This is a genomic window from Actinacidiphila guanduensis (genome assembly GCF_900103985.1).
Taxonomy (GTDB): domain Bacteria; phylum Actinomycetota; class Actinomycetes; order Streptomycetales; family Streptomycetaceae; genus Actinacidiphila; species Actinacidiphila guanduensis.
This window is the reverse complement of sequence record NZ_FNIE01000006.1, coordinates 286,973-400,869: the sequence shown is the minus strand read 5'-3', so window position 1 is coordinate 400,869 and position 113,897 is coordinate 286,973. Positions and strand designations below refer to the sequence as shown.

The following is a 113,897-nucleotide window of genomic DNA, read 5'->3' as shown; positions in this document are numbered from 1 at the left end:
ACGCCGATCCACACCCGCGACAGCGCCAGGGCGAGCGCGAACGGGGCCGCGACCAGCCCGAGCCTGCGGTCGGCGAACAGCAGCGCCACCGCCGCGGCCACCGCGATCGCGGCGTGGTTGCTCGGGAAGGAGTAGTCGCCGAGCCCCGGGCACGCCTCGACCGTCCCGGTCACGTGCAGCGTCCGGCAGGGGCGCTGCTCGCCGACGATCGACTTCACCACGTCGTTCGCCCCGTAGGCGACCACCACCACCAGCGGCACCGCGAGCACCGCGGCCATCCGGCCCTCGTCCGCGGGCCGGGCCCGCCACCACGCGAGCAGCATCAGCACGGCGAACAGGCCGAGCCCGTAGTCGCTGAAGAAGCGGACCGTGTCGTCGAGGGGGGCCGGGGTGTGCTGCGAGGCGTGCACCACCCAGCGGTAGAGGCCCGCGTCGACGCTCGAGTCGAGGACCGCGCTCATCGCCGCTCTCCTTCCGTCGTGCCGGAGTAGCCGGGAGCGCCGGTGCCGTACTCCGCGCCGTGCTCGTCAGGGCCGTACGCGCCCCCGCCGTACCCGGGCTCCGCCGGGCCCGTGCCGGCTCTGCCCGCCGCGTGGCGCCCCTGCGTGCCGGCGGCGGCCGGGGCAAGGCGGGAGCGGCGTACCTCCAGGGCGAGCGGGACCAGCGAGACCACGACGATCAGCGCCACCACCGGCAGCAGGTAGGTGTCCACGCTCGGGATCGAGGAGCCGAGGCCGTAGCCGGCCAGCACCAGGCCGACCGTCCAGACCGCGCCGCCCGCGCACTGCCACAGGGCGAAGGTGCGCCCCGGGACGCCGAGGGCGCCGGCCAGCGGGTTGAGCACGGTGCGCACCACCGGGATGAAGCGGGCCAGGACGACGGCCTTGGCGTGGCCGTAGCGGTCCAGCAGCTCGCCGGCCCGCTCGGCGCCCTCGTGCAGCCGCCGCGACCGGCTCCTGGCCAGCAGCGCGGGGCCGCCGCGGCGCCCGAGCACGTATCCGGCCTGGGCGCCCAGCAGCGCGCCCGCCACCGCCGCGAGCAGCACTTGCCACAGCGACAGATGCAGCGAGCGGGAGCCGCCGGGGACGCAGAGCAGGCCCGCGGTGAAGAGCAGCGAGTCGCCGGGCAGGAAGAAGCCCACGAGCAGGCCGGTCTCGGCGAAGAGCACGGCGGCGATGCCGAGCGCGCCGAAGGACGACAGCAGCGAGGTCGCGTCCAGCGGATTCAGGGCCAGGTCCGGCAGCGGCAGGGGCATGGCGGTGGAGCCCTCCCATAATGGTCTGCGGGGCGCTTTCCGGCGCCCGTCCGTCTACAGTCGTGTAGACGGTCTACATCACTGTAGACGAATGAGTGGGAAGGGGCGATCGACCGATGGATGAGGCGAGCGCGGGTCGCCGCCCTGCGGGGGAGCTGGAGGCCAGCGTGCTGGCCGCGCTGTGGGCGGCCGGCGGGCGCGCCCTCACCCCGTCGGACGTGCAGCGCGAGCTGGGCACGGCCCTGGCGCGCACCACCGTCACCACGATCCTGGCCCGGCTCCACGAGAAGGGCTCCGTCAGCCGCACCCGGTCCGGTCGCGGCTACGCCTACCTGCCGGTCCAGGACTCGCCGGGGCTCGCGGCCCGCCGGATGCGGACCGAGCTGGACAAGTCGGCCGCCGACGACCGCGGCACCGTGCTGGCCCGCTTCGTCTCCGAACTCAAGCCGGAGGACGAGCAGTTGCTGCGCGACCTGCTCGGTCAGGCGGGCGAGGACGGGCTTTCGGGCGGCGCCGGCACGGCTCAGGACGGCGGCGCGTGATCTACGCCGTGTGGGTGCCGCTGCTGCTGCCGCTGCCGGCCGTCCCCGCGGCCCGGCGGCTCGCCGAGGCGCTGGCCCCGCGGGCGGCCGCCTGGCTGCTGGCGGGCACGGCCGTGGTGCTCGCGGTGTGCAGCACCGCCGCGCTCGGGCTGCTCGCCGGGGCCGGGGCGCTGCGGCTGCGGCCGGTGGCCGCGCTGGGCCACCTCGTGCTGCCGGTGGCCGCCGACGAGGTCACCGTGCCCGCCGCCTGCGGGGCCGCCGTGCTGCTCGCCGCGGTGGCCGCGGCACTGGTACGGGCGGGCCGCGCGCATGTGCTGCTCGCCGAGCGGGCCCGGCGCACCGCGGACGCGGCCGGCACCGTGGCCGGCGACCTCACCGTCCTGGACGACTCCGCGCCCGACGCCTACGCGCTGCCCGGCCGCCCGGGGCGCCCCGGGCGGATCGTGGTGACCGCGGGCATGCTGCGGGCGCTCGACCCGGCCGAGCGGGAGGCGCTGCTCGCGCACGAACGGGCCCACCTGGCCGGGCGGCACCACGTCTTCCTCGGCGCGCTCGCGCTGGCCTGCGCCTGCCACCCCGCACTGTGGCTGCTGCGGGCACCACTGTCCTACGCGCTGGAGCGGTGGGCCGACGAGAGCGCGGCTTGGGCCGTCGGCGACCGGCGGCTGGCCGCCCGGGCGATCGGCCGCGCGGCCCTCGCGGGGCGCTCCGCGGGCCGTCCGCTCGCCGCGCTCTCCGCCACGGCCGGCCCCGTACCGCGCCGGGTCGCCGCCCTCCTCCACCCCCCGGCGCCCGCGCGCCTGCCGCGCCCCCCGCGCCTCCTGGCCGCCGCACTGGCCGCGGCCCTGGCCCTGTCCGCCGCCTCGGCCCTCCACGCGGCCTACGACCTCCATGGCGCCATCGAACTCGCCCAAACGGTCCGCTGACCGCAGAACGCCCCACCGGACCCCGCACCCGGGGCTTCCGGCGGGGCGCCGGGTGCCCTCCCGCGCCCGCGTGGCCTACGGGCCCGCCCGGGTCACCCCAGGCACATCCCGTCCCGGCCGGGTGCCGTCCGGCGAGTGCCGGCCCGGCTGAGGGAACTGCCTGCTCCCCTCGGCTGGCCACTGGCCGCCTCGGCCTTGGGCGTGTAGTCGGCAGGGGCCCCGCGCTCGGCCGATACCGCTGGCGGCGGGAGCGCTGTGCCTGGCTGTCCTGCCCTCGCGGGCACCGTCCGGCTTTCGTGGCACGCCCGGCCGGGCATGGCATCCGGCGCGGGCGTTCGCCGGTACGCCGGGCGCGGACGCGGGACCTGCCCCCGCGGGTGTCCGTCGGCTCGGCCCCGCCCGGACGGCAGCGGAGAGCGCCCTCGCGCGGGCATGGCGGGGGTGGGTCAGATGCCCAGGGGGGAGAGGGCGATGGGGCGGACGCGGCCCTCGATCATCGCGCCCAGGCCGCGGACGGCGACCGTGTCGGGGTTGGGGGCGATGTGGACGGGCATGTCGGTGGCCTCGCGGAGCATCGTGTCCAGGCCGGGCATGTGCGCGCTGCCGCCGGCCAGCATGATGCCGCGGTCGGCCAGGTCGGCGACCAGGTCGGGCGCGCACTGCCGCAGCACGGAGGTCATCGCGTCCACCACCGAGGTCAGCGGCGTCCGCATCGCGTCGCGCACGTCCGCGGTCCGCAGCGTCACCGCGCGGGCCAGGCCGCTGGCGACGTCCCGCCCGTAGACCTCCGTCGTGGTGGTGGCGTGCGAGCCGGGCCCGCTGAGCACCTGGTGCAGCCGCCGTACCGACTGGCTCGGCAGCATCAGCTCGTGCCGGCTGCGCAGGTGCTCCACCACCGCCCGGTCGATCGCGTCGCCGCCCACCGGCACGCTCTCGGCGGCCACGATCGAGCCGAGCGAGAGCACCGCGACCTGCGTGGTGCCCGCCCCGCAGACCACGATCATGGTGGCCTCGGGGTGCTCCACGGGCAGGCCGCAGCCCACCGCCGCCGAGATGAGGGTGTCCACCATCTCCACCCGGCGGGCGCCGAGCCCGTACATCGTCTCCACCGCCGCCCGCCGGGCGATCGGCGCGCTGCCGTGCGGCATGCACACCGCCGCCCGCAGCACCGCTGAGCCGCGCAGCAGCGACATCCGGTTCCAGCGCCGGCCGAGCTTGTCGCCCAGGACGTTGCGCATCATCCGCTGGGCCATCTCGACGTCCACCACGGCGCCACCGGCCACCGGGCGGGCCACCCGGATGTGGTCGGGCGTGCGGCCGGCCATCGTCTCGGCCCGCTTGCCCACCGCGATCAGCGCGCCGGTGCGCACGTCCACCGCGGCCACGCTCGGCTCGTCCACGACGAGGCCGCTGCCGCGCAGGTAGACCCGGGTGCGGGCGGCGCCGATGTCCACCGCGATGGTGCAGCGGCGCAGCTGGTCCAGCGTGGGAGAGAGCACCTCGGGCATCACCGCGGGCTCCCGGGGCGCTCCGGAGGGGCGGGGGGCGTGGCGTGGCGGCTCATGGCGGCTCCCGGGGCGTCGTGGCGGCGGGCCCCGCCCGGGCCCGCGGGCAGCAGCGCGGGACCGGGCGGAAAACCCGCCCTCATGACAAGAGGATTTGACGGATCGTCGGATTCTGCGACCGAACGTGAGCCATACGGGCCGCCGCCGTCCGGGCAAACGCCCCCGGACGGAGCAGTCCCGCTCCCGCTGGGGGAACGGAACCTGCCCCGGCCGGCCCGCCGTACCGCGCCTGCGGCGCTTACCGCGCCTGCGGGGTGGGCGCCGCGTCTTCGAGGCGGAAGCCGACCTTCAGGCCGACCTGGTAGTGCTCGATCTCACCGTCCACGATGTGGCCGCGGACCTGGGTCACCTCGAACCAGTCCAGCTCCCGCAGGGTCTGCGCGGCCCGGCGGATGCCGTTGCGCACGGCGGCGTCGATGCCCTCGGTGGAGGTGCCGACGATCTCGGTGACGCGGTAGGTGTGCTCGGTCATGGCTCGTTCCTCTCCTGCGGACGGCGGGTGGTGGCGGGTTCGTACGGTCGGGAGCCCCGGTGGTAGAAGGCTCGGTGGCGGAAGGCTCAGTGGTGGAAGGCGGTGGCCACCGATTCGGGGCGGTTGAGCGGGTGCGGCTGGCGGCGCAGTTCGGGCAGCAGCCGGCTCAGGTCGTCGGTGAACAGGTCGGCGAGGTCCTGCGAGAAGCCGTTGCGGCAGACGACCCGCAGCACCGCGAGGTCCTGCCGGTTCGCCGGGTAGGTGTAGGCCGGGACCAGCCAGCCGTGCTCGCGCAGCCGCCGCGAGACGTCGAAGACGTCGAAGGACGTCACATCCGGCGTGGTGGTGACCGCGAAGACCGGCAGCTGGTCGCCCGAGGTGATCAGCCGGAAGTCCGGCAGGTCGGCGAACCGCCCGGCGAGCGTGGTGGCCACGTCCCGGCTGGTCTGCTGGACGGCGCGGTAGCCGTCGCGGCCCAGCCGCAGGAACGTGTAGTACTGCGCGACGACCTGCGCGCCCGGCCGGGAGAAGTTCAGCGCGAAGGTGGGCATGTCGCCGCCGAGGTAGTTCACCCGGAAGACCAGCTCCTCCGGCAGCGCCTCGGCGTCGCGCCACAGCGCCCAGCCGACGCCGGGGTAGACTAGGCCGTACTTGTGGCCCGAGGTGTTGATGGAGGCCACCCGCGGCAGCCGGAAGTCCCAGACCAGGTCCGGGTCGAGGAAGGGGGCGATCATGCCGCCGGAGGCCGCGTCGACGTGGACGGGGATGTGGACGCCGGTGCGCTGCTCGTAGTCGTCCAGCGCGGCGCAGATCTCGGCGACGGGCTCGTAGGAGCCGTCGAAGGTGGAGCCGAGGATCGCCACGACGCCGATGGTGTTCTCGTCGCACAGGGCGAGCGCGGCCTCGGCGTCCAGGTGCAGCCGGTCGCCGGTCATCGGGGCCAGCCGCGGTTCGACCTCCCAGAACGTGCAGAACTTCTCCCAGCACACCTGCACGTTCGCGCCCATCACCAGGTTCGGCCGGGCGGTGGCCGGATAGCCGGAGGTGCGGCGCATCCAGCGGCGCTTGAGGGCCATGCCGGCGAGCATGCACGCCTCGGAGGAGCCGGTGGTGGAGCAGCCGACCGCGGCGGCGGGGTCGGGCGCGTTCCACAGGTCGGCGAGCATGGCCACGCAGCGCCGCTCCAGCTCGGCGGTGCGCGGGTACTCGTCCTTGTCGATCATGTTCTTGTCGGTGCATTCGGCCATGAGGACGGACGCCTGGGGCTCCATCCACGTGGTGACGAAGGTCGCCAGGTTCAGCCGCGCGTTCCCGTCGAGCATCAGCTCGTCGTGGACGATCTGGTAGGCGGCCGTCGGTGCGATCGGCCCGTCCGGGAGCCGGTGCTTGGGCGGCGCCGCCTCCATCCCGCCGACCGGGTCGGCGGCCCCGTAGAACGGGTTGACGGACACCTCGCGCGAGGTGCCGGAGCCTTTGTGCAGGGGCATGCGGTTGTCCTTCCACCCGGGATTCCCACCCCGACGCTACGTTCCCCCCGCCCACCCCACCACCGTGCGCTCCCCCCGAAGGGTCCTCCCGGGGCGTGCGGCCCCGCCCCGCGCGTGAAGGGCGCGGTTCCTCCGGGGCGGGACCGCACGCGTCCGGGGAACGGGCTCAGGCCGTACGGAGCTTGGCGGTCTGCGCCGCCACCACCTCCTGGGGGATCCGCGCGCGCTGCCCCACGGCGGCCTGCACCCAGTAGACGGCGATCACCGAGCCCACCCGCACCACCTCGCACGTGTAGGGCACCCGCGCCGTCCCACTCGGGGCGTCGCCCGTGATGGCGTCCACCGAGGGGTCGTCCTCCAGGACGGTGGTCAGGTCGTACACCACGGAGTCGTCACCGATCCGCTTCGACGGCACGACGTGCGGCGCCGTGTAGTGATCGGTGTCGGTCTCCCCGGCGAAGGAGGTGCACGACGCCAGGGCGGCCCGCAGCTCGGGCAGCACCTTGAGCGCGTCATGCGGCTCGTAGGCGGTGAGCTGCACATTGGTCCCCGGGACGGAGTCGTCGTCGCTGTCCCGGTCGGCGACGACCTCCGTCAGGGCGTGCACCTGGTAGTTGCTCATGCCGCTCGTGGTCATCCGGCTGAGCGGCTGGCACGCCGCCGGCTTCACCGCGGGGAACCGGCGGACGTCCGCCAGGGCGGGCGTGTTGCCGTCACCGTCGGCCGTGTGGCCGACGATGGTCATGAAGGTCCAGCCCGGCAGCTCCGCCCGCCCGGCCGCGGCCTTCTCCAGCTCCTGCTGGCTGAGCAGCCGGGTCGGGCCGGTGGCGGGCGCGGTGCTCGCCGCGGCGGACGTGCCGGCGGACTTGGCGGCGGCTCCTCCGCCGTGGTCGTCGCCGCCGCACCCGGCGACGGTGGCGGCAAGGACGGTCAGGCAGAGCGCGGCAGCGGTTCTCGGCGCGAAAGCGCCCATGGTTCCCCCCAGGGTTCTCGATCGGTGCGAGCCCGTCGCCGCGAGGCGCGGGCGGGGCCGTGGCGGTGGCGATCGTCGTGACGACGGCTGTGGACGGCGGCAGACGACGTGGGACGGCGTCAGGTGGCGGCGGCCCCGGTGACGGCCGGGACGGCCGTGGTGGCCGTCCCGGTGGGGGTCGCGCGGGCGGGTGGGGTCAGAGCAGGGCGGTGATCTCCTCGGCGTTGGCGCGGGTGATGCGCCAGAGCTCTTCCTGGCGGCCCAGGACGTCGGCCACCGCGGCCCGGTGGTCGGTGAGGACCGCCAGGGCCTTCTCGGTGAGGACGGCGGCCAAGTCGCGGTCGTGGACCGAGACGCCCCACTCCGGGCGGTCGATGTCGGCGAGGAAGTACGCCATCTTCGGGTGCGAGATCAGGCTGATGATCGGGGTGCCGCAGCCGAAGGGGATCATCCCGGCGTGGCCGCGCATGCCGATGACCAGCTTCGTGCGGGCGTAGGCGGCGCGGATCGTGTCGCAGTCGTGGTCGTACATCGGGATCACCGGCAGCGAGATGCCGTGCTCGCGGCGCAGGTCGAAGGCGATCCGCTCGTCGTCCAGCGCGTGGGCGGCGCAGCGCACCTCGGCGTGCCGCCCGATCGCGCGCACGGCTCGGGCGAGCTGGTCGAGGAAGTGGCCGTAGTCGTGGCCGAAACGCAGCCCCGCCCGGTCGTAGGCGGCGTTGAGCAGCACCGTGTCCTCGCGCTCCGGCGCGTCCTTCCAGCCGGCGACCAACTGCCGGGTGACGGTGGTCGGGCAGGGCTGGAAGCGCACCTTGCCGTGCAGGCCCCGCGGCAGCAGCCGCCGCACCTGCGCGATGGAGCCGTGGTTGCGCAGCCCGAAGAACGCGGACTTCTCCACCAGTTTGCGCACCGCCGTGGCGAACCGCTCCTGCCGGTACGACTGGCCGTCGAAGGCGTTGAAGCCCACCGCGTAGACCACCACGGGGACGTCGATGCGCTCCAGCACCTCATCGGTGACGTTCCACTGCCACGCGCTGTTGCCGTTCGGCGCGGTGTCGGGGATGAACAGGCCGCCGCCGCCGATCACCACCGCCCGGCGGGCGTTGACCCGCTCCAGCGCGGCCTCGTCGAAGAGCCGGTGCGCGTGGACGGAGTGCCAGCGGCGCGGCCCGATCTCCCGGTCGAAGGCGAGCCGCACCGACTCCGGCAGCAGCTTGTCGCCGGCGTTGCCCTGGCGCGGCATGTAGAAGGCGACGTGCGCGAACTGCTTGTGCGCCGGGCCCTCCTTGACCACCACGCCGCCCGCGGTGCCGGGCAGGTCCAAGGTGGCGCGTTCGACCATCTGCCGGCTGGGCCCGTGCGAGGGGTCGGCGGACAGACCGGCCCGGGCGTAGGCGGCCGCGGCCTCGTCGTCGTTGGTCACCCAGGCGATGTGGGCGAGGCGGGCGAAGGCGGTGGCCGCGCGGTTGGGCACCGCGGTGGACAGCAGCAGGTGCGCGCGGGCCTCCTCGTAGCGGGAGATGCTCATCAGCGCGTGCCCGTAGACCTCGTGCGGCCACGCCTCGTCCAGCGGGATGTCCACCGAGCGCAGCAGGTCCACGGCCTCCTGGTACTCGCCCGCGTCTATCCGGGCGGTGGCCACCCGGCGGGCGGTCTGCAGGTCGCGGGTGCGGGCGACATGCGCGGTGCCGTAGTGCACGAGCAGATCGTGGTGGGCGGCGGCGCTCAACGCCAGGAAAGCGGCGTGGAATTCGGCCTCGGACGGCTCGTCGGCAGGGTCCGTGCCTGCCGCCGCGGGGGCGAACGGGCCGCCGTCCGCGGGGCCTTGCAGCGGTACGAAGTCGCCGCCGAGTGCCGCCTCCAGTACGCCGGCGGCGCCGCGGGCCCGGTCGTGGGCGCCGCTGCGGGCCACCGCTTCGAGGCGGGCGCAGAAGCCGTCGGTCAGGTACTCGGCCTGCACCACGAGCACGCGGGCGTCCAACCGCCGCTGCCCGTCGGGGCCTTCGCCGTCCAGCGGGGCCGCGGCCAGCCCGTCGCGCAGCCGCAGCAGCGGCTCGATGCCGCCGCGGGCGGTCAGTTCCGGGTCGAGGACGACCAGGGTGCCGAACTCCCGTATCCGGAAGGCCTCCAGGAGGGCGTACGCGAACGGGTCGGCGGTCCCGCTGCCCGCCGTGTTGGAGCCGGCGGTGGCCAACGCGGCCCATCCGCCCAGCCGTTCGGTGTCGATCGCGCGCAACCGCGCCCGGGGGTGCACCGCGTGGATACGGTCGGCCGCGTCGGCGGGCAGGCTGCCGTCGTGGAGCACGACGTAGTCCTCGCACACGCCCGGGTTGGTGAGCGCGAGACTGCGCAACAGGCCGAGGAAGGCGGGCAGCCGGTCCGCCGTGACACAACTGGTGAACGCGATAAGGCGCTTGCCGGTCACGCCGCCCCGCGCGGCCGGATCGGTGGTGCCCGCGGGGCCGGCGTCGGTGCCGGTGCTGAATGAGGTGCCGGGGTTCATCGGAGGGAGATCACCGGGCCGTTGACGTGCTGGGCGCGTTCCATGACCCAGGCCCTCTCGCGGGAGTGGTCGGCGGCGGCCGGGACCGGCAGCCGCATCGCCTCGGGCAGCCGCCAGGCGCCGGAGGCGAAGAAGTCGAAGCCGATCAGGTCGAACCGCGGGCTGACGTCGAGGAAGTCGACCAGCCACATCAGGTTGAAGCCGGTGGTCGGCACCTGCGGCCACACGTCGGACTGCATCCGCCCCACCGCCCGCACCGGCCAGCGCACCGAGTCGTCCCCGACCCGCCGCTGCGCGCCCGGCACCAGCCGTCGCACCGCGTGCCGGTAGTCCGCGGACTCGCCGCAGATGATCAGCCGGGTGTCCACCGGGCGGTCCCAGTTGTGCAGGTGGCGGTGGCCGGTGGCGTGGATGTCGGTGCGCTCGCCGGTCTCGCCGGGCTCGATGCGGAAGGAGTTGAAGCGGACCACCAGGTCGTAGGAGTCGATCTCCTTGCCCAGCGAACTTCCTTCGAGCACGGGGGAGTTGGCGACCATGCACAGCGAGCGGCCGGTGATCAGGTTGCGGAACTCGCCCAGGCTCAGCCACTCCACCCCGCCGAGCGTGGGGTCGGCGAGCGGGGCCCGCCGCCGGTCCCGGCGCTGCCCGGCGTAGTGCTCGGCCACCGCGGTGAGCAGCGCGGGGCCGTACCCCTCGTCGCGCTCGGCGGCGGCCAACTGCCCGGTCAGGAACCGCTCGGCGGCCGCCTCCATGGCCTCGACCGGGTTGCCGGGGCCGGTGCCCGTACCCGCGGTGGCGGCGGGTACGCGCTCCAGCAGCCCGGCCAGCGCCTCCTCGTGGCGGAGGGCGGCCGACAGGGCGGCCACCCGCTCGGCGACGCCGAAGGAGTCCCGCTCGGTACGGGCCAGGTAGCGCTCGTAGGCGTCGACGGCGCCCGCGGTACGGCCGGTCGCCTCCAGCACCCGGCCGCGCAGCCGCCAGCCGGCCCGGGAGCCGGCGCGGTGGGTCAGCACGGTGTCGCTGATCAGGACGGCCAGGCGCAGCTCGTCGGGCCCGCAGGCGAGCGCCTTGGAACCGGCGTCCAGCAGGGCGTCCAGCAACTCGGGGGTGAGGGGGTCGTCGGCTCCGTCCGCTCCCTCGACCCCGTCGGCGCCCGCGGGCTCCGCCAGTTCCTCGGCGCCGGGCAGCGCGGCCAGGGCGTCCGCGAGGACGGCGTGGTCGCCGCCGCGGCCGGCGGCCGTCAGGGTCCCGCAGTGCTCGGCGCAGGCCCGCAGGCAGTCGGCGAGCAGGGTCGGGGCGATCGGGGTGACCGGGGCGGTCGCGGCCGCGTCCTCGGCGGTGTTCTCTGCCGGGCCGCTCTCGTCACGTACCGCGGGGGCCGCCTGCCGGCCGGTCCTGGCACGAGGCCGGAACCAGCGGCTGCGGGTGGTGGTCATGGTGCTCCAAGCGTCCGGTCGTCGACGGGGAAACTAGGCCCTCGGGGTGAAGCGGGGGTGAACTGGTCCGGACGTCTGAGCGAAACTCGTTTTTTACGGGGGCTTCTCGTCGTTGGGGTTCGCCGCCGTTGCCGGCGGCCGGGCCGGTTGGTGGCCGGGCGCGCAGTTCCTCCCCCAGAGCTTCGCCTGGGAGGTACCCCCAGCGCCCCTCGGCTACGGGGCTGCCCCATCCTCGCCGTTCCCGGCCACCAGGCCGGTCGGAGGCTTGTGGGGGTCCCCTCTCTGGGGGAGCAGTTCCTCCCCCAGAGCTTTGCCTGGGAGGTACCCCCAGCGCCCCCAAAGGGCGGCGACGGTTGCCCGGGCTACTCCAGGTGGGGTTGTTCTCTGGGGAGGGGGCAGATGCGGTGGCCGTTGCTGTCGAAGACGTAGAGGTGGGCCAGGTCGACCAGGAGGGGGACGTGGTCGCCGCGGCGGACGCGGATGTCGGGGCCCGTACGGACCACGAGGTCGCCCGTGTCGGTCTCCGGTGCCGCGGCCGGGCGGTCCATCACCGCGGACGGCGTCTGTGGGGGCTTGGGCGGCCCGCCGTGGGCGCTGTGGGCGCCGTGGGAGCCGCCCTCGCGGTCCGTTACCGTCGCCTGCAGCCGCCGGGCCGCCTTCTGCGCCAGCTTGCCGAGGCCGCCCGAGCCGGTGCCGTTGCGTCGCGGTCCCGGCTTGGCCGGCGCGGGCCGCGGCGCCTCCAGCTCGGGCACGATGGCCGGCCGCGACCCGGTGTTCAGGTGCACCAGCGACTCGTGGCCCAGGTACTCCACGTGCTCGACGATCCCGCTGATCGCCACCTCGCCCGGGTGCGCCTGGCTCGCCCGGGCGATCCGCACCGCCTCCGAGCGCAGCCCGACGATGATCGTGCGGCCCTGCTGGATGCGCAGCATCTGGTGGTCGTAGCCGAGCGGTTCCGGCAGGCCCAGCCGCTGGCGGCCGAAGTCGATCCACATCCCTCCGCTGAGTGGAGCGATCACGGTCGCCTGGAGCAGATTGATCCGCGGGGTGCCGACGAACGCGGCCACGAACACGTTCTCCGGCAGGTGGTACACGTCCCGCGGGGTGCCGATCTGCTGGAGCACCCCGCTGCGCATCACCGCCACCCGGTCGCCCAGCGACATCGCCTCGGCCTGGTCGTGGGTGACGTAGACGGTGGTGACGCCCATCCCGCGGGTGAGCCGGGCGATCTCGGCGCGCAGGTGGGCGCGGAGCTTGGCGTCCAGGTTGGACAGCGGCTCGTCCATCAGGAAGACCGAGGGGTGCCGGGAGATCGCCCGGCCCATCGCGACCCGCTGCCGCTCGCCGCCGGACAGCTGCCCGGGGTAGCGGTCCAGGATCTCCTCGATGCCGAGGATGCGGGCGGTCTCGTCCACCCGCGGGCCCGGCTCGGTGCCGGGCATCTCGAACCGCAGCGGGAAGCCGATGTTCTCCCGGCTGGTCATGCTCGGGTACAGGGCGAAGTTCTGGAAGACCATGGCCATCTTCCGGTCGCCGGGGGCGAGGTCGTTGCCGTACTCGCCGTCCAGTAACAACTCCCCGGTGGTGATGTCCTCCAGCCCGGCGATCATCCGCAGCACCGTGGACTTGCCGCAGCCGGAGGGCCCGAGCAGCACCAGGAACTCGCCGGGCGCGATCTCCAGGGAGAACCGGTCCACGGCGGGTGTGGGCTGCTTGGGGTAGTACTTCGACACTTCGTGCAACGTGATCGCGCGAGACATTTCCTTGGGCCGCCAGGTGGGTCGAACAGACGCGGTGTCGGTGCGGATACGGAAGAACGCGGGGGGAGTTGCGGCACAGTCGGGGCCTGTGGGACCTGTGTGACTTGCCGGACTTGCGAGGATGCGTGCGGGACGCTGCGCAGACGGTAGTGCACCGTGCGCAGGTTGCGGAACGCTTGTATCAACACAGGATTGATACTTTTGGCCCGTGACGTACATCGCGCTCGGACCGAGCTGGCTCGACCCGGACCACCTGATCAACACCTACGGCCTGTGGGGCGTGCTGCTCGTCGTGTTCGCCGAGTCAGGCCTGCTGATCGGCTTCTTCCTGCCCGGTGACTCGCTGCTGTTCACCACCGGCCTGCTTGTCGCGTCCGGGACCCTGCACCAGCCGCTCGCCCTGGTGGCCGCGCTCATCGCGGTGGCCGCGGTGGCCGGCGAGCAGACCGGCTACCTCTTCGGCCGCAAGGTCGGGCCCTCGCTGTTCCGGCGGCCGGACTCGCGGCTGTTCAAGATGGAGAACATCGAGAAGGCGCACGCGTTCTTCGAGCACCACGGGCCGAAGGCGATCGTGATGGCCTGCTTCGTGCCGGTGGTGCGCACGTTCACCCCGATCGTGGCCGGTGTCAGCCGGATGAACTACCGCACGTTCCTCACGTTCAACCTCATCGGAGGGAGCCTGTGGGGTGCGGGTGTGACTCTGCTGGGCTACTGGCTCGGCCAGATCGCCTTCGTCCGCGACAACATCGAGGCGATGCTCGTCCTCGTCGTGCTGGTCTCCCTGGTGCCGATCGGCATCGAGTACCTGCGCTCGCGCGGCAAGGCGGCCGCGACCCCGGCGGGGGAAGGCCCCGCCGCCACCGGCGACCTCGGCGCTGAGGCCGTCGCGGCGGCGCCCTCGCGTGGCGGCCGCCACCGCGCCCAGAAGCGCTGACGCCTTGACCGACCGGCCCGCCTCCGACGGCGCGGGGGGTTCCGGCGCTGACCGCAACGGTGCCGGGGCGCCCGGCGGGCGTGAGTGGTCCGGCGGGTCCGCCGCCAACGGTCGGGGTGCCTTCGGCGGGTCCGGCTCCGCCGGTGCTGCGGGGGCCTCCGGCGCTGCGGCGCCGGGTGGCGGGGGCGGGTCCGGCGCTGCCGGGGCCTCGGGCGGGACGGGGCAGGGGCCGGGGTATCGGAGTGGCGGTGGCGAGGTGCCCATGGCGCACGGCGGGCAGCCGGGTGCCGGGGGGTGGGGGGAAGGGGCGGTGACGCCTGCGGGAGGTTTTCCTGTCGTCGTGCCGCCCGAGGGGGCGCTGTGGCAGGACCGGATGCGGGCGCTGTTGCGGATGCCGTCCACCGAGCGGCCGGGGCCCGCCGTCGAGCGGGCCGGCGCCGTGCCCCGCGTGCTCGACCTCACCCTGCGCATCGGCGAGCTGCTGCTGGCCGGCGGCGAGGGCGCCGAGGACGTCGAGGCCGCGATGTTCGGCGTCGCCTACGCGTACGGCCTGGCCCGTATCGAGCCCACCGTCACCTTCACCCTGCTCGGCATCTCCTGCCAGCCGGCCCTCACCGACCCGCCGCTGACCATGAGCCGCACCGTGCGCCGCCGCGGCACCGACTACACCCGGCTGGCCGCCGTCTTCCACCTCGTGGACGGCATCACCGCCCACGAGGTGACGCTGGAGGAGGCGTACCGGCGGCTCGCCGGCATCCGCCGCAACCGGCACCCGTACGGCACGTGGGTGCTGACCGGGGCGTCCGGGCTGCTCGCGGGCGCGGCGAGCGTGCTGGTCGGCGGCGGGCCGGTGATCTTCGCGGCGGCCGCGGTCGCCGCGATGCTCGGCGACCGGCTGGCCTGGCTGCTCGCCGGGCGCGGGCTGCCGGAGTTCTACCAGTTCGCCGTGGCGGCGATGCCCGCGGCCGGGATGGGCGTGCTCGTCGACCGCTACGCGCACTGGATCCCGGGCGCGACGGGCGTGCAGTCCTCGGCGGTCATCACCGGCGGGCTCTTCGCGCTGCTGCCCGGACGGGCGCTGGTGGCAGCGGTGCAGGACGGACTGACCGGCTTCTACATCACCGCCTCGGCCCGCCTGCTCGAAGTGGTCTACCTGGTTGTCGGCATCGTGCTCGGCGTCACGCTCGTGCTCTACCTCGGCTTCCGGTCCGGCGGCGGGATCGACCCGGACCAGGCGCTGCGCTCCTACGACCGCCCGTGGGTGCAACTGCCCGCGGCCATGGTGCTCACCCTCGCCTTCGCGGTGCTGCTCCAGTGCGAGCGGGCGGTGCTGCTGCTCGCCACCCTCAACGGGGGCGTGGCCTGGACGGTCTTCGGGGTGCTGCACCAGTCGGCCGGCGGCAACCAGGTGGCGGCGACGGGGGCGGCCGCCGGGCTCGTCGGGCTCTTCGGCCAGCTCATGGCCCGCTACCGGTACGTCTCCGTGCTGCCGTACGTCACCGCGGCGATCGGGCCCCTTCTCCCGGGCTCCGCCACGTACTTCGGCCTGCTCGCCCTCACCCAGCACCACCCCTCGCTGGCGCTCACCCAGCTCACCAAGGCCGCGGCCCTCGCGCTGGCGCTGGCCATCGGGGTCAACCTCGGCAACGAGATCGCCCGCCTCGCCCTGCACACCCCGCCCCCCACCCCCCGCCGCGCCGCCAAACGCACCCGCGGCTTTTGAGCACGAAGGGTTTTTCACGGGGGAGCGGGGGCGCCCCCAGTCCCCCCGCGGGGGCACCGCATGGCTTGGCGGTGCCCCCGTACGCCACCGTCAGTGGGAGCCCTGCTCCTTCAGGCGGCGGTAAGAGCGCTCGATCTCCGCCTCGGCGTCGCTGCGGCCGACCCAGTCGGAACCCTCGACCGACTTGCCCGGCTCCAGGTCCTTGTAGACCTCGAAGAAGTGCTGGATCTCCAGCCGGTCGAACTCCGAGACGTGGTGGATGTCGCGCAGGTGCTCCACCCGCGGGTCGGACGCCGGCACGCACAGCACCTTGTCGTCGCCGCCGGCCTCGTCCGTCATGCGGAACATGCCGATCGCCCGGCAGGTGATGAGGCAGCCGGGGAAGGTCGGCTCGTCGAGGATGACCAGCGCGTCCAGCGGGTCGCCGTCCTCGCCGAGGGTGTTCTCGATGAACCCGTAGTCGGCCGGGTAGCTCGTGGACGTGAAGAGCCTGCGGTCCAGGCGGATGCGACCCGTCTCGTGGTCCACCTCGTACTTGTTGCGCGAACCCTTCGGGATCTCGATCGTGACGTCGAACTCCACGGACCTACTCCTCAGTCATCAGCACACGGTGTGGGTGGTTAAGTGTCTCCCACGCATTGGGGTGGTCGCGAAAGGGGCTGGTCGGCAGTGCCGCTCGGCAGGACGTGGCAGGTCGTGGCGGGCTCGGCCGCGACAGGACTGGTGGTGGCCGTGGGCCTGGTCGCCGCCGTGGGCCCCTGGTCGGGCGGTCAGCGGACGGCCGAGCGGTCGTTCGCCGCCGCCCGCGACGCCCGGGCCGCCGGGCAGCGCCCGGCCCACCACGCGGCCCCGGCCTACGGGTCGGCGCCCGCCGCGGCACCCGTCCTCGCCGCGGCCGGCGGCGGCACCGCCCCCACCGCGGCCGCGCTGGACCGCCGGCTCGACCCGCTGATGGCGGCGTACGGCATGGGCCCGGTCCGCACCGGCGCGGTCGTCGACGTGACCAGCGGCAGGGTCCTCTACGACCACAAGGACGGCACCGCCACCACCCCCGCCTCCACCACGAAGCTCGCCACCGCGACCGCCGCGCTCGGCCTGCTCGGGCCCGACGCGCGGCTGACCACCACGGTCGTGAGCACGGGCAAGGGCCGGATCGTCCTGGTCGGCGGCGGCGACCCCACGCTCGACCTCACACAACTCGCCGCCGACACCGCGGCCGCGCTGAAGTCCCGCGGCACCACCGCGGTGCACCTCGGCTACGACACCTCGCTCTACAGCGGCCCCGACCTGCACCCGATCGGCCACAACGAGAACCTCGCGCCCGTCACCGCGCTGATGGCGGACGAGGGGCGGCTCGACGGCAGCACCAGCGGGCCCGCGACCCGCGCTTGGGACCCGGCCGCCACGGCCGCCGCCGACTTCGCCGCGCTGCTGGCCAAGCACGGCATCACCGTGCAGGGGCCGCCCGTGCCCGGCAGCGGCAAGGGCGGCACACAGCTGGCGGTCCATCAGTCGGCGCCGCTGTCGGACCTGGTGGAGCAGATGCTGACGTACAGCGACAACGATCTCGCCGAGGCGCTCGCCCGTCAGGTGGCCCGCGCGTCCGGGCAGCCGGCGAGCTTCGCGGGCGGCGCCCGCGCGATCCGCACGGCGCTCACCCGCTACGGCATCCCCCTGCCCGGGGCTTCCTTCCACGACGGCAGCGGGCTCGACCACGACGACGCGCTCGCGCCGATCACCCTGGCGCGCATCCTCGCCCTGGCGGCCTCGCCCGCCCACCCCGAACTGCGGCCGATCCTCACGGGTATCCCCGTCGCCGGCTTCACGGGCACGCTCAGTACGCGCCTGAAGAACACCGCGGCGGCGGGTCTGGTCCACGCGAAAACGGGCACCCTGACGGGCACGAACACGATGGCTGGCACGGTGGTGACCCCTTCGGGCCGCATCCTCGCCTTCTCCTTCATGACCCAAGGCACCACCGACGCGGCAGCGGCCGAGGCCGCCCTGGACGGCTTGGCGGCAGCCCTGGCTTGATCGGGTGCGGCATCGCTTGTACGGGGCGGCTTCTCGCCGCGAGGGTTCCCGTACGCCGCCGGGTGCCACCCGGTGGCAGGCTGAGCGCGCAGTTCCCCGCGCCCCTTTCGGGTTCCCGTCTGCCCGACGGGGTTGTCTGCCGTCCTGGGGCCGGTGGCCTTTTCTCGCGCAGTTCCCCGCGCCCCTGGGTTGTACGGCCTCGCCGTTCGCGCGAAGGGCGAGGTTTTCAGGGGCGCGGGGAACTGCGCGCTCAGCAGGCCACCGGCCTGCGGCCGGAAACGGCGAGGGTGGGGCAGACGCGTAGCCGTTTTTGGGGCGCTGGGGGTACCTTCCAGGCGAAGCTCTGGGGGCGGAACTGCGCGACCAGCCCATGGCGGGCCGCGGCCGGGAATCCTCGGAACCCCTAACGGCGGGGAGCCGTTGCCCGGGGACGCGGGGCTGCTCGCCCAGCGGGGCACCCCCACAGCCCGAAGGGGTGCGGCTCCCGGCCGCAAGGAGAACCCCCGCGGTGGGATGCCGCACCCCCGTACTGACCAGCCGTACTGCTCAGCGGCAGCGACTAGCGGACCGTGACGGGCGAAGCCACCGGCTCCTCGGGGAGGGAACCCTCGCCGGCGGGCCGCCGAAGCGCGCTCTCCAGGGCGAAGGCGCCACCACCGGTGGCGGCGAGGAGCAGGAACGCCCAGCAGAACATCACCGCGGGTTCACCGTGGTTCTGTATCGGCAGGAGCGAGTGGCGCTGGTGGACGTCGAAGTACGCGTAGGCCATGGAGCCCGAGCAGGCGAGGGCGGCCAGGCGGGTGCCCAGGCCGACCATCACCAGCAGGCCACCGACGAGTTCGATCACGGAGGCCCACCAGCCCGGCCACGCGAAGGCCGCGGGGCCGGGGCCGCCGCCCTCGGGTCCGCCGAAGATCCCGAAGAGGGTGGCGGCACCGTGGCAGGCGAAGAGCAGGCCGACGACGATCCGGAAGAGGCCGACGACCAGGGGACGCGCGCGCTCGAGGTCGAGCGGTTTCATGACGACTCCTCGAAGGGGTCGGTCCCGTGCGGCGGGTTACGGGAGGGGGAGGTGGAGCAGGGGACGACACGAAGGTGCCGCCCCCCGGAAACCCCTCGCAACACCGCCCTTTCAGCCGCCCCACCGGTTTCCGGACAACCTCCACTCCCCATGAACACCCCCACCCCTGCCCCCGTACCAAAGGGTTTCGCCCCGGCCTCCGACCGGCCTGCGGCCGGGGACGGCGGGGTCGGGGCAGAGGGCCCCGTGGAGGCCGCCGACCTGGGGTCGGGAGCGAAAGGGGGCCCGGACGGTGAGAAGCCGCCCCCCGCAACAGCGCGCGGCAACGTACCGTAAAAGACATGACGAGCATCGGTGGAAGCGAGATGGTCGACTGGAACCTCGCCGTGGCGACCGCGCAGCGGCTCACCCGCCCCGGCCCGGAGGTGAGCCGGGACGAGGCACGCGCGATCGTCGCCGAGCTGCGTACCCATGCCCGGGACTCCGAGGCCCACGTGCGGGCGTTCACGAAGATGTACGGGGACGATGACGGGGCCGGGGACGGCGAAGGGGGCGGCGACGCGCCCCCGCACGGCACCCCCGTCCTCATCGTCGACCGCCCCGGCTGGGTGAAGGCCAATGTCGCGGGGTTCCGCGAGGTGCTCGCCCCCTTGCTGGCCAAGATGCAGGCCCGCCGCCCGGGCGGCGCGGGCGGTGTGGTGCTGGGCACCGTGGGCGGCAAGGTCACCGGCGTGGAGGTGGGGATGCTGCTGAGCTTCCTGTCCTCGCGGGTGCTGGGCCAGTACGAGACGTTCGCCCCGCCGAGCCGCGAGATGCCGGCCGGGCCGGTGCGGCCGGGGCCGGGGGAGTCGAAGGCCGGGCGCCTGCTGCTGGTGGCGCCGAACATCGTCCACGTCGAGCGCGAACTCGACGTGGACCCGCACGACTTCCGCCTCTGGGTGTGCCTGCACGAGGAGACCCACCGCACGCAGTTCTCGGCCGTGCCGTGGCTGCGGGACCACATCGAGGGCGAGATCCAGAGCTTCCTGGGCGAGACCGAGCTCGACGCGTCCACGGTGGTGGAACGCGTACGCCAGGCGGTGCAGAGCTTCGCCGGGCAGGGGGGCGGCAAGGAGAGCGAGCCGGAGGAGGAGGCCGCGGAGGACGGCGGGCGGAGCCTCATGGACCTCGTGCAGACGCCCTCCCAGCGGGAGATTTTGGGCCGGCTGACGGCGGTGATGTCCCTGCTCGAAGGGCACGCCGACTACGTCATGGACGGGGTGGGGCCGGACGTCGTCCCCAGCGTCGCCGAGATCCGGGAGAAGTTCGGGCAGCGCCGGGCGAGCGGGGCGGGCCGCCTCGACCAGGCCCTGCGGCGCCTGCTCGGCCTCGACGCCAAGCTCCGCCAGTACCGCGACGGCGAGCGCTTCGTCCGCGCGGTCGTCTCCGAAGTCGGCATGGACGGCTTCAACCGCGTCTGGACCTCCCCCAACACCCTCCCCACCAAATCCGAGATCGCCACCCCCTCCACCTGGCTCACCCGCATCCACCCCTGACCCCACGCTCACGCCGAGCGATGCGGCCCCGTCCAAGGCCGCCACTACGCGCGAGGCCAAGGCGTACCGCCCCAGGGGCGCTGGGGCTACCTCCCAGGCGAAGCTCTGGGGGAGCAAATGCGCGCCCAGCCGCCGACTGGCCTGTGGCCGGGGACGGTGGGGCGGGGGCAGACGGGTTGCCGAAAGGGGCGCGGGGAACTGCGCGCTCAGCCACCGTCCGGCCTGTGGCCGGGGACGGCGGGATCGGGGGCAGACGGGTTCCCGGAAGGGGCGCGGGGAACTGCGCGCTCAGCGACCGACTGGCCTGTGGCCGGGGACGGTGGGGCGGGGGCAGATGGGTTCCCGGAAGGGGCGCTGGGGGTACCCCCAGGCGAAGCTCTGGGGGAGGAACTGCGCGCCCAGCGACCGACCGGCCCGTGGCCGGGAACGGCGGGATCGGGGCAGATGGGCTGCCGGAAGGGGCGCGGGGAACTGCGCGCTCAGCAGGCCACCGGCCGGTGGTCCGGAGCGGACCGGGCTGCCCCCTTCGCCCGGTGGCGAAGCGCGTCACGGCTCCAATTGCGCGCGCAGTTCCTCCCCCAGAGCTCTGCCTGGGAGTTACCCCCAGCGCCCCCAGGTGATACGGAGGACCCTGAGCCCCCGCAGGCACCGCCCCGCGGGCCAGGCGGGGGAGCCCTCCGTGCCGGCCAGGCACCGTCCCCGCGGTGAGGTGGGGGAGCCCCGTGCCGGCCAGGCACCGCCCCGCGGGCCAGGCGGGGGAGCCCTCCGTGCCGGCCAGGCACCGCCCCGCGGGGGAGCCGGGGGAGCCCCCCGGCCGGCAGGCACCCCCCCACGGGGGTGGGTACCCCCGCAACCCGCGGAGCGACGTTCACCCGTCCGAGGGACCGTTGGCGTGGGCTGCCGCGTGCGATGCTCGGGATGTGCCCGGGTTTCTGTCACCATCTGAATACCCTGCGTCAATACGTGAACCCAGCGCGTGAACCGCAAAGCCGCGCGCAGCGCAACCCCGCCCCCTGGAGGGAACCGGACATGGGACCCCATCCCACGGTCGCAGCGATACGCCTGGCCGTCCGCCGCGTCCTGCACGACGTCCTCGCCGAAACCACGGCCCGAAGCACCGCCGACAGGACAGCCCGAAGCACCGCCGGAAGAACAGCCGGCGGCCCCGGGGCCGCCGACGACGACCCCCGCCCCCTCGTCCTCGCCGCCTGCAGCGGCGGCGCCGACTCCATGGCGCTCGCCGCCGCCCTCGCCTTCGAAGCGCCCCGCCTCGGCGTGCGGGCCGGCGCCGTCACCGTCGACCACGGCCTGCAGAGCGGCTCGGCCGGCCGCGCCCAGGAAGTGGCCGCGCGGCTGCGCGCGCTCGGCCTCGACCCGGTCGACACCGTCGGCGTGACCGTGGGAGCCCACTCTGCCACCGCCGCCCACGGCGTCGCGTACACCGGCGGCGCCGCCCGCCGGGTCGGCCCCGAGGCCGCCGCCCGCGACGCCCGCTACGCCGCGCTGGACGCCACCGCCGAGCGCCGCGGCGCCGCCGCCGTCCTGCTCGGCCACACCCGCGACGACCAGGCGGAGACCGTCCTCCTCGGCCTCGCCCGCGGCTCGGGCACCCGCTCGCTGTCCGGCATGGCCGCCGTCTCCGGCACCGGCGGCCGCTACCGCCGCCCGTTCCTGCTGCTGGACCGCGACACCGTGCGGCAGGGCTGCCTTGCCCAGGGCATCACCGTGTGGGAGGACCCGCACAACCACGACCCCGCCTACACCCGCTCCCGGGTGCGGCACGAGGCGCTGCCGGTGCTGGAGAAGTCCCTCGGCAAGGGCGTGGTCGAGGCCCTGGCCCGTACCGCCCAGCTCTCCCGGGACGACGCCGACGCGCTCGACCAGTGGGCCGCCGACGCCCAGGCCGACGCCGCCGGCGACGACGGCAGCCTGGAGGTGACCCGGCTGCGCACCCTCCCCGCGGCCGTCCGGCGCCGGGTGCTGCGCCGCGCCGCCGTCGCCGCCGGCTCCCCGCCCGGCTTCCTCTTCGCCCGGCACATCGAGGAGGTGGACCGCCTCGTGACCGACTGGCGCGGGCAGAAGGCGCTCAACCTGCCGGGCGGCGTCGCCGTTCTCAGGGCCAATGGCAGACTGTTCTTCTCGCCGTCGTAAAACCTGAGGATGTACCGCGCGTGAACGAGATCGACATGGGCGCCGACCTGGAGAAGGTGCTCCTCTCCAAGGCCGAGATCGACGCCAAGCTGGTGGAGCTGGCCGCGCAGATCGACCGCGACTACGCGGGCCGGGACCTGCTCATCGTCGGTGTCCTCAAGGGCGCGGTCATGGTCATGGCCGACCTGGCACGGGCGCTGTCCAGCAACGTGACGATGGACTGGATGGCGGTGTCCTCCTACGGCGCCGGCACCAAGTCCTCCGGGGTGGTCCGCATCCTCAAGGACCTGGACACCGACATCGCCGGCCGGCACGTGCTGATCGTCGAGGACATCATCGACTCCGGGCTGACCCTGTCCTGGCTGATCAGCAACCTCGGCTCGCGCGGCCCGGCCTCGCTGGAGGTCTGCACGCTGCTGCGCAAGCCCGAGGCGGCCAAGGTCCGGATCGATGTCAAATACACTGGCTTCGACATCCCCAACGAGTTCGTGGTCGGCTACGGCCTGGACTACGCCGAGAAGTACCGGAACCTGCCCTTCGTGGGCACCCTCGCGCCGCACGTGTACGGCGGCTGAGGGAACCACCGCCGGTTTCCCGCCGTTGGAGCAGGGGAAAGCGGGATTGTTAACGGTCGGCGGCAACCTCGGGGGACAATGCTGAGGTACCGTCCGAAGGTCGGGTCATACACCGGATGCACAGGTCGCACACCAGCGGCCGTGCCTCATTGCGGCAGGAGGGACGGGGCGAAACCGCCCCGCATGGATGGACGTGAAGCGCTATTTCCGTGGGCCGGTCATGTGGATCGTGCTGGCTGTCCTTGCCGTGGTCGTGTTGATGCAGGTCGTCGGTTCCGGCGGCGGGTACAAGACGGTCGACACCGGCCAGGTCCTCCACGCGATCGACACCAACCGCGCCAGTTCCGCCCAGCTGACCACCGGAGACGACAACTCCATCAAGGTCCAGCTGAAGGACGGCTTCAAGATCAAGGGCAGTGACAAGGTCCGCGCCAGCTACATCGGCGACCAGGGCGCGGCCATCGCGGCGAACCTGCAGCGGATCCAGAACGGCGACGTCAAGGGTGTCTCCCTGCCCGACGGCTACACCGTCTCGCCGTCGAAGCAGAACGCCTTCGTCGGCATCCTGCTGTCCCTGCTGCCCTTCGTACTGATCGTGGTGGTCTTCCTCTTCCTGATGAACCAGATGCAGGGCGGCGGCTCGCGCGTCATGCAGTTCGGGAAGTCCAAGGCCAAGCTGATCACCAAGGACACCCCCAAGACCACCTTCGCGGACGTCGCCGGGTGCGACGAGGCCGTGGAGGAGCTGCAGGAGATCAAGGAGTTCCTGCAGGAGCCGGCGAAGTTCCAGGCCGTCGGCGCCAAGATCCCCAAGGGCGTGCTGCTCTACGGCCGCCCCGGCACCGGCAAGACCCTGCTCGCCAGGGCCGTGGCCGGCGAGGCGGGCGTGCCGTTCTACTCGATCTCCGGTTCGGACTTCGTGGAGATGTTCGTCGGTGTCGGCGCCTCCCGGGTGCGCGACCTGTTCGAGCAGGCCAAGGCGAACGCCCCCGCGATCGTCTTCGTGGACGAGATCGACGCCGTCGGCCGGCACCGCGGCGCGGGCCTGGGCGGCGGCCACGACGAGCGCGAGCAGACCCTCAACCAGCTGCTGGTCGAGATGGACGGCTTCGACGTCAAGGGCGGTGTGATCCTCATCGCCGCCACGAACCGGCCCGACATCCTCGACCCGGCGCTGCTGCGCCCGGGCCGCTTCGACCGGCAGATCGCGGTCGACCCGCCGGACCTGCAGGGCCGGCTGGAGATCCTGACCGTGCACCAGAAGGGCAAGCCGATCGCGCCGGACGTCGACCTGATGGCCGTCGCCCGCCGCACCCCCGGCTTCACCGGTGCCGACCTGAGCAACGTGCTCAACGAGGCGGCGCTGCTCACCGCCCGCAGCGACAAGAAGGTCATCGACAACAGCGTGCTGGACGAGGCCATCGACCGTGTCGTGGCCGGCCCCCAGAAGCGCACCCGCATCATGTCGGACAAGGAGAAGAAGACCACCGCATACCACGAGGGCGGCCATGCCCTGGTCGCGGCGGCCTCGCCGAACTCCGACCCGGTGCACAAGATCACCATCCTGTCCCGCGGCCGGGCGCTCGGCTACACCATGGTGCTGCCCGACGAGGACAAGTACTCCACCTCGCGCAACGAGATGCTCGACCAGCTCGCCTACATGATGGGCGGCCGGGCGGCCGAGGAACTGGTCTTCCACGACCCGACCACCGGCGCCTCGGACGACATCGAGAAGGCCACCACCACGGCCCGCGCGATGGTCACCAAGTACGGCATGACCGAGCGGCTGGGCGCGATCAAGTTCGGCTCCGACAACTCCGAGCCGTTCCTCGGCCGTGAGATGGGCCACCAGCGCGACTACTCGGAAGAGGTCGCCGGGCTGGTGGACGAAGAGGTCAAGAAGCTGATCGAGACCGCGCACAACGAGGCATGGGAGATCCTGGTCGAGAACCGGGACGTCCTGGACAACCTCGTGCTGGCGCTGCTGGAGAAGGAGACGCTGAACAAGGAGGAGATCGCCGAGATCTTCGCCCCGGTCGTCAAGCGGCCGCCGCGTCCGGCCTGGACCGGTTCGGCCCGCCGCACCCCCTCCACCCGCCCGCCGGTGCTCTCGCCGAAGGAGCTGGCGCTGACCAACGGCGCCCAGCAGGCGATCAACGGCTCCGGCGGCCCGGTCTCCACCACCAAGCCGGTCGAGCCGGTGGACCTGCCGGAGGACCGCCCGGAGAGCTGAGGCGACCGCCCGGCCCCGCCGTCAGGGGGGGCGCCGGGCAGCCGCCGGGTGAGGAAGAACACGGAATGTGTGCCGCGGCCCCAGGGTTCTCGCCTTGGGGCCGCGGCCGCGCTCCGGACAGGAAACGAGGTGCTCCATGGTTGATCCCGTGACGCTGGACGGCGACGGCAAGCCGATCGGTGAGTTCGACGAGAAGCGCGCCGAGGCCGCGATCCGCGAGCTGCTCTACGCGGTGGGCGAGGACCCCGAGCGCGAGGGGCTGCGGGAGACCCCGGCCCGGGTCGCGCGCGCCTACCGGGAGATATTCGCCGGGCTGTGGCAGCAGCCGGAGGACGTGCTGACCACCACCTTCGACATCGGCCACGACGAGATGGTGCTGGTGAAGGACATCGAGGTGATGTCCTCCTGCGAGCACCACCTGGTGCCCTTCGTCGGTGTCGCGCACATCGGCTACATCCCGGCCACCAGCGGCAAGATCACCGGCCTGTCCAAGCTGGCCCGGCTGGTCGACGTCTACGCCCGCCGCCCGCAGGTGCAGGAGCGGCTGACCACGCAGATCGCCGACGCGCTGATGCGCATCCTGGAGCCGCGCGGGGTGATCGTCGTGGTGGAGTGCGAGCACATGTGCATGACGATGCGCGGGGTGCGCAAGCCCGGCGCCAAGACCCTCACCTCGGCCGTGCGCGGCCAGCTGCGCGACCCGGCCACCCGCTCCGAGGCGATGAGCCTGATCATCGGCCGCGGCTGAGCCGGGCCGGCAACCTGAGCCGGCGCCCCTGTCGTACGATGCCCCGCAATGTCCCGCGACGGGCCTGCGGGCCCCCGATCGGTGTAGCTTCCCTGTCGGTCCACAGTCGGTCTACAGTCGGGCCGCATCGCGCCGAAACAGGGGGAACCGGAAGCCACCGGTTGCCGTCCTAGGGGGCGCGAATCGTCGGAACCGGAGCGCGTCGCGGGGGAGAGCCCTGCCGGCTGCCGGTCAGCTCGGGGTTTGGTGTCGATGGCAGCACAGGAAGAGGGGCGGCGCCGCTGGGTGCCGCAGGCGTCCGCCGTACCGAGGATCATCGGCAGCGCCGCGGCGGTGATCGGCCTGCTCGACGTGGTCTCGGCGGTCTTCCCCGCCTTCCGCAACGGCCGAATGCACCACATGGCCGCCGTCTTCCCCGGCACCGTCAGCTCGCTGGCCGCCGCCACCTCCGTCGTCACCGGCATCCTGGTGCTGATGCTCGCCCACGGCCTCAAGCGCGGCAAGCAACGCGCCTGGTGGGCCACCGTGGTGCTGATGCCGGTGGGCGCGGCCACCCAGCTGATCTACCGGCACTCCACCTTCGGGGTCGCGGTCTCGCTGGGGCTGATGGCGCTGCTGATCGTGCACCGCGGGGAGTTCACCGCCCTGTCCGACCCGCGCACCCGCTGGCGGGCGCTGGCCAACCTGGTGGGCCTGAGCGCCTTCGCCTTCGCCCTCGGCCTGGTCATCACCAGCGCCCACCCGGCCTCCGAGCGCGGCAACCCCGGCTTCGGCGACCGCTGCCGCCACGTGCTCTACGGCCTGTTCGGCTTCGGCGGCCCGGTCCACTACACCAGCGACCGGGTGGACGACGTGGTGAGCTTCTCGCTCGGCGGCCTCGGCCTGCTCATCGTCTGCTCCACCGTCTACCTGGCGCTGCGCCCGGCCCGCCCGGTCGCCGAACTCGGCGAGGCCGACGAGGAGCGGCTGCGCTGCCTGCTGGCCCGGCACGGCGCCCGCGACTCCCTCGGCCACTTCGCGCTGCGCCGGGACAAGTCGGTGGTCTTCTCGCCCAGCGGCAAGGCCGCGATCTGCTACCGGGTGGTCTCCGGGGTGGCGCTGGCCGGCGGCGACCCGATCGGGGACGTGGAGGCCTGGCCGGGCGCCATCGAGTCCTTCATGGAGCTGGCCCGCGCCCACGCCTGGCTGCCGGCCGTGGTGGGGTGCAGCGAGACCGGCGGCCAGGTGTGGACCCGGGAGACCGGTCTGGACGCCCTGGAGCTCGGCGACGAGGCCGTGGTGGACGCCGGCGCCTTCAGCCTGGACGGGCGGGCGATGCGCAACGTGCGGCAGATGGTCAAGCGGATCGAGCGCTCCGGCTACACCTGCCGGGTGCGGCGGGTGCGCGAGCTGACCGAGGACGAGAAGGAGCAGGTGCGGCTGGCCGCCGACGCCTGGCGCGGCACCGACACCGAGCGCGGCTTCTCCATGGCGCTGGGCCGCTTCGGTGAGGCGGCCGACGGCGACTGCGTCGTGGTCACCGCCCACAAGGAGCGCGAGAGCGGCGCCGCGCACCCGGAGCTGGGCGACCTGCGGGCGGTGCTGCACTTCGTGCCCTGGGGGCCGGACGGGATGTCGCTGGAGCTGATGCGGCGCGACCGCGCGGCCGACCCGGGGCTCAACGAGCTGCTGATCGTGGCCGCGCTGCGGCAGGCGCCCGAGCTGGGCATCCAGCGGGTGTCGCTGAACTTCGCGATGTTCCGCTCGGCGCTGGCCCGCGGCGAGCGGATCGGCGCCGGGCCGGTGCTGCGCGGCTGGCGCGGGCTGCTGGTCTTCCTCTCCCGCTGGTTCCAGATCGAGTCGCTGTACAAGTTCAACGCGAAGTTCCAGCCCGAGTGGGTGCCGCGCTTCCTGGTCTTCCCCAACTCCCGCGACCTGCCCAGGATCGGCTTCGCCATCATGCAGGCCGAGGGCTTCGTCACCCTGTCGCTGCCGCTGCCGGCCGCGCTCCAGCGGTTCCTGCCGCGCCGGGCCGGCCGCCCGCCGCACCGGCACAACCCCGGCTACGCCTCGCCCAGCGGGACGGGCGCCCGCCAGAAGGCCGCCGCCTGACCCGTACGCTGGGCGCATGAGTACGTCACAGGGCCGCCCCCCGGGCCGGCCGCAGGGCAGGAGCGGACCTGCCGGGCTGCCGCGGTGGGACCGGTGCGCCGTGATGGGCGTGGTGAACGTCACCCCCGACTCCTTCTCCGACGGCGGGCAGTGGTTCGACCCGGAGCTGGCCGTCAAGCACGGCCTGGACCTGGTCGCCCAGGGCGCGGACCTCGTCGACGTCGGCGGGGAGTCCACCCGGCCCGGTGCCGCCCGGGTGGACGCGGCCGAGGAGCTGCGCCGGGTGGTGCCGGTGGTGCGCGAGCTGGCCGCCGCCGGTGTGCTGGTGAGCGTGGACACGATGCGGGCCGCCGTCGCCGAGCAGGCCGTCGCGGCCGGCGCCCGCCTGGTCAACGACGTCAGCGGGGGCCAGGCCGACCCGGCGATGGTGCCGGTGGTCGCGGCCGCCGGGGTGCCCTTCGTGGTGATGCACTGGCGCGGCCAGAGCATCGACATGAACAACCGCGCGGTCTACACCGACGTGCTCGCCGAGGTCGTCGCCGAGCTGCGCGCGAGCCTGGACCGGGCGGTGGCCGGCGGGATCGCGCCCGAGAGGATCGTCGCCGACCCGGGCCTGGGCTTCGCCAAGAACGCCGACCACGACCTGGCGCTCCTGGCCCATCTGCGGGACCTGGCCGCCCTGGGGGCCCCGCTGCTGGTGGCCGCCTCCCGCAAGCGGTTCCTGGGCCGGGTGCTGGCCGACGCGACCGGCGCGGTGCCGCCGGCCCGCGAGCGCGACGCGGCCACGGCCGCGGTGACCGCGATCGCAGCCCGCGAGGGCGCCTGGGCGGTGCGGGTGCACGAGGTGCGGGCGAGCGCGGACGCGGTCCGGGTGGCCCACGCCATCCAGCAGGCCGCGGATCAGGCCGCGGAACCGGGAACAGAAGCGGCCGCGGATCAGGCATCCGGGCAAGCCGGGAAGGCAACCGGGCAGGGGCCCGCGGGCGGGGTGTCCGCGTGACGGCCCAGACGGCGGAGTCGCGCGCGGTCGAGCGCGCCAACCAGGCCTTCTACGACGCCATCGAGACCTCCGACCTGGACGGCCTGGAGGCGGTGGTGCTCACCGGGCCGCTCGCGGAGTCGGTGACCACCGTGCACCCGGGCTGGCCGGTGCTGCGCGGCCGCCGCGAGGTCATGCGCTCCTACGCGCTGATCATGGCGAACACCGAGTACATCCAGTTCTTCCTCACCGACGTCGAGATCGCCGTGGACGGCGACACCGCGCTGGTCACCTGCACCGAGAACATCCTCACCGGCGGCCCCGCCGAGGAGGACGGCTCCGCGGGCGCCCTGGTGGGCGGCCTGGTGGTGGCCACCAACGTCTTCCGCCGCACCACCGAGGGCTGGCGGCTGTGGGCGCACCACGGCTCGCCGGTGCTCGCCGACGACTCCGACGAGGAGGACGGCGACGGCGGCGACGACGGTGACGGCGGCGGTGGTGGCGGCGGGGGCGGCGGCGGCGGGGGCGGCGCCGGGCTGCTGGACGGGGACGGACCGGCCGGTCCGCCGGCCGCGGTCGGCGACGAGACGGAGGAGTGAGCGCCATGCGCGGCGGCACCGAGAACGGCACCGGGAAGGCCGCGGAGAACGGCACCGGGAACGGCACGGCCCGCACGCTGGACCGCATCGGCCTGCGCGGACTGTCGGTCCGCGGCCGCCACGGCGTGCTCGCCCACGAGCGCGAGGGCGGCCAGGTCTTCGTGGTGGACCTCGTGCTGGGCCTGGACACCGCCCCCGCGGCCGCCGCCGACGACGTGACGCTGACCGTGCACTACGGTGTGCTGGCCGAGCAGGTCGCCGCCGTCGTCGCCGGCGAGCCGGTGGACCTGATCGAGACGCTGGCCCAGCGGATCGCCGACACGTGCCTGGGCCACGAACGGGTACAGGAGGTGGAGGTGACCGTGCACAAGCCGCAGGCACCGATCACCGTCCCGTTCGACGACGTGACCGTGACCATCACCCGGAGGCGCCCGTGAGCGCGCGCGAACCCGAGACCCCCTACGGCGCCGCCGACCCCGTGGTGCAGCCCGTGCCGGCCGCGGTGACGGCCCAGGTGGACGCCGCCGACAGCACCCTGCAGAACCCGAGGACCGCCGTGATCGCCCTCGGCGGCAACCTGGGCAACCGCCTGGAGACCCTCCAGGGGGCCGTGGACGCCCTGGAGGACACCCCAGGGGTCCGGGTGAAGGCGGTCTCCCCGGTGTACGAGACGGAACCGTGGGGCGTGCCCGCGGGCAGCCAGCCCGCCTACTTCAACGCGGTGGTGCTGGTGCGCACCACGCTGCCGCCGTCCGCGCTGCTGGAGCGGGCCCAGGCGATCGAGGAGGCGTTCTTCCGGGTGCGCACCGAGCGCTGGGGCCCGCGCACCATCGACGTGGACATCGTCAGCTACGACACGGCCGTCTCCGACGACCCCGAGCTGACCCTGCCGCACCCGCGGGCGCACGAGCGCGCCTTCGTCCTCGTACCGTGGTACGACGTCGACCCCGCGGCCGCGGTGCCCGGGCGCGGGCCGGTCGCCGAACTTCTGGCCGTCGTGGGCCGCGAGGGGGTGCGGCGGCGGGAGGACGTGGAACTCCGGCTGCCGGAGTAATCGTTGGGACCTTGGCCGGCGCAGTGCGGGCAAAGGGCGGCGAACCAGTCGGAACGTGTGGAGGCGGACACCCGGTGAGGACCCTGCGGATCAGGCAGCTGGCCGGAATCTTCGTGGTCGCGGGCGTGCTGTCGTGGGCCGCGGCGCGACTGTGGGACACCTTCGGCACCCTGCCCGGCGTGCCCGTCGCCGCCCCGATCGTGCTCGCCCTGATCGCGGTGGCGCTGTTCGCCACGGCCCTGTCCATCCGGTCCCGGCTGCGCGCCCAGCGCGAGCGGCGCCCCGGCGCCAAGGGCGTGGACCCGCTGGCGGCCGCGCGCGCGGTCGTCTTCGGCCAGGCGAGCGCGCTGGTGGCCTCGCTCGTCGTGGGCATCTACGGCGGGGACGGGGTCTACCTGGTGATGTACAAGCTGGACATGGACCCGCGCCGGCAGCAGGCGATCTACGCGGGCCTGGCGGTGCTGGCGGGCGTCGCCGTGGTGGCCGCGGCGATCTTCCTGGAGCGGGTCTGCAAGCTGCCCGAGGACGACGACCGGCCCACCGGCGCCTCCGGTTCGCACCTGCACCGCACCCGCTGACCACCCTGCTGACCGCCCCGCTGGTCACCCTGTCGGCCGCCTCGTTGCCGCCCCGCTGACCCCGGCGGACCCTCCGGTGACCGCCGGCTCGCCCCGGCACAGGTCACCCACCTGCGCGCTTGACCGGCGGCCGCCGCTCGTGGTTCAGTCCGTCCTGTGGTGAGGGTCAAGCGCTTGCATCTGCACCGGAGGGTCCACCTGGACCTCGTCCGGTACGCGAGCTGCGTGTGTACCGCCGCGCGTCGCTGCCCCGTCTGACACGTCTTCCCGACCGATCACGACGGATGGCCGCACGCGCTCCCGGTCCGACACTCACCTCGCGTCCGCCCTCCGTGCACCGGCCCGGCGGCGCACTCATCCAGGGTGGTCACCCCTTGTCTGCCGCATCCCGTACCCCGCACACCCAGAACCCGGCCTCCGCGCCCACCGCCGCCGAACTGCTCGACTTCGCCCGCTCGGTGGCCGCCGACGCCGCCCGCGTCGCCGCCCTGCCGCTGGACGCCGAAGGGCGCACCTGGCAGCGTCTCGAAGGCCCCGGCGGGGCCGAGGCGTGGCTGATCGGCTGGCCGCCCGGCGCCGAGACCGGCTGGCACGACCACGGCGGCTCCTACGGCGTCTTCGTCACCGCCGCCGGCGAACTCACCGAGGACTCCCTGGCGGTGCCGCTGCCCTCCGAGGGCTGGCGCTCGCTGGAGCTGGCCGAGGACCTCGACCGCCGCCGGGTGCTGCCCGAGGGCAAGGGCCGTGCCTTCGGCCGCAACCACCTGCACCAGGTGGTCAACGCCTCGCCGGCCACCCACGCCGTCTCCGTGCACGCCTACTACCCGCCGCTGCCGCTGATCCGCCGCTACAGCCGCAAGGGCAGCACTCTGCGGCTGGAGTACGTCGAGCGGCCCGAGGAGTGGTGACGCCGGGCCGGCCGGTCTCCATAGACGAGCACCTGGCCGCCGTACGCACCCGATTGGACCGGCTGGAGCCCGAACAGGCCGCCGCGGCCGTGCGCGAGGGCGCCCTGCTGGTCGACATCCGCTACGCCGCGCTGCGGGAGCGCGACGGCACCGTGCCGGGCGCGGTGGTCGTCGAGCGCAACGAACTGGAGTGGCGGCTGGACCCCTCGGGCAGCCACCGGATCGCCGGGGCGACCTCGCACGACCGGCACGTGGTGCTCTTCTGCAACGAGGGGTACGCCTCCTCGCTCGCGGCCGTCTCCCTGCACGAGTTGGGGCTGCACCGGGCCACCGACCTGGTCGGCGGTTTCCAGGCATGGCGGGCAGCCGGCCTGCCGGTGACGCCGCCGGACGGGCAACCGAGCCTGCCCGAACCGCCGTTGGCCCACGGCTGAGCCCGGAAGGCGACGGCGCCGGGGCCACGCCGGGACCAGGGGTCCGCGCCGGTCCGCGGGCGGGTGGCGGGATTCCGCCCCGGCGGGCGGGGGTGCGTTCTCGGCCACGCCCCTGCCCCGGCCGGACGGCCGCCCGCAAGTCGGCCGCCAAATACCACGAAAGTTGGGCCCCCGGCGCCCCACGCGGGCCCGGCGCGCGCTAGATTTCTGGCCATGCCCCGTGGACGCCACCGCCATTCCCAGCCGTTGCACCGTCTGCTGCCGCCGCTGACCGTCGGCGGCACCGCGGTCGTACTCGCCGCCGCGTCGCTGTTCTCCGGTGATACGGCCCTGCTGCGGGTGCTCGCGGCCGCCACGGCGCTGACCGCGGTGGCCGGCGCCGCCCTCGCCCGCACCTGGGACCGCTCCGCGGGCCGCGAGGTGGCCGAACTGACCGCGCTGCGCGCCCGCGACGAGTGGCGCACCGACGAGCGGATCGCGGAGCTGGAGACCGACCTGGAGGAGTCCAGGGAGGTGCGCGGACGGCTGGAGAAGAAGCTCCGCGCCCGGCGTACCGAACTGGGCCGGCTGCGCACCGAGCACGCCGACCTGCTGCGCCGCTACGCCACCGCCGAGGCCGAGCGGGCCCGGGCGCTGGAGGCCCGCCGCAAGGTGCAGCGCGAGGGCGCGGCGGGCACCGCGCCCGCGCTCGGCACGGGCACGGCGCCGCTGGGCCCGGCCGCCTTCCTCAAGGCCGACGACGCCCTGCGCAACCTCGCCCGCAGCGCCGCCACCCAGCAGGCGCGGCGCACGGTGGCCGACGCCCGGCGCCGCGAGGCCGCGGCCGCCGAGGAGCCGCAGGGCAGGCACGCCTCCGGGGCGGCGCCCGCGCTGCCGGTGCGCGAGCACCGCACCGAGCCGGCCTCGGCGGTCCTCCCCTACGCCCAGCAGCCCTCGCGGGGCGCGGGCGCCGCACACCGCACGGTCGGCGGCTTCGACTTCTTCGGCACCCAGAAGGCCGCCGCCGGGCCGCACCGGCACGAGGAGGAGCAGGCGCCCGCGGAGGGAACTGCCGGTACGGAGGACGCGCGCGAGCACGGCGATGAGCAGGAGGCCGTCGTGGAGCGCGCATCCGCCGCGCAGGAGCAGGAGCCGGCCGAGCAGAGCGGCGCCGGATCCGCCGAGCAGGGCGCCGAGGAGCACGGGCAGGCCGACGCCGAGGTCATCGACCTCACCGCGCACGACGAGACCGAGCAGCTGGACATGTCGGAGCTGCGCGCCCAGGCGTGAACCCGCGGCCGGCCGGCGGCGGGGGCCGTTCGCGGCCGCTGCGCGGCTGGGCCGGAACGGCGTGAGCTTCGGCCGCTGCTGCGGTGACCGGGACCGGCCGCTGCCTGGCCGCTGACCGGCTCCGACCTGTCGGCTACTGGGCTGCTGTGTGGCCGCTGCTCGGCTTGCTTCCGGGCTGCCGCTTGGCGGCTGCCCGGCTGCTGAGGAGCTGCTTCCGGGCTCCTGCTCGGCCGCTACGTGCCTGCTCCTTGGCTGCTATTTGGCTGCTACTTGTCGATGTCCCCGACCACGAAGAACATCGAGCCCAGGATCGCCACCATGTCGGCCACCAGCGTGCCCGGCAGCAGTACCGTCAGCGCCTGGATGTTGTTGAAGGACGCCGAGCGCAGCTTCAGCCGGTACGGGGTCTTCTCGCCCTTGGAGACCAGGTAGTAGCCGTTGAGGCCCAGCGGGTTCTCCGTCCAGGCGTAGGTGTGGCCCTCGGGGGCCTTGAGCACCTTCGGCAGCCGCTGGTTGATCGGCCCGGGCGGCAGGTCGGCGAGCCGGTCCAGGCAGGCGTCGGCGAGGTCGAGCGCGTTGGTCGTCTGCTCCAGCAGCACCTCGAACCGGGCCAGGCAGTCGCCTTCGGTGCGGGTGGCGACCTTCAGGGTGCCGGCGAGGTCGGCGTAGCCGAGGTACGGCTCGTCGCGGCGCAGGTCGAAGTCGACGCCCGAGGCGCGGGCGATCGGGCCGCTCACCCCGAAGGCGTGCACGTCGGCGGCGCTGAGGACGCCGACGCCGCGGGTGCGGCCGCGGAAGATCTCGTTGCCGAGCACCAGGTCGTCGAAGCGGCCCATGCGGGAGCGGACGGCGGCGACCGCGGCCCGGGCCCGGCCGGTCCAGCCCGCGGGCAGGTCCTCCTTCAGGCCGCCGACACGGTTGAACATGTAGTGCATGCGCCCGCCGGAGACCTCCTCCATCACGTGCTGCAGCTCTTCGCGCTCGGTGAAGGCGTAGAAGATGGGGGTGATGCCGCCGAGCTCCAGGGGATAGGACCCCAGGAACATCAGGTGGTTGAGCACCCGGTTGAGTTCGGCGAGCAGGGTGCGGGTCCACACCGCGCGCTCGGGCACCTCCATGCCGAGCATCCGCTCGACGGCGAGCACGACACCGAGTTCGTTGGAGAAGGCGGAGAGCCAGTCGTGGCGGTTGGCGAGCATCACGATCTGGCGGTAGTCGCGGGCCTCGAAGAGCTTCTCCGCGCCGCGGTGCATGTAGCCGATGATCGGCTCGGCGGACCTGATCCGCTCGCCGTCCAGCACGAGCCGCAGCCGCAGCACGCCGTGTGTCGAGGGGTGCTGCGGCCCGATGTTCAGCACCATGTCGGTGCCTTCGGCCGCGCCGCCGATCCCGACCGTCGTCTCCGTCATGGCCCCATCTTCTCAGGACCGACGGGGGCCCGTGGTCCAGGGCGGCGACCGTCGTGGGCCGTCACTCGGCGGTGGGTGAGGCGGGGGAGCGGAGGGCTTCAGGACCATGCGGGCCTCCGGGGCCCAGGGCTGCGGGCGTCGCGGGGCGTCACTCGGTGGTCGGCGGAGCCGGGGCTGCGGACTGCGGGTCGATCGCTGTGGTGAGCCACAGGAAGTCGCCCAGGCCGCCGCGGGCGGTGAGTTCGGCGGCCTCGCCGGCCGCGGCGAGCGCCCGTACGTAGCCGGCGGGGTCCTGCCCGGCCAGGGCGAGGGGCGGCCGGGTACCGCTGACCCCGAGGGCGCGCAGGGCCTCGCGCTGGGTGGTGAGGGTGCCGCCGCGGATGCCGGCGACGGCGTCCATGGCGACGTGCGCGGTCACGTCCCTGCTGCCGTCCGGGATCGGGGCGACCTGGCGGCCCTTCCGGTAGCCGGTGAGGGTGCCCCAGCGGGGGCGGCCGGTGCGGGTGTGCCCGTAGTCGGCGGCGACGGCGAGCCCTGCGGCCATCCCGTCCACCGCCCGCGCCCAGGCTGCGTCCCGGCTGCGCCCGATCTCGGCCCGCCAGGCGAAGGGGCCGTCCGCGGGCGGTACGAGCAGCTCCCCGGGGGACTCGGGTACGCGATCGGGTACGCCGTTCGGGCTGCCCGGTTCGCCGTCGTCGGGGTGCGGCCACCAGCGGGCGAGCCAGGCGCTGTCGTCGGGTTCCAGGGGCTCGCCGAGGCGTTCCTCGCCGGTCTCGGGATCGACCTCGACGTAGCGGGGGGTGCCGTGGGGGTCGGGGGCGGCCACGTCCAGGGGTACGTTGTCCAGCCATTCGTTCGCGAAGAGCAGGCCGCGGGCCCCGCGGGGCGGTTCGGCGCTCCACGTGACGCGGTCGTCCAGCCCCTCGGGCCGGGGCGCCACGTCCACGGCGTGCACCCGCACCCGTGCGGCGACCTCCGGCGGCAACGCCGCCACCACGGCAGTCCCCAGTTCCCCGCCGCCGGCCCCCATGTCCACGAAGTCCAGTGCCTCGGGCCGCCCCAGCCTCACATCGACCTCTTCGAGCAACCTCGCCACACCCGCCGCGAACACGGCCCCCACATGCACGGACGTCCTGAAATGCGCTCCCGCCCGCTCCCCCCGCCCGAAGAACCCGCGCCCCCCGTAGAGCCCCGCCCGCATCCCCACCCGCCACCGTACGAACACCCCTCCATCTTCCCCCACCCGCTCCGGCGGCACCGAAGCCGGCCGCGTGCGCGGGCATCACCCGGCGGGCCCGCGCCTTCGGCAGGTGGGTCGGGGTGTCACACGGGTGCCGGGGTTCCCAGCAGGGCTGCCGCGGCCTGGAGTCCGGTCAGGGCCGGGGCAGGTGCCGGGACGAGGCCGGGGGCGGGGCGGCAGGTGAAGCCGAGGCGGCGCATCGCGCGGGTGACCTCGCCGGCGGAGAAGTCGCGGCGGTCCTGCCGGGTGAGCTTTTCGCCGACCTGCTTGACCGGGTAGGTGCGGCGGCCGATGATCACCGATTCACCGGTCACGGGTTCGGGCGCGATGCCCTTCATCGATGCGAGCACTTCGCTCTTGATGAGGTCGAAGGAGAAACGGGCGATGACACAGCGCATGACGCCTCACAGGTTGACGTGGAGCCTTTGACCGCGGGGGGTGGGCGAGTCCGGTGGGCGCCGGCCGCCCCTCAGGCGATGGTGCCGAATGCCTTCCGGCCGGAGGCCGGGGGCGCCGTGCGGGGCGTGACAGTGGCGCGCCGGGTCCGGGCGGTGCCGCTTCGCCGGGCACGTGACGTGGACGGCCGGCGCTGGGGGCGTTCGGTGACCGGTGCGGCAATGGTGACCGGGATGCCCGTCGGGGTCCGGGCCCCGGTGATGCGGCTCAATTCGGCTTCCCCTGAGCGCACCTGGGTGGTGAGCGGGGTGATGCCGGCGTCGGCCATCAGCCGGGTCATGGGGCGCCGCTGGTCGGGCGTCACGAGGGTGACGACGCTGCCGGACTCGCCGGCGCGGGCGGTGCGGCCGCCGCGGTGGAGGTAGTCCTTGTGGTCGCTGGGCGGGTCGACATTGACGACCAGGTCGAGGTGGTCGATGTGGATGCCGCGTGCGGCGACGTTCGTGGCCACCAGCACGGTGACGTGCCCGGTCTTGAACTGCGCCAGGGTGCGGGTGCGCTGCGGCTGGGACATTCCGCCGTGCAGTGCCGCGGCGCGCACCCCGCTGTTCAGGAGGTCCCTGGTCAGGCGGTCCACCGCGTGCTTGGTGTCCAGGAACATGAGGACGCTGTCCTCGCGTGCGCCGATCTCGAGGGTGGCGGTGTGCTTGTCGGCGGCGTGGACGTGCAGCACGTGGTGCTCCATCGTGGTGACCGCTCCGGCCGAGGGATCGACGGAGTGGACCACCGGGTCGTCGAGGTAGCGGCGCACCAGCAGGTCGACATTGCGGTCCAGGGTCGCGGAGAACAGCATGCGCTGGCCGCCGAGGCGCACCTGGTCGAGCAGTTCGGTGACCTGGGGCATGAAGCCCATGTCGGCCATCTGGTCGGCCTCGTCCAGCACGGTGATCCCCACCTGGTCCAGGCGGCAGTCGCCGCGCTGGATCAGGTCCTTCAGACGTCCCGGGGTCGCGATGACGACCTCCACGCCGCTGTTCAGGGCGCGGGCCTGCCGGCCGATCGACACTCCGCCGACCACGGCGGCCATCCGGAGCTTGAGCGGCCGAGCGTAGGGGGCGAGCGCGTCGGCGACCTGCTGGGCCAGTTCCCGCGTGGGCACCAGGACCAGAGCCAGCGGCTGCCGGGGCTCGGCGCGCCGGCCGGTGGTGCGGGCCAGCAGCGCCAGGCCGAAGGCCAGAGTCTTGCCCGAGCCGGTGCGGCCCCGGCCCAGGACGTCCCGGCCGGCCAGCGTGTTGGGGAGGGTCGCCGCCTGGATCGGGAACGGGACGGCCATGCCTTCGGCGCGGAGGGCGGCCAGCAGTGGGGCGGGCATGTCGAGAGCGCCGAACGTCTCGACCGGGGAGAGCGCCGGCGTGCGGGTCACCGGCAGCGCGAACTCCCCTTGCGGCGCCGGGCGGCGGCCATGGCTGCCGGAGCCCCGGGGGCGGGAGGACCGGGGGGAACGGCCGCCCCACGAGGAGCCGGTGGAGCCACCGGTGCGGGAGTGGCGGTCGTTCCTGCGCGTGGTGCGATTCATGCGGGACCTTCCTCGATGCGGCACGTATCGAGGAATTCCGGGCAGCGGTGATCCGCAGGGGGAATCGCACGTACGAACCGAAGAACAAACGAAAGGGGGAAGAGTGGAACTTCCCATGGCTGCCGGAGCAGCGGCGGGAGCCGTCGAAAAGTTCTCAAAGCCCGGACGGAAGACCGGGGCGGCTCTTGTTTCTCTGTGATGCGCCGGGCGCTGTGCCACCCGGACCTGAGTTCCCCGCCGTCCCCGTGAAGCCGTTGCCGTGCACGGGGGGCGGTGAAGCACAAAAGCTGGGGCCCGCACCCTCAGGTGCGGGCCCCAGCTTTTGTGGAACGTGCGTCGCCGTCAGGCGGGAACGATGTTCTCCGCCTGCGGGCCCTTCTGGCCCTGGGTGACGTCGAAGTTCACCTTCTGGCCCTCCTGCAGCTCGCGGAAGCCGGAGGCGGCGATGTTCGAGTAGTGGGCGAACACGTCAGCGCCGCCACCGTCCTGCTCGATGAAGCCGAAGCCCTTTTCCGCGTTGAACCACTTCACGGTGCCGGATGCCATGTCATATCTCCTTCGGGGCGGTGCCCTGTGCCCGCACTGTGCGAGCCCAGTGTCGCCGTGATGATTGCCCCGTCCGGAGTGAACCGGAAAACAAAGTGACCCTGCCGGACCGAAAATCCGGTGAGGACACTTGAAGCCTTGGGAACCACTACTGCAACTGGTCATCAGGCTAGCACAGGGCGGGCCGCAATGCCGCGAACGGAGGTGATTTCGTGGCGCACCCCCCGGAATTACGTCCTCGCGAGGCACGATTTCTCATACCGCCGCACCAGGTATTCGCACCGGCGCAGGGGCGGAGTGTGCCCGTCCCGATGAGGGTTTCCCCGGGGAACCGCGTGCGCAAAGGGGGATCGCGTCAGTGGAGGCCGGGAGCGCGATCCCGCCCGGCCCCCGCCGCGCCCGGGCCGGGTGCCTCCGTCACCCTCGGGTGGCGCAACCCCGGCTGCGGCGCCCCGGCCTGTCCCTGCCGCCCGGCTCGCGCGCCCTGCCGCTGTGTCCCCTGCGCCGGCAGGGCTGCTCGGTTACCTCGCCGCCGGACACCAGAAAATCTGTGATCGCCAGAGTAGACATTGGGTGGGGAGGGGGCTAAGGTATCTCTCGTAGTCGAGATCAGAAGGGCCCGGCAGAGACGAACTGCCGGGCAGCAGTACCCGCAAGTGCAGGACGGTGCGGTGGTGGAGTTCCGAAGCCAGAGCGGTTGCCTGACGGCGACGGGGCTGACGACCGCACCGGGTGGCCCGCAGTGCTCAGGGGCCGCCGTGAGCAGTGACGCAGTTCAGTGAGTGCAGTTCGCAGTACCAGTAGTCGCAGTACCGATTGGTGAGTTCATCCAGAGGAAGGAACGGAGGAGCCGAACGCCATCAGGATCGCCCGGGTGGAACGTCGTGAGCCCGGGTACCGCAGGACATCGTTAGTGAGGTGGTCTCCGGTCGAGCAACCGCGATCCCCGTATCTGCCGTCACCCCCCCTGCGGCAGTGCGGACACAGTAGGCCGGTCCGGTACGAGGACCGGTAGATGGTGTGGTAGTTCCTTCGGGGCCCTGGCGCAGGACAGCGCCAGGGCCCCTCGAGCGTGTTCGACAGAGAGGCAAGATGACAGCAGACGATTCGTTCAACCGGCTCGATGACGACGACTACCCCGCCTACACCATGGGCCGGGCCGCCGAGATACTCGGCACCACCCAGGGCTTCCTGCGCGCCATCGGCGAAGCCCGCCTGATCACCCCGCTGCGCTCCGCGGGCGGACACCGCCGGTACTCCCGCTACCAGCTGCGCATCGCCGCCCGCGCCCGGGAACTCGTCGACCAGGGCACCCCGATCGAGGCCGCCTGCCGCATCGTCATCCTCGAGGACCAACTGGAAGAAGCCCAGCGCCTCAACGCCGAATACCGCCGCGCCGCCGCCCAACCCAAACAAGACACCTGACCGCCCGCGCCAACGGGCAAGGCCCGACACGGTGCAGATACGCGGGGACGGTTCGCGGTGACACCTCAGGGGCGCTGGGGTACCTCCCAGGTGAAGCTCTGGGGGAGGAACTGCGCGCCCAGCCATCCACCGGCGGAGGGTCCGGGCGGGACAGGCGCCGCCCCTTCGGGCCGGCGGGCGCAGCCCGACGTGGTGCAGATACGTGGGGACGGTTCGCGGTAACACCTCAGGGGCGCTGGGGGTACCTCCCAGGCGAAGCTCTGGGGGAGGAACTGCGCGCTCAGCCATCCTCCGGCGGAAGGTCCGGGCGGGACCGTGCCGCCCCTTTCGGCCGGTGGCGAAGCGCGACAGGGTCGCAAAGGGAAGCGCGGCTCCCCGGCGCCCGGGGCGCGGGCGGCCTCGCGGAAGGGCGGACGGTACCCCGTCACACCCCGAGTCCCAGGGAACCGCAGAGCACGGAGTTGTCATCTTCGCCCGGTAGGGTGCGGGAAGCACAGTGGCGAGGGAGTGGACGAAGGATGACTGCCGGAAACGACGGCACCCCGGAGAACGACGACCCGTTCGCGTATCTCTACCGGTCGGAGAACGGTGAGCAGCCGGACCCCGCCGCGGGGCAGCCGGGCGTGCCCCGGACCTCGTACCACCAGGTGCAGCGGGTCGGAGAGCGCCGCAGCCCCCAGGGCGGCCAGCAGGGCGGGTACGGCTACCCGCCGCCCCAGCAGGGCCAGCAAGGCCAGCAGGGCGGTTACGGGTACCCGCCGCCCCAGCAGGCACCGCCGCAGAGCGGCTACGGCTACCCGCAGCAACAGCAGCAGCCCCCGCTGCCGCCCCAGCAGCCCGGCGGCGGCCGCCGCGCCGCCCAAGGCGGCCCCCAGAACCGCAAGGGCCTGCTGATCGGCGCCGTCGCGGTCGTGGCCGTCGTCGCGATCGCCATCGCCTTCGCGATGACGAACAGCTCCGGTGACAGCGGCGACAAGGCCGACGGCAAGGCGACCGCCTCGGCGAGCCAGCCGGCGAGCACGGCCCCCTCGCAGGAGCCCTCCGCGACCCCGACGAACTTCGACTCGCCGAAGACGGACGCCGCCACGCTCAACCTGGCCGGCGGCGCCCAGCCGAGCACCGAGCACCCGGGGGCGAACGCCGCCGGCGGCACGTACGTGGACCACATGGCCACCCAGGGCGCGACCGTGACGTGGACGGTCACCGTGCCCAAGGCGGACCAGTACACGTTCTTCATCAGCTACGGCAACGCGGGCCCGGACGCCACCTTGACCCTCGCGGTCAACGGCAAGCCCCGCACCGACCCGGTCAACATGAAGAACTGGGGCAACGCCACCGACTGGGCGAAGGCCTGGAACATGACCACCTTCTCCTGGGTGGACCTGAAGAAGGGCGCCAACACCCTCTCGCTGAGCTGCACCCCGGCGAACCAGAACTGCGGGGTCAACCTGGACCAGTTCTGGCTCAAGGAGGGCCAGGTCAACAAGTAGCGGGCCCCGGGACACGGCGATGATCGGCGCACGGCCGTCCCGTAGCGGTGAGCCTCGGCCCGCGCGATGCCCGCGGCGGCAACCCCCTCAGCCCGCGGCAGCGACCCGCACCTTCGGCAGCAGCTTCGCGTACGCCCCCCGGTCGTACTCGCCCGCCGCCGGCGCCAGCACTGTCGCCGCCGACAGGGCCACCGCGCGGGCCAGCCGGTCCGGCCACGGCAGCCGCTCGGCGTGCCCGGCGAGCAGCGCGGCCACCGCGGAGTCGCCGGCCCCGGTCGGGTTCCCCGGCAGCGGCTCGGGCGGCAGCGCCTGCCACGTGCCCTCCTCGCCCACCGCGAGCATCCCCTCGGGCCCGAGCGAGGCCGCGACCGCGCGGGCGCCCCGCCGGCGGGCGTCGTGGGCGGCCTTCGCGGGCTCGGCGAAGCCGGTGAGCCCGGTCAGCTCGGCGGAATTCGGCTTGATCAGGTCCGGCCGCGCGGCCAGTCCCCGGCGCAGCGGCTCCCCGCCGGTGTCGAGCAGGACGTACACCCCGGCCGCGCGCGCCTGCCGCACCAGCCCCGCGTACGTGCCGACCGGCAGCCCCGGCGGCAGGCTGCCGCACAGTGCCACGGCCCGCACCCCGTCGGCCGCCAGCAGAGCCCGGTAGCGGTCGAGGAAGGCGCTCCACTCGGCGGGCCGCACCGCGGGCCCCGGCTCGTTGAACATCGTGGTGTCGCCGGTGTCCTCGGCGACGACGGCGACGGTACGGCGGGTGGCCCCGTCGATCGGCACCAGCGCGTCGGTGAGCAGGTCGGCGTGCGGCACGGCGGCCAGCGCCCGCCGCAGCTCCTGGCCGGTCGCACCGCCCGCGAAGCCGGTGACGGTCGTGCGGTGCCCGAGCGCGGCCAGCACGCGGGCGACGTTGACGCCCTTGCCGCCGGGCCGCTCGGCGACGTCGAGCACCCGGTGGGTGGTGTGCGGCACGAGCGAGGGGACCCGGTAGGTCACGTCCAGCGCGGTGTTCAGCGTGACGGTGATGATCACCTGATGATTCTGGCAAACCGGCGGCCGGTCGGCCCAGGGCCGACCGGCCGCCTTTACGCACCCGTTGAACATGCAACCGGTTTCCGCACCCCGCCGACGACCGGCAACGCGGCCGCGGGTACCCCCCGAAGGCAGGGTCAGCGTGCCGGACGCCCCCTACGCCGGCCGCACCACCCACTCGCCCTTGCGCATCACGCCCACCACCTCGTAGTCCCCGTCCAGCACCACCAGGTCCGCGTCCTTGCCCGGTTCCAGCGAGCCGATCCGGTCCGACAGGCCCAGCAGCCGCGCAGGGTTGGCCGAGATCGCCTGCACGGCGTCCGGCAGCGCGATCCCGTCGAGCGTGACGGCCCGCTTGAACGCGGTGTCCAGGGTGAGCGTGGAGCCGGCGATCGAGCCGCCCTCCACCAGGCGCGCCACGCCCTGGCGGACCTCGACCTTCAGCGGCCCGAGGTCGTAGAGCCCGTCGCCGAAGCCGGCCGCGTCCATCGCGTCGGTGATCAGCGCGACCCGCGCCGGGCCCGCGCTGCCGAAGGCGAGTTCGAGGACGGAGGGGTGCAGGTGGGTGCCGTCGTTGATGAGTTCGACGGTGACCCGCTCGTCCTCCAGCAGCGCGGCGATCGGGCCCGGCTCGCGGTGCTGCAGCGGCGGCATCGCGTTGAACAGGTGGGTCGCGACGGTCGCCCCCGCGTCGATCGCCTCCACCGTCTGCTCGTACGTCGCGTCCGTGTGCCCGACGGCCGCGATGACGCCGAGGTCGGCCAGCAGCCGTACCGAGTCGATGCCGCCGGGCAGTTCGGCGGCGAGCGTGACCATGCGGGCGGCCCCGCGCGCGGCCGCCACGAGGGCGCGCACGTCGGCCGGGTCGGGGTGGCGCAGCAGCGACTCGTCGTGCGCGCCCTTGCGGCAAGGCGAGATGAAGGGCCCCTCGAAGTGGATGCCCGCCAGGTCGCCCTGCTCGACCAGCTCCGAGAGCAGCGCGGCCTGCTTGGCGAGGAAGTCCAGGGACTCGGTGACGGTGGAGGCCACCAGGGTGGTGGTCCCGTGCGCGCGGTGGGTGCGCACGGCCGTGAGCACGTCCTCGGCGGTGCCGGAGGTGAAGGAGGCGCCGCCGCCGCCGTGGTTGTGCAGGTCCACGAAGCCGGGGACGATCGTGCAGCCCTGCCCCGCCAGGTCGTGCGTGGCCTGCTCGGCCTGCTCGTTCGGGGCGATCCGGGTGCCGTCGACCGTGATCCGGCCGCCCTCCACCACACCGGACGGCAGTACCACCCGGGCGCCGGTCAGCACCGTGCGCTGCGTGGTGGTTGTCGATGTCGTCGTCACGGGGGCCATCAGGCCGATACCTCCACGGAGATCAGGTCCCAGGCGAGCAGGCCCGCGCCCAGGCAGCCGGCGGTGTCCCCGAGTGCGGCGGGGACGATGAGCGGGAGTTTCTGAAAGGTGATGCGCTCCTCCACGGCCGCCCGCAGCGGTCCGAAGAGGGTGTCGCCGGCCTCGGCGAGGCCGCCGCCGACGATGAGCATCCGGGGGTCGAGCAGGGTGAGACCGGTGACCAGGCCGTCGGCGAGGGCCTCCACGGCCTCGCGCCAGACCGCTGCCGCCGCCGGGTCGCCGGCCGCCACCGCCCGCGCGCACCCGGCCGCGTCGGCGTCCGGGTCGCCGCTCGCCCGCGCCCAGCTGCGGGAGACCGCGCCGGCCGAGGCGTACGCCTCCAGACAGCCGTGCTGCCCGCAGCCGCACGCGCGGCCGCCGGGGCGGACCACGATGTGGCCGATCTCGCCCGCGTAGCCGTGCGCGCCGGCCTCGATCCGGCCGTCGATGCCGATGGCGCCGGCGATGCCGGTGCCCAGCGGCAGGAAGAGGAAGCGGTCGGCGCCGTTGCCCGCGCCGAGCCGGCCCTCGGCCAGGCCGCCGCTGCGCACGTCGTGCCCGAGGGCCACCGGGATGCCGCCCAGCCGCTCGGAGACCAGGTCGCGCAAGGGGAGGTCGGTCCAGTGGAGGTTCGCCGAGTAGACGGCGATGCCGCCCGCCTCGTCCACGATGCCGGGCACCGCGACACCGGCCGCGGCGGCGCCGGTGCCGTACGCCCGCTCGCCGTGCGCGTACAGCTCGGCGGCGAAGTCGAGGATCGCGGTGACCACGGCCTCGGCGCCGCGCTCGCGGTGGGTGGGGCGGCGCGCCTGGTGCAGCAGCGTGCCGTCCGCGCCGACCAGCGCCGCTTTCATCCCGGTGCCGCCCACGTCGAGGGCGATGACATGTCTCACGGGGACAGTGTCGCTTCTTACCCCGCGAAAGGTCTAGTCCACTCCCCAGGGAGATCGCCGTGCCGCAGGCGCCACAGGAGGCGGCGGGCGCCTCGCGGGTGCGCGGGAAGGCCGTACGGGGGGGCACTTCCGCTCGCGGTCGTGCGCGCGCGGCGGGGTGCGGTCGGCGGGGCGCCGGCCGGGGCGCTCGCGCAGCGGGGGAGGACCCGTCGGCAAGCGGAATTCACTCATGGTGTAGACCTTGGCTAACGATATGGGGAAGACTCGTCCCTTCGGCGGCGAACCCCGAGATCATCTGATCGGCACACCGGAGGCGGCCCCGTTCGGGCGATGCCGGTGGCGATCCGGGTGTTCCCCGGTCAATAACGGTCATTTCCAAGGGTGGTAGGGAACAGTGCAGCGGCGACGACTTCTCGGCATGGCGGCCGGCCTCACTTCCGCGCTCGCGCTGACCTCGGTCAGCGCCTGCGGCGGCAGCTCACCGCTGAGCAAGGACGTCACGATCCACATGATCGCCGCCGACTACGGCGACCCCAAGACGGACAACAGCTCCCTGGGGTACTGGAACGACATCGTGCGCGCCTTCGAGAAGGACAACCCGCACATCACCGTCGACATCCAGGTGGTCGACTGGACGCACGTGGACGACAAGGTCGCCGCACTGGTCAAGCAGGGCAACCCGCCGGACATCGCGCAGATCGGCTCGTACGCCCAGTACGCCGCCGCCGGCCAGCTCTACAGCGCCGACGAGCTGTTCACGGTGAGCGAGGAGGCCGACTTCATCCCCTCGCTCGCCCAGGCCGGCTCGGTGGACCGCACCCAGTACGGCATCCCGTGGGTGTCCAGCTCCCGGATGTTCTTCTACAACAAGAAGCTCTTCGAGAACGCCGGCATCACCAAGGCGCCCGAGACGTGGGCGCAGTTGGCGACCGACGCGAAGCTGCTCAAGGACAACGGGGTCAAGGTCCCCTACGGCCTGCCGCTCGGGCCGGAGGAGGCGCAGGCGGAGTCCCTGATGTGGATGCTCGGGGCGAGCGCGTCCGCCGGTACCGGCGGCTTCACCGACTCGGTCGGCAACTACAACTTCGACAACTCGGCGAACGTCGAGGCGTTCGACTGGGTGAAGAAGAACCTGGTGGACGCGAAGCTGGTGGGTCCGAAGGACCCGGCGGTCACCAACCGCCAGGACGTCTTCGACGACTTCCTCGCCGGTGACGCCGGCATGATCAACGGTCACCCGACGCTGCTCGCGCAGGCGAAGGCGAAGGGGATCGACGTGGGGGTGGCGCCGCTGCCCGGGCAGGACGGGCCCGACCCCGACACGCTCGGCGTCGCCGACTGGATGATGGCGTTCAACCACAACAAGAACCGGGACGCGGACGGGAAGTTCCTGCAGTTCGTGTACCAGGAGAAGAACACGGTCAAGTTCCTCGACGAGTACGGGCTGCTGCCGGTGACGACGTCGGCGTCGAACGCGATGCTCGCGGACCCCAAGGACAAGGACCTCGTCCAGTTCCTGAACCTGCTGCCCGAGGCGGTCTTCTACCCGGTCAACAAGACGTCCTGGACGCCGGTGAGCGACCGGGTCAAGAAGGTGATCGGCAAGGCGGTGCACGAGGACCCGAAGTCCGTACTCTCGGATCTGCAGATCTATGCCGAGCAGCAGGACCAGTCCAAGCCGGCGTCTTCGTAGCGAGCAGAAGGGTTTCCCGCGTCCGGTGACTCCCCCCGCCCCCCCGCCCCACCCTTCCGCCACCCCCGGCGGCCCCCCGGCCGACCCGTCGCCCAACGCCGCGGACCCCGGCGGGGCTTCGGTCGGGGTTGAGCTTGAGGGTGCCGTGCCCGGCGGGGCTTCGGGCGGGGTTGGGCTTGAGGGTGCCCCGGCGGGCGGGAGTTCGGGCGAGGTTGAGCCTGAGGGTGCCGTGCCCGGCGGGGCTTTGGGCGGGGTTGAGGCTGAGGGTGCCGTGCTCGGCGGGAGTTCGGGTGAGGTGTCGCCCGAGGGGATCCCTGCGGGGGAGAGTTCGGGCGAGGGGGAGGAGAGTGGGCTCTCCGAGCTGGACTTGGCGGTGCTGGACATCGCGGGACGGAACTGGTTGGGGCCGGGGCCGCGGGATCGTGCGATCCGTGAGCGTCTGGGGATGTCCCCGACGGCGTACTTCCAGCACTTGAACGTTCTCCTCGACGATCCGCGCGCCCTCCGCCACGCCCCTGTCACGGTCAACCGCTGGCGCGCCACCCGCTCCCGCCACGCCTCCACTCGCTGAGCGCTTCCGCTTGTACGGTGCGGCACCCCGCCGTTTGGGTTCCTGTCTCGTCGCCGACAGCCGCGCCGATGTGGCTGGTCGCGCAGTTCCCCGCGCCCCTGAAAACCCTGCCCTTCGCGCGAACGGCAAGGCCGTACAACCCAGGGGCGCTGGGGGTACCTCCCAGGCGAAGCTCTGGGGGAGGAACGGCGCGCCCAGCAGGCCACCGGCCTGCGGCCGGGGACGCGGAGAAGCTCTTACGGCGGGTTGCCGTTGTTTGGGGGCGCGGGGAACTGCTCCCCCGGAGGGGGGACCCCCACAAGCCACCGACCGGCCTGGCGGCCGGGGACGGCGGGGATGGGGCAGCTCCGTAGCCGAGGGGCGCTGGGGGTACCCCCAGGCGAAGCTCTGGGGGAGGAACTGCGCGACAAGCCATCGACCGGCCTGCGGCCGGGAACGCGGGGGACCCCGTCGGTGGGGGGCCGTACTCGCGCACCGGCGGAGCCGTACGCTCGGGGCATGGCCATCCCCACACCTCAGACGGCAGTCGGCAAGGCCGCGCTGGAAGCGATCCTGGCCCGCCCGGAAAAAGCGGTCCTCGCCCTCGATTTCGACGGCACGCTCGCCCCGATCGTCCCCGACCCCGAGCAGGCCCGCGCGGACCCGGGCGCGGCCCCGGCCCTGGCCGCGCTCGCCCCCCGCCTGGCCGCCGCAGCGATCATCACCGGCCGCCCGGCCGAAGTGGCCGTCCGCTACGGGGGCTTCGACGGTGTCGAGGGCCTGGAACACCTCACCGTCCTGGGCCAGTACGGAGCCGAACGCTGGGACGCCCGCACCGGCGAGGTGCACTCGCCCGGCCCCCACGAGGGCGTGACCGCGGCCCGTACCGAACTCCCCGCGCTGCTCGAACGGTTGGGGCCCTGGGAGGGTACGTGGATCGAGGAGAAGGGCGGACGGGCCGTCGCGGTCCACACCCGCCGTACGAATGACCCGGACGGCATCCTCGAAGCGCTGCGGCAGCCGCTCGCCGACCTCGCCGCCGCGCACGGCCTCGTGGTCGAACCGGGGCGCTACGTCCTGGAGTTGCGGCCGCCGGGGATCGACAAGGGGGTGGCCCTGGAGGCGTTCCTCCGTGAGAAGGGGGCGGAGTCCGTTCTCTACGCGGGCGACGACCTCGGCGACCTCGCCGCTTTCGCCACGGTCACCCGCCTGCGCAAGGAGGGCATCCCGGGCCTGTGCGTAGCCGCGGCGGGCACGGCGGAAGCCCCGCCGGAGCTTGCGGCTGCCGCCGACCTCACGGTCCCCGGCCCCGCGGGCGTAGTGGCCCTCCTCGCCTCCCTGGCCGCAGCCATGCGCTAGTACGGTGCGGATCCTCGCCGCGGGGGTTCCCGTACGCCGCCGGGTGCCGCATCGATTCGGCTGTTCGCGCAGTTCCTCGCGCCCCTGAAAACCTTGCCCTTCGGCGCAAAGCGAGCCCCGTACCACCCAGGGGCGCTGGGGGTACCCCCAGGCGAAGCTCTGGGGGCGGAACTGCTCCCCCCCAGAGCCCAAGCCGGCCTGCGGCCGGGGACGCGCGGAACCCCCACGGCGGGAGGCCGGCTAGCCGAGGCGGAGGAGGGTTTCTTCGATGTCGGTGCCCCGGGCGGCCGCGTAGGAGACCTCCGTACCGGTCGGCGTGAACCCGGCCTTCCGCAGGACCGTGAGCGAAGCGAGGTTGTCGCTGGCGGCGCGGGCGTGCAGCGGCCGTGTCCCGACCACCCCGAGGAACAGCGCGAGCGCCCGGCTCGCGACCCCGCGCCCCCAGACCGAACGGTCGAGCCAGTACGTGATCTCGGTCTCGCCGTCCACCACGAAGCTCGCAATGCTGCCGACCAGCCGCCCCTCGCAGGTCACCGCCCGCAGCGTCCCGTCCCGAGCGGCCCTCACCTTCGCCATGTGGGCGTCGAAGGCCGCACGGTCGTCGGGGTCCTCGGCAGTGAAAGCGGCCATCCGCACCGCCTCGGGGTCCCGCATCATGTCGAACAGACCGTCGAGATCGCCGTCCTCGACCGCCCGCAACGCCACCTCTCCCACCGCAGCTCCCCGTCCCCCTCGACCACCGGAGCCGCAACGTACCACCACCCCCCGACACCGCCGGCCCGCGAGCCGGAGCCGTGTCGGTGGGGTGTGGTGGGGTGGGGGGATGGAGATGCCCTGGGGTGCTGTCAGCGCGGGTGGATGGGAGCCGTTCCTGCGGTTGTGGAGTGAGGAGTGGGTGCGGGCCCACGATCACGAGCCCGAGGCGGGCCGGCCGTTGGAACCCGAGGTGCGCCGCAGGCAGTGGCTCGGGTTCGAGCCCGCCACCGCGGAACAACTCGCGGCCGCGGAGGCGCGGCTCGGCCGCACTTTGCCCCCTTCCCTGCGGACGTTCCTGGAGGTGACCAACGGCTGGCGCGACGCCGGCTGCTTCATCTACGAACTCGCCGGCACCGAAACCCTGGAATGGCTCGCCGACACCCCGGACGCGCACTGGATCACGGCGTACGCCTGGGCGGACGAGGACCCGGCCGAGGGCGAAGCCGGCCTGCTGCGCCGTTCGCTGCGGCTCTCGCTGAGCGGCGACGTCGCCGTGATGTTCCTCGACCCCGACGACGTGGACGACCGCGGTGAGTGGGCCGCGTACTGGCTCTCCTCCTGGTCCGGCGAGGGCCCGCGCCGCTTCGGCTCCTTCGCCGCGCTCCTCTACGACCAGTACGCCTCCTTCCACGCGCTGCGCCGCCCCCCGGGGGCCACCCGGGACCACTGGGACGCGACTGTGGAAACCGCCCGGCTCGCCGCACTCGACGGCGAGGTCGCGAACGCCCTCACCCTCCTTGAGGAGGCGCAGCGCTTCGGCCGCCCCCGCGCGGGCCTGCTCCGCGCCCAACTCCTCGGTATGCGCGGCCGGTGGTACGAAGCGCGCGTCGGCGACCTCGTCCACCCGCGCAACGCGGTCGACGGTCTCTTCGAAAGCCCGCTGTTCACTGAGGAGTTGCTGCCGCTGATCTGCTTCGAGGAGCGCCTGCCGAACTCCACGGGGAACCGGGGGCTGCGGGCGCTTCGCCGGTTGGGGCCGCCGCAGATCAACGAGTTGGCGGACGCATATCTCGACGGTTCCCGGCAACCCACCTTCGGCAACCCCGAGTTCGACACGGCGGTACGCCGCATCCTCGACCGCCTTCTCGCCGAACCGGCCTTTCAGGTACCTGAGCCCGAGCCGGTTTCCGACGCGGTGGTGGTACGGAGGTCGTCAGGCATCAAGGGTGCCGGGGCGCCCCTGTCCCCGTTCGAGCGTCAGCGCGCAGCGCGCGAGGAGCAGAAGCGGCTCGCCGCCGCCGCGTGGCCCGACCTGGCGGCCGCCCTCGAACTCTGGCGCCCCCGCACCGCCGACCATGTGGCACCGATCGCCCTCTACAGTCACCCCGTCCTGGCAACCCTCCTCCAGCACGGTCCCTCGCGCACAAAGTGAGGCCCGTACAAGCCGGAGCGGCTAGCTCAATGCGGTGAGTTGGTCGAGGAACCAGCGGGAGGGGGGGAGGGAGGTCGCGGCGAAAGCGAGGCGCTTCGTGCGTTCGGCCCGCTCCGCCTCTGGCAGGGTGAGTGCCGTGTTGAGGGCCGCGGCCGTGCCGCGGACGTCGTACGGGTTGACGACGATCGCCTCGTCGCCCAGCTCCTCGAACGCGCCCGCCTCGCGGGAGAGCACCAGGGCCACCCCGTGGTCGGAGACGACGGGGACCTCCTTGGCGACGAGGTTCATCCCGTCCCGGATCGGGTTGACCAGAGCGACGTCGGCCAGCCGGTACGCCGCGAGCGAGCGCGCGAAATCGTCATCCACCTTGAGGATCACCGGCGTCCACCCCGGCGTGCCGAACTCCGCGTTGATCGCCTCGGCGACCCGCGAGACCTCCGCGGTGTACTCGCGGTAGGACGCGAGGTCCTGCCGCGAGGGGTACGCGAAAGCGACGTGCACGACCCGCTCGCGCCACCCCGGGTGCTCCAGCAGCAGCCGCCGGTACGCCAGTAGCCCCCGCACGATGTTCTTCGACAGCTCGGTGCGGTCCACCCGCACGATCAGCCGCCGGCCCGGCCCCGCCTCGGCCCGCAGCGCCGCCATCCGCTCCTCGACGTCCGGCCGCCCGGCCCGCTCCCGCAGGAAGTCCGCGTCGGCGCCGAGTCCGTGCACGCCCAGCCGGGTGGTGCGGCCGCCGTGCGTGACCGCGGTGCCGTCGGGGGAGACCTCCGCGCCGAGCACGTCGGCGCAGCACGCGGCGAAGGCGGCGGCCCAGCGGCGGGTGAGGAAGGCGGCGCGGTCGCTGCCGAGGATGCCTTCGAGGAGCTGGGCGGAGATGTCGTCGGGGAGCAGCCGGAAGTAGTCCGGCGGCGCCCACGGGGTGTGCGAGAAGTGGCCGATGCGCAGGTCGGGGCGGTGGGCGCGGAGCAGCGCAGGGACCAGGGCGAGGTGATAGTCCTGCACGAGGACCGCGGCGCCGGGCGCGGCCTCCTCGGCGAGCGCGTCGGCGAAGGCGCGGTTGTAGGTGGCGTACGAGGCCCACTGGGCGCGGAAGTCCTCGTCGAAGGAGGGCTCGAACGGGGTCTGGTAGAGCATGTGGTGGACGAACCACAGCACGGAGTTCGCGATGTCGTTGTAGGCCGCGTGGAAGACGGCGGGGTCGACGGCGATCATGCGGGTGCCGGGTTCGGCGGTGCCGCGGCGGACGGCCTCGCGGTCGCCGTCCGACAGGGCCGCGCAGACCCAGACGGCGCCGGCGTCCGGGCCGATCGCGCTCAATCCGGAGACGACGCCGCCACCGCCTCTGCGGCTGGTCAGCTCGCCGTCCGCGCCCAGCGTGTACGAGACGGGGCCGCGGTTGGAAGCGACCAGGACACGTGCGTCACCCGACATACCCGAACCATTAGCCTCGCGGCACGCCCCCCAAACGTGCGCTACCTCACTGTGAGCCGGGCGGCTCCGCCGGTGCGGGGGCGGCTCCCCGCCGTTCGGGTTGCCCGCCGTTGCCGCCTGCAGGGCTCCTCTGGCTGGTCGCGCAGTTCCCCGCGCCCCTGAAAACCTTGCCCTTGTGCGCAAGGCGAGCCCCCGTACCACCCCGGGGGAACCCCTCAGGCGGCGCGGCGGGCCGCGTATTCGGGGATGGTGACCGCCGGGGGGCGTTCGGCTGTGTCGACGGGGTACGTCGTGGGGGCGAAGCCGGCTGCCGCTCGGGCGAATTGGGTGAGGTGGGGGCGGACCAGGTGGGCGCGGGACAGGCGCAGCTGGGCCGTGCGGTAGATCGCCGCGGCCATGCGGCCCAGCGCCTGGTCCGGCTGGTGCCGGTGGTGCCGTACCCCGACATCGACCTGGCCGAGTGCGGAGAGCCCCACCGCGTCCAGCGCGTCGATGAGCATCGCCAGCTCCACCCCGTACCCGGTCGGAAAGGGGAGCCGTTCCAGCAGGGAGCGCCGGGCGGCGTACTCCCCGCCGAGCGGCTGGACGAAGCCGGCCAGCTGCGGCCAGTGCAGGTTGAGCAGCGGGCGCGCCACCAGCTCCGTCACCCGACCGCCGCCGGCCGGATGCACCGCGTCCCCGGCTTCCAGCGGCCGGTCGTACATCGCCTTGACCAGCCGCACATCCGGCTCGGTGAGCAGCGGCCCGACGACCCCGGAGACGAAGACGGGGTCGAACTCGCGCAGATCGGCGTCCACGAAGCAGACGATCTCGCCGCTGGTGACGAAGAGGGACCGCCACAGCACCTCGCCCTTGCCGGGCAGCGCCGGCAGCCGCGGCAGCACGTCGTCGCGCCGTACCACCCGCGCCCCGGCCAGCTCGGCGACCCGCGCGGTGCGATCGGTGGAGCCGGAGTCCACCACGACCAGCTCGTCCACCAGCGGAGCGTCCGGCCCCATCAGCTCGCGCCGGATCGCGGCCACGATGTCGCCGACGGTCGCCTCCTCGTCCAGCGCCGGCAGCACCACGCTCACCGTGCCCTGCGCCCCGGCGGCCCGCTTGGCGGCGAGCAGGTCGTCCAGGCTGCGGTCCGCGGCCGACCACGAACGGCTGCGCAGCCAGTGCTCCACCTCGTCGAGCACAGGTGTCCTCTCCCTTGGCGCGCCCGCTGCGAGCAGCAGCGATCCGCGTGTGATCCGTCTCGCGTTCCGGACGGCCTCTCTCCACCGTCTCGTATGTCGGTTACAGTCTTGAACAACGCGTGAGCCGACCGCATGCCGGGGGCCCACCGCGGGACAAACGCATCGGCAGCCCGTCCGCGGGCCCGGCGCCATACCGCTCATCCAGAGGGGCAGAGGGAACGGCCCGTTGAAGCCCCGGCAACCCTCCCGCCGACCGCGAGGTCAACGCACGGTGGGGAAGGTGCCAATTCCGTCTCGTGGCGCGCCCGCGTCACGAGGAAGATGAGGAGAAAGGGCCTCGCCTGTCATGGCTGCGCAAGTGACCGCCGCAAGTACCACGACCCCCGCGTCCACCCCGTCGAGCAGCGCCTCCGGTCCGGCCGCGGAACCCGAGCTCCCGCCCTTCGGCCCCGCCGCCGCCCTCTCCTGTCGCGAGTGCGGTACCCGCTACCCGCTCAGCCCCGTCTTCGCCTGCCTGGAGTGTTTCGGGCCGCTCGAAGTGGCCTACGACCTGCCGACCGGCGACCCCGAGGCCCTGCGCAAGCAGATCGAGTCCGGCCCGACCAGCATCTGGCGCTACGCCCCGCTGCTTCCGGTGCCCGCCGACGTGGCCACCAAGCCGAACCTGCACCCGGGCTGGACCAAGCTCGTCAAGGCCGACAACCTCGCCCGTGAGCTGGGCATCACCGGCGGCCTGCACGTCAAGGACGACACCGGCAACCCGACGCACTCCTTCAAGGACCGGGTCGTCGCCATCGCCCTGGAGGCCGCCCGCACCTTCGGCCTGACCACCCTGTCCTGCTCCTCCACCGGCAACCTGGCCGGCGCGGTCGGCGCCGCGGCCGCCCGCGCGGGCTTCCGTTCCTGCGTGTTCATCCCGCACGACCTGGAGGCCGGCAAGGTCGTCATGGCCGCGGTCTACGGCGGCGAGCTGGTCGCGATCGAGGGTTCGTACGACGACGTGAACCGCTTCTGCTCGGAGCTGATCGGCGACCCGATCGGCGAGGGCTGGGGCTTCGTCAACGTGAACCTGCGGCCGTACTACGGCGAGGGCTCCAAGACGCTGGCCTACGAGATCGCCGAGCAGCTGGGCTGGCGGCTGCCGGACAACCTGGTCATCCCGATCGCCTCGGGCTCGCAGCTCACCAAGATCGACAAGGGGCTGCGCGAGCTGATCAAGCTCGGCCTGGTCGAGGACAAGCCGTACAAGATCTACGGGGCCCAGGCCGAGGGGTGCTCGCCGGTGTCGGCGGCCTTCAAGGCCGGGCACGACGTGGTGCGGCCGGTCAAGCCCGACACCATCGCCAAGTCGCTCGCGATCGGGAACCCGGCGGACGGGCCCTACGTGCTGGACATCGCCCGGCGCACCGGCGGCGCGGTGGAGGACGTGACCGACGAGCAGGTGGTCGAGGCGATCAAGCTGCTCGCCAGGACCGAGGGGATCTTCGCCGAGACCGCGGGCGGGGTGACCGTCGGCGTGCTGAAGAAGCTGATCGAGACCGGGCAGCTGGACCCCACCGAGGAGACCGTCGTGCTCAACACGGGCGACGGCCTGAAGACTTTGGACGCGGTGGCGCCGACGACCGGCCCGACCGCGACCATCCGCCCCACCCTTGCCGCGTTCCGAGAGGCTGGCCTCGCATGAGTGCTTCCGTCCGTATCCCCACCATTCTCCGCACCTACACCGGCGGCCAGGCCGAGGTGCCGGCCGACGGTTCCACGCTGGCGGAAGTCCTCGAATCCCTGGAGCGCAACCACACGGGTATTTCCGCGCGGGTGCTGGACGACACCGGAAAGCTGCGGCGATTCGTGAATGTGTATGTGAACGACGACGACGTCCGGTTCTCCGAGGGGTTGGCGACGGCGGTGCCGGACGGTGCCAGCGTCTCGATCATTCCCGCGGTGGCCGGCGGCTGAAACGCCGGTCGGCGGGTTCTCACGGTTTGTGCCCCGTTCACCCTTTGGGGTGGATGGGGCACGCGCGTGTCCGGGCGGTAGTTGAAAGGTTGTACAGTTGCGCGCACATGATCGTGCGCGACGCGACCTCGGCGATTTATCGCCAAATTCACGAACGAATTGCGGTGTTGGTCCGGTATGCCCGGTCCGTATTGTCCCGCCTTATCGTTTTTTCCCTGGTTATATACGATGCTTCCGGCCCAGATTTCTCGTCCGAATGACCTGTTGCACAGGGCGTTCGGGCAGATACATTCAGCCGCGGTCGACGCGTTCCGGCGCACGCCCCCCAGGGACCCCACCTGCCTGCCGGTAAGGGGTGCTCGGGCGGGTGAGGTCTGACCCGGACCCGTGAAGTGCGGGGCCGCGATAGGGCCAGCAATAGGGGAGTTAGGAATGGCTCAGGGCACCGTCAAGTGGTTCAACGCGGAGAAGGGCTACGGCTTCATCGCGGTCGACGGTGGTGCGGATGTCTTCGTCCACTACAGCGCGATCCAGATGGACGGGTACCGCACCCTCGAGGAAGGCCAGCGAGTCGAGTTCGAGATCTCGCAGGGTCAGAAGGGCCCGCAGGCGGACATGGTCCGTCTCGCAGGCTGAAGTCCCGGCGCGTTCGGCCATCGACGCGACCAGTTTTGCTCCACTCTGCAAGGAGCCGCACCTCCCGAGGTGCGGCTCCTTTGCGTACTCCCGCGTGAGTCTTCGGGTGGGCCGTGACACCCAGGGGCGCGGGGGGTACCCCCAGCGCCCCTTGAGGTGTCACGCCTGGCCGCCGCGCCCAGCGGCATCCGGCCCCGTAAGCACGGGCGCAGCCCGAAGCGCTTGCACTCGTAGGGGGAGAGTGCTAATCATTGGCATTAGCACTCTACGAGCGAGAGTGACAGTCAGGGTCGGGTCGGTGAGGTCCGAGCGGGTGCCGGGAAGGAACCGGCGGCCCTCGTGCCGTCCGTCGCGGGCACCACCTGGTCCCGAGCGCACACAATCAAGTCCGCGGAGGACACTTCACCATGGCCAAGATCATCGCGTTCGACGAGGAGGCACGGCGCGGCCTTGAGCGCGGGATGAACCAGCTCGCCGACGCCGTCAAGGTCACTCTCGGCCCCAAGGGCCGCAACGTCGTGCTCGAGAAGAAGTGGGGCGCCCCCACGATCACCAACGATGGTGTCTCCATCGCCAAGGAGATCGAGCTGGAGGACCCGTACGAGAAGATCGGCGCCGAGCTGGTCAAGGAAGTCGCCAAGAAGACCGACGACGTCGCCGGTGACGGTACGACGACCGCGACCGTCCTCGCCCAGGCCCTGGTCAAGGAGGGCCTGCGCAACGTGGCCGCCGGCGCCAACCCGATGGCGCTCAAGCGCGGCATCGAGAAGGCCGTGGAGGCCGTCTCCGCCGCCCTGCTGGAGCAGGCCAAGGACGTGGAGACCAAGGAGCAGATCGCCTCCACCGCCTCCATCTCCGCCGCCGACACCCAGATCGGCGAGCTGATCGCCGAGGCCATGGACAAGGTCGGCAAGGAAGGCGTCATCACCGTCGAGGAGTCGCAGACCTTCGGGCTCGAGCTGGAGCTCACCGAGGGCATGCGCTTCGACAAGGGCTTCATCTCCGCCTACTTCGCCACCGACCTGGAGCGGATGGAGGCGTCGCTCGACGACCCGTACATCCTGATCGTCAACTCCAAGGTCTCCGCGGTGAAGGACCTGCTCCCGCTGCTGGAGAAGGTCATGCAGTCCGGCAAGCCGCTGCTGATCATCGCCGAGGACGTCGAGGGCGAGGCCCTGTCCACCCTGGTGGTCAACAAGATCCGCGGCACCTTCAAGTCGGTCGCGGTCAAGGCCCCCGGCTTCGGTGACCGCCGCAAGGCCATGCTCGGCGACATCGCCATCCTCACCGGCGGCACGGTCATCTCCGAGGAGGTCGGCCTGAAGCTGGAGAACGCGGGCCTGGACCTGCTGGGCCGCGCCCGCAAGGTCGTCATCACCAAGGACGAGACCACGATCGTGGACGGCGCCGGCGAGGCCGACCAGGTCGCCGGCCGGGTCAACCAGATCCGCGCCGAGATCGAGAACAGCGACTCGGACTACGACCGCGAGAAGCTGCAGGAGCGGCTGGCGAAGCTGGCCGGCGGCGTGGCCGTCATCAAGGCCGGTGCCGCGACCGAGGTCGAGCTCAAGGAGCGCAAGCACCGCATCGAGGACGCCGTGCGCAACGCGAAGGCGGCCGTCGAGGAGGGCATCGTCGCCGGTGGTGGCGTGGCCCTGCTGCAGGCCACCTCGGTGTTCGAGAAGCTGGAGCTGGAGGGCGACGAGGCGACCGGCGCCGCCGCCGTCAAGATCGCGCTGGAGGCCCCGCTCAAGCAGATTGCGGTCAACGCCGGCCTCGAGGGCGGCGTCGTGGTGGAGAAGGTGCGCAACCTGACCCCCGGCCACGGCCTGAACGCCGCGACGGGCGAGTACGTCGACCTGGTCGCCGAGGGCATCATCGACCCGGCGAAGGTCACCCGCTCCGCGCTGCAGAACGCCGCCTCGATCGCGGCGCTCTTCCTCACCACGGAGGCGGTCATCGCCGACAAGCCCGAGAAGGCCGCCCCCGCGGCCCCGGGTGGCATGCCCGGCGGAGACATGGACTTCTGAGAAGCCCGCTCTCCACGCACGAACGGTGCCCCGTTTCCCTCCCGGGAGGCGGGGCACCGCCGCGTCCGCCCGAGGGGTCCCTGCGCGTGGGTGGGATCGTCGCCGAAGGCGATGCCCAGTTCGGCGGTCAGGGCTTCGGCGAGTCGGACGGCCTGGGCTCGGTCGATGGGGCAGCCGAATCCAGCCCACCCCGCTCCTCCGCACCCGTGCGAGGATCACCCCGGAACCCGAAGCCGCAGCACGACCGGGAGACACACATGGACAAGATCGGCTACTACGTGAAGTTCCGCGCGCGGACAGGACAGCGCGACGCCCTGGTCAAGATCCTCCTGCAGGCCGCAGAACTCACCCAGGACGCCCCCGGGTGCGAGCTGTACATCGTCAACACCACCCCCAGCGAGGACGACGTCGTGTGGGTCACCGAAATCTGGTCCAGCGCAGCCGACCACACGGCCTCACTGTCCGCGCCCGGAGCCAAGGAACTCATCGGACAAGCCCTCCCGCTGCTGGCAGGACCACCCGAGCGGATCGACCTCCACCCCACCGGAGGAGTCGGCCTGCACACCTGAAAACCGGGCAACGATCACCTCATTGCCGCGCAGATCGAGGCCGCGGTGTCTCCCGCCGGCGAACTCGGTCAGTCGGAGATCGCATTCTGTGACCAGCACGGCCCCCACCCGGATCGGTGCTCAGATGGTGGGGCGTGAGAAGGGCCACTCCGGGGAGCGGGCTATTCCGTGGTGCCGCCGCTGCCGTCGGAGCGCCAGTGGAGGACGGCGGGCTCCTCGGTGGGGACCTCGAACCAACCCTCGGGCTGCTGGGGGCGGGGGATCTCGGCGCCCACCCGCAGGATGCGGCTGTCGCGGATGTGGCGGCCGACCAGCGCGCCGCCGAAGACCACGAAGCCGACGCCGACGAGCCAGCTCTCCACCGTGAGCACTGTGCCCACCGGCCCGTACGCGCCCGCGTTCGACAGCATCAGCCGGGCGAAGAACAGGTGCGAGAAGATCCGCAGCCCCGCCAGGCCCAGCATCGTGCAGACCGCCCCCGGCAGCGCCGTGCGGAAACTCACGCCCCCGTAGAGCAGGAACTGCTGGCCCCACGCGAAGAAGGCCACCCCGAGCAGGAATGTGAGCACGATCCGCAGCAGCGTCCGCGACTCCCCGCTGCCGAGCACCGCCGCGCTCTGCGACTCGCAGAACAGGTAGCCCGTCATCACGGCCAGCCACACCGTCCGCCGCCAGTCGCGGTGCCACGGCCCCGCCGGCAGGTCCCAGATCTTGCGGTAGCCGGTCTCCACGCTCGCCGCGAACGACAGCCCGAAGTACGCCACCGACGCCAGGCTCCACGCGCTCGTCGCGCTCAGCACGTTGCGCGGCGCCGCGAACAGGCTGCGCACCTCGTGCGCCCCGTTCGGGCTCAACCCCATGCCGTCCACGACCCATTGGGCGAAGCCCGGCCGGTTCTCCCACGGCGTCGCCGCGGCCACCACGACCAGCAACGGCATCAACGTGACGAAGCCCAGCGCGGCGAAACCCATCGAACGGTGCATCAACTCGATATGGGCCGCCTGCTTCGAGAAGCGTCCGATCGCGGACCGCTTCCAGGCGCCCTTCAGCCCGGCCATGGAGTCACCTTCCCCCAGCGTTACCGCTGTGGATACCGGGCCGGGTCCCCGACGCGCAACTCGATCGCGGCGTCCTGCACTTACACCCCGGCGGAACGGACCACCAGCCTATTCACCGTCAGCCGCCAACGCAGCAGGGATAGGTGGGTCCCGTGGGTTCGGGTTTCCTTGAACACCTGCACCGAACGCAATTCACTCGCTACTGTCGGTGCGGAAGGCTCGCAAAACGGCTCTGGTGAGGCACGGAGGAGACCCCCATGGCGAACATCCGCAAGTTCAACGGCAAGAAGCTGGACCCCTCGCTCTCCACGCGGGCGATGTACGGCGCCGAGATGCGCTACCAACGCGAGAAGGCCGGCTTGAGCCAGGCGGAGCTTGCCGCGCTGCTCTACGTGACGCCGTCCTTCATCGCGAACCTGGAGACGGGGCGCCGCCGCATCCACCCCGACATGGCCAAGATGCTCGACCGGGTGCTGAAGACAGACGGCTTCTTCCTACGGAACGTGGAAGCGGGCCGCGCCACGCCGTATCCCGAACACTTCGCCGACGTGGCCGAGTTGGAGACGGTCGCGACGGAGATCCGTGAGTGGGAGCTGTCGCTGGTGCCGGGGCTTCTGCAGACGGAGGCGTACGCGCTGGCGCTGATCCGCGCGTACGACCCGCTGCTGTCGGAGGAGTTGGTGCGGGTCCGACTGAATGCAAGGCTGATTCGCGCGGGCGTCTTCGACAGCGCCACGAGTCCGATGTACTGGGCTGTGCTGGACGAGTGCGTGCTGCGCCGTCCTGTCGGAGGCATGGCCGCCATGGCTGAACAGTTGCGCCACGTGGCGGCGATGATCCGGCGCAACCGGGCTCTCGTGCAGGTGCTGCCCCTCAACGTGGGTGCTCATGCAGGTCTGCACGGCTCGTTGCGGCTGATGGAATTCGAGAACGATGCCCCTATGGCCTACCTGGCGGGTCTCGGCACGGGCAAGATCGAAGACGATCCGGCCACCGTCAGGCGATACAAGCTGGCATACGATCTTCTCGGAGCGGCGGCACTGTCGCCGGAAGCTTCTTTGACGCTCATCGAAGCGGTAGCCGAGGAGTACGAGCATGGAGCCCAATTCGAGCCTGCGGGTGATCGCTTGGCGTAAGAGCAGCTACAGCGGCGGCGATGGCGGCAATTGCGTCGAGGCCAGCGACAGCCTGACGTCGGCTAGCTGGCGCAAGAGCACGTACAGCGACGGTAGTGGCGGCAACTGCGTCGAGATGGCCGACAACCTGCCCGACGTCATCCCCGTACGGGACAGCAAGGACCCCCACGGGCCCGCCCTGGCCTTCTCGCGGGACGCGTGGACCTCGTTCGTCGGAGCCGTCGCCCGTGGGGAGTTCCCCGGCGCTTGAGCCGACGGCGCCCGCCCGGGCGGCTGGTGAGGTCGCCCGGACGAGACGCGGTGCCGATCAGACGGGGTGGACCGTGCCGGCGTAGCGGCGGGTGAACCGCGTGCCCGTGGCCGCCGTGACGCTCACGTCGTAACGGCCCTGCCGCGTCGGCCAGTTCACGGTCGTCCGCGAGCGCGGGGCCACCTGGACCGTACGGGACTCGTCGCCGAAGTCGTTGGCGGTGAGCGCGAAGGTCGCGGCGGTGTCGCCGTCGTTGACCAACCGCAGGTCCACCGAGGCGTGTTCGGCATGCCCATCGGCCCGCAGCGCGGCCGTCACGGTGGGCAGGGCCACGTCCGTCTGGCCCTCGGGTACGACCGTGCCGGAGAAGCGGCCGACGAAACCGTCCGCGCCGTACACCGAGAAGTCGTACCGCCCGTCCGTCTCCGAGGCTTCCCACACGTAGGTGCGGGTGCTCTTCGGCTGGACGAGGAACGGCGTGCCCGTGAACGGCTTGATCACATTGGGCAGCACGGTGAACACGTAAGCAGCCGTGCCGTCGTTGGTGAGCGTGCAGGTGACCTTGCCGGTGGCGCGGTCCACGGTGACGTCGGCCCACGGGCGGTAGGGCAGGGCGCGGTGCGGGCGCTCGCCGGGCTCCTGGGACGGCATGGACTGCTTGCCGTCCGCGGGGGCCTGGACGGCCGGCAGGCTGTGCTGGGCGGTGGCGCGGGCCTTCAGCTCGTCGGTGTCGGGCATCCTGGGGATGCTGTAGTCGGGGCGGGTGAAGTCGAAGCAGGTGGTGAGGTCGCCGCAGACGCTGCGGCGCCACCGCGAGATGTTCGGCTCCTGCACGCCGGTGACGCGCTCCAGGAACCGCAGCACCGAAGTGTGGTCGAACACCTGGGAGTTGACCCAGCCGCCGCGCGACCAGGGCGAGCAGACCCACAGCGGCACCCGGCTGCCCAGCCCGATCGGCTGGCCGCCCACGAACTCCTCTGGTGTGCCCGGCTCGGGGTACGGCGGGATCACGTGGTCGAAGAAGCCGTCGTTCTCGTCGTACATCACCAGGAAGACGGTGTTCTTCCACACCTCGGGGTTCGACATCAGCGACTGCAGGGCCTTGTTGACCCACCAGGCGCCCCAGTCCGGGCCCGCGCTCGGGTGCTCGCAGTAGTTGAAGGGGGCGACCAGCCAGGAGACGGTGGGCAGTTCGCCGCTCTTGCAGTCGGCGTCGAAGGCCGTCAGGTCGTACTTCGTCATCGCGTTGATGTGCAGCGGCGAGTCCGCGGGGGCCTTCGCGAACTGCTGGAAGTAGGAGAGGGCGTTGTCGTCGTAGTCGCCGTTCTCGTTGTCCGATCCGTCCGGGTTGTGGTAGACGCGCCAGCTGATCCCGGCGTCCTGGAGCCGCTCGGCGTAGGTCGTCCAGTCGCCGACCGGGTTCTCGGTGACGATGGAGTTGTCCGTGAAGGGGCCCGTCGTGCCGTCCTTGCCGGGGCCGGGCGTGCCCGTCCACAGGTAGAGGCGGTTGGGGTCGGTCGGGCCGTTCAGCGAGGTGAAGTAGCTGTCGCAGACGGTGAAGGCGTCGGCCATGGCGTACTGGAACGGGATGTCGTCCCGGGTGAAGTACCCCATCGTCAGGCGGCCCTTGGCTGCCACCCACTGGTTCTGGGCGCCGTTGTTGACCGCCTGGTGGCCCGAGGCCCAGCCGTGGTCGAGGCCGCCGAAGTCCTGGGCGCGGAAGGTGGTGGTGTCGAAGCGGAAGGGCAGCGAATAGCCCTCCGCGCGGCCGGTGTCGGGCTGGGCGAACACGCTGGTGCCGTCGGGGAATTCGACGCCCTGCTTGTCGTCGAAGCCGCGCACGCCGTCGAGGGTGCCGAGGTAGTGGTCGAAGCTGCGGTTCTCCTGCATGAGGATCACGACGTGCCGGACGTCCTTGATCGAACCGTGCTTCTTGTCCGCGGCGTCGGCCTCGGGGGTGAGGCCGGGGAGCCCTGCGGCGGCGGTGGCCGCACCGGCGGCTGCGGCGCCGACGAAGGTGCGGCGGGATATGGGGGTCATGCGGGGTCCTTCTGTCTCGTGTGGTGCGGGCTCAGTGAGCCGGGCGCAGGGTGAAGGTGGCGACGGCGGCCGCGTGGTCGGAGGGCCAGCCGTTGCCACTGGTGTCCGGGACGGGCTGGGGCCAGCCGGTGGTGAGGGTGTGGGCCTCCACGAGCGTCAGCGGGCCCGCGAACTGGACCTGGTCGATGCGGTCCTGGGGCTCGGGGGTGCCGTCCTGCTGCTGCGTGCGGACCGGGGACCACGTGGTGCCGGGGGTCTTCGCCGGGTCCGGGTGCGCCGCGCGGAAGGCGTCGATCAGGCCGGCCTTCTCCAGCAGTTCGGTGACCGGCCACGCAACCGGGCCCAGGCCGAAGTGGCTTGAGGCCGTGGCGCGGGTCCAGTCCAGGTGCGAGGGGGAGGCGAGGCCGGCGGCGAGGATCACGGGGGTGGGGGAGGCGAGGTCCTTGCGCAGGGCGCCGGTGAGGGCCTGGGCCTGGGCGTAGCGGGTGGTCGCCTTCTCGGCGGCGACCAACTGGGCGGCGCTGGGGTGCTTCTGGGCCGCGTACGGGCCGTAGTCGGCCTCGTCGAGCTGGACGGCCCAGATCCGTACGGCCGCCGCGCCCTTGCCGTTCTTGGCGTCCTTGCCGCTCTTGCCCGCTTCGGTGCCGCCCGGCAGCTGCAAGGTCGCGGCCAGGGCGGGGAGTCGGTCGGTCGGCTCGGTGATGTCGGTGAGCGGGAAGCGGCTGACCAGGGCGAGGCTGCCGGCGGTCTGGTGGGCGTACCAGCCGAGGGCGTCGGCGAGTTGCTGCCCGACGGTGCCCTGCGTCTCCTGGAGCGCGAGGACGTCCAGGTTCTGGGTGAGGGTGAGGCGGAGCAGCTTCTCCAGCGGGCCGTCCACGTGGGTGGCGGCGTCCCAGAGGTTGAGGCTCGCCACCTTCAGGGGGCCCTCGATCGCGTCCTTCGCGGTGCGGACCGGGACGTCCAAGGTGATGGTGTCCTTGGCGCCGGTGCTGTCGGTGACGGCTGCGACGAGCCGGCCGGGGTCCTTCGGCGGGTGGGCCGGGGCCTTCACGGTGACGGTGCCCTTGGCGTCCACGGTGAGCCAGCCGTCCCCGGCCGTCTTCGCGAAGGCGGGGGTGCCGGGCTTGTTGCCGTCGGGCCGTATCCACAGCTTCGCGAGGTCGACGGTCGCCGTCTGCCCGGCCTCGGCCGGGGCCGTGAGGGCGTCCACGGCCGCGTGCGGCGGCACCACCGGGGTGAAGCCGAAGGGCTGGGTCCTCGCGAGGATCGGGTAGAGGTCGTCGTAGAGCAGGTAGGCGGTGTAGGGGCCGCCGGTCAGGCCCGAGGTGTCGAGCGTGAGGGTGCCCGCTGCCGCCGCCGAGTAGGCCCACACCAGCGAGCTGCCGGTGCCCGGTTGGCGGTCGCCGTCGTAGATCCCGATCCAGTTCTTGGCGTTGGGCACGCCGGTCTTCCAGGTGAAGCTCAGCTTCTCGCCCGCGCGGGGATGGGGGTCGCTGACGCTCAGGCCGGCGGCGGCGTCCGTGAAGGTGAGCGGGGCCGCCCGGGCGAGGATCTCGTTCCCGTCGTCGTAGAGCAGATAAGCGGCGTACGGGCCGCCGGCGAGCTTCGAGGTGTCCAGGGTGGTGGTGCCCTGCGACGCGTTCGTGACGTACGTCCACACCCAACTGCTGCCGTTCCCGGGCGAGCCGGCGGGTCCGTACACGCCGATCCAGTTCTTCCCGCTGGGCCTTTGCGTGGCCCAGGAGAAGGTGACCTTGTCCCCTGCTTTCGGGTCGGCGGGTGAGGTGAGGGTGAGCGAGTCGGCCATGTGGTGCGCCTCTTTGCTGGGTTCGCTTCGAGCAGTTGGCTATACAACTTGGCCGACCTCGGGGTCGGCCGGGCGAACCCTGCCTGACGCGGGGATTACGGTGTGATGCCGCTCCGCTCCCGGGCGGCCGGCGCCGACAGCTCCGTGTTGATGATCGCCTCCACCAGCGTCTCGCCCGTCGGCGTCAGCGTGACCGTGCCGGCCGCCTCGTCCGCGGTGAGCAGCCCGCGGGCCTCCAGCGAGGCGAACGCCGCACGCCGGGCCGGCGAAAAGAGCGAGCTGCCGGGGAAGCGGGCCCGGTGGACCTCCTCACGCAGCGGCTGCAGCGTCGTCAGCGCCATGTTCACCGCCCGGGTCTCCTGCGCCTCGTCGGTGAACGCCGTCGCCGACCCCAGCGGGATGCGGCCCGCGTCGACCGCCTCGCCGTAGCGGCGCCAGTCCACCTCCGTCATCCCCTCCGAGCGGCGGCAACTGGAGCTGCCGCCCAGCCCGATCGCCACCTCCGGCAGCTGCAGGTCCTGGTCGGCCATGATCGCCTTCCACTTCTCCGGCCCCGCGCCCGGCTGCGCGAAGTACATCGTCGGGTGCTCCGTCCACCCCGCGGCCCGCAGCCCCCCGGTCAGCACCTCGCGCATCTGGTACTGCTCGCCGAGCGTCGGCCACCGGTGCCCGCGCGACTCCAACCGCGCGCGGTAGGACGGCAGTTGCCAGGCCGCCGGCTGCACGCCCGACACGCCTGTGCGGGTGTCGCTGTAGTCGCGCAGGTGCAGCTTCGTGCACACCACCGCGGTGGGCCCCTCGGCGAGCACCGTCTCCAGGTCCTCCCGCACGGTGTCCAGCGACTGGTCCAGCAGCCCGTACATCAGGTCCACGCTCACCCAGTCGAAGCCCGTCGCCTTCGCCCGCCGCACGAACTCCCGGCAGGCCGCCCCGGTGTGCTCGCGCCCGCTCATCGCCAGCACGTGGTCGTCGAAGGACTGCACCCCGCTGGAGACCTTCGTGCAGCCCAACTCGGCGAGCAGCTCCAGCTTGTCCGGCGTGAAGGTGGTCGGGTCGCCCTCGAAGCGCACGGTGGTGTCGGGGCCGAAGCCGAAGTGCTCCCGGTAGAAGTCCAGCAGGCGGCGGATCTCCTCCGGCGGCAGCAGCGAGGGGGTCCCGCCGAACACGTTGAACTCCCCGACCGGCGCCCCCGCGAGGTGCGGCACCCGGCGCAGCCACAGCCGCGCCTCCGCGATGTTCCAGTCCACCCACTGCGCCGCCCGCCGCGCCACCGCCTCCTGCGGCCCCTTCGCGATCACCACGGGGTACTGGCAGAAGCGGCAGCGGTAGGAGCACGTCGGGATGTACGCCCACAGGTGGATCGGGCCGGTGGCCGCCAGTTGGGCGTCCAGGTCGTCCAGGAAGCGCTCGGGGTCGTAGCCCTCGATGTTGCCTGGGAAGACGTGGGCGCCGAAGGGGTCCTCGCGGACGTACTCCAGCAGGTGGCGGTTCTCGGGCGCGGCCAGGGCCTCGACGGCGGCGGGCGTCGGGGCCGAGGGGTCGAGGGCGAGGAGGGAGGTGAGAGCGGTGTCGGTGGCGGTGGCGGATTCGGGGGGTGCAGGCGTGGCCGAACGTGCGGGCTGCGCGGGCTCCGCGGGTCGTGCGGGCTGTGCGGGTCGTGCCGGCTGTGCGGGCTCGGTCATCAGAACACGCCCCCGTTTCCGAAGTAGTCGTGGGCCTCGCCGGACTCGCGGTCCTCGCAGTAGTAGTGCACGAACTCGCGGAAGCGCTCGCGCGGCACTTCCGCCAGGCACTCCGGCAGCGGCGGCGGGTAGCCGATGTCCTCGCCCACCGTCCGCCGCAGCACCGCGAACAGCTCGTCGGCGAACTCGAAGTACAGCCGGAAGGACGGCGTCTTGTACGCGTGGATCGGGGTGAAGTCCACGATCCGCATCTCGTCGACGATCTCGGCGATGCGCTGCCCGAGGGCGTCGGCGAGGTCGGCGCCGAAGAACTCCCGTACCGGCGGGGCCGTGAGCAGCGCCGGGTCGAGCAGCAGGGGCAGCAGCAGGTTCTTCGGCAGGAAGTCCTTGACCGAGAAGTCCCAGGCGCGGCGCGCCTCTTCCTCGGTGAGGTCCCGCACCCCGGGCTCGCCGAGGCCGCCGGGTCCATCGAGTCCATCGGGTCCGCCCGGTTCGACGGTTTCGCCTCGGGCGCCGATGCCCCGGGCGGGGCGGATGTCCCGCATCACGATCGTGCCGCCCGAGCCGTACGCCTTGCCCTCGATGACCTCCTCCAGCGCGTGGTCCACCCGGCGCGGGTTGATCTCCACCCGCGAGGCCGGCGCGTAGACCCGGCTGCCGCCCAGCGCCGACACCTTGATGCCGAAGTCCCAGTCGTCGGACAGGTGGTTGACGAAGCGGCCGTTCTCCAGCTGGTAGAAGATCTCGATGCCGCCCGCCCGGTCGTGCGCCTCCCGCTCCACCGCGAAGCCCTTCCCGTCGGGGAAGCCGCCGAAGAGCGCGAAGGCCACCGAACGGCAGCGCAGCGTACGGGAGATGGCGTCCCACAGCCGCGGGCGGCCCGCGAAGTGCTCCGCGCGGTAGTAGTAGTCGCAGACCCCGATGTCCGCGCCCGAGCCGTCCATCGCCGCCAGCAACTCGGCCAGCCAGTGCGGGTCCACCCGGCAGTCGGCGTCCGCCGAGACCAGGTAGAAGCGCTGCCCGGCGGCCGGCGCCTCCTCGGGGCGGCCGGTGCTGCGTTCGGCGGCGAACACCATGCCGGTGCGGCGCGCGCACGAGACGCCCTGCTCCGGCTCGTGCACCACGTGCAGCGCCAGGTCCGGGTGCGCGGCCGCGAAGCTCTTTGCCAACTCCACCGTGTCGTCCGTGGAGTTGTTGTCCACCAGCACGACCTCGTACAGCTCCGGGTCCAGCCGGCCGCCCGCCGGGTCGCGCTGCTCGTGGAGGGAGGCCAGCACCGCGGGCAGGTTCGCCGCCTCGTTGTAGACCGGCAGCACCACGCTCATCCGGGTGCGCGGGCCCATCGGGGTCAGCACCAGCCGGTCCAGCAGGGCGGCCGCGCTGGAGCGGCCGAAGTGGCGTGCGCCCAAGCGGTGGTTGTGCTCCGCCGTGGCCGTCCGCAGGGTGTCGTCGTTCACCAGCTGTGCCACCTCGTTCACGAAGGCCGGAGTCGGGAGGTCGTCGTGCAGGACGGGCGCGCGGAAGCCCTTGTCGCCGTACACCGTCGGGTACAGCTCGTAGCCGCTCGTCACATAGGGCACACCGGCGGCGATGGCCTCGCCGATCGGGTTGCCGTAGCTCTCGTAGTCGTAGGAGGTCAGGAAGGAGACCAGGTCGGCGTGGGCGAGCAGGTCGCGCACCGACCAGCCGCCGCCGGCGGGGGCGCCGGTCGCCTCCGGGTCGGGTGCGAGCCAGCCGCCGAACACCACGCGGCCGGCGACGCCCAGCTCCTCGGCGAGCGCGGTCAGCCGGCCGTACTCCGCCGGGTCCTCGGTGGTGTCGCCGGCCACGAAGAGCCAGGCGTCGACGTCCGGCACGAGGGCGGCCACCAGGTGGATGTCGCGGTCGACGCGCTTTTGGGGGATCACGCGGGTGGTGCGGGCGATGAGGCGGGCGCGGGCCGGGATGCCGTAGTGGGCGCGGAAGTCCGCGTTGGCGGCGGTCACTTCGGCCGGGCGGTGCGGGAAGGCGTTGGGCAGCACGTCGATGTGCCGTACGTGGGGGGCCCATTGGCGGGTCAGCCCGCGGGCCCTTTCGTGCAGGGCGAGGTAGCGCACGTGCGGATCGGCCAGCAGCGGCGGCACGTTCGGGTACGGGGGCCGGCCGTACTTGCCGCTGCCCGGCTCGCTCTGCCACATCAGGTCGTGGTCGCGCCACAGCGCGAAGCGGCCGAGGCCGTGCCGCCGTCCGTGGGCGGGGATGGCCTTCTGCAGGGCGCGGGTGAGGACGATGTTCTCCGGCAGGGTGCCGTTCTCCACCAGGACGCGGGTGACACCGAGGTCGTCCCACAGGCGCAGCAGCAGCTCGCAGACCGCGTCGCTGAGGCGCTCCACCTCCGGCAGCAGCCGTAAGTCGCCCTTCTCCACGACCTCTTGCAGGACTTCGGTGACGAGGTCGGCGTCGTATCCCGCCAGGTCGGCCAGGCCCGGGACGCGGGCCAGGCGCACCCAGGGCGGGAGCAGGCGGGGTTCGTCGGTGTAGGGGCGGAAGAAGCGGCCCTTGTCCGCCTTGATGTCGTAGCCGAGGTCGAGGTGGACCTCGTACCCCCGCTCGTGGAAGTGGCGGGCGGTCTTCACGAACTCGACCACCACCCCGGACAACGGGGTGGCGTCGAAGGACACGCCCCACAGCGCTGCCATGTCCCGCCTCCATCCCCCCGGCGGCTCTGCCGGGGCGCGTCGGCCAACTCCTCAACGGCGTACGGGTTCCGCACGGGCTCCCCGAGGGTTCCCGCGGCGGTTCCGCGAAAGGGTTCCCGCACGGGGTTCCTCGAACGGTTTCCCAACAGGGCGCGTACGCCCCAGGAACCGCAGCAGAACCTTCGGGCACCGTACCCCCGCAAACCGGACCTGCTACGCCGCGGAAGCGGTCTCTGCACGGCTGTACCGCGGTACGTGCCCGGACGTATCGTCCACTTCCGGCCAATCCGTGCACGTAAGGGACGTGCGCGGGGCTCTGCGGGTGAGGGCCGCGGCTGCCGCGGGGGCGGGGTGCGATCCGCTCGTACGAGGGATGCGGCTTCGTGCTTGAGGGGGATTGGGCGCCCCCGGGGAGGCGGTCTGGTCCAAGGGGGCCCGGGTTGGGGATAGTTGCGGGCGGTGTGTGCGACTTGAAGGCTCGCCAGCCGACGTTCACGGGAGGTACGCAACGTGCGCAGGACCGATCGAAGGCGCGGGCTCTTGGTTGCGGGGCTGGCTGTTCTGGTGGTGGGGGCGGCGTCCTTGAGCCCGGCGGCGGGCGTCACGCCCGCGACCCCGGGCACCCCCGGCAAGGCCGTCCGCGCACCCGCCTCGGCGGCGGCGCCGCTGCGCCTGACCGAGCACCAGGTCTCGGCCACCACCCTCCAGACGATGAAGGACACGTACGCCGACAGCAGCGTCCACACGATCGTCAACTCGGTGAACCACCACCTGCACCCCGACAGCAGCTCCGACTGCGCGCAGGAGTCCACCGCCGAGCCCCTGGACCCGGCCGTCTCCGGCGACGACGCCTTCTGCTGGGACGAGGGCGACGCCACCACGCAGTACTGGTCGCCCCAGGGCATGACGTCCTCGGGCGACGCCGACGCGGACGGGGTCTGGGGCACCGACCGTGTCCTCGTCTCCGGCTGGGGCAGCGCCAACCAGCAGGACCACTTCGGCCGGATGGCGCTGATCAACGACACCGACGGCTCGGCGGACAAGTACGGCTACCGCTGGGTCCTCCCGGTCATCCCCACCGACGGCGGCAACGACTTCGGGATCTTCGGCTCGCACATGGGCGGCATGGTGTGGTGGGGCGACAAGCTCCTCGTCACCGGCTCGCTCGACGGCGACGCGCACCACAACGCGATCTACGTCTTCTCCACGAAGTACATCTACCAGGCCAACACCGACGCCGACTGGGTCGGGCACCGGGGGGACCAGGTCTCCGCCCACGGCTACCAGTACTTCTGGCCCGCCATCGGCTCGTACAGCGTCCCGGCGTCCTGCACGTCGGCGGACCGCAGCGCGGACCGGCAGCCGTGCTTCGACGCGCTGTCGATGGACAGGTCCGTCAGCCCCTTCACGCTGGTCGCCAACGAGTGGGTGTCCACCGGGTCCACGGGAACGGCGTCGCGGATCTGGCGGTACGCGCTGAACAGCGCCGACGCGGCGATGCCCATCACCACGGACAGCTCGGGCCACGCCGATCCGATCGACATCTACGACACGGACATCGTCGGTATCCAGGGCACGCTCGACCGCACCGAGAACGGTGAGAAGGTCATCTACACGGCGGACTCCGTCGGCAGCCCGGCGACGCACGGCATCCCCTGGCGGATCCCGCTGCCCGCGGCGGGCGAGCAGACCGCGGCCCACGCCACGACCTCGACGGGCGGCTCGGCGACCGCCCAGCACGAGTGGGCCCAGCACTCCGAGGGCATGACGTTCATGGCCGACCAGGACCGCCTCTGGTCCCAGACGGAATGGGCCGCCGACGTGAACGGGGTCTGGCCGACCACGAACCCCATCCGCCAGCGCCTCGTCTTCTCCCTGCCCACGACCGCCCTCCGCAGCTCCCTGACGTAAAAACAGCCACGCCGCGGCCGTGCGGGGGAGCCGCACGGCCGCGGGGTGGGGGAGTCAGTGGGTGTGGTGTGCCGCGGTCTCGATGACATCCGTCACCGTGTCCGGGTGGGAGATCATGGACAGGTGCGAGGCGTGGATCCTCGTCACGTGCGAGCCGGCGCGCTCGGCCATGAACTCCTGGGCGGCGGGCGGAATCGCGTGGTCGGCGGTGCCGATCACGTCCCAACTCGGGATGCTGCTCCAGGCCGGCGCTCCGGACGGCTCGTCGAGCGCGGATGCCGCGAGCGGGCGCTGGGTCGCGGCCAGTTGGGCGGCCGTCCGGGCCGGCAGGTCGTTGGCCATGATCCCGGGGAACTGCGCCTGCTTGAGGTAGGCGTCGACGACACCGCCGGCCGACGGGACGAAGGTGAGCGCGTCGGGACCGATCAGGCTGCCCGGGAACTGCGAGGTCAGCCCGTTCAGGGTCTCGCCCTGGGCCGGGAGGAAGGCGTCGACGTACACGAGCGCCTTGACGTCGGGGTCGCCGGTGGCGGCGTTGGTGATCACGAATCCGCCGTAGGAGTGCCCGACCAGCACGATCGGTCCGGGGACGGTCTTGAGGTAGCTGGCGAGGTACGCGGAATCGCTCGCCACGCCGCGCAGCGGGTTCGGCGGGACGTCGACGGTGTACCCGTCGTGCTGCAGGTCGCGGACGACACCTTGCCAGCTCGACCCGTCCGCCCAGGCGCCGTGCACCAGCACGACCGTCGGCTTGGCCGGCTGCCGGCCGGCGTCGGTACCGGTGGCGCCGGAGGCCGTCGCGGCGGGGACGACCGCGGCCGCGAGGGCCAGGGCCGCGCCCAGTACGGCGAGCCGGACTCCGCGGGTACGGGACTTCAGCGGTGACTTCATGGCTCTTCTTCTTTCTGAAGGGGTGGGCGTTTCGGGAGTGGTGGGCGCGCCGAAGGAACGGCGGGCGTGAGGGCGGTCAGATGCCCTGGCTGTCGAGCCAGGCGAGGGTGAAGTCGGCGATCTCGCGCCATCCGTGGTCGAAGACCAGGGAGTGGCCACGGTCCGGGAACACCTGGTAATCGGTGACGGCGCTGGAAGCCGCGTACAGCCGGTGGGCGGCCCTGGCGACGACTTCCGGGACGGTGTGGTCCTCGCCCCCGCCGATGACGAGCAGCGGACCGCGGTCGCTCTTGCCGGTGTCCACCTTCGCCGGCGAGGTCCGGCTGAAGTTGGCGGTGCTCGCCTCGAACAGGGGCCTGCCGGGGCCGGGGATGGCCCAGCGCTCGAACAGTTCGTCCGACTCGGCCTGCGGTATCGCGTTGCCGAAGCCGTAACGGAACTGCTTGCTGGTGAGCGAGACGGCCTTCTTCCTGTTGCCCGGGCGGGAGAGGACCGGCAGGGCCGAGCGGATCTGCGCAAGGGGCAGCGGCTTGACGCCCTTGATCTGGGCCGGGTCGATGGCGACGGCGGCCGCCGCGTGGCCGCCGGCCAGCAGCTTCTGGGCGATCAGTCCCCCGAAGGAATGGCCGATGACCACGGGCTCGGCATCGAGCCCGTCGATGACCCGGATGTAACCGGCGGTGATGTCGTCGATGCCCTGGCCGGCGAGCGCGGCGGGGTTCTGGCGGGTCGCGGTCACGGTGGCCGCGTCGCCCGGCCAGCCGGGAGCGATCGGTGCGTAGCCGGCCTCCCGGTACAGATCGGACCAGTTGTGCCACGAGTCCGCGTGGATCCACAGGCCGTGGACGAAGACGACCGGGGTTGCTGTCGACATGGCGGGGCTCCCTTCCTGACGAGCAAGGTAGACTAACTAGTAACTCCACATCAAGGTAGCACGCTGTGGCGGCGCTGGGAACGCCCGGAGTGGCCCGGGATCGGGGGCGTAGGGAATGGTGGATGACATGACACAGCAGCACCCAGAGCCCGTCGGGGCCGTGCCGGAGGAGACCGGGACGGCGCCACCGGGCAGGAAGCCGATGCGCGAACGTCTCCTCGATGCCGCGACCGAGCTCTTCTACGCCCAGGGCATACGCGCGGTGAGCGCGGAGAAGGTCATCGCGAAGGTCGGGACCACCAAGGTGACCTTCTACCGGCACTTCCCCACCAAGGACGACCTGGTCGTGGCCTATCTCGAACGGCGCGCCGAGTGGGAGCGCCGGGCGGTCGGCGGCGCCCGCGAGGCAACCGCCGGCCGGACCACGGAGGCGTTCCGGCTCATCGCGGAGGGGATCGGCGCCGAGAGCTGCTCGCCGGGGTTCCGCGGATGCCCGTTCATCAACGCCGCGGCGGAGTACCCCGAGGCCGATCATCCCGTCCGGCGGGTCGTCGACGCCCATCGCCGCTGGTTCAAGGGCACGTTCGAGGAGATGCTCGCGGAGATCGGTGTGACCGACGTCTCCGAGGTCGCCGACCAGCTGGTGATGCTGCGGGACGGCGCCATGGTCGGCGGCTACCTCGGCGATCCGCAGGCCATTGCCCGGTCTCTCTACAACGCGGGGCGCGCGGTGGTCAGGTCAGCGAGCTGACCGGTGGCGGGTCGGTGCGGCTCCGCCGGGGCCGGGGACGGCTTCCGTAGGGAGGCGCGGTTTCCGTGCGTGGGGTGCGGCTTCCGCCGGGGAGCGCACCGGTCGGGGGTGCGCGGGGGTGCACGGTTCGGGGGCGCGCGGGAGCGAAGATGCCGCCGCCGGGACGGGAGCGGTTCACCTGGAGGTCATCGGGGGTGGGGAGGGTGACGCCGTTCGGTTGCGCTGGGTCCGGGTCCCGGTAGGGAAGGCGGTTGGTCCGTGGGTGGAAGAGATCCGCACGGTCTCGTGTCCGTTCGTGCGTCCGCGCGGGGGCGCCGAAGGGCCCTGAGGGGCGGCGCGCTCGTCGCCGCGGCCGCGCTCGGAGCGGTCCTGGTGCCCGCTGTCGCCCAAGCCGGCGGCCCGGCAACGGGGTTCGCGCCCGGCGACGTCGTGGTGTACCGGGTGGGCGACGGGAGCACCTCGCTCACCGACAACGCGGCGCCCGTGTTCCTGGACGAGTACAGCCCCGCCGGCAGCCTCGTGCGCTCCCTCGCCCTGCCGACCGCCGACAGCGGGGCCACCCATGAGCTGACGGCCTCCGGCAGCGCCTCCTCCGAAGGGCAGTTGACGCTCTCGGGCGACGGCCGCTACCTGATCGTGCCCGGCTACCACAAGGCCGTGGGCACCGACAGCGTCGCCACCACGGACGACGTGACGCTCGCCCGCGTCGGCGCCGACGGCAGCGTGGACACCTCCACGGTGGTGGACGAGTTCGCCGGCGACAACAACGTACGGGGCGCGGCCAGTTCGGACGGCACCCACCTGTGGGTCTCCGGCGCGGCCGGCGGCATCGGCTCCACCACCCTCGGATCGAGCGGCTTCACCCGGCTCACCGACGACAACATCCGCGACGTCCAGGTCAGCGGCGGCCAGTTGTACGCCTCCTCGGACAAGGACGGCATCGGCGTCTCGACGGTCGGCACCGGCACCCCCACCACCTCCGGGCAGAAGACGGCGAACCTGCCGGGCAGCCCCGAGAGCAGCGGCGACCCCTACGGCTTCGTCCTCCTCGACGTGGCGGGACACGGCACCCCCGACACCCTGTACGTCGCCGACAGCAATGCCGGAAAGATCGAGAAGTTCGGCCTCAGCGGCGGCAGTTGGAAGGCCGAGGGCAGCAAGAGCGTCTCGCACGTGACGGGGCTCACCGGCTACGTCGGCGGCGGCCACGCCGTCCTCTACGCCACCGGCTCCGGCTCCTCCGGCACCAGCGGCACGCTGTCCACCGTGACCGACACCGCCGCCCCCACCTCCTCGATGAGCGGTTCGGTGACGACGCTGGCCACGGCGTCCTCGAAGAAGGCGTTCCGGGGGGTGGCCCTGGCCCCCGGCACGGGCGGTACGGGCACGACCCCGCCCACCACCCCGCCCACGACACCCCCCACCACTCCGCCGACCACTCCGCCCACCAGCCCGCCGCCCACGACGGCCGTGCCCTGGCCCGGCAGCAGCAGCGTCACCACCGCCGACGCCTCCAACGTCTTCGGCGAGGACCTGAGCGGCCTCTACCAGGAGGGCGGCGTCATGTGGGCCGCCCAGAACAGCGGCAAGTTGTGGCGCCTGGTCCCCAACGGCTCCGGCGGCTGGCAGCCGGACACCGCGAGCGGCTGGGGCTCCGGCAAGTCGCTGCACTTCCCCGGGGGTTCGGGCACGCCCGACGACGAGGGCGTCACCCTCACCGGCGCCGGCTCGGCCGGCGGGGTCTACGTCTCCAGCGAGCGCAACGCCGACTCCAGCGGCACCAGCCGGCTTTCGGTGCTGCGGTACGACGTGTCCGGCAGCGGCAGCACGCTCACGGCCACCAAGGAGTGGAACCTCACCGGGGATCTGCCCGCCGTGGGCTCCAACCTCGGCCTCGAAGGCGTCACTTGGGTGCCCGACGGCTACCTGACCGGCGTCGGCTTCCAGGACGCGGCCACCGGCGGCACGTACGACCCCTCGGCGTACGGCTCCCACACCGGCGGTGTCTTCTTCGTCGGCGTCGAGGGCACGGGCATGGTCTACGGGTACGTGCTCCAGGACTCCGGGGCGTTCACCCGGATCGCCTCGATCAGCAGCGGCATGGACGGGGTGATGGAACTCCAGTGGGAGCCGCAGGCTTCGCGGATGTGGGTGGTGTGCGACGACACGTGCGACGGCCAGCACCGGACCCTTCGGGTGGACGGGACGGGGCGGTTCGCCCTGTCTGCGATCTACGAGCGGCCGAGCGGGATGCCGAACTACAACAACGAGGGCTTCTCGGTGGCGGGTTCGGACGAGTGCGTGAACGGTTCCAAGCCGGTGTACTGGTCCGACGACAGCAACGACGCCGACCACGCCCTCCGCAAGGGTTCCCTGAGCTGCTGAGGTCTCGGGCCGCGGGGGGAAGGCGGACCTGCCCCGTCGGGTCGTCCTCCTCGCGGACCGCGCCCACCGGGGGCGTCGGCGCCACCTTCCGCGGCCCATAGCACCACCACCGCCAACAGCCCGAGGTCCCGAGACAAAAAGGTGGCACACCGGCAGGATTCGTCTAGCGCGGCGTAGCTTGCTCCTGGATGTGGGCGATCACGGTGTCGAGGGCGGCCTCCAGGGCTTCGGTGGTGCGCTGTGCCTGGGCGAGCACGAGTCCGCCCTGGACCGCGGCCAGGAGCGCGAGGGCCAGCCGGTCGGAGTCGGTCCGCGGGCGCAGGGTGCCGTGGGCGATCATGCCGAGCAGGCCTTCGCGGATCGCTGTGGCCCACGCGGTGAAGCTTGCGGCCAGGGCTTCCCGTGCCTGCGGGTTGTGGTCGGACAGTTCGCTGGAGAGACTGCCCAGCGGGCACCCGCCGGCGCCGTGCTGTTGCCGTGCGGCATCGACGACGACGTCGCGCCATGCCCGGAGGGCGTCGAGGCTGTCGAGCCGGGCCAGCAGCGGGGCCTGATGCGCGAGGATCGCTTCGGTCTGGAAGGCGATGACCGATCGGGTGAGATCGTCCTTGTCCTCGAAGTAGTGGTAGATCTGCGACGAGCTGACTCCGGCCGCATCCCGCAGCGCCGGAGTGCTGGTGCCCGCCACCCCGTGCCGGTACATCAGATCTGCCGCGGCCGCGACGATCCGCTCGCGGGTCGCGCGCCCCTTCCTGGTACTCACCGTGTCCTGCCGCGCGGCCTGCGTGGACATTGCTCACCCCTGAAACTGGATTTGACGATCCAATTGTAGCCCCCCTAGATTGGATAGCCCAATCCAATGCATCAGGGGGCGGCAGCATGACTTCCACACCCACGGCCGTGCTGATCACCGGCGGAACGTCGGGCATCGGCCGAGCCGCGGCACAGATGTTCGCCCGCGAAGGGCGAGATGCTCGACACCCTCGCGGCCGCCGGCCCACTCGGCCGGGCGAACGAGCCGGACGAGGTCGCCGACGTCATCGCCTGCCTCGCCGGTGAACAGGCCCGGCCGATCACCGGCACCGTCCTGGCCGTCGACGCCGGGCGCGTCTACGCACTTTGACCTTTCACACGGGAGAACGTCATGATTCTGGTAACCGGCGCGTCCGGAAACGTCGGGGCCGAAGCCGCCCGGCTGCTCGGCGCGCAGCACCACCCCGCCAGGGCCCTGGTACGCGACGCGGCCCGCGCGCCCAGGGCCGACGTCGAGATCGTCACCGGCGACTTCGAACGTCCGGACACCCTGGATGCGGCCATGCGCGGCATCGAGACCGTCATCCTGGTCAGTCCGGCCGTTCCCGCCCAGGAGATCGCTGTCATCGCCAGCGCCGTGCGTGCGGGCGTGCAGCACATCGTCAAGATCACCAGCAAGGCTTCGGACGACTCACCGGTCGAGCGCCGGCGCGGTCAGGCGCGGATCGAAGCGTATCTGGAGACCTCCGGAATCGCCTGCACGCTGCTGCGAGCCAACGCCTACATGCAGAACCTCCTCGCCCTGGCGCCCATGATCAAGCAGTCGCGCGGATTCGTGATGTCCGCCGGCGACGGCCAGGTCGGCATGATCGATGCCCGCGACGTCGCCGCCACCGCCGCAGCGGTGGCCGCCAAAGCGGCGGCACACGCCGGCCGGACCTACTGGCTGACCGGACCGGACCTGATCACGTACCACGACGTGGCCGAGGCACTGTCCGACGCGCTCGGCCATGAGATCGAATACCGGCAGACCACTCCCGACGCGCACCGGACGGCGATGATCCGAGCCGGCGTACCCGAAGCTGTCGCGACCTCCAACGCCAAAGCCTTCGAACTGATCGCCGAAGGGGACGCCGCATGGCTCTCGGACGAGGTCGCAGCGATCACCGGCGCCGCACCGCGCTCGCTGCGCACCTTCATCGCCGACCACATCGCGGCATTCACCTGAGCATTGACACCAGCATTCTTTTCGACATCGGCCGTCGTCAGCGTTCTTGCGAGGACACGCCGCGCAGCCGACGCCAACGGATCAGGGCGCAGCCGATGGTGACGAACGCCTGGTGAAGAACGAGGGCCCCGCAACCCCATGGCGGGGCGGCACTCGGCACCGTAGCGGGAGCCCTGCGGTGGGGGGCCGCGAACCATACGGGCGTCAGTGGAGGTTGAGCAGGACCACGCCGGCTATCACCAGGGCTATGCCCGACCACTGGGGAATGCCCAAGGGCTCACCGAAGGCAACCGCCCCGATCGCCGCCACCGCCGCCGTGCCCGCGCCCGACCAGACCGCGTAGGCGACCGAGACCGGGATGCGGGTCAGGGCGCGGCCCAGGAGGAGGAAGGACAGGACGTAGCCCACGGCGACCGCGACCGTCGGCCACAACCGCGTGTAGCCATCGGTGAGTTTGAGGCAGCTGGTGGCGCACACCTCGGAGGCGATGGCCAGGGCGAGGAGCAGGTAGGGCACGGGGAACTCCCGGAAGGACGGCGGGGGGTTGGCGGGCGGAGCCGAGCCCCGGCGGGCGGGGCCGAGCGCAGCGGCTACGTACCGGCGGGCACGCAGCGGCTACGTACCGGCGGCCGCCAGATCCGCGAGCACCGCCAGGCTCACCTCGGCAAGACTGCCCAGCACCAGCACCCCCGGCCCCTCTTCGATCGGCACCGTGGACGGCACCGCCAGCACCCGGCACCCGGCGGCGAGCCCCGCTGTCAGACCGACCGGGCTGTCCTCCACGACGACGCAGTCGGCGGCCGGCACCCCGAGCCGCGCGGCGGCCAGCAGATACGGGTCCGGGTCCGGCTTGCTGCGCGCGGTGTCCTCGGCGGCGACGGTGAGCGCGAACCACTCGGCGCCCAGCGTCCGCAGGACGACGTCCACCACCCGCCGCGGCGACGCGGTCACCAGCGCGGCCGGCACCCCGGCGGAGCGCAGCTCGGCGAGGAGCCGCAACACCCCTGGACGCGGCCGCACTTCGGCCGCCACCCGCGCGACGAACGCGGCATCCAGCTCGCGGGCGATCCGCGCCTCGGGCACGGCGCCGCCGCTCACCCGGGACAAGTGCGCGGCCGTGTACGCCGCCGGACGCCCCAGCACCTCCGGCACGTCCGCGTCCGAGAGCCGGTACCCCAGTCCGCCCGCCGCCTCGGCGACGGTCTGCCACCACAGGTGCTCGGTGTCGACAAGGGTTCCGTCCATGTCGAACAGGACGGCGGCGGGCGGGGCGGAAGCGGCGGGAGCTGAGTGCACTGTTCCTCGATGGGTTCGAAACTCGACGGGTTCGCCGAGGGCCGCTACGGGCCTTGGCGGACTGGCAAGGGCAGGGGGCGGCCGCGGTCCGGGAGGGGCCGCGGCGGTCGGTGGGCGGGCGGGAGGGGGTGCCGGAACGATACGGCCCGGCACCCCGGGTGCGCCCCGCGGGTGCGCCGACGACCGGCGAGTACGGCCTGCCCCGCCGGAAGGACGCGCGCCAGGGCACGCCGCCCGGGCAGGACGCGTCCGGCGTGCCCCGGGCGTGCCCGCGAAGTCCCGCCCGGCCGGCGGCTCCCGGCCCGCGGGCTCGCTGCGGAGGCGCAACGGGGCTTCGCGGGCAGGGAACGGGACTTCGCGGACGCGCTCTACGGGACGCGGCGGTGGTCCACCAGCACCGGCCGTTCCGGCAGCGCGAGCGCGGCCCGCGAGCCGATCGGCAGCGCGGCCGCCGTCTCGGTCGGCAGGTCCGCCTTGACCTCGGTGCCCTCGGGCAGCCGTACGGTCAGCCGGGTGGTCGCCCCGAGGAAGGCGGCGGCCACGACGGTGGCCGGGCCGTGCGGGTCGGCGGTGAGCGCGACGGCCTCGGGCCGTACCAGGGCGTCGAGTTCACCGGCGGCGGGCAGCTCACCGGAGACCGGCAGCCGCATGCCGAGGACGTCCACGGTGCCGGTGGACGAGGTGCGCTCGGCCGGTACGCGGCTCATCGTGCCGACGAACTCGGCGACGAACGCGGTGGCCGGCCGGGCGTACAACTCCCCGGGCTCGGCGACCTGTTCGACCCGCCCGGACCGCAGCACGGCCACCCGGTCGGCCATCGACAGCGCCTCCTCCTGGTCGTGGGTGACGAACAACGTCGTGATCCCCAGGTCCAGTTGGAGGCGGCGGATCTCCTCGCGCAGCGAGAGCCGCACCTTGGCGTCCAGCGCGGACAGCGGCTCGTCCAGCAGCAGCACCCGCGGCCGCAGCGCCAGCGCCCGGGCGAGCGCGACGCGCTGCTGCTGGCCGCCGGACATCTGGTGCGGGAAGCGGTCGGCGAGGTGCGACAGGCCCACCAGGTCCAGGAGTTCGGCCGCCCGCCGCTGCCGCTCGGCCCGCCCGGTGCCGCGCATCCGCAGCCCGAAGGCGGTGTTCTCCAGCGCGGTCAGGTGCGGGAAGAGGCTGTAGGACTGGAACACCATGCCGGTGCCGCGCCGGTGGGCGGACACCGCGGTGATGTCGCGGCCGTCGACCAGGACGTCCCCGGCGTCCGGCTGCTCGAAGCCCGCCAGCACCCGCAGCGCGGTGGTCTTGCCGCAGCCGGACGGGCCCAGCAGGGCGAGGAGTTCGCCGGGATGCGCGGTCAGGTCCAGGCCGTCCAGGGCGACAGTGGTGCCGAACGCCCGCCGCAGGCCGCGGAACTCGACGGTGGCGCCGCCGGTCCTCCCGGTCGGCGCGGGCGCTTCGGCTTCGGTGGCGGTCACGGCTTCTCCGGGAGGGTGTCGGGGTCGAGGGGCGGCGTGCCGCCCGTACGAGGGGAGTTCGCGCTGCCCGGCAGGGCGTCCTCGCGGCCGGGCGTACGGCCGGAGGCGGCACCGGGCGCGGTGCGGGACGGGCGGCGGGCCGCGCGGCGGGATGTGGCGCGGGGCGTGCGGTGGGCCCGGCCCCGGCCGGCGGCCGCGAGCAGCAACAGGAGCACCCACGTCAGCACCAGGCTCAGCACCGAAACGGCCACCGACACCTGCGCGTTGCTGCCGCCGAGCGAGACGATCCACACCGCGAAGGGCTGGTAGCCCAGGATCGAGGAGACCGTGTACTCGCCGAGCACCAGCGCCAGGGTGAGGAACGCGGTGTTGAGCAGGGCCCCGCGCAGGTTCGGCAGCACGACCTGCAGCACCGTACGCGGCCAACTGGCGCCACAGTTGCGCGCCGCCTCCACCAAGGTGGCCAGGTCCAGGGCGCGCAGGCCCGCGTCCAGCGTCCGGTAGGCCAGCGGCAGCGCCATCAGCACGTACGCCAGCAGCAGCACCACCGGGAAGCCCGGCTCCTGGAGGGAGTTGAACGTCTGGAAGAGCGGGGTGTCCGCGAAGTCGTCCGGGCCCCACTGCAGCACCGAGCCGAGGCCCGCGGTCAGTGCCACCGCGGGCACCACCAGCGGCAGCGAGCACAGCACCTCGACGAGGGCCCGCAGCCGCGGCACCGACAGCCGCACCGCGATCAGCGCGGGCACGAGCAGCAGCAGGGTGACCGCGATGGTGGCCGCGGCCAGCTCCAATGTCAGCCGCAGGCTCGGCCAGAAGCCCTCGGCGTCGAGGATGCCGCGGTACGAACTCGCGGTGAGGCCCTCCCGGGGGACGTCCACGGTGAAGAGCACCGAGAACGCCATCGGGCCGAGGAAGTACACGGCCGCGACCAGCCCGACGAGCCCGCGCCACAGGCGGGGCCGGGGCCTGCCGGGCCGGCCGGGGCGGCGTACGGCGGGGCCCGCCGGGCCACTTGACGGGCTCCGGCCCGACGTCCTGTCGGCCATCGGCGGGTTCAGCGCAGCCATCGCGCGCTCCTTCGCTGCAACGGGATGTAGAGCGCCATCACCACGCCCGCGATCACCACCATGTCCAGGCTGAGCGCGAGCGCCACGTTCCCCTGCCCGGCGAGGACATTGCCGGACAGGGCGTTGGCGATCTGCAGCGTGATCAGCGGCACCGAACTGCCCACGATCGCCGCCGCGGTGGCGTACGCGGCGAACGCGCTGCCGAAGAGCAGCACGAACCCGCCGAGCAGGGAGGGCGCGAGGATCGGCAGGGCGACGTGCAGCCAGTACTGCCGGGTGGTGGCACCGGAGTTCTGCGCGGCCTCGCGCCACTGCACCCGCAGCCCCTCCAGCGCCGGCGTGATGGTCAGCACCATCAGCGGCACCAGGAAGTACAGGTACACCACGGTCAGGCCGGTGAAGGAGTACAGGCTCCAGCCGTGCTGCGTCAGGTCCAGCGCCTTCGTCAGCTCACCGGAGTTGCCGAGGGTGGCGACGAACGCGAAGGCCAGCGGCACCCCGCCGAAGTTGGCGAGCACTCCGGAGGCGGCGAGCACCGCCTCCCGCAGCGCCCGGAACCGCGAGGTGACGACGGCGTGCGCGAGCGGCAGCCCCAGCACCACGCCGAGCGCGGCGGTCAGCGCGGACAGCTTCACGCTGCCCCACAGCGCCGTGCGGTAGGCGCCCTGCACGGACGCCGTGAGGTTGGCCGTGGTCCAGTGCACGCCGCCCGGCGCGCCCGGCGCCGTCTTGAACGCGCCGGTCACGATCGCGAAGGCGGGCAGCCCGAAGACGACCGCCACGAAGACGATCAGCGGCAGGACGGCGAGCCCGCCGCCGGCCTGCGGCCGGCGGCGGGCAACAGCCCTGCCCTTGGGGGGAGTCGGGGCGGCGGCCGAGCCGCCGGCCTCCTCGGGGGAGGGGCCGGCGGGCAGCGGCGCCGCCGCGGGGGCCGTGGTCATCGCCGGGTCAGCCCACGGCCTTGGACCAGCCGGCGAGCACGGCCTTCTGCGCCGCGTCCACCTGCGCGGTGGTCGGGAACTGCGGGGCGCCGGTCACCGGCGGCAGCTTGGCGGCCGCGGCCTGGTCGATCGTGCCCTTCTGCTGCATGGCCTGCATCTCGGCCGGGCGCGAGAAGCCCTGGAGCCACAGGTTCTGGCCCTCGGTGGAGTACAGGAACTCCTCCCACAGCCGGGCCGCGGCCGGGTGCGGGGCGTACTTGTTGATCGCCTGGCTGTAGTACTGCGCGTACTGGCCGTCGGAGGGCACGGTGACCTTCCAGTCCAGGCCCTTGGCGGCGAACTCCTTGGCGTAACCGGCGTTCAGGTAGTCCCAGTCGATGCTGATCGGCGTCTCGCCCTTCTCGACGGTCGCCGGGGTGGACTCCACCGGGTTGAAGTTGCCGCTCGCCTTGAGCTTGTGGAAGAAGTCCAGGCCGGGCTGGATGTCGTCCAGCGAACCGCCGCCTGCGAGGGCGGCGGCGAAGACGCCGCCGAAGGCCGAACCGGACTTGGTGGGGTCGCCGTTGAGCGCGACCTGGCCCTTGTACTGCGGCTTGAGCAGGTCGGCGAAGGTGGTCGGGCACACCTTGACGGCCTTGGCGTCGCAGCCGATCGAGACGTAGCCGCCGTAGTCGTCGTAGCGCAGGCCGTTCGGGTCCTTCTGGGCGGCCGGGATGTCGTCCCAACTCGCCACCTTGTAGGGGGCGAGGATGCCCTGGGAGGCGGCCGACAGCGCGAAGGAGTTGCCGAGGTCCACCACGTCGGGGGCGCGGCCCTGGCCCTTGCGGGAGGTGATCGCGTTGATCTCGTCCTGGCTGGCGCCGTCGGGGTTCTCGTCGGCGACCTTGATGCCGTACTTCTTCTCGAACGCGGCGATGATCGCGCCGTAGTTGGCCCAGTCCGGGGGCAGCGCGATCGCGTTCAGCGTGCCCTCCTTCTTGGCGGCGGCCACCAGCGCGTCCATGCCGCCGAAGTCCGCGGCGGAGGTCGCCTTGGCCGCGGACTTGCCGCCTCCGGCACCGGAGGCGGCGCTGCCGGAGGCGGAACCGCAGGCGGTCAGCGCGAGGGCCGCGGCGGCGGTGAGCCCGGCGGCCACGGCGGCGGCACGGACACGGGGGACAGTCACGGGGATCTTCCTCCTGGGGAGAGCGGCGTACGTACGGTGCACCGAGGTTGGCTATACAACTCGGGTGCGACATGGTCAGTACGTCGGACCGCGGTGGCCGGGAGGTGAACGCCGCCGCTACGGGAGGCGGAGCGCGGAGGAAACCCCGCGTCCGCTTGTAGCCGGTTCGCTACCGGATGACACCTGGTGTCGGAGGGCAGATAGGGTGCGGGTGTGGTGACGGGGTCGGAAGCGGACGCGGTGGCTGGAGCGGGTGCCGGAGCGGGGGCTCTGTACCGGCGGGTGGCCGCCGATCTCCGCGAGGCGATCGCGGCGGGGGAGTACGGCTCGGGCGGGCGGCTCCCCGCGGAGCAGGCGCTCGCCGCGCACTACGGCGTCTCGCGCGGGACGATACGGCAGGCGCTGGCCGCCCTGCGGGCCAACGGGCTGGTGACCTCGCGGCGCGGCACCCGGCGGGTGGTCCTCGGTACGACCCGGGTGCAGAGCTTCTCGGAGCTGGTCAGCTTCACGAGCTGGGCGCGCTCGCTCGGCGAGGAGCCGGGCGGGCGGGTGGACCGCATCGAGCGGCGCCCGGCCACCGCGTACGAGCGCGAGCAGTTGCGGCTGCCGGCGGACGGCGAGGTGATCCTCGTCCTGCGGGCCCGTACGCTGTCGGGTCAGCCGGTGATGGTCGAACGGTCCGTGTACCCCTTGTGGGTGGGCGAGTTGGTGGCCCGCATCCCTGCCGACGCGGTCTCCCACACCGAGCCGCTGCAGGAGCAGGGCGTCGTCTTCGCCGACGCGGACCACACGATCGACCTCGCGGCGGCGGACGCGGACGACGCGCGGCTCCTCGGCTGCGACCTGGCGGCGCCGCTCCTGCGGGAGCGCCGCCGCTCGACCGACCCTTCCGGCGCGCCCCTCGAATGCTCCGAGGACCGCTACATGCCGGGCACGGTCGCCTTCACGGTCCACAACTCCCTCGCAGGCTCCGCCCTGACCCGCCGCCAAGCGGCGCCGTGAAGCGGGGTTCCGCGTGAAGCGGCACGGGGGCGGCTTCTCGCCGTAGGGGTTCCTGTTTCGTCGCCGACAGCTCCCCGGTGGCCGGCAACGGCGGGAAGCCCCTACGGCGGGGAGCCGTTACCCCCCGAGCCAGAGGTCGCGGTTGCCGGCCAGGAGGACGCGGGCGTCGGGCAGGGTGACCGCGGCGGTGGGCGGGTTCTCGCCGCAGCCGAGGCTCACGCGGGCCCAGCCCGTGGTCGTGCCGTTGCCGCGCCAGAGCGAGGAGCAGTACACCGTACGGGAGTTCGGCGAAGCCTTGTGCTGCGGGGCCGACCCGACGAGCAGCGGCCTGTCCTTCGCGTCCACGGTCGCCGCCTCGATCACGCCGTCCCCCATCGCGGGAGCGTCCACCCGGGTCCAGTGCGTACCGTCACTGCTGGCCAGAACGAGCGGCAGGGAATCGTAGAACGCCCCCTTCGCCGCGTAACCGCCGAACGCGAACCAGTGCCCCGAAGCGTAGAGCAGCGCGTGCACCTGGGTGCCCGGCGGCATCCCGCCGAGTTGCCCGGACGTCCAGTGCGTACCGCCGTCCGCACTGTGCCAGAACGGCAACGTGCCGGCGTTGCCGTGGAAGTCGTACGCATTGCTCGCGGCTCCGCCGAAGCCGACGACGTCGTTACCGTGCGCGGCCAACTCGCTCAGCGGCGTGCTCGGTTGCACTCCGCCGACCGGCGGCAGCGGAACCCTCCGCAGGGTCGTCCCGCCATCGTCGGAGGCGAACAGGTAAGGCGTCTCGACCTGTTGCCGCGTCTCGCTGCCACCGATGAGCAGGCGCGAGCCCACCCGTACGGCCGTGTTGACGGTGGCGTCGTCCGCGGTCTCCTGCTCGGGGTGGTCGTTGAACGTCAACGGCAGCTCGGCTCGGGGGTGTTGCTTGCCGTTCTCGGTCATGAGGGTGACGCTGCGGCCCACTCCGAGCAGCGAGCCGTCCGTCCAGGGCACGACCACGTCCCCGGGCAGTCCGCCGCCGAGCCACCCGTGCCGCATCGAGTACGGCACGTCCGCCTCGCCGGAATCCTCGGGCTCGGGGGTGATCGTGAGCTTCGTACAGCTCTTGCCCGAGGCCCAGTTGACGTTCACGTACGCGTACCCGTTGGCGTAGGTCCCCTCCCCGAGCGCGCACGCCCCGTACGGCACGAGCTGCCGCAGCCCCTCCCCGGGCGCCACGTACCCCTTGTCGCCGGGCCCCGTCACGGACGGATAGTCCACGCCCCCCGCGTACTTCGTGAACCCGAACCGTCCACTCTCGTCCTTGCTGCCGCCCTGCCCCTTCCCCCCGCTGCCACAGCCCGCCAGGAGCAGACCCACCAGCCCGACCGCAACCCCGAACTTCCCCCCAGGCACTCGCATCCCCCCAACCTATCCCCGCCGCTGCATCGGAGGCAGGGAATCCCCGACCGGGCGGCGGGGTGGGAGAGGACGGGAGCCGGCCCGGCTCAGAGCGGGGCGGGCTGATCCGGCCAGGGGACCGCGTAGGCGGTGGTGCGGGTGTAGCGGAGCAGTTCGCGAACAATGCCGGCGTTGCCCATGGCCCAGCCGGTGGCGGGCTCCAACTCGGGCGGCACCGCGCGGTGCTCCGTGTTGGACCAGCGGACACCCGTGGCGTCGCGCGTCGCGCGGGCGAGCAGATCGGTGACGAGGACATCCGCGAAGTGCAGGTCGCCGCCCTGCTCCTCGTGGCGGTCGAGGGCGAGGGCCAGGACGCCCGCGGTACCGCAGCAGCGCCCGTTGTTGTCCCAGAAACCCGGGCGGAGCCGCTGCGGCAGCCCCGAAGCGGTGACCGTGCGCCAGCAGCGTTCGGTCAACTCCGCCCAGACGGCGGCCTCTTGCGGGGGAGCGGTGGACCGCAGCAGCCGGAAGACCTGGGCGTCGCCGGCGGGGCCGTTGCACCAGCCGTAGCTGTGGCGCTCCACGAGGTCCGGCTGGTCCTGGGGGTCGGAGTGCGGGACGAGAAGGCCGTCGGGGCCGGCTTCGTTGCGGGCGAGGACATCGGCGGCGCCTGCTTCGGCGAGGGCGCGCATGTCGGTTCGGCCGGTGGCGTGGGCGACGGCGGCGAGGGCGCCGACGACGCCGAGGGTGCCGTGGGAGAGGTGGTGGAGGCGGGCGGGTCGACCGGTCCGGGTCTCCCAGGTCACCCCGTGCGGTGTGGACTCAGCGCTGCGGACGAAGGGTTCGACCGCGCGGACGGCCAACTCGGCGTCCCCGTCGGCGAGTGCGGCGAGGGCGATGCCCGCGTTGCCGCCGAGCAGGTCGAGTTGCGGGCCCCAGCTCTCCCCGTCGAACCGCTGCCGGACGAGGTCCCAGGCGCGGTCGGCGGCGCGGCCGGATTCGCCGTCGCCGAGGACGCGGTCAACGGCCCTGAGGGCGAAGGCGATTCCGGCGAGGCCGAAGTAGAGCGAGCTGTACTCCCAGCCGTCGTGGACCGCCCGGCGCAGGCCGAGGGCGCCGCGCCGGGCCACTTCGGCGTACCGCTCGTCACCGAAGTGCGCGTAGCCCTCCAGGAAGGCGATCACGATTCCGGCGCCGCCGTTGTAGAGCATCGGGTTGACCTCGACCTCGCTGGGCCGCGTCCCCCACACCAGCTCCCCGTCGTCGCCGGCCCGTCCCGTGGACGCGAGCCACTCCAGCCCGCCCCGAGCCGCTTCTTCCGCCGCCGCCATCCCCCACCTCGCCCTCCCCGGCCACCGGCCCGGCGGCCGACCGAGCACCCAGGTTTCCGCAGCCCTGGCTTGTCCCTAGCTTGTACGGTCGCGCCGTGCGTGCAAAGGGGCCCTGGGATACCCCGGGGGCGGTACGGCGCGGGAAGCCGCCACCGGGCCGGGGGCGGCGCACAACCTCGTCGGGCAGATGGGAGCCGTGGGGGCGATGGAGTTCTTCGTGCGGGACGGGGCCGCCGTGGGCGGGCGGTTGACGTACGCCGAGGAGGATCACGGCTTCCGCTTCGAGGCGGGGAGCCGGGAGGAGTTGGCCGGGCGGTTGGGGGACCGGGGGGTGACGAGCGTGGTGCTCGACACGCTGCAACTGGAGGTGGACATCGCGTCCGGCGACGTGCTGTTCGCGTGGGGGTACTTTCCGCTGGAGGCCGCGGAGACGGGGGAGTTGGTGGTGCCCGAGGCCCGGGAGGGGCGGGTGCGGGTGGTGGACGAGGAGCCGTTCGAGCCCGGGGTCTCGGTCGGGGTGCCGGGGGAGCGGTGGCGGACGTCGTACGACCGTACGACCGGCGTGGTCGCCGTACGGCTGCGGGAGGCCGCAGACGCCGTGTTCGTGCGGATCGCGGACGGGGTGGTGCTCGGGGTGGACGGGGCGGAGCTGGTCGCCGTGTGGCTGGGGGAGGAAAACCGGTTGGCCCGGGGAGTGGGGGGCGGGACGATCCGGGGATGACTTCGATGGGTGGGTGCCGGGGGACGGGCTGGTCGGGTGCGGCGGGGCGGGGCGTGCGGCAGCAGGGGGGCCGGGCGGGGGTGAGGCGCCGGACGTGAGCGGCGGGGTCGTCGCGGGCCTGGTCGCCGGGTACGGGATCGCCGTGCCCGTCGGGGCCGTCGGGACGTATCTCGTGGGGCTCGCCGCCCGGACCTCGTGGCGGGTGGGGGCCTGCGCCGCCCTCGGGGTGGCCAGCGCGGACGGCGTGTACGCGCTGCTCGCCGTCGGCGGCGGCTCCGCGCTCGCACCGCTCATCGAGCCGCTGGCACGCCCGCTGCAGGCGCTCTCGGCGGTGGTGCTGCTCGCGCTCGCGGCACTCGGGGCCGTACGGGCGGTCACCGCGTACCGCAGGCGGCAGGGCCCCGGCGCCGCCCGGGGCGACGCGGTGCGGCCCGTACGGGCCTACTTCGGGCTCCTCGGCGTCACGCTCATGAACCCCGTCACGGTGCTGTACTTCGCCGCTCTCGTCCTCGGCGGCCAGGGCACCACCACCGCCACCCCCTGGGACAAGGCGGGCTTCGTCGCCGCCGCCTTCGCCGCCTCCGCGAGCTGGCAACTTCTCCTCGCCGCCGGCGGCACCCTCCTCGCCCGCACCCTCACCACCCCCACCGCCCGCCTGACGACGGCCCTGGTCTCCAGCGCGGTGATCGCCGCCCTCGCCCTGCACCTGGCCGCGGGCTGAGGCCGAGCACCGGCCCGCACGCCGCTGTCCCGGCGCCATGGCCGGGTGCTCCGGGTGCCCCGTGGGCGGTGCGCCGGGCCCGGAGGCGCCCGCGTGGTGCCTCGCGGCCAAGGCGCCCCGGAGGCCGGCGGCAGCGGTCAGGGCGCCGGGGTGTACTTGCGGCGGCGCAGGCCCGCGGCGGTCAGGCGGTGGACGATGTCCTTCGACGTCGTCTCGACCGCGCCCAGGCGGACCGCTTCGGCGTAGCGGTGGGAGGGGATGTCGTAGTGGTCGCGCTCGAAGGCGCGGGCAGGGGCGCCGAGGCGGGCCGCGAAGGCGTGGAGCTCGGCGTAGGAGGTGTCGCTGACCAGGTGGGACCAGAAGCGGCCGTGGCCGGGCCAGGTGGGCGGGTCGATGTAGACGGTCATCGGGCCGGACCGTACTGCGTGGGGCCGCCCTCCAGCGAGCCCACCGCGGCGACCGGGACGCCGCGGGCCTCGCACACCCAGTGCGGGTCCTCGCCGAGTTCGGGCTCGACCGCCAGCGCGTGCGGCTCCTCGCACAGCGGGCAGAGCGGCCACCGGCCGTACGTCTCCATCAGCGCGTCCTGCACGTCCTGCGCCAGCAGGCCCGGGACAAAAGCGGCCCCCTCCTGCCACTGCTCCAGCCACCAGCGGCGCCGGCTCAGCGCGTCCTCCACCAGCGAGACGATCTCCGGGCCCGCAACATCCCGCGCGGTGAGGTCGGCGAGGATGCGGGCGCGGGCGGTGTGCAGCACGGTTTCGGAAGTCACGGTTCCATTGTGTGACGAGGGCCGGCGGAACCGTCGCCCCCCCCCGTCGTCCACAGCCGCGGCACCCTTGACTGCCACCAGGGGCTGAAAATAGATTTCACAAGGTGACCTACAGCGTGAAGGAAACTTTCTCGCCGAGCGTCCGTGCCCTCCGTGGCGCGCCCGGCCCACCCGCTCCTCCCGTCGCGCCCCCCGACCCGGGGGCCCTCGCCGCCAAGGTCCGCACCCTCGCGCCCTCGATGACGCGCTCCATGCAGCGCGTCGCGGAAGCCGTCGCGGGCGACCCGGCCGGCTGCTCGCACCTGACCGTCACCGCCCTCGCCGTCCACACCGGCACCAGCGAGGCCACCGTGGTGCGCACCGCGCGCCTGCTCGGCTACCCCGGCTACCGCGACCTGCGGCTCGCCCTCGCGGCGCTGGCCGCCCAGCAGGCCACCGGCGCCGCCCCCGCCGTCACCGCCGACATCGCCGTCGACGACCCGCTCGGCGACGTCGTCACCAAGCTGGCGATGGAGGAGCAGCAGACGCTCGCCGACACCGCCTCCCAACTCGACACCGTCCAACTGGAGGCGGCCGTCTCGGCGTTGTCCGGCGCCCGGAGGACCGACGTCTACGGGATCGCCGCCTCCGGACTCGTCGGCCAGGACCTCGCCCAGAAGCTGCTGCGTATCGGGCTGATCGCCCACGCCCACACCGACCCGCACCTGGCCGTCACCAACGCCGTCCAACTCAGGTCCGGCGACGTGGCGTTGGCCATCACCCACTCCGGCACCACGCACGACGTCATCGAGCCGCTGCGGGCCGCCTTCGAGCGCGGCGCCACTACCATCGCCATCACCGGCCGCGCCGACAGCCCCGTCACCCAGTACGCCGACCTCGTACTGACCACCGCGTGCTCCCGCGAGAGCGAGCTGCGGCCGGCTGCCATGTCCAGTCGCACCGGCCAACTCCTCGTCGTGGACTGCCTGTTCATAGGCGTGGCGCAGCGCACGTACGACGACGCGGCACCCGCGCTGTCCGCCTCCTACGAAGCCCTCGCGCACCGCCACACGCCGCGGGCCGCCCGGCAGGCATGAGTCCGCGGGCCCGGGTCCAGGGGAAGGCCCGTGCCCGTCCATCCCCCCACACCGCACCGACCACGCGCAAAGGATGAACGAGCCGCACATGACCGACCAGTACACCGATCTCCGCCGCGAGTTGGAGACGCTCACGACGGAGGCGTTCCGGCCGGACCTCGCCGAGATCGACCGGCTGCCCACGCTGGACATCGCGCGGATCATGAACGGGGAGGACCTGACCGTGCCGGCCGCCGTGGCCGGCCAACTGCCCGCCATCGCGGCGGCGATCGACGGCATCGCCGAGCGGATGGGCCGTGGGGGACGGCTGGTCTATGCGGGCGCGGGGACCGCGGGGCGGCTCGGCGTGCTCGACGCGAGCGAGTGCCCGCCGACGTTCAACACCACGCCCGGGCGGGAGGTCGTCGGCGTCATCGCGGGCGGCCCCGAGGCGATGGTGACCTCGATCGAGGGCGCCGAGGACAGCCGGGAGCTGGCGGCCGCCGACCTCGAAGGGCTGGGCGTCGGCCCGGACGACTCGGTGGTCGGGATCTCGGCCTCCGGCCGCACCCCGTACGCGGTGGGGGCCGTGCAGTACGCCCGCGGCCGGGGCGCGTTGACCGTCGGCCTGTCCTGCAACGCCGGTTCGCCGCTGGCGGCGGCGGCCGACCACGGCATCGAGGTCGTCGTCGGACCCGAACTCGTCGCCGGCTCCACCCGGTTGAAGTCCGGCACCGCGCAGAAGCTGGTGCTGAACATGCTCTCGACGATCACCATGATCCGGCTCGGCAAGACCTACGGGAACCTGATGGTGGACGTGCGGGCGTCCAACGAGAAGCTGCGGGCCCGCTCCCGCCGGATCGTGGCGCTGGCGACCGGCGCGCCGGACGCGGCGATCGAGGACGCCCTGACGGCGACGGACGGCGAGGTCAAGCCCGCGATCCTCACCCTGCTCGCCGAGGTGGACGCCTCCACGGCCACGCGCCTGCTCGCCGCCTCCGGCGGCCACCTGCGTGCGGCCCTGGAGTCCGCCCACCCGTAAGCCCACTCGTGCGCCCACCGGCGCGACGGCCGGGACCGGGCGGTGGCGGCCCTGCTCAGGCGAGCAGCGCCTCCACCGCCGCACGGACCTCGGGCGCGTCCGGGGTGGTCCGGGGGCGGAACCGGGCCACCACCTTGCCGGAGCCGTCGACCAGGAACTTCTCGAAGTTCCACTGGACGTCGCCGGCCTCGCCGTCGGCGTCCGGGTGCCCGGTCAGCTCGCCGTACACCGGGTGCCGCTCCGGGCCGTTGACGTCGATCTTCGCGGCCATCGGGAAGGTCACGCCGTAGGTCGCCGAGCAGAACTCGGCGATCTCCTCCGACGTGCCCGGCTCCTGGCCGCCGAACTGGTTGCAGGGGAAGCCGATCACGGTGAAGCCGCGGCCGGACAGCTCCTCGTGGAGCGCTTCCAGCGCGGTGTACTGGGGGGTGAGCCCGCAGCGGCTCGCCACGTTGACGACCAGCGCGGGCCTGCCGCCGGTCAGCTCGCCGAAGGTGGTCCGGTCGCCGGCCAGGGTGGTCACGGGGGTTGCGTTGAGATCGCTCATACCCCCATCATGCGGCAGCGTCCTCGTGCCGCGGTGGCGCCCCCTCGGGTCGCCGTCACCCCGGCCGGGGACATGGCGCACAATGATCCGCATGCCTGAGAGCCGAGCTGCAGCTCATCCCCGGTACGAAGCCCTCCTCGCCGAGTGGTGCGAGCTGCTGCGGCGCTGCCAGGAGGCGACCGCCCCGCACGGCGGCCCGGCCGAGCTGCCCGACCCCGCGCCCTACGGCCGCGACCTGCTGGAGCGGTGGGCCGAACCGCAGCGGCGCTACCACACGCTGGACCACCTGGTGACAGTGCTGGCCCGGACCACGGAGCTGACCGTGTACGCGCACGACCCGGACACCGTGGCGCTGGCCGCGTGGTTCCACGACGCGGTCTACCGGCCCGACCGCAGCGAGAACGAGGAGCGCAGCGCGGCCCTGGCGGTGCGGGCGCTGACCGAGGCCGGGGTGGGCCAGGACCGCGCCGCCGAGGTGGCCCGGCTGGTGCGGCTGACCGTCGACCACGACCCGGCCGACGGCGACGCGGACGGCGAGGTGCTCTGCGACGCGGACCTGGCGGTGCTGGCCGGGGACCCCGCGCAGTACGCCGCCTACGCGGCCGCCGTCCGCGAGGAGTTCGCCTTCGTGCCCGACGACGCCTTCCGGGCCGGCCGCAGCGACATCCTGCGCCGGCTGCTGGACCTGCCGCGGCTCTTCCGCACCGATTACGGCCGCGACCAGTGGGAAGGCGTCGCCCACCGGAACATCGCCACGGAGCTGGAGCTGCTGGAGGCGTGAGCGCCGCACGGGGCGTGCGGTGCATGGGGTGTGCAGGGGTATCGCGCGAGGAGGGCCGTCTGTGGCACCCTTGCTCATATGTCTAGACCAATCTTCGAGGTGATCGCCCTCGGCCCCGAGGACGCCGTCGCGGCCCAGAGCGGCGGCGCCGACCGCCTCGAACTGGTCACCGACATGGCGGCCGACGGGCTGACCCCCTCGCGCGAGGTCTTCGGCCGCATCCGGGCCGCGGTGGACCTGCCGCTGCGGGTCATGCTGCGGCTGTCCGACGGCTTCGGCGCCGGGGACGCCCGGGAGTTGGACGCGCTCTGCGAGGCGGCCCAACTGCTGCGCCGCGAAGGGGCCGAGGAGTTCGTGCTCGGCTTCCTCGACTCGACCGGGCGGGCCGACCTGGACGCGGTGTACGCGGTGGTGGACGTCATCGAGGGCTGCGCGTGGACCTTCCACCGGGCCATCGACCGCGCCTCCGACCGCGACGCGGTCCGCCTCCAACTCGCCGGGCTGCCGGGCCTGGACACCTTCCTGACCGCGGGCTCGCCCGACGGTGTGGACACCGGCCTGCCCGTCCTGTGCGAGGAGGCCGCGCGCCTGGGCGAGCCCGGCTACGAGCCGCGGCTGCTCGTCGGCGGCGGCCTCCACCTGCACCATGTCCCCGCGCTGCGCGCGGCCGGCCTGGACGCCTTCCACGTCGGCGGAGCGGTCCGCTCCGCGGGCTGGGAGGGCCCCGTGGACCCCGAGGCGGTCCGCGCCTGGCGCGAGGCGCTGGACTCGCCGCTGCCGTAACCCGTCGCTGCCGCACGGCAGTTCGGCTGCCGGCCGCCGTACCGAGCGCGGCCGGCCACAGGCCGGTGGGGGGATCTGATGGGCCCGAAAGTATAGGTCTGTACCAAAGCCGTCAATGGTTGTTTCGCACAACCCGGCGACGCGCCCCCGCGAGGCGTACTCCCCGGCTCACCCGGCGAGTTCGGCCGGCAGCGGGGCGCTGTGGAGGACCGTGAGGCCGGAGACCGCCCGGGTCAGGGCGACGTAGAGGCGGCGCAGTCCGGTACGGGCGTCCGGCTCGGCGGCCACGATCGCGGCCGGCTCGTCCAGCACCACGTAGTCGTACTCGAGTCCCTTGGCCAGCGAGGCCGGTACGAGGGTGAGCCGGGCGTCGGCGGAGGTCTCCTCGCCGGGCGCGAGGTGGGCGAGCCCGGCCGCGGTGAGGGCCGCGGCCAGTTCCGGCACCCGCGGATCGGCCGCGATCAGGCCGATGGATCCCTCGTTCCCCAGCGACTCGCGGCAGGCGGCGACCACCGCCTCGTCCAGCTCCTCGGCTGCCACCGGCCGTACGAACAGCGCGCCGGGCGACTCCCGGACGGAGGTCGCGGGCGCCAAGTCCGGTGCGATGGAGGGCAGCAGACGCGAGGCGTACGCGATCACCTCGCGCGGCACACGGAAGCCGCGCGTCAACTCCTCGATCCGCGCCTCCGGTTTGCCGAGGTGGGACAGCGCCTCGGCCCACGTCGCCGTCGCCCAGGGCGTCGTCCCCTGCGCGAGGTCGCCGAGGATCGTCGCCGAACCCGTCGAGCAGCGGCGCCCGACCGCCCGGTACTGCATCGGCGAGAGGTCCTGTGCCTCGTCCAGCACGACATGGCCCAGCGACCCCGTCCGCTGCACCAGGTCCTGTGCCTCGTCCACCAGCACCGCGTCCGCCGCGGACCACTTGGCCGAGGCGAGGCCCCGCGCGGGCTTGGCCCACAGGATCTCCCGCTGCTCCTCGGGCGACAGCAGCCCTTGCGCGCAAGAGGTCATGAACTCCGGCTCGGAGAGCAGCCGCAGCACCAGCTTCGCCGGATCGACCGGCGGCCAGCACTCCTTGACCGCGGCCTTCACCGCCGCGTTGCGCGCCACCGCGTCCTGCACGCGGTCGTCGGGCGCCTCGCCGGCCTGCTCCATCCGCACCAGCACCGCGTGCGCGATCCGCTGCGGCAGCGCCTCGCGCGCGGCCCCGTAGCGGATGTCGCGGTCGGCCATCTCCCGGACGATCTCCTCCAGTTCGTACGCCGGCACCCGCCAGCGCCGCGAGCCGCGCACCACCACGACGGGCTCCTTCGGCATGCGGATCCCCGAGCGGACCGCCCGCCGCAGCACCTGCGCCATCCGCGCGTCGCCCTTGATCCGCGCGGCCTGCGCCGAATCGGTGCCGCGGATCGGGACATGGGCCACCAGGTCGTCCACGGTTGCCTGCTTGACGTGCAACTCGCCGAGCGCGGGCAGCACTTGCTCGATGTACTGCAGGAAGGAGGCGTTCGGCCCGATGACGAGGGTGCCGGTGCGGGCCAGCCGCTCGCGGTGCGCGTAGAGCAGATAGGCCACCCGGTGCAGGCCGACGGCCGTCTTCCCGGTGCCCGGCGCCCCTTGCACGCACACCGAGCCCGACACGTCCGCGCGGACGATCTCGTCCTGCTCGGGCTGGATCGTGGCCACGATGTCGCGCATGGGGCCGACGCGCGGCCGCTCGATCTCCGCCTGCAGCAGCTTGCTCGAGGTGTCGGCCTCGGCGGCGTCGGACAGGTGCTCGTCCTCGTACGCGGTCAACTCGCCACCGGTGTAGCCGAACCGGCGGCGCAGCCGCACGTCCATCGGCTCGGCCCGCGAGGCGCGGTAGAAGGGCTGCGAGACCGGCGCGCGCCAGTCGATGACCATCGGGTCGCCGACCGCGTCGTGCACGTGCCGCCGCCCGATGTAGAAGCTCTCGCCCGCGGCGCCCTCGGCGAGATCGCCACCGGGCGCGTGCAGGTAGTCCAGCCGCCCGAAGAACAGCGGGGTCCCCGCGAGGTCGGCGAGCGCTTTGATCCGGGCCTCGATCTCACCGGCGAGGATCTTGGCGTTCACCCAGTTCCCGGTGACGTCGCTGATGTCGAGGGCTTCGACGTCGTGCCGCATGGCTTTGAGCGCGGCACGCGAGGCGGCAAGGTGCGCCCGCTCCCGCTCCAGGGGCCCGGGGGCGGGGGTGCCTTGCGGGGGCCGGGCGGGGCTGTCGGTGTCAGGGGTGCCTTGTCGGGGCCGGGTGGAGGTGCCGGTCGTGCCCGCCGCGGCCGCTCGGGGCTGAGTGGAGGTGTCGGTGGGCGCTTCGAGCGGCTCGACGTGCGGTGCGACGTGCGGTTCTACGGTTGGCTCGGTGAACGGTTTTCGGGCGTGCGAGGGCACGGCGAAGCCTCCGGCTGATACGTGGGGCGCACCGAGGGTGCGCGCGGCGGTGTCACGAAGGGGCCGGCCGGTTTCCGTCCGGGCGGCGGCTCTCCCAGGGCGCGATTCACGGCCGGGAGGCGGCAGACGCGCGAGTTTACGCGCCGGCCCGCGAGGGTTCCAATCGTTTTCCGCGGAGGTCCACGGTGGGCGTGCGGCCGGGGACCCTATTCGCTTGGGGGCGAGGCGGAGCCGCCATGGGCAGCCGGGGTGCCGTGGAGGCGCGCCCAGCCCGCCGACCGGCCTGAGGCCGGGGACGGACGGGTCGGGGCAGACGGTTCACCGAGTGGCGCGGGGAACGGCGCGGGAGGAGGCCACCGTCCTTGCGACGGCGAAGGTCCCCGTGGGGCAGGTGGTTGGCCGAGGGGGCGGGGAAGTGCGCGCTCAGCCATGGACCGGCCTGCGGCCGGGGACGGACGGGTCGGGGCAGACGGTTCGCCAAGGGGCGCGGGAAACTGCGCGAGCAAGCACCGACTGACCTGCGGCCGGGGCGGACCGGCTGGGGCAGACGGGACCCGAGGGCCCCGGGGAGCGCCCACGGTCCCCGAACCGTGCAACCCCGCGGGGACCCGTAGGGGCCACAAGGGCTACCCCGAGATGACCCTCAGGGTCCCACCTCACCCCCTAGTCGTACACGCAGCGTGAAAAAAGTCAGCCCCGAGCCCGACGTCCGAGCGGCAGCGATTACGTACCGTGGAGACATGGCCTCCACGACACTCACCCCCGCACCCGCCCCCAACGGCGGCACGGCCATCGGGCCGCACCCTCGCCACCTGATCGGCAACGCCCTGCGCGCCGCCCGCGTCTACCTGAAGACGGCCGTCGAAGTGGTCATACTCGGCGCGGACGCGAAGCGCTTCTGAGCCGCACGGGCCCGCCGACTCCTGCCTGTCCCAAGCAGGACGCAGCCCCGTCCGCCGACGCAGCCCGCCCGCGTCCGCCCCAGAGCCACGACACCGCCCCATGGCCCTGACCACCCCCGCGCCGCCCGCACAGAGGGAAGTCGCCCAGCCGCATGGCGCCGACGCGCTGCCGAACGGCGATGACGGTCCTCCGCGGCGGCCGCCGGGAGGTTCACCGGACAGACCGGGGTACCGCAGCAGCTCCGCGACGGCTGACCGCAGCCGAGGTACGGCTGCACGGAGGGATGCCGCCCGGTCGAACGGCGCCGACGCGCTGCCGAACGGCGATGGCGGTCCTCCGCGGCGGCCGCGGAGAGGTTCACCGGACAGACCGGGGGTACCGCAGCGGCTCTGCGACGCCCACTGGAGTTCAGGGACAGCCGCGAGGCAGCCCCGCCCAACCTGCCGAACCCCGCAGCGGCCCGCTCGGGGGCAAGCCGCGAGGCAGCTCGCCCTGCCTCGTAGCCGCCCCGGGATGAGCCCCTGAGCGCCCTCGGAATGAGTACGTCCGCTCATGCGGGAGGGCCCGTGCGCGGGGTGCCATGGGGAGCATGACGACATCCCCGGGCGGGCACGGTTACGGCTCCGACGTCCCGGAGGGCGGCCGCCCCCACCCGCAGGAGCGGCAGGAGGAGCAGGCGCGGCCGTGGCCGTATGCCGTGCATCTGGTGCCGGGCAGGGTGCCCCATCCGGACCAGGACCGTCGTGCCTATGTCGCGCCGCTGGTGGCCACCGTGTTCGGGGTACCGCTGATGCTCGTGGACGGCCTGATCGTCATGTTCTCCCCGATGGCGACGGACTCGTGCTCTGCCGGCGGCTGCCACGCGCTCTACACGGCACTGACCATCGGCCCCTGCCTGCTGGCAGCAGCCGTGCTCGCCCTGATCGGCGCCTGGCAGATCTCCCACCGCCTGCGCCACCGCCTGCTGCGCACGGCGCTGTCCGCGGCGGCACCCTTGCTCGCCCTGTCCGCCCTGCTGCTCTACCTCCATCTCCCCGCGGCGAGCTGAGCCGCACGCCGCCCACCCCGGCGCTCCCGCCCGGCCCGGGGCGCTATCGACGCCGGCGTGCGCCCCGGCTCGCCCAGCCGGGGGGCGGCCGCCGGGGCGGGCTGGCCCGTCGGTGCTCCGTGAGGCGCGCTTACAGGTCGCTGGCGTCCATGATCCGGTAGGCGTAGCCCTGCTCGGCGAGGAACCGCTGGCGGTGAGCGGCGAAGTCCTGGTCGATGGTGTCGCGGGCGACCACGGAGTAGAAGCGGGCCTCGTGCCCGTCGGCCTTCGGGCGCAGCACCCGGCCCAGCCGCTGGGCCTCCTCCTGGCGGGAGCCGAAGGTGCCGGAGACCTGGATCGCCACGGTGGCCTCGGGCAGGTCGATGGAGAAGTTCGCCACCTTGGAGACCACCAGGACGGAGATCTCGCCGTTGCGGAAGGCGTCGAAGAGCTTCTCGCGCTGGGCGTTGGTCGTCTCGCCCTTGATCACGGGCGCGCCCAGGTGCTCGCCCAGCTCGTCGAGCTGGTCGATGTACTGCCCGATGACCAGCGTCTGCTGCCCCTTGTGCTTGGCCACCAGCGCCTCGGTGACCTGCCGCTTGGTCGCGGTGGTGGCGCAGTAGCGGTACTTCTCCTCGGGCTCGGCGGTGGCGTAGGCGAGCCGCTCGGAGTCGGTGAGGTTCACCCGGACCTCGACGCAGTCGGCCGGCGCGATGTAGCCCTGGGCCTCGATCTCCTTCCAGGGCGCGTCGAAGCGCTTGGGGCCGATCAGCGAGAAGACGTCCGACTCGCGGCCGTCCTCGCGCACCAGCGTGGCGGTCAGCCCGAGCCGGCGGCGGGCCTGCAGGTCCGCGGTGAACTTGAAGACCGGCGCCGGCAGCAGGTGCACCTCGTCGTAGACGATCAGGCCCCAGTCCCGGGAGTCGAACAGCTCCAGGTGGGGGTAGATGCCCTTCCGCTTGGTGGTCAGCACCTGGTAGGTGGCGATGGTGACCGGGCGGATCTCCTTCTTCGTGCCGCTGTACTCGCCCACCTCGTCCTCGGTGAGCGAGGTGCGCCGGACCAGCTCGTGCTTCCACTGCCGGGCCGAGACGGTGTTGGTGACCAGGATCAGCGTGGTGGCCTTCGCCTCGGCCATCGCGCCCGCGCCGACCAGCGTCTTGCCCGCGCCGCACGGCAGCACGACGACGCCGGAGCCGCCGTGCCAGAAGTTCTCCACGGCCTGCTGCTGGTACGGGCGCAGCTGCCAGTCCTCCTGGCGCAGGTCGATGGGGTGGGCCTCGCCGTCCACGTAGCCGGCATAGTCCTCGGCGGGCCAGCCCAGCTTCAGCAGCACCTGCTTGATCTGGCCGCGCTCGGAAGGGTGCACGCTGACGGTGTCCTCGTCGATCCGCGCCCCCACCAGCGGCTGGATGCGCTTGGAGCGCAGCACCTCCTCCAGCACCGGGCGGTCGGTCGTGGTGAGCACCAGCCCGTGCGCGGGGTCCTTGGCCAGCCGCAGCCGCCCGTAGCGGTCCATCGTCTCGGCGACGTCCACCAGCAGGGCGTGCGGCACCGGGTACCGCGAGTACTGCACCAGCGCGTCGACGACCTGCTCGGCGTCGTGCCCGGCCGCCCGCGCGTTCCAGAGCCCCAGCGGCGTCACCCGGTACGTGTGGATGTGCTCGGGTGCGCGCTCCAGCTCGGCGAACGGGGCGATCGCCCGCCGGCAGGCGTCGGCGAGCTCGTGGTCGACCTCGAGGAGGAGCGTCTTGTCGCTCTGGACGATCAGGCACGACATATGGCCTCCGGCGGAAGGGGAGTGTGTGCGGGGAACATGCAACTGTACTGCGGCCCCGGTCCGGCACGGCCGGCCCGACGGCGCCGAGGCCCCTGAGCAGGGGGCGGGGCCGCCGGGTGCGGGTGCGCAGCCGTTGGGGGGAATCTGGGCCGAGGACGGCCGGTCATAAAGGATGATCAGTCGTATTTGATGTTTTCTGCCCCCATGAATCAGCAGACGCATCCCCCCACCGAGCCGCGCCGGCGGGGGCCGTTCCGAGCCGTCGCGGCATCCACCGCGGTCGCCGGGGCGGCAGTGATGGCCGCGGCCGGCCTGCTGCTCCCCGGCTCACCCGCGGGAGCCGCAACGGACGACGGCCAGCCGTCCTCCGCCCTCGGCCTCTCCTCGTCCGCCCACGACTCCGCCCACACCTCTGGCCACGGCACCGGCCAGTCCCTGTTCGGTGCCGCCCCGCAGCACGCCCTCGACGTCAACGCCCTGGTCTCCCAGCAGCTCGCCGCCATCGGCTTCGGCCCGAAGGGAACGGACGCCCAGGGGTCCGCCCAGCAGGAGGGTTCCCAGCAGAACGGTTCCCAGCAGTCCGACTCCCAGCAGTCCGCTGAGGACGGCTCCCAGGACTCCGGTGCCACCAAGGCCGGCGCCGAGGACGGCGCTGCCCACGGCGGTGGCTCGGGCAGCCACGGCTCCGGCGACGGCGGCTCCTCGTACGGGGGCACCACCGCCCCCGGTTACGGTGGTGCCCCCGAGACCACCCCGCCCACCACCCCGCCCACCACGCCGCCCACCACGACGGCACCCGGCTACGGGCACGGCTCCGGCGGCAGCTCGGACGGCGGCTCGCACGGGTCGGGGAGCAAGCCCACCGCGGACTCAGGCTGGCCCAACGGCAGCCAGTGGCCCAACGGCAGCGACTGGCCGAGCGAGGAGCCGAGCGGGCACCCGCAGCCCAGCGACACCAGCTGCCCGCCCTCCACCCCGCCGACCACGCCCCCCACCACCCCGCCGACGACCCCGCCGACCACTCCGCCGGGTCACGGCCACCACCCGGGCCATGGTCACCACCCCGGCCACGGCCACCACCCGACGCCTCCCCCCACGTCCCCGCCGACCACGCCCCCCACTACCCCGCCGACGACCCCGCCGACCACTCCGCCGGGTCACGGCCACCACCCGGGTCACGGTCACCACCCCGGCCATGGGCACCACCCGGGTCACGGGCACCACCCGACCACGCCTCCCACCAAGCCTCCGACGACTCCGCCCACCACTCCGCCCAGCACGCCTCCGACCACCCCGTCCCACCACCCCTCGCACCACCCGAGCACTCCCCCCTCCACCCCGCCGAGCCTCCCGCACACCGGAGCCTCGGAGCAGGTGGAGTGGGCTGCGGCCGCAGCCGTGGCCGTGCTCGGCGCGGGCGGTGCGCTCGTGCTGTTCACCCGCAGGCGCGGCAGCCACAGCTGACGCCCAGCCCCACAGCGCCCGGCAGCAGCCGGCAGTGCTGACAAACGGCGGCCGCCGTACGTCCGTTCGCGGCGTACGGCGGCCGCCGCCGGGTACACGTCCGAGACAACGGCACCTACCCGGAGGGCGGTTCGATGGCCCGGCAACGCACCCCCACCGCTGCGACGGCCGCATCCGACAAGAGCCCCGCCACATCCACGACCACCGAGGGCTCCTCGCGTCGGTGGCTCTGGGGCCGCGCGGAGGCCGCCCCGCCGGCCAAGGGCCCCGCCTCCCGGAGGAGTTCGGTCCGGACGACCAAGTCCGCGAAGGCCGCCCAGCGCAAGAGTCCAGCGAAGGCCCCGGCGAAAGCCCCGACGAAGGCTTCTGCCAAGGCTCCCGCGACGGCGGGCGCGCCCGCGGCCTCGTCCTGGCGGTGGCCCTGGCAACGCGAGGCGCCCACCGCCGCGCAGGCGACGAAGGGCACCACGAGGAGCGCGAAGGACCCGGCGAAGAAGACGGCGAAGCCCGCCGCAAAGAAGCCCGTGAGCCCCGCGCGCAAGGGCACCCCCAAGACCTCAGCCACGAAGGCATTGACCACCAGGGGCGCCCGCAAGCCCGCACCGGCACCCGCGCCCACCGCCCCCGCCGACGCGCCCCCGCGGCGCCCGCTCCTCCAGCGCCGCTCGCTCGGGTCCGTCCTGGCGCGCACGCTCGTGCTCGGGGTGGCCCTCGTCGGGATGGTGGCCTTCGCTGTCGCGCTGGCAAAGGTGACCCTCGTGCCCTCGCCCTCCTCCGACGCGCTCGTGCACACCAACCTGCGGCCGGGAGCGTCGATCCGGGCCTACGTCGAACAGCCCGAAGTCCGCGACTCCGTGAAGCAGATCGGCGGCAATGTCCTGCTCGGCGTGCCCTTCGGCATCCTGCTGCCCGCGCTCTTCCCGCGCAGCCGCGGCCTGCTGCGGGTGAGCCTGCTGACCGCCCTGGTCATGGTGATGGTCGAGACCGCGCAGGGCTTCTTCGTCGAGGGCCGCGCCTTCGACATCGACGACGTCATCCTCAACACCCTTGGCGCGCTCCTCGGTTACCTGCTGCTCGGCCGCCGCATCGGCCGCGCCCTGCACCCGCGCCGCCACCACTGGTGGCACACCCTCGGCTACGGCACCCCGCCCCCGGAGGACCCGGCCCCCTGAACACGCCCGAGACCAGGGCCTGTTGGCACGAGCGGACCCAACTCCCGTACAGGCGGCCCACCTCCGTGCCGCCGCCTGACGCCCGCCACTGTAACCCCCGTACGGGCTACGCCGGGTCGTCCGCCAGGGCCGACACGCCCGTGATGCGGTGGAGCGCCAGCGTGCGGATCTCGTCGGCCGTGTGGTCGTACGCCGTCACATAGCCGCCCTCCACACGGGTGGGGGTGATGACGCGCTGGGTGGCGCTGCCCTCGGCGTTGACGTAGCCGATCCACAGCGACTCGCCGGCGAGCGTGGCCGCCTGGACGGTGGCCAGCGTGTCGGCTGCCGGGGTACGGGGCAGGCCGCCCTCACGGGGGGAGGGGGCGCGGCGGGCGGCGGTGGCCGCGCGGTCCCCGGCGCGGATGGCCTTGACTGCCGCGCCCAGGAGCGCGTCGTCGGGGGCGGGCGGGCCGTCGACCAAGGGCGCCGGCGCGGTGCGCGGCGGGGTGCGGCGGGCGTCGGGGCGGCTGATCAGCACATCGCCGTCGGCCGACTCGGCCGCAGGCGCCAGGCCCATCGCACGCAGCCGCTCCAGCAGCGTCGACGGATCGGCCTGGGCGGCGAGGACGGTGGGGGCGAGGCGGCGCAGGCCGAGGCCGTTCGCCCGGCGGTCGGCGAGGAGTTCGGTGAGCACGGCGTCGTCGTCGCAGCGCAGGTACGCCGAAGCGGCGCCCACCCGCAGGGTGCCGTGCCGGCGGGCCACGTCGTCGATGAGGTAACTCAGCGGCTGCGGAACGGGGGTGCGCGAGTGCGCGGTCAGGAATGCCTGCAACTCCGATGCGGTGCGCCCCGCGTCCAGCGCCCGCCGTACCGACTCCGGCGTGAAGCGGTAGACCGTCGCCCCGCCCTTGGACTCGATGTCGGCCAGCACGCCCAGCGTTTCGGCGAGCGGCGCGACCAGCGGGCCGGGCGCCACAGCCGTCAGGTCGGCCTGGAGCAGCACATGGTCCAGCGGTTCGGGCAGCAGGGGCGCGAGCGCGGCCGCGGCGGCCCTCGGGTCGCCGGGCACGGTCTCGCCCGAGCGCACCGAACGGTCGTACGCCGCCGCCGAGTTGACGCCCGAGGCGGCGCTCCGGCCGCCGCGTGACCGGCCCTTGCGGCCCGCCACCTCCCCTTCCCCCGTCCCGTCCTGCGGTGCCGGGCGCGGCAGCAGGTGCCGGGCGTGGGCGGCCAGCGCGCCGCGGCCGGTGAAGCCCAGCGCCTCCGCGTCGTGCAGGGTCCAGCGCAGCAGATCCGCGCGCAGGGCGTCGGCACCCGGCCGCAGCGGGCGCTCCCAGCGCAGCCGGGCGAGCAGCGCCTCGGCGTCGGCGGCGGAGCCCTCGGGCAGTTCGGCGAGCAGGGCCAGCACGGTGCGGCGGACCTGCGGGGTCAGCGCCCGGTCCAGGTCGGGGCCGAGCGCGGACAGGGCACGGCCCTTGGCGTCGCGGCTGCCGACGAGGCCGGGGGTGCGGGTGGTGGCCAGCCACGCCGTGGCCAGCGCCGCCCACTGCTCGTGCGCGGGCTGCCCCGACCACACGTCGGCCGCGGGCGTGGGCGCGTACGCCTCGTCCACCTCGCCGTCGGCGGCCACCAGCCCCGCGGCGTAGGCGAGTTCGAGCCAGAACGCGGTCTCGGACTCCGGCAGGTCGAGCGTGGCGGCGGTGCGCTTGAGGTCGCGCACGCTGATCCCGCCGGCCCGCAGCACCGGGGGTCCGCCGGTCTGCCAGGCGGTGAGCAGTTCGGTGACCGTGCGGACCGCGGTGAACGCCTGCCCGGCCGCCGTCAGGTCCACCGTGCGGGCGGTGCGGGCGACCGCGGCCACGGGCGGCGGCGCCGGCTCGGGGAAGCGGTGGGCCCGGCTGCCGCGCAGGGTCAGCGCGGCCTCCCGGGGCAGCACCACATTGTGCGCGCCCGCGGGCAGCAGCAGCCCGCGCGCCAGCAGCCACTGCACGGGCGTGGCGGCCGCGGCGGCCCGCACCGGCTCGGTCGCGTCGCGCACCTCGCCGTACGGCGGGCCCCACACCAGGCGCTCCAGCACCGCCCGCGCGCCCTCGGGCGCCTCCGCGAGCAGGGCACGCAGCCGCACCGGGTCCTGGAACAGGCCGGTCAGCGCGCCGATCGCGCTCACCGAGTCGTGCGTGGCGGCGAGCCCGGCGTCCACGACGATCTCCTGCAGCCGCGAGGGCGACATCCCCGCGGTCGCCTCGCCCACCGACGGGCCGAGCCCGGTCCCCGAACCGGCGGCCGGTGTCGGCCCCAGCACGTCCCGGGCCGTGCGCACCAGCCGCAGCCGCTCCTCGCCGCCCCAGAGCACTCCGCAGTCCCGCAGCGTCGCCACGGCCCGCGGCAGCGCCTGCGTGACGGCCCGCGCGAGCGCGGGGTCCAGCGGCTCGGCGAACCCGTCGGAGGTGCCGGGGCTCTCGCCGGGTTCCTCGGCGGCCGGCTCGCCCGTCATCAGGACCAGCAGCGTCCCGTAGTCGCAAGGGTCCGGGGCCACCGCCAGGGTCTCGGCGACCTGCCGCGGGAAGGCCGGCAGGTGGTCGAGCGTGCGGAGCACGGATGTGCGGGTCGCGGCGCGGGTGGCGAGCTGGGTGATGTCGTTGGGCACGGGCGTGAGCAGGTCAGGGCGGGCGCGGAGCAGGCGCGCCAGCTCGGTGTCGTCCCGTGCGCGCAGGTCCTCGGCGAGGGTGCGCGGCTCTCCTGTGTCCATCCGTCCCACATTAGCCGCACGGGCCGCGGCCGTACGGGTACGGTCGTCCTCACGGAGCGGAAGGGGACGGGGACGGAAGGGGACCGGGGCCGTGGGCGTCGAGAGTGACCGGCTGGTGTTCGACTACCTCAGCAAGGTAGGCGACCTGGCGCAGACCGCCCTGCCCGCGGCCGAGCGGATGCGGCTGGTGGCCCAGTTGCGGCAGGACATCGAGAGCCAGCGGGGCGAGACCGACAGCCCCGCGGCCGTCGAGCGCATCCTCGGCCGGATCGGCACGCCCGACGCCGTCGTGGAGGCCGCGGCCGGTTCCGGCGGCGGGGCGGGGCGGGCCCGTGACGCGGCCGCCGAGGAGCCGCCGGCCGGCCCGCCGCCCCCCGGCTCCTACGGGCCCCACGCCCGCACCCGCGGCCTGCGCAAGGACACCGCCGACGTACCGCCGCCGCGCGGCGGGCGCGCCGGGCGGGACAGCGACGAGGCGGACTGGTGGGGCACCGGCGGCGGGCTCGGCGGCGGCGTCTTCGGCGACGAGGTGCCTGGGCTGCCCGGTATGACCGGAGGGGTGTTCATCCCCTTCGGCGACGAGGAATTGGGCGACAGTGGGCAGGCCCGCGAACCGCGCGGGAAGGACGAGGCCGAGGCGGAGCCCGTCGCGGAACCGGCGCCCGCCAAGCGGGGCGGGGGCCTGCCGCGCCTCCTGCGGGGGGCCGCGGGGGCCGGGCTGCGCGGCTGGGGCAGCCCCGTGCTGCTGATCTCCGCGGCGCTGCTCGTCGCCGGGGCCGCGATCGGGTCCTTCGTGCCGCTGGGGCTCGGCTGGCTCGGCGCCTACCTGACGCGCGCGCTCAGCCGCACCCAGGCGAAGATCGCCGTCTTCGGGATCCCCGGCGCCGCGGCGGCGGGACTCCTGGTCTGGCTCTGGGGCCGCGATGCGGGCAAGTGGGGGAGCCGGGTGCCCTCCGGGCAGCTCGGGCGGGCGATCCTCGATGGGGTTCCTTTTACGGTGCGTGCGGCGGCGCTCGCCTCGGCGGCGTATCTCCTCCTCCGGGCGCGGCGCCGCGCCGGGTAGGCGGGCGCGGCGCCGCGCGGGGCGGCCGCCCGCCGTCGGGGTTCCTGTCGCGTCGCCGACAGCCGCGCCATCTGGGCTTGTCGCGCAGTTCCCCGCGCCCCTGGGGTACGGGGCTGCCCCGTCCGGTCCGTTCCCGGCCGCAGGCCGGTCGGTGGTTGCTCGCGCAGTTCCCCGCGCCCCTTTCGGGTTCTCGTCTGCCCGACGGGGTTGTCTGCCGTCCTGAGGCCGGTGGCCTCTTCTGGGGGTGCCCCCTCTGGGGGAGCCGTTCCCCGCGCCCCTGGGTTGTACGGCCTCGCCCTGCGCGCGAAGGGCAAGCTCAATAGGGACGCTGGGGGCACCTCCCAGGCGAAGCTCTCGGGGAGGAACTGCGCGACCAGCGCAATCCGGCCTTTGGGCGGGGACGGGGAGAAGCTCCTACAGCGGGTTGCCGTTCTTGCGGACGCGGGGCACCCCCCAGCCGCTATGGCGCGGCTGTCGGCTGCGGAGGGGGACCCTCTACGGTGGGAAGCCGCACCGTAGAGAGAGGGAGGGACCGTGGAGCCGAGCGGCACGCTCACCGTGGGGTTCGATCTGGACATGACGCTGATCGACTCGCGGCCCGGGATCAAAGCGGTGTACGAGCGGCTCGCGGTGGAGTCCGGCGCGTACATCGACACCGAGCTGGTGGTCTCGCGGCTGGGGCCGCCCCTGGAGGACGAGCTGGCGAACTGGTTCCCGCCCGAGCAGGTGGAGCCGATGGCCGACCGCTACCGCGCGCTGTACGAGGAGCACGCCATCGCCCCGACCCCCGCGATGCCCGGCGCCGCGGCGGCCGTGGCCGCGGTGCGCGCCGCCGGCGGCCGCCCGGTCGTCGTGACGGCGAAGTACGCCCCGAACGCCCGCCGCCACCTGGAGTACGTCGGCATCGAGGCCGAGCTGCGCGGCTGGCTGTGGGCCGAGGCGAAGGCGGAGGCGCTGGTGGAGTTCGGCGCCTCGGTGTACGTCGGGGACCACGTCGGCGACGTCCGCGGCGCCCGCAAGGCCGGCGCCGTGTCGGTGGCGGTGGCCACGGGTCCCTGCGACGTGCACGAGCTGCGCGCGGCCGGCGCGGACGTCGTCCTGGCCGACCTCACCGAGTTCCCCGCCTGGCTCACCGCGCACCTCGCGGCCTGACCCGGGGGCAGGGCGCGGAAAACGCGCAGGAGCGGGCGGCAGGCAGGGAAGCCGCTAGGAGGACGACGGCTCCGAGGACGCCCGCTGCGCCATCGCGGCCCGCAGCAGCCCGAACAGCGCCAGCGCGAGGCCGACACCCATCAGCATGCAGACGAAGTACGCGGGCGTGGGCAGCGGGCTGGTGCCCAGCAGCAGCGGCATGACCGTCACGATGGTGCCCACCGCGCCGACGACGAAGACGACCGCACCGATCCGTACCAGCAGATCGCCGGGGCCCATGGTTTGTTTGCTCACCCGACAAGGGTAGGTCGCAGGGGTGGACGGTGTGGAACGGCATAGCGGCACCTTGGCGTCTTGCCACACGGCGGCAGGCCATTAGCCTGGTGCCAGGCGGGTCGGCCACGGCCCGCTGACGTCGTATTCGGCGGGGTTTCGGGAGGGGTTCCCGTACCGTGCGGCCGAACCCAGCCAACCCCAGCCGAACCCCAGCTCATGCAGCCCCACTCCATTCCCACGCACCATCCAACAGCGAGGACGAGGTCGGACGTGCCTACCGGCAAGGTCAAGTGGTTCAACAGCGAGAAGGGCTTCGGCTTCCTCTCCCGCGACGGCGGCGGCGACGTCTTCGTGCACTCCTCCGTACTGCCCGACGGCGTGTCCGCCCTCAAGCCCGGCCAGCGCGTGGAGTTCGGCGTCGTCGCAGGACAGCGCGGGGACCAGGCGCTGTCGGTGACGCTGCTGGAGCCCGCGCCCTCCGTCGCCGCGGCCCAGCGCCGCAAGCCCGACGAGCTGCTGCCGATCGTGCAGGACCTCACCTCGCTGCTGGAGGACGTGGCCCGCTCGCTGCAGCGCGGCCGCTATCCCGACAAGGCGCACGGCCACAAGATCGCCGCGGTGCTGCGGGTGGTCGCCGACCAGCTCGACGTCGGCTGACGGAACGGCCGATCGGCGGGCGGCCGTTCGCCCCCCGCCGCATCACCCGCCTTTAGCTCTCCTTTGCCCGCGCCTTCCGCCGGGCAAAGGAGGCCGCGGCGAATTCACGTCCCACGCGTCACAAATCCGCGCCGCCCGCCGCCCGTTATCCGGTTTCCCGCACCGGCGGGCACGGCAGGCACGGCAGGCACGGAGGGGCGCCGGACGGCACGAGCCGGCAGCAGTCGGCGGCAGCCGCGCCGAGTGGCCGGTACGGGCGGTGCGGGCGGCGTTCGGATGTCGGGGGCATCCCGGACGTCCCGGAGGACTCAGAAGGCGAGCGCGTCCGGGGCGAGCGGCGGCACCAGGCCCTCGGCGGCCGCACGGGTGAGCAGCCCCCGTACGGCGGCGTAGCCGCTCTCGCCGAGATCGGCGGTGAACTCGTTGACGTACAGCGCGATGTGCTGGTCGGCGACGTGCGGGTCCATCTCCTGGGAGTGCTCCAGCACATAGCCGCGGGAGAGCTCCGGCTCGTCCCAGGCGCGGCGCACCGAGGCGCGCGCGGCGTCGGCCAAGGCGTGCAGGCGCTCCTTGCCCAGCGAGCGCTTGGCGATGATGGCGCCCAGCGGGATCGGCAGCCCGGTGGTGGCCTCCCAGTGCTCGCCCATGTCGGCGAGCTTGTGCAGGCCGTACTGCTGGTAGGTGAAGCGGGCCTCGTGGATCACCAGGCCCGCGTCCACCCGGCCGTCCCGCACGGCGGGCATGATCTCGTGGAACGGCATCACGACGACCTCGCCGACGCCGCCGGGCACCTGGTCGGCCGCCCACAGCCGGAAGAGCAGGTAGGCCGTGGAGCGCTCGCTGGGCACCGCGACGGTCCGCCCGGACAGGTCGGTGCCCGGCTCGCGGGTGAGCACCAGGGGGCCGCAGCCGCGGCCCAGGGCGCCGCCGCAGGGCAGCAGGGCGTACTCCTGGAGCACCCAGGGCAGCACCGCGTAGGAGACCTTCAGGACGTCCAGCTCGCCGCGCTCGGCCATGCCGTTGGTGATGTCGATGTCGGCGAACGTGACGTCCAGCGGCGGGGCGCCCTCCACCAAGCCGTGCGCCCAGGCGTGGAAGACGAACGTGTCGTTGGGGCAGGGGGAGTAGGCGATCCTGAGCGTCCCGCCGGGCACCTGCCCGTCCGCGGCCTGGTCCGTCGTCATCCGTTCCTCACCCATGCTCGACCTCGCTTCGTCCTGCCGTGGATTGCCCCCGTACGTCCGTGCCTGCCCGCGCCAGCGCGTCCGGGACGGCGGCGAAGGCCCGGGTCAGCGCCGCCAGTGCCTCGCCGATCCGCCAGGCCGCCCGGTCGCGGGGGCCGACCGCGTTGGACACCGCGCGGATCTCGGCGACGGGCAGCCCGGCCGCCGCGGCCGCCTCGGCCACCCCGAAGCCCTCCATCGCCTCCGCCACGGCGCCCGGGTGACGCGCCGCCAGCTCGGCGGCCCGCTCGGCGGTGCCCGTCACCGTGGAGACGGTGAGCACCGGGCCGAGGGCCGCGTCCAGGGCCGCCGCGAGCGTCTTCGCCAGGCCGGGCGGGGGGACGTGCCGCGAGGTGCCGAAGCCGAGTTCGGCCACGGGGGTGAAGCCGTCGGCGGTCTGGGCGCCCAGGTCGGCGGCCACGATCGCGCTCGCCACCGCCACCGAGCCCACCGGCGCGTCCGGTGCGAACCCGCCGCCGATCCCGGCGCTGACCACCAGTCCGTACGGCCGCCCCTCCGCCTCCGCGCGCGCCAGCGCCCGCGCGGTGGCCGCTGCCGCCGCTGCCGGGCCGACCCCGCCGGCCAGCACGTCGCCGGCCGCGCCGAGCCCGGCGGCCACCGCGTCGCGCTCGACGGCCACCGCGGTCACCACCAGCAGCCCGGGCAGCCCGGGCAGTTCGGGAGCCGTCGGGCCGTCGCCGGACGTCACTTGCCCCGGATGAGCTTGACCTGGATGACCCGGTAGGACTCCTGGCCGGTGGTGTCGGAGGACTCCACGATGTTCAGGGTCACCGACTTGGCGACGGTGGTGGAGCCGGTCTGCGGGTCGGACTGCTGGAAGAGCTGGGCACTGTCGAGCGACCAGTACGTCTTGTCCTTGAGCACCTCGTTGGTGACCAGGGTGGTGTTGGCCGCGATCAGCCAGCCCTTCTTGCCGATCGACGGGTCCACCCCGATGCGCACCTGGTCGCCCACCGGCACCGTGATGTGGTGCTTCGGGGTGTTCTGCAGGCAGGTGACGAAGACGCTCTCGGGGAGCTTCTTGCCGCCGCTCTCACGGCACGCCGCGGTGGCCTCGGCCTGCACCGACTTCGACCCCACGGTGACCGTGGCCGCGGGCGTCGGCTTGTCGCAGGCGGAAAGGGTGATCAGCCCCAGGGAGATGGCACCGAAAGCGGTGGCGGCGCGGCGAATGCTCATGGGGGTGAGGCTACCGGGCTGGTGCCCCGGCCCTGCGCGGGGGTACGCCGTGTCACCCGGGGCGGGCGGGCCGGGACGGTGGTACGGCTCGTGCCGCGCGGGCTCGTTCGGCTCACGCCACGCCGGCCGGTTCGGGCCAGGCCCCGCGGACCGGTACGGCTCACGCCACGGGGCCCGTTACGGCTCACGCCACGGCGATCGGTACGGCGCATGCCACGGGGCCCGTTCGGCTCACGCCACGCGGGCCGCCGTCGTACCGCCGCGGCGGGCCGAGCCGAGCAGGCCGCGCACCGACACCAGGAAGGCCACCAGCACCAGGCAGGCGGCGACCGCCATCCCCAGCGAGCCGTTGAGCGGGAGGATTATGCCGAGGCCGCCGCCGACCACCCACGCCAGCTGCAGCACCGTCTCGGAGCGGGCGAAGGCGGAGGTCCGCACCGTCTCCGGTACGTCCCGCTGGATCAGCGCGTCCAGCGACAGCTTCGCCAGCGCCTGCGAGATGCCCGCGGTGGCGGCGACCGCGGCCACCGTCAGGACCCCGAACCAGCTCGCCGCGACCACCGCCACGGACAGGGCGATGATCAGCACGGTGGTGATGATCACCTCGGGGCCGCGGGCCTTGAGCCAGGCGCCCAGCGCCGTGCCCAGCGCGTTGCCCACGCCGGCGCCCACCGCGACCACGCCCAGCGACAGCTCGGGGGAGAGCCCGCCGACGGGGTGCTCGCGCAGCATGAACGCCAGGAACATGGTCAGGAAGCCGGACAGCGCGCGCAGCCCGCAGTTGCCCTGCAGGGCGTGCAGCACCGAGGAGCCCACGCCCAGCAGGCCGGGCGGGCGGCCGGGGATGCCGGTCGGCTCCGGCGGCGCCTCCTCGTCGGCCGTCAGCCGCGCCTTGGCCTCGCCGCGGGCGGAGTCCACCTTCGAGGGCAGCGCCATGCACATCAGCGCGCCGCACACGTAGATCACGAACGCCCCGTACAGCGGCCACTGGGCGCCGAGCTGGTGCAGCCCCGCGCCGAGCGGAGCCGCCACGGCGGTCGCGAGCAGGCCCGACAGGGTCACGCGGGAGTTCGCCTTCACCAGCGTGGTGCGGTCCGGCAGCAGCCGCGGCACCACGGCGCTGCGCAGCACCCCGTACGCCTTGGAGGCCACCAGGACGCCCAGCGCCGCCGGATACAGGCCCAGGCCCGCCGTGGCGACCGTGCCGGCCATCGTCCAGGCGAGCACCGCGCGGGCCATCATCGACACGGCCATCGACGCTCTGCGGCCGTGCTGGAAGCGGTCCAGCAGCGGGCCCACCACCGGCGCCAGCAGCGCGAAGGGGGCCATGGTGATCAGCAGGTAGAGCCCGACGCGGTCGCGCGCCTGCCCGCTGGGCACCGAGAAGAAGACGGTGGACGCCAGGGCGACGGTGATCAGCATGTCGCCCGCGGAGTTCACCGCGTGGAGTTCGATCAGCTTGGCAAGGCCCGACTCGCCCGCGCCCCCGGCGTGGGTGGTCCGGCGGATACGGCGGCGCAGCGCCCCCGCCGAACGTCCCACGCCGCTCGCGAGGGCGCGCCCGGCCCTGCGTGCGGGCCCAGGGCCCGCGGTCACGGTTCGTGCCACGTCGCAATCCTGCCCCAATTGGAAGTCGCCGCACCCCCTCCTTTGCGGCCAGGGTGCACACCGGTAGCGTGCGATCGCGCAGAATAGGCAGCAACAGGTGCGCCCGAGGACGCTCGGGCAGGTCCGGGGAGGCAGGGAAACGAGGCGTCGCAGCGGCCCGCAGGTCCGCTCCGCCCCGGCTCCCGGCACCCGGGTCCGCCCGCCCCCGTGCGTACACGTGAGACGGCGTAGAGAGAGAAACGATTTCTGTGAGTCCTGCGATGCGAAGCCGTACCCCTGACCGCCTGTGCGCCGAGGCGGTCGATGTCGCGCTCGCCGCGACGCGCGAGGCGGCGGGCGAGGACTCGGTGGGGGAGCACGCCGGCGTCGTCGCCGAGGGCGACCGTGTGGTCACCCACCTGTTCGCCTGCACCGAGCCGGCCTACCGGGGCTGGCACTGGGCCACCACGCTGACCCGGGCCTCGCGGGCCAAGACGGTCACCGTGGACGAGACGGTGCTGCTGCCCGGGCCCGACGCGATCCTGGCACCCGAATGGGTGCCGTGGAGCGAGCGGCTGCGGCCGGGTGACCTCGGGCCGGGCGACCTGCTGCCCAGCGAGGCGGACGACCTGCGGCTGGAGCCGGGCTGGAACGCGGCGGGCGAGGCGCTCCAGCCGATCGCTTCCGCCGCCTCCGATGAGGACGCGGAGGACGGCTCCGGGGCCGACGCGGTGGTGCCGTCCATCGCGACGATCGGGGCGGTCGCCGAGGAGATCGGCATCGGGCGGCGGCGGGTGCTCTCGCGGTACGGGCTGCACGCCGCGGCCGACCGGTGGGAGGAGCAGTTCGGGGCGAAGACGCCGATGGCACAGGCAGCGCCCGCGCACTGCGTGAGCTGCGGCTTCCTCGCGCCGATCGCGGGCTCGCTGAGCCAGGCGTTCGGGGTGTGCGCGAACGAGTTCTCGCCCGCGGACGGCCACCTCGTCTCCCTCGCCTACGGCTGCGGCGCCCACTCCGAGGCCGCGATCATGCCGAAGACGCCCGAACCGGCGCCGATGGTTCTC

At 73.3% G+C, this 113,897-nt stretch carries 97 protein-coding genes, 4 pseudogenes and 1 riboswitch (2 of these 102 running past the window's edge); of the genes and pseudogenes, 52 read left to right on the top strand and 49 right to left on the bottom strand.

Translation table 11 applies throughout. The annotated features are described in order from the left end of the window. Positions 1-461, bottom strand: partial view of a phosphatase PAP2 family protein gene (locus tag BLR33_RS15920; RefSeq protein WP_093785104.1) — the 5' portion only. 142 nt of this gene lie to the left of the window's left edge; only the first 461 of its 603 coding nucleotides appear in the window; its start codon is at positions 459-461; its stop codon lies off the left edge, out of view. A 146-nt stretch (positions 462-607) separates the two neighbouring features. Beyond that, positions 608-1,255 (bottom strand): annotated as a pseudogene (locus tag BLR33_RS15915) (DedA family protein); the annotation flags it as partial. 116 nt (positions 1,256-1,371) lie between these two features. Between BLR33_RS15915 and BLR33_RS15910 the strand changes: the two are divergent. Together BLR33_RS15910 and BLR33_RS15905 are read left to right on the top strand one after the other, a co-directional pair. Then, a complete protein-coding gene (locus BLR33_RS15910; protein ID WP_093785102.1) occupies positions 1,372-1,797 on the top strand; it encodes a BlaI/MecI/CopY family transcriptional regulator in 426 nt (141 codons plus the stop codon). Then, positions 1,794-2,723, top strand: a complete 930-nt coding sequence (locus tag BLR33_RS15905) for a M56 family metallopeptidase (protein WP_093785101.1) — start codon at positions 1,794-1,796, stop codon at positions 2,721-2,723. Before BLR33_RS15910 ends, BLR33_RS15905 begins: the two co-directional genes overlap by 4 nt. A 446-nt stretch (positions 2,724-3,169) precedes the next feature. Here the strand turns inward: BLR33_RS15905 and BLR33_RS15900 are convergent, their stop codons facing one another. The 7 genes from BLR33_RS15900 to BLR33_RS15870 all read right to left on the bottom strand — a co-directional run bounded on the left by BLR33_RS15900 (position 3,170) and on the right by BLR33_RS15870 (position 12,919). Further along, a complete protein-coding gene (locus BLR33_RS15900) occupies positions 3,170-4,231 on the bottom strand; it encodes a rod shape-determining protein (protein WP_093785100.1) in 1,062 nt (353 codons plus the stop codon). 295 nt (positions 4,232-4,526) lie between these two features. Continuing rightward, positions 4,527-4,760 carry a dodecin gene (locus BLR33_RS15895; RefSeq protein WP_093785099.1) on the bottom strand — a complete coding sequence of 78 codons (234 nt, stop codon included), beginning with the start codon at positions 4,758-4,760 and terminating at the stop codon, positions 4,527-4,529. Between the two features lie 86 nt (positions 4,761-4,846). Next, on the bottom strand, positions 4,847-6,247 hold the full coding sequence (locus BLR33_RS15890) for a glutamate decarboxylase (RefSeq protein ID WP_093785098.1): 1,401 nt from the start codon (positions 6,245-6,247) through the stop codon (positions 4,847-4,849). A 166-nt stretch (positions 6,248-6,413) separates the two neighbouring features. After that, complete coding sequence (locus BLR33_RS15885; protein WP_093785097.1) at positions 6,414-7,220, bottom strand: hypothetical protein; 807 nt, start codon at positions 7,218-7,220, stop codon at positions 6,414-6,416. Positions 7,221-7,416: 196 nt separating this feature from the next. After that, positions 7,417-9,723: a polysaccharide pyruvyl transferase family protein gene (locus tag BLR33_RS15880; RefSeq protein ID WP_093785096.1), complete on the bottom strand. Its 2,307-nt coding sequence runs from the start codon at positions 9,721-9,723 to the stop codon at positions 7,417-7,419. Further along, positions 9,720-11,159, bottom strand: coding sequence for a glycosyltransferase family 29 protein (locus tag BLR33_RS15875; RefSeq protein WP_093785095.1), 1,440 nt, complete (start codon positions 11,157-11,159; stop codon positions 9,720-9,722). The genes BLR33_RS15880 and BLR33_RS15875 overlap by 4 nt, the downstream gene beginning before the upstream one ends. A 362-nt stretch (positions 11,160-11,521) precedes the next feature. Continuing rightward, on the bottom strand, positions 11,522-12,919 hold the full coding sequence (locus tag BLR33_RS15870) for an ABC transporter ATP-binding protein (RefSeq protein ID WP_093785094.1): 1,398 nt from the start codon (positions 12,917-12,919) through the stop codon (positions 11,522-11,524). A gap of 208 nt (positions 12,920-13,127) precedes the next feature. Here BLR33_RS15870 and BLR33_RS15865 point away from each other — a divergent pair, with 208 nt between their 5' ends. Together BLR33_RS15865 and BLR33_RS15860 are read left to right on the top strand one after the other, a co-directional pair. Continuing rightward, the gene (locus tag BLR33_RS15865; protein WP_093785093.1) at positions 13,128-13,853 is read left to right on the top strand and encodes a DedA family protein; all 726 of its coding nucleotides are present in this window, start codon (positions 13,128-13,130) and stop codon (positions 13,851-13,853) included. 4 nt (positions 13,854-13,857) lie between these two features. Further along, positions 13,858-15,576 (top strand): threonine/serine exporter family protein, encoded by a 1,719-nt coding sequence (locus BLR33_RS15860; RefSeq protein WP_245771427.1) that lies wholly within the window; start codon positions 13,858-13,860, stop codon positions 15,574-15,576. Positions 15,577-15,666: 90 nt separating this feature from the next. On the opposite strand, the gene BLR33_RS15855 is transcribed toward BLR33_RS15860, so the two are convergent. Then, positions 15,667-16,158, bottom strand: coding sequence for an inorganic diphosphatase (locus BLR33_RS15855; protein ID WP_093785091.1), 492 nt, complete (start codon positions 16,156-16,158; stop codon positions 15,667-15,669). 87 nt (positions 16,159-16,245) lie between these two features. On the opposite strand from BLR33_RS15855, the gene dacB reads away from it, so the two are divergent. Then, on the top strand, positions 16,246-17,610 hold the full coding sequence (dacB, locus tag BLR33_RS15850) for a D-alanyl-D-alanine carboxypeptidase/D-alanyl-D-alanine endopeptidase (RefSeq protein WP_093785090.1): 1,365 nt from the start codon (positions 16,246-16,248) through the stop codon (positions 17,608-17,610). 559 nt (positions 17,611-18,169) lie between these two features. Here dacB and BLR33_RS15845 read toward each other — a convergent pair. Continuing rightward, positions 18,170-18,631, bottom strand: a complete 462-nt coding sequence (locus tag BLR33_RS15845; protein ID WP_093785089.1) for a DoxX family protein — start codon at positions 18,629-18,631, stop codon at positions 18,170-18,172. A 341-nt stretch (positions 18,632-18,972) separates the two neighbouring features. On the opposite strand from BLR33_RS15845, the gene BLR33_RS15840 reads away from it, so the two are divergent. The 14 genes and pseudogenes from BLR33_RS15840 (at position 18,973) to BLR33_RS15775 (ending at position 33,785) form a co-directional block, all read left to right on the top strand. Next, entirely contained in the window at positions 18,973-20,166 is a 1,194-nt protein-coding gene (locus tag BLR33_RS15840; protein WP_093785088.1) for a zinc-dependent metalloprotease, read from the top strand. A 1,029-nt stretch (positions 20,167-21,195) separates the two neighbouring features. Then, positions 21,196-22,317: a tRNA lysidine(34) synthetase TilS gene (tilS, locus tag BLR33_RS15835; protein WP_093785087.1), complete on the top strand. Its 1,122-nt coding sequence runs from the start codon at positions 21,196-21,198 to the stop codon at positions 22,315-22,317. 35 nt (positions 22,318-22,352) lie between these two features. Next, positions 22,353-22,892, top strand: coding sequence for a hypoxanthine phosphoribosyltransferase (gene hpt, locus BLR33_RS15830; RefSeq protein WP_093785215.1), 540 nt, complete (start codon positions 22,353-22,355; stop codon positions 22,890-22,892). 187 nt (positions 22,893-23,079) lie between these two features. Further along, positions 23,080-25,125 (top strand): ATP-dependent zinc metalloprotease FtsH, encoded by a 2,046-nt coding sequence (ftsH, locus tag BLR33_RS15825; protein WP_093785086.1) that lies wholly within the window; start codon positions 23,080-23,082, stop codon positions 25,123-25,125. A gap of 136 nt (positions 25,126-25,261) precedes the next feature. Then, positions 25,262-25,873, top strand: coding sequence for a GTP cyclohydrolase I FolE (gene folE, locus BLR33_RS15820; protein WP_093785085.1), 612 nt, complete (start codon positions 25,262-25,264; stop codon positions 25,871-25,873). Positions 25,874-26,125: 252 nt separating this feature from the next. Further along, complete coding sequence (locus BLR33_RS15815) at positions 26,126-27,964, top strand: phosphatidylglycerol lysyltransferase domain-containing protein (protein ID WP_093785214.1); 1,839 nt, start codon at positions 26,126-26,128, stop codon at positions 27,962-27,964. A 16-nt stretch (positions 27,965-27,980) separates the two neighbouring features. Further along, on the top strand, positions 27,981-28,964 hold the full coding sequence (folP, locus tag BLR33_RS15810) for a dihydropteroate synthase (protein ID WP_093785084.1): 984 nt from the start codon (positions 27,981-27,983) through the stop codon (positions 28,962-28,964). Further along, positions 28,961-29,446, top strand: a pseudogene (locus BLR33_RS15805) (nuclear transport factor 2 family protein); the annotation flags it as partial. The gene folP and the pseudogene BLR33_RS15805, both read left to right, overlap by 4 nt. A gap of 173 nt (positions 29,447-29,619) precedes the next feature. Further along, positions 29,620-29,979, top strand: a complete 360-nt coding sequence (folB, locus tag BLR33_RS15800) for a dihydroneopterin aldolase (RefSeq protein ID WP_093785213.1) — start codon at positions 29,620-29,622, stop codon at positions 29,977-29,979. Next, positions 29,976-30,596: a 2-amino-4-hydroxy-6-hydroxymethyldihydropteridine diphosphokinase gene (folK, locus tag BLR33_RS15795; protein ID WP_093785082.1), complete on the top strand. Its 621-nt coding sequence runs from the start codon at positions 29,976-29,978 to the stop codon at positions 30,594-30,596. Before folB ends, folK begins: the two co-directional genes overlap by 4 nt. 74 nt (positions 30,597-30,670) lie before the next feature. Next, positions 30,671-31,174, top strand: a complete 504-nt coding sequence (locus tag BLR33_RS15790) for a DUF3180 domain-containing protein (protein ID WP_093785081.1) — start codon at positions 30,671-30,673, stop codon at positions 31,172-31,174. A 374-nt stretch (positions 31,175-31,548) separates the two neighbouring features. After that, on the top strand, positions 31,549-32,082 hold the full coding sequence (locus tag BLR33_RS15785) for a cupin domain-containing protein (protein ID WP_245771426.1): 534 nt from the start codon (positions 31,549-31,551) through the stop codon (positions 32,080-32,082). Further along, complete coding sequence (locus tag BLR33_RS15780) at positions 32,079-32,516, top strand: rhodanese-like domain-containing protein (RefSeq protein WP_093785079.1); 438 nt, start codon at positions 32,079-32,081, stop codon at positions 32,514-32,516. Before BLR33_RS15785 ends, BLR33_RS15780 begins: the two co-directional genes overlap by 4 nt. A 213-nt stretch (positions 32,517-32,729) precedes the next feature. Further along, positions 32,730-33,785 (top strand): hypothetical protein, encoded by a 1,056-nt coding sequence (locus BLR33_RS15775; protein WP_093785078.1) that lies wholly within the window; start codon positions 32,730-32,732, stop codon positions 33,783-33,785. A 266-nt stretch (positions 33,786-34,051) separates the two neighbouring features. Here the strand turns inward: BLR33_RS15775 and BLR33_RS15770 are convergent, their stop codons facing one another. The 5 genes from BLR33_RS15770 to BLR33_RS15750 all read right to left on the bottom strand — a co-directional run bounded on the left by BLR33_RS15770 (position 34,052) and on the right by BLR33_RS15750 (position 38,952). Further along, positions 34,052-35,194, bottom strand: a complete 1,143-nt coding sequence (locus BLR33_RS15770; RefSeq protein ID WP_093785077.1) for an NADH-quinone oxidoreductase subunit D — start codon at positions 35,192-35,194, stop codon at positions 34,052-34,054. A 148-nt stretch (positions 35,195-35,342) separates the two neighbouring features. After that, on the bottom strand, positions 35,343-36,263 hold the full coding sequence (locus BLR33_RS15765; RefSeq protein WP_407639684.1) for an SAM-dependent methyltransferase: 921 nt from the start codon (positions 36,261-36,263) through the stop codon (positions 35,343-35,345). 254 nt (positions 36,264-36,517) lie between these two features. Further along, entirely contained in the window at positions 36,518-36,832 is a 315-nt protein-coding gene (locus tag BLR33_RS15760) for an SCO5918 family protein (protein WP_093785075.1), read from the bottom strand. A gap of 71 nt (positions 36,833-36,903) precedes the next feature. Then, a complete protein-coding gene (locus BLR33_RS15755; protein WP_093785074.1) occupies positions 36,904-38,406 on the bottom strand; it encodes a DEAD/DEAH box helicase in 1,503 nt (500 codons plus the stop codon). Positions 38,407-38,748: 342 nt separating this feature from the next. Beyond that, entirely contained in the window at positions 38,749-38,952 is a 204-nt protein-coding gene (locus BLR33_RS15750; RefSeq protein ID WP_033176054.1) for a cold-shock protein, read from the bottom strand. A gap of 1,092 nt (positions 38,953-40,044) precedes the next feature. Here BLR33_RS15750 and BLR33_RS15745 point away from each other — a divergent pair. Beyond that, positions 40,045-40,377 carry a MerR family transcriptional regulator gene (locus BLR33_RS15745; RefSeq protein ID WP_093785073.1) on the top strand — a complete coding sequence of 111 codons (333 nt, stop codon included), beginning with the start codon at positions 40,045-40,047 and terminating at the stop codon, positions 40,375-40,377. A gap of 518 nt (positions 40,378-40,895) precedes the next feature. After that, positions 40,896-41,867: a carbohydrate-binding protein gene (locus tag BLR33_RS15740; protein ID WP_093785072.1), complete on the top strand. Its 972-nt coding sequence runs from the start codon at positions 40,896-40,898 to the stop codon at positions 41,865-41,867. 87 nt (positions 41,868-41,954) lie between these two features. On the opposite strand, the gene BLR33_RS15735 is transcribed toward BLR33_RS15740, so the two are convergent. The 3 genes from BLR33_RS15735 to BLR33_RS15725 form a co-directional block, all read right to left on the bottom strand. Beyond that, complete coding sequence (locus BLR33_RS15735; RefSeq protein ID WP_093785071.1) at positions 41,955-42,890, bottom strand: 1-phosphofructokinase family hexose kinase; 936 nt, start codon at positions 42,888-42,890, stop codon at positions 41,955-41,957. 156 nt (positions 42,891-43,046) lie between these two features. Continuing rightward, complete coding sequence (gene nagA, locus BLR33_RS15730) at positions 43,047-44,222, bottom strand: N-acetylglucosamine-6-phosphate deacetylase (RefSeq protein ID WP_093785070.1); 1,176 nt, start codon at positions 44,220-44,222, stop codon at positions 43,047-43,049. Then, the gene (locus BLR33_RS15725; protein WP_093785069.1) at positions 44,222-45,154 is read right to left on the bottom strand and encodes an ROK family protein; all 933 of its coding nucleotides are present in this window, start codon (positions 45,152-45,154) and stop codon (positions 44,222-44,224) included. Before BLR33_RS15725 ends, nagA begins: the two co-directional genes overlap by 1 nt. Positions 45,155-45,572: 418 nt before the next feature. Here BLR33_RS15725 and BLR33_RS15720 point away from each other — a divergent pair, with 418 nt between their 5' ends. The 3 genes from BLR33_RS15720 to otsB all read left to right on the top strand — a co-directional run bounded on the left by BLR33_RS15720 (position 45,573) and on the right by otsB (position 48,756). After that, positions 45,573-46,847 carry an ABC transporter substrate-binding protein gene (locus tag BLR33_RS15720; RefSeq protein ID WP_245771425.1) on the top strand — a complete coding sequence of 425 codons (1,275 nt, stop codon included), beginning with the start codon at positions 45,573-45,575 and terminating at the stop codon, positions 46,845-46,847. After that, positions 46,807-47,418, top strand: a complete 612-nt coding sequence (locus BLR33_RS36950; RefSeq protein WP_093785067.1) for a DUF3263 domain-containing protein — start codon at positions 46,807-46,809, stop codon at positions 47,416-47,418. The genes BLR33_RS15720 and BLR33_RS36950 overlap by 41 nt, the downstream gene beginning before the upstream one ends. A 498-nt stretch (positions 47,419-47,916) precedes the next feature. Beyond that, positions 47,917-48,756, top strand: coding sequence for a trehalose-phosphatase (gene otsB, locus BLR33_RS15710; RefSeq protein ID WP_093785066.1), 840 nt, complete (start codon positions 47,917-47,919; stop codon positions 48,754-48,756). 240 nt (positions 48,757-48,996) lie between these two features. On the opposite strand, the gene BLR33_RS15705 is transcribed toward otsB, so the two are convergent. Next, complete coding sequence (locus tag BLR33_RS15705; RefSeq protein WP_093785065.1) at positions 48,997-49,470, bottom strand: GNAT family N-acetyltransferase; 474 nt, start codon at positions 49,468-49,470, stop codon at positions 48,997-48,999. Positions 49,471-49,579: 109 nt separating this feature from the next. On the opposite strand from BLR33_RS15705, the gene BLR33_RS15700 reads away from it, so the two are divergent. Continuing rightward, on the top strand, positions 49,580-50,884 hold the full coding sequence (locus BLR33_RS15700; protein ID WP_143031699.1) for an SMI1/KNR4 family protein: 1,305 nt from the start codon (positions 49,580-49,582) through the stop codon (positions 50,882-50,884). Positions 50,885-50,905: 21 nt separating this feature from the next. Here the strand turns inward: BLR33_RS15700 and BLR33_RS15695 are convergent, their stop codons facing one another. Further along, entirely contained in the window at positions 50,906-52,318 is a 1,413-nt protein-coding gene (locus tag BLR33_RS15695; RefSeq protein WP_093785063.1) for an alpha,alpha-trehalose-phosphate synthase (UDP-forming), read from the bottom strand. Positions 52,319-52,533: 215 nt separating this feature from the next. Then, entirely contained in the window at positions 52,534-53,499 is a 966-nt protein-coding gene (locus BLR33_RS15690) for a glucosyl-3-phosphoglycerate synthase (protein ID WP_093785062.1), read from the bottom strand. A 194-nt stretch (positions 53,500-53,693) separates the two neighbouring features. Then, positions 53,694-53,827: riboswitch (SAM riboswitch) on the top strand. An 18-nt stretch (positions 53,828-53,845) separates the two neighbouring features. Here BLR33_RS15690 and thrC point away from each other — a divergent pair. From thrC to BLR33_RS15665, 5 genes are all read left to right on the top strand, one after another. Then, positions 53,846-55,183 carry a threonine synthase gene (gene thrC / locus BLR33_RS15685; protein WP_093785061.1) on the top strand — a complete coding sequence of 446 codons (1,338 nt, stop codon included), beginning with the start codon at positions 53,846-53,848 and terminating at the stop codon, positions 55,181-55,183. Then, a complete protein-coding gene (locus BLR33_RS15680; RefSeq protein WP_093785060.1) occupies positions 55,180-55,455 on the top strand; it encodes a ubiquitin-like small modifier protein 1 in 276 nt (91 codons plus the stop codon). The genes thrC and BLR33_RS15680 overlap by 4 nt, the downstream gene beginning before the upstream one ends. Positions 55,456-55,887: 432 nt before the next feature. Next, positions 55,888-56,091: a cold-shock protein gene (locus BLR33_RS15675; RefSeq protein ID WP_009339379.1), complete on the top strand. Its 204-nt coding sequence runs from the start codon at positions 55,888-55,890 to the stop codon at positions 56,089-56,091. 407 nt (positions 56,092-56,498) lie between these two features. After that, positions 56,499-58,121, top strand: a complete 1,623-nt coding sequence (gene groL / locus BLR33_RS15670) for a chaperonin GroEL (protein WP_093785059.1) — start codon at positions 56,499-56,501, stop codon at positions 58,119-58,121. A gap of 257 nt (positions 58,122-58,378) precedes the next feature. Further along, positions 58,379-58,690: a putative quinol monooxygenase gene (locus tag BLR33_RS15665; protein ID WP_093785058.1), complete on the top strand. Its 312-nt coding sequence runs from the start codon at positions 58,379-58,381 to the stop codon at positions 58,688-58,690. A gap of 161 nt (positions 58,691-58,851) precedes the next feature. On the opposite strand, the gene BLR33_RS15660 is transcribed toward BLR33_RS15665, so the two are convergent. Then, the gene (locus BLR33_RS15660) at positions 58,852-59,748 is read right to left on the bottom strand and encodes a YhjD/YihY/BrkB family envelope integrity protein (RefSeq protein WP_093785057.1); all 897 of its coding nucleotides are present in this window, start codon (positions 59,746-59,748) and stop codon (positions 58,852-58,854) included. Positions 59,749-60,005: 257 nt separating this feature from the next. Between BLR33_RS15660 and BLR33_RS15655 the strand changes: the two genes are divergently transcribed. Both BLR33_RS15655 and BLR33_RS15650 read left to right on the top strand, forming a co-directional pair. Beyond that, positions 60,006-60,884 (top strand): helix-turn-helix domain-containing protein, encoded by an 879-nt coding sequence (locus BLR33_RS15655; RefSeq protein WP_093785056.1) that lies wholly within the window; start codon positions 60,006-60,008, stop codon positions 60,882-60,884. Then, on the top strand, positions 60,844-61,134 hold the full coding sequence (locus BLR33_RS15650) for a DUF397 domain-containing protein (protein WP_093785055.1): 291 nt from the start codon (positions 60,844-60,846) through the stop codon (positions 61,132-61,134). Before BLR33_RS15655 ends, BLR33_RS15650 begins: the two co-directional genes overlap by 41 nt. A 57-nt stretch (positions 61,135-61,191) precedes the next feature. On the opposite strand, the gene BLR33_RS15645 is transcribed toward BLR33_RS15650, so the two are convergent. From BLR33_RS15645 to BLR33_RS15630, 4 genes are all read right to left on the bottom strand, one after another. After that, on the bottom strand, positions 61,192-63,174 hold the full coding sequence (locus tag BLR33_RS15645) for a phosphocholine-specific phospholipase C (protein WP_093785054.1): 1,983 nt from the start codon (positions 63,172-63,174) through the stop codon (positions 61,192-61,194). A 31-nt stretch (positions 63,175-63,205) separates the two neighbouring features. Beyond that, complete coding sequence (locus BLR33_RS15640; protein ID WP_107408886.1) at positions 63,206-64,981, bottom strand: endonuclease/exonuclease/phosphatase family protein; 1,776 nt, start codon at positions 64,979-64,981, stop codon at positions 63,206-63,208. A gap of 95 nt (positions 64,982-65,076) precedes the next feature. Continuing rightward, the gene (locus BLR33_RS15635; protein ID WP_093785053.1) at positions 65,077-66,663 is read right to left on the bottom strand and encodes a radical SAM protein; all 1,587 of its coding nucleotides are present in this window, start codon (positions 66,661-66,663) and stop codon (positions 65,077-65,079) included. Then, positions 66,663-69,341, bottom strand: coding sequence for a glycosyltransferase (locus tag BLR33_RS15630; RefSeq protein ID WP_093785052.1), 2,679 nt, complete (start codon positions 69,339-69,341; stop codon positions 66,663-66,665). The genes BLR33_RS15635 and BLR33_RS15630 overlap by 1 nt, the downstream gene beginning before the upstream one ends. Before the next feature lie 540 nt (positions 69,342-69,881). Between BLR33_RS15630 and BLR33_RS15625 the strand changes: the two genes are divergently transcribed. Further along, positions 69,882-71,252, top strand: coding sequence for a hypothetical protein (locus tag BLR33_RS15625; RefSeq protein WP_143031698.1), 1,371 nt, complete (start codon positions 69,882-69,884; stop codon positions 71,250-71,252). 54 nt (positions 71,253-71,306) lie between these two features. Here BLR33_RS15625 and BLR33_RS15620 read toward each other — a convergent pair whose 3' ends face one another. Both BLR33_RS15620 and BLR33_RS15615 read right to left on the bottom strand, forming a co-directional pair. Further along, positions 71,307-72,143, bottom strand: a complete 837-nt coding sequence (locus BLR33_RS15620) for an alpha/beta fold hydrolase (protein WP_093785050.1) — start codon at positions 72,141-72,143, stop codon at positions 71,307-71,309. Between the two features lie 76 nt (positions 72,144-72,219). Beyond that, positions 72,220-73,017 (bottom strand): alpha/beta hydrolase, encoded by a 798-nt coding sequence (locus BLR33_RS15615; protein WP_093785049.1) that lies wholly within the window; start codon positions 73,015-73,017, stop codon positions 72,220-72,222. 202 nt (positions 73,018-73,219) lie between these two features. On the opposite strand from BLR33_RS15615, the gene BLR33_RS15610 reads away from it, so the two are divergent. Beyond that, entirely contained in the window at positions 73,220-73,768 is a 549-nt protein-coding gene (locus BLR33_RS15610; RefSeq protein WP_093785048.1) for a TetR/AcrR family transcriptional regulator, read from the top strand. 1,461 nt (positions 73,769-75,229) lie between these two features. Then, positions 75,230-76,153, top strand: a pseudogene (locus BLR33_RS15605) (lamin tail domain-containing protein); the annotation flags it as partial. Positions 76,154-76,316: 163 nt separating this feature from the next. Here the strand turns inward: BLR33_RS15605 and BLR33_RS15600 are convergent. Beyond that, positions 76,317-76,946, bottom strand: coding sequence for a TetR/AcrR family transcriptional regulator (locus tag BLR33_RS15600; RefSeq protein ID WP_093785047.1), 630 nt, complete (start codon positions 76,944-76,946; stop codon positions 76,317-76,319). 177 nt (positions 76,947-77,123) lie between these two features. Here BLR33_RS15600 and BLR33_RS15595 point away from each other — a divergent pair, with 177 nt between their 5' ends. Further along, positions 77,124-77,276, top strand: coding sequence for an SDR family oxidoreductase (locus tag BLR33_RS15595; RefSeq protein ID WP_093785046.1), 153 nt, complete (start codon positions 77,124-77,126; stop codon positions 77,274-77,276). 21 nt (positions 77,277-77,297) lie between these two features. Beyond that, complete coding sequence (locus tag BLR33_RS15590) at positions 77,298-78,134, top strand: NmrA family NAD(P)-binding protein (protein ID WP_093785045.1); 837 nt, start codon at positions 77,298-77,300, stop codon at positions 78,132-78,134. A gap of 204 nt (positions 78,135-78,338) precedes the next feature. On the opposite strand, the gene BLR33_RS15585 is transcribed toward BLR33_RS15590, so the two are convergent. From BLR33_RS15585 to BLR33_RS15560, 6 genes and pseudogenes are all read right to left on the bottom strand, one after another. After that, complete coding sequence (locus BLR33_RS15585; RefSeq protein ID WP_093785044.1) at positions 78,339-78,650, bottom strand: DMT family transporter; 312 nt, start codon at positions 78,648-78,650, stop codon at positions 78,339-78,341. A 99-nt stretch (positions 78,651-78,749) separates the two neighbouring features. Further along, on the bottom strand, positions 78,750-79,430 hold the full coding sequence (locus BLR33_RS15580) for an HAD family hydrolase (protein ID WP_265737040.1): 681 nt from the start codon (positions 79,428-79,430) through the stop codon (positions 78,750-78,752). Positions 79,431-79,798: 368 nt separating this feature from the next. Continuing rightward, on the bottom strand, positions 79,799-80,893 hold the full coding sequence (locus BLR33_RS15575) for an ABC transporter ATP-binding protein (RefSeq protein WP_093785043.1): 1,095 nt from the start codon (positions 80,891-80,893) through the stop codon (positions 79,799-79,801). A 164-nt stretch (positions 80,894-81,057) separates the two neighbouring features. Continuing rightward, positions 81,058-81,795 (bottom strand): annotated as a pseudogene (locus BLR33_RS15570) (ABC transporter permease); the annotation flags it as partial. Positions 81,796-81,947: 152 nt separating this feature from the next. Next, positions 81,948-82,901 carry an ABC transporter permease gene (locus BLR33_RS15565; protein WP_093785042.1) on the bottom strand — a complete coding sequence of 318 codons (954 nt, stop codon included), beginning with the start codon at positions 82,899-82,901 and terminating at the stop codon, positions 81,948-81,950. Positions 82,902-82,908: 7 nt separating this feature from the next. Then, the gene (locus BLR33_RS15560; protein WP_093785041.1) at positions 82,909-84,066 is read right to left on the bottom strand and encodes an ABC transporter substrate-binding protein; all 1,158 of its coding nucleotides are present in this window, start codon (positions 84,064-84,066) and stop codon (positions 82,909-82,911) included. Between the two features lie 282 nt (positions 84,067-84,348). On the opposite strand from BLR33_RS15560, the gene BLR33_RS15555 reads away from it, so the two are divergent. Beyond that, positions 84,349-85,068 carry a GntR family transcriptional regulator gene (locus tag BLR33_RS15555; protein ID WP_245771424.1) on the top strand — a complete coding sequence of 240 codons (720 nt, stop codon included), beginning with the start codon at positions 84,349-84,351 and terminating at the stop codon, positions 85,066-85,068. Positions 85,069-85,185: 117 nt separating this feature from the next. Here BLR33_RS15555 and BLR33_RS15550 read toward each other — a convergent pair whose 3' ends face one another. Further along, positions 85,186-86,316, bottom strand: coding sequence for a hypothetical protein (locus tag BLR33_RS15550; protein ID WP_143031697.1), 1,131 nt, complete (start codon positions 86,314-86,316; stop codon positions 85,186-85,188). 227 nt (positions 86,317-86,543) lie between these two features. Next, positions 86,544-87,767, bottom strand: coding sequence for a lanthionine synthetase LanC family protein (locus BLR33_RS15545; RefSeq protein ID WP_093785039.1), 1,224 nt, complete (start codon positions 87,765-87,767; stop codon positions 86,544-86,546). Positions 87,768-87,954: 187 nt separating this feature from the next. On the opposite strand from BLR33_RS15545, the gene BLR33_RS15540 reads away from it, so the two are divergent. Further along, positions 87,955-88,488: a hypothetical protein gene (locus tag BLR33_RS15540; RefSeq protein ID WP_143031696.1), complete on the top strand. Its 534-nt coding sequence runs from the start codon at positions 87,955-87,957 to the stop codon at positions 88,486-88,488. Between the two features lie 94 nt (positions 88,489-88,582). After that, positions 88,583-89,209 (top strand): LysE family transporter, encoded by a 627-nt coding sequence (locus BLR33_RS15535; protein WP_093785037.1) that lies wholly within the window; start codon positions 88,583-88,585, stop codon positions 89,207-89,209. Positions 89,210-89,346: 137 nt separating this feature from the next. Here BLR33_RS15535 and BLR33_RS15530 read toward each other — a convergent pair whose 3' ends face one another. Together BLR33_RS15530 and BLR33_RS15525 are read right to left on the bottom strand one after the other, a co-directional pair. Further along, positions 89,347-89,616: a DUF4031 domain-containing protein gene (locus BLR33_RS15530; protein WP_093785036.1), complete on the bottom strand. Its 270-nt coding sequence runs from the start codon at positions 89,614-89,616 to the stop codon at positions 89,347-89,349. Further along, positions 89,613-89,981, bottom strand: coding sequence for a hypothetical protein (locus tag BLR33_RS15525; protein ID WP_093785035.1), 369 nt, complete (start codon positions 89,979-89,981; stop codon positions 89,613-89,615). Before BLR33_RS15525 ends, BLR33_RS15530 begins: the two co-directional genes overlap by 4 nt. A gap of 104 nt (positions 89,982-90,085) precedes the next feature. On the opposite strand from BLR33_RS15525, the gene BLR33_RS15520 reads away from it, so the two are divergent. Both BLR33_RS15520 and murQ read left to right on the top strand, forming a co-directional pair. Then, a complete protein-coding gene (locus BLR33_RS15520; RefSeq protein ID WP_407639683.1) occupies positions 90,086-91,057 on the top strand; it encodes a MurR/RpiR family transcriptional regulator in 972 nt (323 codons plus the stop codon). Positions 91,058-91,145: 88 nt separating this feature from the next. Continuing rightward, positions 91,146-92,078, top strand: a complete 933-nt coding sequence (gene murQ / locus BLR33_RS15515) for an N-acetylmuramic acid 6-phosphate etherase (protein ID WP_093785033.1) — start codon at positions 91,146-91,148, stop codon at positions 92,076-92,078. A gap of 55 nt (positions 92,079-92,133) precedes the next feature. Here the strand turns inward: murQ and BLR33_RS15510 are convergent, their stop codons facing one another. Next, complete coding sequence (locus BLR33_RS15510) at positions 92,134-92,625, bottom strand: glutathione peroxidase (protein ID WP_093785032.1); 492 nt, start codon at positions 92,623-92,625, stop codon at positions 92,134-92,136. Between the two features lie 91 nt (positions 92,626-92,716). Here BLR33_RS15510 and BLR33_RS15505 point away from each other — a divergent pair, with 91 nt between their 5' ends. Both BLR33_RS15505 and BLR33_RS15500 read left to right on the top strand, forming a co-directional pair. After that, positions 92,717-93,406 (top strand): HD domain-containing protein, encoded by a 690-nt coding sequence (locus BLR33_RS15505; RefSeq protein WP_093785208.1) that lies wholly within the window; start codon positions 92,717-92,719, stop codon positions 93,404-93,406. 78 nt (positions 93,407-93,484) lie between these two features. Next, positions 93,485-94,189 carry a copper homeostasis protein CutC gene (locus tag BLR33_RS15500; RefSeq protein ID WP_093785031.1) on the top strand — a complete coding sequence of 235 codons (705 nt, stop codon included), beginning with the start codon at positions 93,485-93,487 and terminating at the stop codon, positions 94,187-94,189. A 168-nt stretch (positions 94,190-94,357) separates the two neighbouring features. On the opposite strand, the gene BLR33_RS15495 is transcribed toward BLR33_RS15500, so the two are convergent. After that, a complete protein-coding gene (locus tag BLR33_RS15495; protein WP_093785207.1) occupies positions 94,358-96,334 on the bottom strand; it encodes a HelD family protein in 1,977 nt (658 codons plus the stop codon). Positions 96,335-97,338: 1,004 nt separating this feature from the next. On the opposite strand from BLR33_RS15495, the gene BLR33_RS35220 reads away from it, so the two are divergent. Further along, complete coding sequence (locus BLR33_RS35220) at positions 97,339-97,500, top strand: hypothetical protein (RefSeq protein WP_176930277.1); 162 nt, start codon at positions 97,339-97,341, stop codon at positions 97,498-97,500. A gap of 590 nt (positions 97,501-98,090) precedes the next feature. Further along, the gene (locus BLR33_RS15490) at positions 98,091-98,549 is read left to right on the top strand and encodes a hypothetical protein (RefSeq protein WP_093785030.1); all 459 of its coding nucleotides are present in this window, start codon (positions 98,091-98,093) and stop codon (positions 98,547-98,549) included. A 130-nt stretch (positions 98,550-98,679) separates the two neighbouring features. Here the strand turns inward: BLR33_RS15490 and BLR33_RS15485 are convergent, their stop codons facing one another. Beyond that, on the bottom strand, positions 98,680-100,308 hold the full coding sequence (locus BLR33_RS15485; protein ID WP_093785029.1) for a DNA repair helicase XPB: 1,629 nt from the start codon (positions 100,306-100,308) through the stop codon (positions 98,680-98,682). Between the two features lie 204 nt (positions 100,309-100,512). On the opposite strand from BLR33_RS15485, the gene BLR33_RS15480 reads away from it, so the two are divergent. Further along, positions 100,513-101,772, top strand: a complete 1,260-nt coding sequence (locus BLR33_RS15480) for an LPXTG cell wall anchor domain-containing protein (protein ID WP_093785028.1) — start codon at positions 100,513-100,515, stop codon at positions 101,770-101,772. Between the two features lie 134 nt (positions 101,773-101,906). Continuing rightward, positions 101,907-102,944 (top strand): VanZ family protein, encoded by a 1,038-nt coding sequence (locus tag BLR33_RS36945; protein ID WP_093785027.1) that lies wholly within the window; start codon positions 101,907-101,909, stop codon positions 102,942-102,944. Positions 102,945-103,050: 106 nt separating this feature from the next. Here the strand turns inward: BLR33_RS36945 and BLR33_RS15470 are convergent, their stop codons facing one another. Beyond that, positions 103,051-105,675 carry a helicase C-terminal domain-containing protein gene (locus BLR33_RS15470; RefSeq protein WP_093785026.1) on the bottom strand — a complete coding sequence of 875 codons (2,625 nt, stop codon included), beginning with the start codon at positions 105,673-105,675 and terminating at the stop codon, positions 103,051-103,053. 91 nt (positions 105,676-105,766) lie between these two features. Here BLR33_RS15470 and BLR33_RS15465 point away from each other — a divergent pair, with 91 nt between their 5' ends. Beyond that, positions 105,767-106,738: a hypothetical protein gene (locus tag BLR33_RS15465; RefSeq protein ID WP_093785025.1), complete on the top strand. Its 972-nt coding sequence runs from the start codon at positions 105,767-105,769 to the stop codon at positions 106,736-106,738. Positions 106,739-107,272: 534 nt separating this feature from the next. After that, positions 107,273-107,890, top strand: a complete 618-nt coding sequence (locus BLR33_RS15460; protein WP_265737039.1) for an HAD family hydrolase — start codon at positions 107,273-107,275, stop codon at positions 107,888-107,890. Between the two features lie 54 nt (positions 107,891-107,944). On the opposite strand, the gene BLR33_RS15455 is transcribed toward BLR33_RS15460, so the two are convergent. Next, positions 107,945-108,184 carry a hypothetical protein gene (locus tag BLR33_RS15455; protein WP_245771423.1) on the bottom strand — a complete coding sequence of 80 codons (240 nt, stop codon included), beginning with the start codon at positions 108,182-108,184 and terminating at the stop codon, positions 107,945-107,947. 252 nt (positions 108,185-108,436) lie between these two features. Here BLR33_RS15455 and BLR33_RS36940 point away from each other — a divergent pair, with 252 nt between their 5' ends. Then, positions 108,437-108,823, top strand: coding sequence for a cold-shock protein (locus tag BLR33_RS36940; protein WP_093785023.1), 387 nt, complete (start codon positions 108,437-108,439; stop codon positions 108,821-108,823). 308 nt (positions 108,824-109,131) lie between these two features. Here BLR33_RS36940 and BLR33_RS15445 read toward each other — a convergent pair whose 3' ends face one another. From BLR33_RS15445 to BLR33_RS15430, 4 genes are all read right to left on the bottom strand, one after another. Beyond that, positions 109,132-110,007, bottom strand: a complete 876-nt coding sequence (locus tag BLR33_RS15445) for a 1,4-dihydroxy-6-naphthoate synthase (protein WP_093785022.1) — start codon at positions 110,005-110,007, stop codon at positions 109,132-109,134. Positions 110,008-110,014: 7 nt separating this feature from the next. Then, positions 110,015-110,755 (bottom strand): futalosine hydrolase, encoded by a 741-nt coding sequence (locus BLR33_RS15440; RefSeq protein WP_245771422.1) that lies wholly within the window; start codon positions 110,753-110,755, stop codon positions 110,015-110,017. Further along, positions 110,752-111,246: a hypothetical protein gene (locus BLR33_RS15435; RefSeq protein ID WP_176930276.1), complete on the bottom strand. Its 495-nt coding sequence runs from the start codon at positions 111,244-111,246 to the stop codon at positions 110,752-110,754. Before BLR33_RS15435 ends, BLR33_RS15440 begins: the two co-directional genes overlap by 4 nt. Before the next feature lie 231 nt (positions 111,247-111,477). Next, positions 111,478-112,854 carry an MFS transporter gene (locus BLR33_RS15430; protein ID WP_407639682.1) on the bottom strand — a complete coding sequence of 459 codons (1,377 nt, stop codon included), beginning with the start codon at positions 112,852-112,854 and terminating at the stop codon, positions 111,478-111,480. Positions 112,855-113,114: 260 nt separating this feature from the next. Here BLR33_RS15430 and BLR33_RS15425 point away from each other — a divergent pair, with 260 nt between their 5' ends. Beyond that, a protein-coding gene (locus BLR33_RS15425) for a DUF3027 domain-containing protein (protein ID WP_093785021.1) crosses the window boundary here: on the top strand, positions 113,115-113,897 show its 5' portion. Its footprint extends 36 nt past the window's final position; 783 of the gene's 819 nt are visible here — the first part of the coding sequence; the start codon lies at positions 113,115-113,117; its stop codon lies beyond the right edge, outside the window.

Coding starts and splice junctions, on each gene's coding strand:
- BLR33_RS15910 (WP_093785102.1), top strand. CDS start 1,372: ATGGATGAGGCGAGCGCGGGTCGCCGCCCTGCGGGGGAGCTGGAGGCC.
- BLR33_RS15900 (WP_093785100.1), bottom strand. CDS start 4,231: ATGCCCGAGGTGCTCTCTCCCACGCTGGACCAGCTGCGCCGCTGCACC.
- BLR33_RS15895 (WP_093785099.1), bottom strand. CDS start 4,760: ATGACCGAGCACACCTACCGCGTCACCGAGATCGTCGGCACCTCCACC.
- BLR33_RS15890 (WP_093785098.1), bottom strand. CDS start 6,247: ATGCCCCTGCACAAAGGCTCCGGCACCTCGCGCGAGGTGTCCGTCAAC.
- BLR33_RS15885 (WP_093785097.1), bottom strand. CDS start 7,220: ATGGGCGCTTTCGCGCCGAGAACCGCTGCCGCGCTCTGCCTGACCGTC.
- BLR33_RS15880 (WP_093785096.1), bottom strand. CDS start 9,723: ATGAACCCCGGCACCTCATTCAGCACCGGCACCGACGCCGGCCCCGCG.
- BLR33_RS15875 (WP_093785095.1), bottom strand. CDS start 11,159: ATGACCACCACCCGCAGCCGCTGGTTCCGGCCTCGTGCCAGGACCGGC.
- BLR33_RS15870 (WP_093785094.1), bottom strand. CDS start 12,919: ATGTCTCGCGCGATCACGTTGCACGAAGTGTCGAAGTACTACCCCAAG.
- BLR33_RS15845 (WP_093785089.1), bottom strand. CDS start 18,631: ATGAAACCGCTCGACCTCGAGCGCGCGCGTCCCCTGGTCGTCGGCCTC.
- BLR33_RS15840 (WP_093785088.1), top strand. CDS start 18,973: ATGACGAGCATCGGTGGAAGCGAGATGGTCGACTGGAACCTCGCCGTG.
- tilS (WP_093785087.1), top strand. CDS start 21,196: ATGGGACCCCATCCCACGGTCGCAGCGATACGCCTGGCCGTCCGCCGC.
- hpt (WP_093785215.1), top strand. CDS start 22,353: ATGGGCGCCGACCTGGAGAAGGTGCTCCTCTCCAAGGCCGAGATCGAC.
- ftsH (WP_093785086.1), top strand. CDS start 23,080: ATGGACGTGAAGCGCTATTTCCGTGGGCCGGTCATGTGGATCGTGCTG.
- folE (WP_093785085.1), top strand. CDS start 25,262: ATGGTTGATCCCGTGACGCTGGACGGCGACGGCAAGCCGATCGGTGAG.
- BLR33_RS15815 (WP_093785214.1), top strand. CDS start 26,126: ATGGCAGCACAGGAAGAGGGGCGGCGCCGCTGGGTGCCGCAGGCGTCC.
- folP (WP_093785084.1), top strand. CDS start 27,981: ATGAGTACGTCACAGGGCCGCCCCCCGGGCCGGCCGCAGGGCAGGAGC.
- BLR33_RS15775 (WP_093785078.1), top strand. CDS start 32,730: ATGCCCCGTGGACGCCACCGCCATTCCCAGCCGTTGCACCGTCTGCTG.
- BLR33_RS15770 (WP_093785077.1), bottom strand. CDS start 35,194: ATGACGGAGACGACGGTCGGGATCGGCGGCGCGGCCGAAGGCACCGAC.
- BLR33_RS15760 (WP_093785075.1), bottom strand. CDS start 36,832: ATGCGCTGTGTCATCGCCCGTTTCTCCTTCGACCTCATCAAGAGCGAA.
- BLR33_RS15755 (WP_093785074.1), bottom strand. CDS start 38,406: ATGAATCGCACCACGCGCAGGAACGACCGCCACTCCCGCACCGGTGGC.
- BLR33_RS15750 (WP_033176054.1), bottom strand. CDS start 38,952: ATGGCATCCGGCACCGTGAAGTGGTTCAACGCGGAAAAGGGCTTCGGC.
- BLR33_RS15745 (WP_093785073.1), top strand. CDS start 40,045: ATGACAGCAGACGATTCGTTCAACCGGCTCGATGACGACGACTACCCC.
- BLR33_RS15740 (WP_093785072.1), top strand. CDS start 40,896: ATGACTGCCGGAAACGACGGCACCCCGGAGAACGACGACCCGTTCGCG.
- nagA (WP_093785070.1), bottom strand. CDS start 44,222: ATGGCCCCCGTGACGACGACATCGACAACCACCACGCAGCGCACGGTG.
- BLR33_RS15720 (WP_245771425.1), top strand. CDS start 45,573: ATGGCGGCCGGCCTCACTTCCGCGCTCGCGCTGACCTCGGTCAGCGCC.
- BLR33_RS36950 (WP_093785067.1), top strand. CDS start 46,807: ATGCCGAGCAGCAGGACCAGTCCAAGCCGGCGTCTTCGTAGCGAGCAG.
- otsB (WP_093785066.1), top strand. CDS start 47,917: ATGGCCATCCCCACACCTCAGACGGCAGTCGGCAAGGCCGCGCTGGAA.
- BLR33_RS15700 (WP_143031699.1), top strand. CDS start 49,580: ATGGAGATGCCCTGGGGTGCTGTCAGCGCGGGTGGATGGGAGCCGTTC.
- BLR33_RS15695 (WP_093785063.1), bottom strand. CDS start 52,318: ATGTCGGGTGACGCACGTGTCCTGGTCGCTTCCAACCGCGGCCCCGTC.
- thrC (WP_093785061.1), top strand. CDS start 53,846: ATGGCTGCGCAAGTGACCGCCGCAAGTACCACGACCCCCGCGTCCACC.
- BLR33_RS15680 (WP_093785060.1), top strand. CDS start 55,180: ATGAGTGCTTCCGTCCGTATCCCCACCATTCTCCGCACCTACACCGGC.
- BLR33_RS15675 (WP_009339379.1), top strand. CDS start 55,888: ATGGCTCAGGGCACCGTCAAGTGGTTCAACGCGGAGAAGGGCTACGGC.
- groL (WP_093785059.1), top strand. CDS start 56,499: ATGGCCAAGATCATCGCGTTCGACGAGGAGGCACGGCGCGGCCTTGAG.
- BLR33_RS15665 (WP_093785058.1), top strand. CDS start 58,379: ATGGACAAGATCGGCTACTACGTGAAGTTCCGCGCGCGGACAGGACAG.
- BLR33_RS15660 (WP_093785057.1), bottom strand. CDS start 59,748: ATGGCCGGGCTGAAGGGCGCCTGGAAGCGGTCCGCGATCGGACGCTTC.
- BLR33_RS15655 (WP_093785056.1), top strand. CDS start 60,006: ATGGCGAACATCCGCAAGTTCAACGGCAAGAAGCTGGACCCCTCGCTC.
- BLR33_RS15650 (WP_093785055.1), top strand. CDS start 60,844: ATGGAGCCCAATTCGAGCCTGCGGGTGATCGCTTGGCGTAAGAGCAGC.
- BLR33_RS15645 (WP_093785054.1), bottom strand. CDS start 63,174: ATGACCCCCATATCCCGCCGCACCTTCGTCGGCGCCGCAGCCGCCGGT.
- BLR33_RS15640 (WP_107408886.1), bottom strand. CDS start 64,981: ATGGCCGACTCGCTCACCCTCACCTCACCCGCCGACCCGAAAGCAGGG.
- BLR33_RS15635 (WP_093785053.1), bottom strand. CDS start 66,663: ATGACCGAGCCCGCACAGCCGGCACGACCCGCACAGCCCGCACGACCC.
- BLR33_RS15630 (WP_093785052.1), bottom strand. CDS start 69,341: ATGGCAGCGCTGTGGGGCGTGTCCTTCGACGCCACCCCGTTGTCCGGG.
- BLR33_RS15620 (WP_093785050.1), bottom strand. CDS start 72,143: ATGAAGTCACCGCTGAAGTCCCGTACCCGCGGAGTCCGGCTCGCCGTA.
- BLR33_RS15615 (WP_093785049.1), bottom strand. CDS start 73,017: ATGTCGACAGCAACCCCGGTCGTCTTCGTCCACGGCCTGTGGATCCAC.
- BLR33_RS15610 (WP_093785048.1), top strand. CDS start 73,220: ATGCGCGAACGTCTCCTCGATGCCGCGACCGAGCTCTTCTACGCCCAG.
- BLR33_RS15600 (WP_093785047.1), bottom strand. CDS start 76,946: ATGTCCACGCAGGCCGCGCGGCAGGACACGGTGAGTACCAGGAAGGGG.
- BLR33_RS15595 (WP_093785046.1), top strand. CDS start 77,124: ATGCTCGACACCCTCGCGGCCGCCGGCCCACTCGGCCGGGCGAACGAG.
- BLR33_RS15590 (WP_093785045.1), top strand. CDS start 77,298: ATGATTCTGGTAACCGGCGCGTCCGGAAACGTCGGGGCCGAAGCCGCC.
- BLR33_RS15565 (WP_093785042.1), bottom strand. CDS start 82,901: ATGACCACGGCCCCCGCGGCGGCGCCGCTGCCCGCCGGCCCCTCCCCC.
- BLR33_RS15545 (WP_093785039.1), bottom strand. CDS start 87,767: ATGGCGGCGGCGGAAGAAGCGGCTCGGGGCGGGCTGGAGTGGCTCGCG.
- BLR33_RS15540 (WP_143031696.1), top strand. CDS start 87,955: ATGGGAGCCGTGGGGGCGATGGAGTTCTTCGTGCGGGACGGGGCCGCC.
- BLR33_RS15530 (WP_093785036.1), bottom strand. CDS start 89,616: ATGACCGTCTACATCGACCCGCCCACCTGGCCCGGCCACGGCCGCTTC.
- murQ (WP_093785033.1), top strand. CDS start 91,146: ATGACCGACCAGTACACCGATCTCCGCCGCGAGTTGGAGACGCTCACG.
- BLR33_RS15510 (WP_093785032.1), bottom strand. CDS start 92,625: ATGAGCGATCTCAACGCAACCCCCGTGACCACCCTGGCCGGCGACCGG.
- BLR33_RS15505 (WP_093785208.1), top strand. CDS start 92,717: ATGCCTGAGAGCCGAGCTGCAGCTCATCCCCGGTACGAAGCCCTCCTC.
- BLR33_RS15500 (WP_093785031.1), top strand. CDS start 93,485: ATGTCTAGACCAATCTTCGAGGTGATCGCCCTCGGCCCCGAGGACGCC.
- BLR33_RS15495 (WP_093785207.1), bottom strand. CDS start 96,334: ATGCGGCACGACGTCGAAGCCCTCGACATCAGCGACGTCACCGGGAAC.
- BLR33_RS35220 (WP_176930277.1), top strand. CDS start 97,339: ATGGCCTCCACGACACTCACCCCCGCACCCGCCCCCAACGGCGGCACG.
- BLR33_RS15490 (WP_093785030.1), top strand. CDS start 98,091: ATGACGACATCCCCGGGCGGGCACGGTTACGGCTCCGACGTCCCGGAG.
- BLR33_RS15485 (WP_093785029.1), bottom strand. CDS start 100,308: ATGTCGTGCCTGATCGTCCAGAGCGACAAGACGCTCCTCCTCGAGGTC.
- BLR33_RS15480 (WP_093785028.1), top strand. CDS start 100,513: ATGAATCAGCAGACGCATCCCCCCACCGAGCCGCGCCGGCGGGGGCCG.
- BLR33_RS36945 (WP_093785027.1), top strand. CDS start 101,907: ATGGCCCGGCAACGCACCCCCACCGCTGCGACGGCCGCATCCGACAAG.
- BLR33_RS15470 (WP_093785026.1), bottom strand. CDS start 105,675: ATGGACACAGGAGAGCCGCGCACCCTCGCCGAGGACCTGCGCGCACGG.
- BLR33_RS15445 (WP_093785022.1), bottom strand. CDS start 110,007: ATGACGACGGACCAGGCCGCGGACGGGCAGGTGCCCGGCGGGACGCTC.
- BLR33_RS15435 (WP_176930276.1), bottom strand. CDS start 111,246: ATGAGCATTCGCCGCGCCGCCACCGCTTTCGGTGCCATCTCCCTGGGG.